Consider the following 114,673-nt stretch of genomic DNA (forward strand, 5'->3'; position numbering starts at 1 on the left):
CGAGTACGAGGAAGCCTTCTGGCGCAGCCAGGAGCAAACCCCGCAGTCCGCCTGAACCAATCAAGATCGGACTCTACGAAACTCGGGGCAGCTCAGTAGGCCTCCGCTATGGATTCGCGGCCCGCATTGACGGCCATGTAGCCGAGCAGCCCTGAGGCTTGGGCCGCCAGCCGGAACAGGGATTCGCGCTGTCGAGGTGGCTGTCGTCCGTCCAGACGGTCCTGGATGAAGTTCCGTAGATCGACAGCCTCGGGGGCGAGGCGGTGCGGCCCTTCGGTCTCATAGCGATCGACGAGGTCCGTCACGCCCTGTTCCAGGATCGCGATGGTCGCCAGATCAGTGTTGGACGAAGTGGTGGCGTTCAGCCTCTTCGCGATAGCGAGAGGGCTTTCCCAGCCCGGAGTGGGTAACAGCGTCGGCTGCGGGCCGGGATCTTGGGACTGATTCTGGGCAGCGGGACCTGGGAGAGGAAGCGGTGCGACATGCGGGGGAACACCGAGCCGCTCAAGGACGGGGATGATCTTGTCGATGTTGAGCAGTCGTCGTGTCCCGGATTCGAGCGTGGACAGGAATGACTGGCTGAGGCCGGTGATCACCGACATGTCTTCCTGGCGCAGCGACGCAACCTGGCGGATCAGGCGGAACGCTGTGCCGAAGTCCCAGTCGGCCAGGGCCGCCGTGACTGCGGGGTTCTGCCACACGTGATCCGGCAAGCTAAGCGACGTCGCGCGCTCGTTGCCCGCAGCTCGGGTACACGCGCCGCATCGCGGGTCAGTGTTGTACCGGCTCAGGGGGTTACCGCACCGGATGCACCGACGATCGACCTCGTGTGCCACTGCCGCCTCCCAATAGGGCCGAGATCCTGGCAAGGGATCTTCGTCGGGCGCAATCAGTTCAGTGATATCACCAGACGGATGTGCCAACGCGGGCTTTCCGTCAGCCCTTGGCTCCCCGCCAAAACCATAATCGGCTCCCGTGGTGCCACGGCTGGTCCAGCTTGGGAGTTGGGGCGTGTGGCGCTCGCCCCTCGCACAGTAGCCACGAGGGGCCAGCTGCCAGTCTGCGCGACAGCGATGGTGTCCGCCTATCGCTCAGAGAATCCCACCCACCCCCTTGCCGATGTCCTGGCCTGTGTTCGGATCGCTTTGCTCTACCTCCTGTCTAGCTTCTACGGGGCGACCACTGGCGAGTACGGCCGGCAGACCACGATCCATCGCCTCCTCAACAACTCCGACGACCTCGAGGACGTACTGAACACCCCGGTTCCCCGTCCCGGGGACCACCAATGACCGCCACTTCCACCCTCTGCCGGACACCGATCACCAGGACTAAACCGGAGCTGCCGTGTTCGTTGCTCTCAGCAGCACCTTCATCTGACCAGCCCTCCTCCCCCGGCACGCAAGGAGTCCTCACCGTGGGATACACCACGCCCGAAGAATGGGACGCGCACTACACCGACGGTAGAATCTTCCGTCAGCTCGGCGACGGCGAGCGCCAGCTGCTCGCCGAGCACGCCCCGGCCCTCGACGGCGGAGTGGCCCTGGACGTCGGCGGCGATGGTTGTTTCCGCAGGAACCGCGTCCCTCGCTGATCGTGTCGCTTTACGAGGCGTCCAGTGCCGAGGGCGGTGTCCCATCACAGCGGCACATCGTGTCGCATCCTAATCATGACTGTGACGCATCCCACATTCCGCTGTGTGCGTCTCCAGTCCGCGGCGCCCAGATGGAGAACGACGGGCATGGCTACGCTTCGTGATGCCACAGGATGCGAACCGCCTGCGCCGGTGGAACGCTCGAAGTCATGAACAACACGCGACTGGTTCCCCTCCGAGGCAGTGAGCGCAGCGCCCATGCGGATGCGCGCTCGACCGGAGCGGTGAGCGATTCAGAACGTATCGAGGTCACGCTGGTCCTGCGCCGTCGCGCCGAGATCCCAGATGAGTTGGTCGAGGGACCCGAGACGATCACGCGTGAGGAACTGGCGGCCCGTTACGGCGCCGACCCGGCCGACATTGACATGGTGAAGCGGTCAGCGGAGCAGCACGGGCTGACGGTGACGCAAACGGATCCGGCCTCACGTCGGGTCAAGATCTCCGGAACGCTCGGTCAGCTCCGGTCCGTTGTGCAGGCCGACTCGCTGACCATGGTCACGACCCCCGACCCGGCGGCCGAAGGACGCATGGTGGAGCACCGGCAGCGGACCGGCGACCTGCGCATCCTGCCCGAGTGGGACGGCGTGGTGATCGGCGTGACGGGCTTGGACAACCGACCGCAGGCCCGCCCGCACATACAGCGCATGCAGGCCCATGCCGTCCACTCGTCGTACTCGCCCGTCGACCTCGGCAAGATCTACCGCTTCCCGCAAGGCAGGGACGGCAGCGGTCACACGATCGGCGTCGTCGAACTCGGCGGTGGGATCCCGCCAGGCGACCTGGACGCGTACTTCGCCGAACTGGGCATTCCCACGCCGCGCGTGGACGTCGTCGAGGTGGGCAACGGCAGTAACTCCCCGGGCGACCCGGCCGACGGGGAGGTGATGCTCGACATCGAGACGATCGGCGCGCTGGCCCCCGGTGCGCGCCAAGTCGTGTACTTCGCGGAGAACAGCGCGCAGGGCTTCGCCGACGCCATCAGCACCGCGGTGTTCGCCGATCCCACGCCCACGGCACTGAGCATCAGTTGGGGCGCCCGCGAGGACCTGTGGACCGCCCAGGGCCGCGCGATCCTCGACGCCGCGCTATCCGACGCCGCTGCCATGGGCGTCACCGTCTGCGTGGCTTCCGGTGACAACGGCAGCAGCGACGGCGACCCGACGGGCAAGCCGCACACCGACTTCCCCGCCTCAAGCCCCCGTGCCCTCGCCTGCGGCGGTACCCACCTGGAAGCCGACCCAGCCACCGGCACCGTCAACTCCGAGACCGTGTGGAACAACGGCAACGGGTCCGCCTCCGGCGGCGGCGTCAGCAGCAAGTTCAAACAGCCCAGCTGGCAGGCGAACGTCGGCGTGCCCAACGGCAACGGCCACGACCCCCGACGCGGGGTGCCCGATGTGGCCGGTGACGCCGACCCGAAGACCGGATACAGAGTTCTCATCCACGGCCGAGACGAGATCATCGGCGGCACCAGCGCAGTGGCCCCGCTCTGGGCCGCGTTGACCGTCCGTCTCGCCGAGGCACTCGGCCACCCGCTCGGCATGCTCCAGCCCGCGCTGTACGAGGGTGCGGCACCGGGGGTGAGCCCGGCCGGCTTCCGTGACATCACCCTGGGCGACATCGGCGACTTCGCGGCCACGCCCGGCTGGGACGCCTGCACAGGACTCGGTGTCCCAGACGGTCAGGCGCTGCTGACCCGCCTCGCCTCGGTATAACAGCCCACAGGCGACGTGTCGTCCACCAGGAAGCCTCTGGTGGACGGCACCGCGAACCCGAGGCTCGTGGCTGCCCACAGCCAGTGCAGTGCGTTGGCGCGGTTCAGTCCGCGGAGTCAGCGCGCTGTTCCGTCGCATGGTCGATGGCCTCGCGGAGCGCCTGGCGTGAGGTGATGCCGAGTTTTCGGTAGGTGCTGGTGAGATGGATCTCGACCGTGCGGCGGGCGACGAACAGTGCCTGGGCGATCTCCCGGTTGGTGTTGCCGGCGGCCGCCATGCGTGCGACCCGGAGCTCACTGGCGGTGAGGGCGGCGGGGCCGCTCAGCGCCGCACGTCTCGGCCGGGCGCCAGCCGCCACGAGCTCGTCGTTGGCGCGCTGTGCCAGGGCTCGGGCCCCGCATCGTGCCGCGAGGTCCATCCCCCGCCGCAACGGCTCCTGGGCGTCGGCGCGTCGGCCGGTCCGGCGTACCGCTGAACCATAGGCGACGAGCGCCTGGGCGTGTTCCAGCTCGGCGGGAGAGCCATCGAGGAGGGTGACGGCCTCCCGGAGCCGCTCGATACCTAACTGCCCGCCCTCGATCCGTGCGGCCGTGCGCAGGGCGGCAGAGATGGGGCGCGGCGCTCCGAACGCGCGGGCGAGAGCCAGCTCTTCGTCGACCAGCTTCCGTGCCGCGGAAGTCTCGCCCAGCGCGAGGTGCGCCAGCGCAGCAGGACAACGCCACACTGCAAAGCCCGGGTTGACGCATCCCGCAGCCACGAGGCCCGCGCCGCACGGGAGCAGGTCGGCGAGCGCGTCACGCGGCCGGTTCTGAAGCAGGCGGAGCCTGCCGCGCGCGGTATGCACGAAGTGCGCGATGAGCATGCTGAGCGGCTGGTCGCCGTCGAGTCCCTGCTCGGTGAGGATCCGCTGCGCGCCTGCCAGGTCCCCGCGGTCGACCAGAGCGTCCACCAGCACAGCAGCCGCGATGGGCGCGTCCTGAGACTCTCCTTCCACAAGGCGCAGCGCCGCCCACGCGTCGGCCTCCGCGTCCAGCAGGCGCCCGGCGTAGAGGGCGGTGTGGGAGCGCAGTACGGACAGATAGGCGAAGGCGGTGATGTCGCCGAGCCGCCGCGCGGTCTCCAGCCCGCGGTCGAGCAGGTCCAGGGCGGGCGGCAGATGGTCGGCGATGGCCAGGGCCGAGCTGGCCAGATTGATGAGGATCCAAGGTTCGGGCGGCAGCGGTGCGGCGCCCGCGGCGGTGGCGAGCCGGGCAACCTCGGCGCTCGGCCGGTCCCCGGTCGCGGCGCCGCCGAACGCGAGCAGCGCCAAAGCCACGCGGTCGTCGGCGTTGTCTCCGTTCAGTCGGGGAGCGACCGCGTCCAGTTGCCGCATCCAGTCCGCCGGCGGTTCCATCGCGGTGAGACGGCCCCAGGCGACGTTCACGAGGATGCGCCGCGGAATGTCACCGGAGCGGGCGGCGCTGCTCCGCCGGGCGGCCTCGAAGAGTTCGATGGCCTGGTGCCCCTGTCCGGTCATCACCATCAGCCTGCCGAGGTCCATGGTGATCTCGATGTTCCGGTCCGGATCCGAGGTGAGGTCGAGTGCGGCCCGGAGGGCATCAGCAGCCTCGGCGGTGCGGTTGAGCATGCCCAGGGTTCCGCCGAGCCGCGTGAGCACGTCCGCGCGCAGACCGGGCTCTGGCGGCTCCGCCAGGGCCCGTTGGAGACAGGCGGCCGCGAGCTCCGGCGCCCCGCGTGCGAGGGCGTCGGCCGCTGCCGCGCCCAGTTCGCCGACCACCCAGGGGTCACCGTCGGGCGCCGCTGCAAGCAAGTGCGGTACGAGATGCTCGGGGGGCGCGGCGTCCGCAGCCAGCATCCGGGCGGCCTCTTTGTGCGCCACGGCACGGAGGGATTCGGCGGTGTCCCCGTAGACGGCTCCACGCACGAGCGGGTGCGCGAACTCGATCGTCGGTCCTGCGGTGATGAGCCCGTCGTGTACCAGTGCGTCGACCAGATCGGCGGCCTGCCCCAGGCCCAGGTCAGCCAGTGCTGAGATCCGGCGCAGGTCGGCGGCGGGGCCGAGGACGGCCACGCAGCGGGCTAGGCGTACGGCGTCCGGGCCGAGGCGCGCGAGCCGGGTGAGCACGGCGCGGGTGAGCGTCTCGGGACGCAGCGCGTCGATCCGGTGGGCCTCGGAGGCGACCGGCTGCACGCAGTCCGTACGCAGGCCGATGAGTGCCTCGCCGAGCAGGAAGGGGTTGCCCGCGGTGGCTCTGGCGCAGGCCCGGCAGAACTCGTCCTCGGCGTCGGCGGACAGGGCTTGCCGGACCAGTGCGCCAACGGCTTGCTCGCTGAGCGGTCCCAGCCGCACAATCTCCGGGTGCATGCCAGTGAGCGCACGGTCCACCGAGTCGGTCCGGCCGGGCAGCACGGGCCGTGCAGCGAGAACGAGCAACACCGGTAACTCCGCGACTCGGCGCGCCAGGTGGGACACGAACCGCAGCGAGGCTTCGTCGCACCAGTGGGCGTCGTCGATCACCAGGAGCAGCGGGCTGCGGTCTGCGAGATTTGAGCACAACCAGTACAGCCCGTGCACCACCGCGCCCACGGATCCCACGTCGCGGCCCGCGGGTGCCACTCCGAAGACGGGCGCGGCCAGCTCCGCGGCGCCGGACAACAGCTCCTCGCGCACACTGGCTGGCTCGTCGCGCAGTCGAGGTTCGAACAACTGGCGCACGATCGCGAAGGCGAGGTCCCGTTCCAGTTCGCCTCCGCGCGCTGTCAGCGAGGCCATCCCCTGCAGTGTGGCCTGGGACCGGGCTGCGGCCACAAGCGCCGTCTTTCCGATGCCGGCCGTTCCTTCGATGAGCAGGGTTGCGCCTTCCCCTGTCCGGGCCCGGCCCAACAGCTCGTTGATGCGGCGCAGTTCGCGCTCCCGCTCCATGAGAGTCATCTGGCGCCCACCCTGCCAATCTGCGGCCTGCCGGAAAAGACTTCGGTAGCCACCACGATGTGTCCTCTCGGCAGGCGCCACATCCTCTTGCCATGGATTCCCCCACCGTCGGCGGCCTACGCCGTGTGATCGTCGACTTCGCGTCCGGCGCCGACCCTGTGTCGGGCCGCGTCATCTCCGAAGACGGCGAGGAGGAGTTCAGCGGCTGGATGGAACTCATCCAGCTCCTCGATCAAATACGGACGGGATCGGGGCACAACGGGGCACGGGGGTAAAGGGGGCAGTCGCATGACGGGATCACGTTCGATCCGCATGCACGTAACACTGGCGGCTCTGGCAGGGGTTCTTCTGCTGTTGGGGGTGTTCGTCATCGCGCGTACGGCATCCGGTGGCGGTGACTCCTCCTCCGGCAGCGGGAAGCGGCCGGACGCGGCCGGGCCGGGCGTGGTGTCGGAGGGGCAGAGTGGCGCCAACGCCTCCGGCGGGGAAGGTCAGGGCTCGTCCGGAGGGGGCAGCGGGGGCGGTGGAAGCAGCAGGGGCGGATCGTCGACGTCCGGCGGGGGCGGCGGGCAGCAGCCGGGCGCGATCCGGGTCGGCGGCGCGACGTTCACCAACGACTATCCCATCTATAACTTCCCGGATTTCAAAGGACCGGTAGGCTGCTTTGCACCGGGCAATCCATCACGCATCGTGCAGTTGAAGATCCAGGAGGTTGGACTGCTCGACGCTGACAATGTGCAACCGCTGATCAGCGGCTGTGACGACGCGGGTGATGCCGGCGGTGTCGTAGACACCCCCTTGTCCCAGGGCTGCGTGGGCAAAGTCCTGGACCCCGGCACCGGTTGCCTCATGACCGCCCAGGTCAAGGCGCCGGGGCCCGGTCGGGCCACGGTCTACGTCAAGGCTGAAGCCACTTGCACCTCTCATTCGGGATGGCCCTGCAACAGCCCTGAACTCGCACGCTACTCGCCCTCACCGCAGCACCCCATCGTGGCCCAGGTGACCACAAATCAGGTGATTACCTTCCCTGCGGCAACACCGGACGACACCACCTCGGCTCCGTCGACGACCGATCCGTCGTCTCCCGTCGACGAATCCCCGCCCGTCGGCACATCGCCTGCTGCCGAGAGCACCGGCCCCACGGACAGCGGAACATGACCGCCACCGCGTCGCCCGGCGGCCAGTTCTTGGAACGGACGCGCGCTGTCATCAACGTGCTGGGACCGGCCACCGTCGTGACCTCGCTGCTGTTCTACTTCGGCTACGTGGCAACGACGGCGCGGTTCCGGTATTTCGGGGTCTATCTGTCGCTCATGAACCAGTCGCTGCAGGACATGTTGCTGTACGGGGTGGAGGCGGTGTACCCGCCCCTCATCGCGGTCTCCATCGTTGGTCTCCTCGCCCTTGCCATCCACACCGGCGTCCGCGTGCTGCTCTTGGCGGAGGCCAGGGACGACGTCACCGGCTGGATCGGGGTCTTCGTCACGCTGCTTGGCTGCCTGGCTCTGACCCGCGGCGTCGTGGGCATGCTGATACCGCGCATCGCCCGCACCGAGGCGATCGCGACCACGCCCTTATGCCTCGGTGTAGGCCCCGTGGGCCTGGCCTACGGGGCCTGGCTACTTCGCCGGATGGCCATCCGCCGGGACCGGCGCCGGCTCCGCGACGCGCCCGAGAACTCGGATCCTCCCGCGCGTTCACCCGTGGCGGACTGGCTCGGCTCACCGGCCTGCGTACGGCTGTGCAGATACGCGATGGCGTGGGTCACCCTCCTTGTCGTCGCCAGCGCGTTTTGGACCGCCAACAGCTTCGCCGCCGCCTACGGACTGGGCAGGGCACTGGACGACGCCGACTCCCTGCCGCGCCGCCCGGAGGTCGTCCTGTACACCAAGGAGCCACTGCGTGACCTTCCGGCCGGTGCCAGCAGTACGCAACTCGCGCCGAGCGCGGGGAGCCAACTCCGATACCGCTACCGAGGGTTGCGGCTGCTCGTCCAGGCGAACGGCCGCCTCTTCCTGGTGCCCGCACATTGGACAGCGCCTGGAGGTCGCACCCTGGTCGTGCCATACGACAACACCATTCATCTCGAACTCGTGCCGTCCTGAGTGACTCCGTGAGCCTGTCCGCCAGCGCCGGGCAATCCGTCGCCACGCCGCAGGCACGCCTCATGATGCGAGCGCGGACAGGTTGCCGTCCACAAGTGGACGGCCCGGCTCGGCAGACGGCCGAATCGGTCGATGGCCGCCCGTCCCACGCGCCTGATCAGCGTTCCGTCAGCTCAGCACTTCCACACAAGGAGCTCCGGCTCTGATCATCACCTACGCCACGTCTGGACATCCGGAGGAATCGTGAACGACCGTACTTTCGTGATCTGGAAAGGCCACGGCTCAGACCAGGGGATCTACTCGGCACGCAACGACCACGGCACCGACTTCAACGACGCCCGGCAGGTGAGCTGGTTCGCCAGCAGCCGCGGGATCGCCGCGGTGGTCGAGCCGGTCGGACACGGGATCCGCGCGGCGTGGCGGGGAGCGGACAACGACAACCGGATCTGGACCGCCGCCGGGCACTTCACCGGAGATTCCTGGGGTGAGCAGTTCCTTCCGAGCGGGGTGCCCCGTACCGAGGACCGGCCGGCGCTCGGCGTACTCGGCGAGCGGGTGATCATGGCGTGGCGCGGCGCTGGCCAGGACGAGCACATCTGGTACTCCGTGCTCGGGCCCGGCGGCTGGAGCCCGCAGCAGCTGGCCAGCGACGGCACGGCGAGCTCGACGCACGGGCCGGCGCTGGCCCAGCACGACGGACGTCTCTTCATGGCGTGGAAGGGTTCCGGCGGCAATCAGAACCTCTAATGGTTCACGTACGACGGCCAGTCCTGGACCGCGCCGAAGGCGTTCCCCGGCGGTTCGACCCACGGGCCGGCACTGGCGTCGAACGGCGCGGCGCTGGTGATGGCGTGGAAGGGTTCCGGCGACGACGACCGCCTCTGGCGGGCCGGCTACGGCAACGGCGGCTGGTCTGCCCAACAGCTCGCCATCGGCCGATCCAGCCATGGCCCCGCACTGGGGCGAGTGGACAACCGGATCGTGATGACGTGGAAGGGGGCGGGAGGCGACGAACGGCTGTGGTGGACGCCGGACAGCTTCCGCACGCAGCTGCCGCTGCGTGCCGGCTACACCAGCAGCAACAGCCCTGCGATCGTCGCCCTCAATTTCGCCGACCTGTGAGCTGGCGCCGCATACGACATCGCGATGGGGCCGTTGCCTCCATGGCGCGATGTAGCGAGTTGGACGCCCGAGTCGGGTTGTATGACGCCGCTCCACGGCCCCGGCGGACCGGGAGAAGACATGAGGCCTGGCCGCCGACCAGTTCTTGGCTCTCCCCCGCTCCGTGTGAACGCCGCGATCGTCCACGGCGGCCAGAACCGGCTGGTCCCCACATACGGTCACGCAGATTCGCCACCGGCAAGTCACGCTCTGTACCTTGTGTCGTGGTCTGGTTACCTGCCCGTGAGGAGCAGCCGTCGTGGCGCGCACCTGGTTGTCCATCCGTGTGGCGCTCGTTTCCGGGGGTGGAGCGGACATCTGGCCGCGTCCCGGACGGATCTTCGCGGCGGCACGCTCCCATTCCTTCGCTCAACTTGCCGAAGCCATCGACGCTGCGTTCGGGAGGTGGGACCTGTCCCACCTGCACCTGTTCACTCTGGCTGACGGAACCGGAGTCAGCCCGTTGGACTGGTGGGGAGACGAGGTCCCTGATGACACCGTGGATGGCCGCGCCACCAAGCTCAGCAGATTGGAGACCGGCGAGCAGTTCGCCTACGTCTTCGACATGGGAGACGCCTGGGCGCATCTGTGCACCGTGGGCGAGAAGCGCATCGACCCTTTGGAGGCTCTCGGCGACACCCCGAGCCACCCGGCTCCTTACTGGGGTTGGGGCGCCCTTCCCGATCAGTACGGCCGCCGCTGGGATGGTGACGACGGCGAGTCCCCGCAGCCCAAACGGCCCGCCGGATGCTTGAGCGACCTGCCTCCAATCCTGCCCTGGTGGGGTGATCAACGCACCCGCTGATCGTCGTGCACTTGCAACGGAAACTGATCACCGGCGTCCAACGAGCAGAACACGGGCATCTGCTGAGCCACCGTCGGGAGCCATGGTCTTGTGGCTCTCAGGCAGTGAGATCGCCGGTCAGGCCGTCAGCTGGAAGGTGTGCTGGTCGGCACGGGCGTAGAGAAGTTCACGTTCTCGTTCGCCTGGAGAGAACCCGGGAGACGTGTGTCTCTCGACACCGGCATGCCGCAGGGTCTTTGCGTGTAGGCGACCTCTCCGAGCCGCGACGCGGCCCGGAGATCTCGGCAAGGAAAGCAGTTGTCCTCCAGCTGGTTTCCTTGAACGATCTGGGTGTGACCACGTTGTTCCTGACCGTCGGCCTGCCTGGGGCCGGAAAGACCACGAGGGCCCGGCAGTTGGCCAAGGAGCACAACGCGCTGCGGCTGACACCGGACGAGTGGATGATTCCACTGTTCGGCGAGCCGGAGGCGGACGGGAAGCGCGATGTGCTGGAAGGACGGCTGCTCTGGCTGGGTCTGGAGGCGCTGAGGCTGGGAACCAACGTGGTGCTGGATTTCGGATGCTGGTCTCGTGACGAGAGGTCCGCGATCCGCTGGTTGGTGATGTCTGTGGGCGCGTCCTGTCAACTCGTGTACGTGCCGGTCGACCACGAGACCCAACGTGCTCGGATCGCCCATCGCCAGTCGACCACCCCTGATCAGACCTTCGTGATGAGCGAGACGGACCTCTTGCACTGGAGGACGCTGTTCGAGGAGCCCGGCGCCACGGAACTCGATGGACATGAGGTAGGAGGTCCGCCTCCTGGGTGGTCAGGATGGCTGGAGTGGGCCGCCGACCGGTGGTCATCGCTCGCGTTCCCGGCGGATGAGTGAAGATGAACAGTGTCTCCAGTTGCTCCAGCTCAGACCGTTCCATCGCACGTGCTCCCTACATGGGGCTGCCCAGGCTGTTCTTGAGGTGGATGGCGAGGTTTTGGAATGCCGTCCAGGCTGCGGCGTCGGTTCCGTCGCCGAGCGGGTAGTAGAGGGCGGGGCAGCTGGGTGAGCCGAGCTGTCGCGGTTTCGTGGCGAGCGGCGGGCGGCGGGCGTAGGTGAGGCCGATCGTGTCGACGTCGCGTGGGCCGAGGGTGAAGGAGACCGGGAGGGGCGGAGCTTCCAGGTGCGCGGGGAGGGTGAGGTCGGCACGGGCGGTGCGCAGGGTGGTGAGCATGGTAGTCAGGCCGTGTTCGTCGACGAGCGTCGCGGCGAGGGATTCCAGGCTCTCCAGGGGGACCTCGGCGGGGGTGGTGTAGCCAAGGGTGAGGGTGGTGTCCTCGGCGACGCCGGCGGTGGTGCGGGTGATGCGGTGAGTGGCGATGGCCGGACGGTCGGGTGTGCCGATGGCGATGAGGTGAGTGGGTGCGGGGGCCCGGTTGCGGGCGAGGTCGGTCAACTGGCGTGGGGACCAGGGGAGGTTGACGGGTTCTGCGGTGCCCCAGCCGGAGGGGGGTGCGCCGGTGAGGTGGCGCCAGGCTGTTTCGAGGGCGTGGCCGAGCTGGAGGTCGGTGTCGGCCGCGTGCACCGTGCGGAAGGAAACGGTGAGCTGTCGTTGCCCGGCGGGTGTGGTCGATGCGGTGAACGCGTCGGCGACAGTGGTGCCGGGCGGGGTGAACGTGCCGCCCAGCCAGGCAAGTCGGACGCCGGACAGGCCGTCGTAGTAGCCGCCTGCGGGATCTTGGACGACCCAGCGGTTGGGCGCACCGCCCAGTGCGGTGCGCAACGGCAGGCTGAGGCGGACGTGGGGTGGTGTGACGAGGTGGAGGGCGCGGTTCGCCTGCACGGTGGTGCGCAGGATGTCCGAGAGCCAGCTGGTGAGGGGGACGAGCGGGCGGTCGGCCAGGACGACTGCGGTCGAGTCGGTCAGGACGTCGACGGCGGGGAGGATGGAGGTGGGGGCCGGGGCGACTGTCTCGGTGGGGTCGTCGTCCGAGGCGCTGGTGGGCGTGGGTGGGTGCGGTGGCTCGGCTGTCGTGTCTGTCGCGTCGTCGGGGGCTGTGACCCGCGCGGTGTGGGCTGCGCCGGGCGGCCATGTGGTCCCGCCGAGCAGCATCGTCAGGCGTCCGCACACGGATCCTGCCAGGGCTTCCGCCTGGGGAATGGCCGCGGAGGCGCGGGTTTCGGTCCACCAGAACGGCGGCTCGGGAGTGACCGCTTGAGGGCCGAGGAGGCGTTCGGCCTCGCCGGGGATATGGACCAGGACTGGTGCCTCGACCGAGACCAGCGGGCGGCCGCCCGTCGTGCACAGCTGCAGGACCGCGCCGTCGTCGGTGGCGGTCAGGTTCAGCTCGGGGCCGCCGGCGTGCAGGGCTGCCAGGAGCGAGCGGGTGTCGGGCATTTTCGGGGTGAGCGCGATGATGTCCTTGGTCACGCCGAGTTCTCCACGGGGTCGGTCTCGGCCGCGAGGGCGGTCTGGATCAGCACGTGACGCCGACCGCGGCGGACCAGAGTGCCCCTGCCCGGCGGCTGCGCAGAGGCGTACAGGCCCGGGAAGAGCTGACCCTCCGTGCGGTCGCCCGTCATCACGAGGGCCGTGGCGCCGGTCTCGCGCAGCGTCGTCAGGAACGGCTCGTACAGGGCGCGCGAGGCGCCCGCCACGCGGCGTGCGACGACGAAGTGCAGTCCGATGTCCTGGGCCGAGGAGATGTACGGCAGGAACGGGTCGAGGGGCTGCTGGCCGGCGGTGGTGAGGATGTCGTAGTCGTCGACGAGGATCACGATCCTCGGGCCGGTGAAGGCCGGTTCGTCGCTGACCGCGTCGGGGTCGGTGCTTTCCGGGAGCCGTTTTTCCAGTTCGGTGGCGATGCCGGTGGCGAGGGCGGCGGACAGTTTCGCGTTGTGCGCGTAGCCGCCGCGGTACGGCTCCGGGATCACACCGCGCAGGCCGCGCCGCGGGTCGAAGATGCCGAAGACCAGCTCCTCCTCTGCGTATCTGTCCACGAGCGCACGGGAGATGAGCTTGAGGAGGTTGGTCTTGCCGCACTCGTTGTCGCCCAGGACCAGCAGGTGCTGGTCGGTGCCGAACAGGTCGAGGACGGCCGGGGACAGGGACTCCTGGTCGACGCCGATCGGTACCGCTTGCGGTACCTCCGCGGTGGAGGGCAGGCGCCCCGCGGGCAGCCGGGTGGGCAACACCCGTACGGGAGCGGCGAGGTCACCGTGCCAGGTGGCGCGCACCTGGTGTGCGGCGTCCTCGAGGGCGGGCCCCAGGTCGGTGCTCGAGGCAAGGGTGTCGAGCCGCGGCAGGGCGACATGGGCGAACAGCTTGCCGTCGGTGAGGGCGCGGCCCGGGGTGTCGGCGGAGAGGGTCTCGGACAGCTTGCGGTCGATGGAGGAGTCGGCGGCATCGTTGAGGCGCAGTTCGATGCGGCTGCCGAACATCGACTGGGTGGCGATGCGGACATCGTTCCAGCGGAGCATGCCGGCCACGACATGGATGCCGTAACCGCTCCCCCGCTTGAGCAGGTCTGCCACGGCGTCGTCCAGGTCGGCGAACTCGTCGCGCAGCGCGCCGAACCCGTCGATGAGCAACACCACGTCCGTGGAGCCGAGCTGCGGCAGCTCCCCCTTGGCGCGCAGGGTGCGCAGCTGGTCGACGGAGTCGATGCCGTGCTCGCGGAAGACGGCCTCGCGTTCGGCGAGCATGGCGCGGACCTCGGCGACCGTGCGGGTGGCACGTTCGTGGTCGGCGCGCCCGGCTATCCCACCGACGTGCGGCAGGCCGGACAGCGCGCTCAGACCGCCGCCGACCAGATCGAGACCGTAAATCGCCACGTCGCGGGGCGTGTGGGTCAGGGCGAGGGACAGGGCCAGGGTGCGCAGCAGGGTGGTCTTGCCGGACTGCGGACCGCCGATGACGGCCGTGTGCCCGCCAGCGGTGTTCAGGTCGTGCACCCACCGGCCCTGCCACTGCCGCGCCGGATCGTCGAGGACACCCAGCGGAATCCTCAACGCGCCCTCCCTGTAGGGGAGTTGCAGCCCGCCGGCCGATGCCTGCACCGGGCCGACCGCTTGCGTCAACGTCACCGTGTCAGGCAGCGGAGCCAGCCAGATCCGCCGAACCGGCTCGGCCGCGCCCGCGAGCTGGTCAACCACGGCGGACAGCACGGTGGGCCCGCTCGTCCGCTCGCGCGGCGAGACCACGGTGTCATCGCCCGCTGCACCGGTCGGCGTCGCCAGGGCGTTGTACGGCGGATACAGCCAGGCCAGCGGCTCGTCGGCGGCGACCGCATCGCGCTGCACCGGCCCGCGGTAGGCGCCGGAGACGAAGCCTGCCTTGAACCGCGTATACGTGGACGTGTCGACCTTGAGATAGCCGAAGCCTGGCAGCGGCGGCAGGTTGAAGGCGTCCGTGGTCTCCAGGACCGTACGCGACTCGTCGGCTGAGAACGTGCGCAGTCCGAGCCGGTACGACAGATAGGTCTCCAGGCCCTTCAGCTTCCCGCCCTCGATGCGCTGGCTGGACAGCAGCAGATGCACCCCGATGGAGCGGCCGATCCGGCCGATGGAGAGGAACAGGTCGATGAAGTCCGGCTTGGCGGTGATCAGTTCACCGAACTCGTCGATCACGACGAACAGATGTGGGAGAGGTTCGAGATCCGGGCGGGCGGTGGCGCGCAGCGCCCGGTAGTGCCCAATGTCGGCGATGTTCCCGGCATCCTTGAGGACCTGCTGACGTCGCTTGATCTCACCGGCCAGCGAGGTGTGCACTCGCTCAACGAGACCGGCCTGGTTCTCCAGGTTGGTGATGACGCCTGCCACGTGCGGCAGGGCGGTGAACGGGGCGAAGGTGGCGCCGCCCTTGTAGTCGACGAGCACCATCGCCAGATCCTCCGGCGGATGCGTCGTCACCAGCGCAAGCACCAGGGTGCGCAGCAGCTCGCTCTTGCCGGAACCGGTGGCGCCCACGCACAACCCGTGTGGCCCCATGCCGAGGTCGGAGGACTCCTTCAGATCGAGCAGGACCGGCTCGTGCCGGTCGTCCAGCCCGATCGGCACCCGTAGGAAGTCCCGCTCGCCACGCGGGGCCCACTGCCGGACCAAGTCCAGGGCGGCCGGATCATCAATGCCGAGCAGCTCCGGGAAGTCCACCGCCCCGGACACCGGCGTCCCGTTGGCGGCCGACTCCGGGGACAGACGCAGCGGCGCCAGCATCCGGGCCAGCCCCTCGGCGCCAGCAGCACTCACCGAATCCAGGATCCCCGCCACCCGAACAACGTGCTCACCCCGCAGGTCCTCGACGGTGACCCGTTCTCCGTCGACGGTGATCCGCACCGACACCTGATCGGGCTCGTGCACCTGCTCGGCAAGCAGATGCAGCACGGTCACCCCCATGTCGCCGAGGGCAACCGCCGCATCCGGCCGGGGCAGTTCGACGGCGTTCTCCCCGTACTCGTCACTCACCACGAGCAGGCGGCTACCAAGGCTCAGCGCCGTGCGGTCGGACAGGCCGCGCCGCACCTCGGCGGCGTAGGAGGCACGCTTCTTGAGGTCCACGCCGATGAGGCGAGCGAGCTGAGTGAGATCGGGCGCGATACGGCGGGCGGCAACCGGCCCGTCGAGCTCGTCGGCATCGAGGACATGGGGCAGCCACTTCGCCCATGCCCACTGATCGATATGCTCTGCGGGTACGCCCAGCGCGAGTGCAACGTCGTCGGGCGCGTGCGTGACGGCGGCCTGTACTAGCAGCGCCCGGGCGACGCGCAGGACGCCCTCGCGGTCGCCGATGACGCTCACGTTGCCCGCGCGGTCCAGCGGCACCGTCAGCGGATGGTCGGTAGTGGTCGCGAAGCGGGCCTGCAGCGCCCGCGCCTCGTTGAGCATGAACGGGTCCGGCGGCGTGAGCACCCCACTCGCCGAGTTCTGCCCGACCACCACGTCCTGTACCGGTACGTCGCCCACGCCGATGCGTACCCGAAGGAAGTCGGCGTCCGTACGGCGCCGTTCCCACAGCCGCGCCGGATCGCGCACCAGGTCGTACAAGGCCGCCGGTGGAGGGTTCAACTCCCGTGCCGCGCGGCGTCGTTCCCTCTCGGCTTCGCCCAACTCCTCACGCAGCTTCTCCAGATATTCCAGATACCGTTCTCGTTGCACTCTCCGCTGTCGCTGCGCCTTGCCGCGCTGCGACAAAAACAGCGCCACGGCCCCGAGCAGCGCGATGACGAGCACGACCGCGCCGAGGCCCGCGAACTGGCTGGAGCGGATGACGGTCATCATCACCACGGACCCCATGACTCCGGCCATCGGCAACAGGGCCGTGGCCGGGCTGCCCATCTTGCCCTCGGGCAGGTTCGGTGGCGGCTCGATGGTGCGTGCCTCGGCCGCAGGCAGCGGGCGGGTGGCCCGGGCGGGGCGGTGGATCAGGTGCTGCGTCATCGGACCTGCACCGCCCGCTGCAGCGCCTGCGCCGCGAGTTGCGTGGCGGCGCGGCGCGTACCCGAGCCGAGCAGCTGGGTACGGATGGGTCCGCCGGCCGCGAGATGCCGGTCGTAAGGCAGGTGCACGATGGTGACCCCTGTTTCGCGCAGATGCGCTGTGGCCGTCTTCAGGTTGAAGTTCAGATCAGGTGTGCCCGAGGTGAGGGCGACGACGGTGGACGCGAGAGCTTGGTGCGGCAGTTGGGCGAGCCAGTCCAGGACGATGCGCGTGCCGCCGACGCCCTCGGCGGTGAGCGGGGCGACGACCACGCGGGCATGTGCGGTGTCCATCGCGGTACGGGCCACTTCACCGGGCAGCGTCTCGCAGTCCACGACCGTGACGGCGAAGTAGCGGCGCAGCGCGAGCGTCACCGTGCGGTAGGTGCGGATGTCCAGCGGGGCGCCGAGGCGTCCCTGGCTGGCGGGCAGCAGCCAGCCGCCGTCCGCAACCGGCACCAAATAGCCGGTGATGTCGGTGAGTTGCATCGACGGGGTGAGGATGTGGGCCAGTTCGGTGCACGACCACCGCACCGACTCGGCGCCGAGCCGCACCGGCAGCGTTCCCAGAGCGGCGTCCGCCTCCAGCGCGAGCACCGGATCGTGCCGGTAGTGGTTGAACGCACGGGCGAGCAGCGCGGCGGTCGTCGTCTTACCGACACCGCCCCGGATCGACGTCACGGCGATCACCCGGCCCGTGGTGACCGGCTGCTGCAACTCCCGCCCGATCCGCGTTTCCTCGGCGACCTCCTGTGAGGCCGATGAGGTCAGCCGCCGGATCGATTTCCCGGTCCGCCGCGCCACGGAATCGCCGTGCAATGGCTTCCCCAACGCGAGAGCAAGTCGCGGGTCGAGGGTGGGGACCGACTCCGGGGTGAGGAAGGGAAGGTTGGGACTGGCGGGGCGGTGGCGGACCACCGGCGTGCCGCTCTCCTCGGGCCGGGCCCCCGGGGTATCCGGATGCGCAGGCGCAGGCGGGGCAGCTGGGTAGGGGGGCGGCATGGTGGGCGGGCGGGGCTGGGCCACTGGTTGCGCAACCTGGCCGGCCAGCGGCCCCGGAGGCTCCAGCCGATACTGCGGTACGTCACCGTGGTGTGCCGCCGACGCGGTGTTCGGGGCAGGTGGCTGTCCAGGGTTGGGGCGCTGCTCGTCAAGGTGACGGACCGGGAGAGGTGCCTTAGCGTCCGCCCCGTCCTTCTGGTCCGCCGAAGCACCGTGCTCCGTCGCGTCGTTCGCATTCGCCGCAGCATCCGGACCGGCCGGCTCCGACGCGGCGCCCCGCAACTCGCGCAGAACCTCGTCCTGCCAACCGCCCTGAGCCCGGTTCATTCCTGCCGCCCCACGCTCACGCGAACGTGCCGAGCAGCCGCCCGTACACCCCGAAGACGCCAAGCATCAGCGGGAACAACGCAATCACCCCGACCGACTCGAGCACATCGCCGAACCGGCGCAACCGCACCCGCACATGCTCCGGCGGCTGCACCACGAGCACGGCCAGCGGAACGACCGCCAGCACCACCAGCACCACGAGCGGCGCGACCGTACCGGATCGCTCCAGCCACACCCAGGCCAGCCGCATCACCACCACCGCGCTCGCCGCAAGCAGCGCGACGACCTCAGGGACCAGCGGATACGCCCGCGCCCGCAGCGCGAGCACCAGCGCGACCGCCACCGCGAGCAGCACCGTCCACACCGTCCCCGCATTCAGGACGAGCGACCCGGCGACGGCGGCGGACAGCGCCGTCACGATCGTCGCGAGCGCGAGCCCCTGGTGCGTGGCCGCGAGCGCCGTCGACACCTGATAGCGGCTCACCGACACGCCGCCCGAGCGCCGGTCGTCGAGCCCGGAGAGCCCCGACACCATCAACGCCAGACGCGGCAACAGCCCCAGCGCCACCACTGAGACGAGGGCGAGCAGCGCGCCGGCCCGCCCCGCCGACTGCAAGGCGAGCGCACACTCCCAGCACACCCCGCTCCCGAGGACCGCGGCAGCACCGAAGAGCCCACCGCGTCCCAACGGCGAGCACCATCCCAGCAACAGCAAAGCGACGGCCACCACCCCGGCCACGCCGGCCAGCCGCACCGCGCCGGACCAACCTTGGGCATCGCCCAGGCTCCATGCCCCGAAGACTCCCAGCGCGCCACCGGTGACGACGAGCGTGGCAGCGAGCCCGCGCACCCCGGCCCGGCCGAAGACCGCGCCCGCGCCCGCGGCGAGCGCGGCGACTATGGCCAGCACGACGCCCACGCTCTGCGCGGCGAACTCCTGCCGCGCAAGGAAGGAGGCGCCCAGCGCCCACCCGACCGTCGCTCCCCCGGCGACGACGCGGCGCGCGGCGGGCTGCCACCGCCAGGCCCGTATGTCGAGATCGTCTGCGGCTTCATCCGTGACATCGTGGACGACGGGCGCGGACGGCGCGTCCTCGACGCGCACCAGCCGCAGCACCGCACCGTCCGCCACAGCTGCCGACTCCAAGGTGGCGTCCGGGTCCAGGACATGGCCGTCGCCCGCCACCAGATGGCGCGTTTGCGGCCGCGCACCCACCTGATCGTCCAGTAGCCGCATCACTTCGGGAAGCAGTCGCCCGATCGGCTCCTGCGACGGCAGCACAAGATCGACTCGCCGCCGCTCGCCGACCAGGGTGACTCGGCTCAACGCTAGTCCCGTACGGCTCAATGCCCCCGCAGATATCACGCGTTCGAACCTATCATCGGGCAGAAGAGGCAACGGTTGGTGTCTGGGCAGACGGTGTTGACGGGACTGTGGTCGAGGTCCCGTAGGGGCTCGTGCTCGCGCCGAGAACCCGATGCGAAATGAACGACCACCCCACACAGCCGGCGCACACCACCGCAGCGATCACCACACCCGCAAACACCTTGCCCAGCCGCTCATCCACGGTGCGCCGCTGGCGCTGTTCGCCGAACAGCACAGCATCGCGCAGCCGCCGACGCCGGACCGAGACCGACTCAAGAAGCTGGCTGTCATAGTCCTGCGCCGACATGACTCGATTCCTTCTGGTTCCACGGGTTACGCGGGGGCTCAATGAGTACGAGCATGGTGCACTCCTCGCTGCCATGCCGAGCGTGTTGGCGAGCAGGTGTTCCCCCTGTCGTTACCGGCAAGGCTTGACGGGGCACGACCGTCAGTAGGGGGACTGCTCAAGGCCGGTTACGTCTCGAACTCGCCTACCCACTCACGTTCGAGGAGATGCTTCGGAAGGTAGTCGGACTCCACTTCGATCGGGAACCCTGCATCGTAGGCCAGGCACGCGATGGCCAAGGGCCCGAGGGCTACAGAGCCGCCGAGGTCGTTCGCCCGCTTCTCGTCAGCAGTCCAATATGCCTTGTGGAGTTGCAGCGCCTCGACCAGAGCCGCGTTGAAAGCGGCATGATCCTTACGCAGGAACTGGTAGAAGAGATTGATCGGTTGGTACAGGATGTTCTGGAGGAGATCCCGGGAGACGATCGTTGCGACTTCTGGAAAGGAATTATCGATTGCGGCGGACAGCTTCTCCACCAGCCCCGGACGCTCTAGCCAATACGTTTGCAGGGTGTCGACCCAGTCGTAGACGTATTCGTCGCCTTGTGCGCCCGATGCACGGAGAAGCTCCAACGGCACTTGGCACATCTGCGTCATGCGCTCCTGATCACGACAAATAATGGCGAACCAGAAGGCGGTGAGCCAGTTTCCCGCGTTGGCGTAGAACTGCGGTCCCATCGCGGGCAGCGAGCGCATCTCGTCGAGGATCCGGCACTCCACGGTGCCCTCGGTCACTGCTGCCGCGGCAAAGGCGGCAGAGCCGACCTGCATGGCCGACACCGTTGCTCGCCACGTCGGCAACTCGGACGCCTTCGGATCAATGACGAGGCGAGCCTGTACCTGCATCAGAGCTTCGTTGAGGGCGAGTCCGAAGACGGTGGCCGACCTTCCCAGGTTTTGGACGCTGTCTTCCAGTTCCTCGGCCAAGTCCTGAACATCGGCTTCATCCAGGGTGCTCGGCCTGTCATGCCGGGCCACTGTCTCAGTCACCGATGTCTCCCCTTAGCTGATGTCGAAGGTCCATTTTTGGTAGCCAGCATACTCGCCCGCCGAGGTGACCTTCCCCTTGACCAGGATGTAGTCGACATTGCCTTGCTTCAGGGCCTTGCTCAGCTCCTTGTACAGACGTTTCTCGTTCGTATTGCCGTCGAGTCCACGCTGCTTCATTTCCCGCATGATGTCGAGGAAGTAGTCCCTTGAACCCTGCCGGGCATCGATACCGCTTGGCAGCTGTCGCTTCCCCAGTTCCGTGGTGACGGTGCTCTTGGACTCGATGACAACGAAATTTTTGTTCCCGTGCTCATCCGTCCAACTCCACAGCTGATCGAACTGGTCGTTCCCGTTCTTGGGACCCGCCAGCTCCTCCATCCGCGCACCAGGGTAATGCTCTGGAATGACATGATGCTGCGCGACAGCTTCTCCGAACGCCTCACTGTCCTCGCTCATGGCCCGGTGGAACGGCGCATGATCGGCCTTGATTTCTTCGTAGGCCTTGAGGTTGTCCGGGGTGGGGTCTGCCTTGTAGGCGTGCTTCGCGTCCTTCAGCGGATCGTGCCACGCATTGTCCGCAGTCACGGACGAGTGTCGCCGCTGCGCCTTGTCGCTGATGGCGTCGAGACCCTCCTGCGTACGCACAGTCTCCGGTCCCTGTTCGACCTTGGAGCCATGGACATACTTCTCAGGGATCGGTGAGGCCTTGTCACTGGCTGCGATCCAATTCCCAGGGTGATGCGGGTCCTTGACCAACTGGGGCGGCGCGAAGCCGCTTTCGTCGGGGACGGCTACACGTATGCGGTGGCCGTTCTTCTGGTAGTAGGTCTCGCGGTAGCCCGGCTCGTGATTGGCCCTGTAGACCTGTACGTCCTTGATCTGGTGCGGATCGAGGTCGTCGTACCAGCCCTTACCCGTCGGATGCACGCCGTCACTGGTCCGGCCCGGCAGTTCTCCGCCCGATCCGCTCCCGGATGGACTATTGGACAGCCCGCGTCCACCGCCGCTTTCTCCGTGTGCAACACCGGTTGTCGCGTGCCCTGTTGAGACGCCCGAACCCAGACCGTGGGTCCCGTCGCCGCTGGCGTGACCTGCAGCGGCTGGCCCTGTGTCCGTTACCGAGTTGGTGGCGGCATGCGCTCCCACCAGTTCGGGGCTGTGTGCCCCGCCTTCCGCGGCCTCAGCACCCGCGCGCTCGGTCGCCGATGGTTCGACCTTGGCCTGGGTGACGTGCTGGTGAAGTGTGCCGTCGGCATTGAGGACGTGGCCATCCTGGGTGAGATAGACCGGGTTCCCCTTGGCATCGATGTACTCGATGGCGCTGTCGGGCACGGATACCAGGCGTTCCGCGAGGGGCAGCGGGTGTTCGGCGGGCGTGTACCTGTCGCCGAGGTTCGCCATGTCCAGGTACGTGCCGGTGTGGAGGTTCTTCAGCGTGCTGAAGGTGTCGCCGACCTTGACGAAGGCGAACTTGCCCACCTTGCCGACGTAGGTCATCGGGTCGATGGCCCGGCCGACCTTGCCGACCGCCGAGAGGGTGCGGGCCGCAGCGCCGGCCTTGCCCGCCCCGCTTGCCGCGCTGCCGATGCCCTCGGTGCCGGCCACGGTCAGCACGTTGAAGCCGAACGCGCCGGCCGCGCGGGCCGGGTTGGTCTTCCACTGGTCGTAGGCGAGGAAGCCTTTCACCGCCTGGGTGTGGACCTTGCGCGAATCACGTAGCCAGGAGGGCAGTTGGTCGTCCGGGATCAGCCACCAGGCACCGAGCGTGGAACTGGTGAGGAAGGAGGCGGTGCCCAGCTTGGCGAGGTTCTTCCAGGCCTCACCGGCCGCGCCCCAGCCGTCGGAGCCGAACAAGGTACCCAGGCCGTGGATGGTGCCGATGACACCGTCGTGCCAGACGCCGTCCCACACCTGCCCGGTCTGGTGGACCAGCCAGGACCAGCCCTCGTACTCCCGCTCGACCGGTGCTCCCCAGGGGGTTTCCTTGGCGTGGTCGAGGTCGTCGGCGTTGTAGCCGTACGTGTTCTTGCCGTGGGAGCCGTCGTCGGCGCTCAGCCCGGCTCCACCGATCAGCGCCATGATCTTGTTGTAGGCGGCGCGTTCGGCGGCCTGGAAGGCGGCGACCGTGTGGTTGACGTCGTGCCACAGGTCGTTGTTGTGGTCGACTTTGTCTTGGTCCTTGCGCCAGTCGTCGTCCCCGGTCACTGAGTTCACGAACGCGGTCGCGTCGGCCTTGAGCGCGTCCAACTTCTGTGCCAGCGGCTGGACTTCGTAGCTGTAGTCCGACAGGGCCGTGGCGACCTTCTCCAGGTCGTCGGCGAACGCGTCCGACTTCTGCTTCACCGGCAGCGTGGAGGCAAACAGCTGCTCCGCCTCCGGCGCTTCATAGAACGCGGACAGGCCCTGGAACTCGGTGTGCACATCCGAGCCGGACGCCCGGAACTGGCCCGCGTCCGCGGTCAGCAGCATCACATCGGTGTCCAGCGTGGCCAGGTCGCCGATGAAGTGCGGGATCCCGGACGGGTCGATGAGCTTCGCCTCGTCGCCCATCGCTACCGACCCTCCGTACGACGGCCCGTCTGGCCGCCGGGCAGATCCACCTTCGGCTCCTTCGCGGCCTCGCGCTGAGCGTTCGCCGCCTGCTCCACGGAGCCGGCCATGTAGTAACGGGTGGCCTGATCCGCTCCGTTCAGGGATCTCGAAGTCCGCTTGGCGATGTACAACAGATCCCGGTTCCAGTGCTCCGCGAACTGCCCCAGGGCCGAACCGACCAAACCGACCGTACTGGTGTACGGCCCGAACTGATCGGTCAATGTCCCTGCTGCGGACGCAGCTTCCTCAAGATTGCCCTGCATCGCCGAGCCTGCCTCCGACATGTCCTTCGCCGCTGTCCCCGCCTTGGACAGCACGCCGTACACGCCAGCTGGATCGACGTCCCACCGCGTCACAACTTCCCCCTATGTCCTTGCCGGACAGCCGCCCGGCTGTGCAACTGCCGTCGTATCAGCCGATGTTGTCGACTGCGGCCCGGGCCTTGGCCAGGGTGGCCTGTGCAGTTGCGTCGTTCTGCTCCAGCGTGGTGCGCACGAGCTGAATGATGTTGCGCACCTCGTTGGCCGCCTTGTTCCAGCGGACTTCCTTGCCGTGGTACTCGTCCGAGACGCCGTCGGCCTGGAAGTCCGCCATGGCGGCCTTCACCGCACGGTCGCGCTCGCCGAGCACGGTTTCCAGGCGGCCGATGATCCCCTGAAGACTGCTCTGTACGTCGGCGGAGGCGCCGGTGTCGTAGGAGCGACGGTCCAGATTGGCCATGCTGCTCACATCCCCCTTGTGGTTCAGCCGTGGAAGCGGGCCGCGTCGAAGTTCGCGGCGCTCATCGTCTTGTGCGCGTTGTCGGACTGTTCCTGATCGCCGGTGGCAAACCCGGTGTCCATCCCGGACTGGCCGCCCAGGATCGACGACAGCGACCCGTTCAACGCGGCAGTGATTTCATCTGCGTGCAGCTTGAACGAGTCGAACATGGCCTTGCCCTCGCCGTTGAACTTTCCCTCCAACGGCTGCGCCGCGGCGATCAACTGCTGGATCAGCGTGCCCAGATCGTCACTCGACCCGATGGTGCTCTTGGTCAGAGTGGCAAGCGTCGTTGACCCCATGTCGAATTTCATGGAGATGTCCCCCGCACCTGTAGTCCAGATCGTCGACATGCGAGACGTCGTAGCGCGCTCGGACGCCACTCGCGTCACATGCCCAAGTGCTCATCGTCACCTACGAGGAGTTGCTGACGCAACGCCCAACGTGTGGAGTGGCTTGATTCACAAGCCTTCGCTGCCGAACGGGCGGCGGTGACGTGGGCGTCTCTTCCGGTCGGCCGGATGAGTAGCCACGCTGTGGCCAACTGCCTCGCGCAGAGTGCCCAACCATGCCGCCGCCATTGCGTGCTCACGTGCGAACGAAGCTGAACCCGAGCTGATCCGGTCGTGGCGGCGTGTCCTGGGCGAAGCCCGGCGATCCCAACCGGCGCCCTCTCTGGAGCCGGAGGATCCCGGTTCGTCTCGCGGAAGTCCTGATGGTCAGTGAAGTCAGTCCGCTCGGCGCTTGCCCGGATACGCGGCCGAATTGGGCAGAGGAGACAACGGGCAAGGCCATCATGTCCGGTGAAAACGCGCTTCCCAGTGCTCTGGTGGCCCACCCCTGCTCACTGGACTTCCCCGGCCACTGGCCACCTGGCCTGCGGTCGGGCGTCGGATTGCGGGGCCCAGCCGATGAGCCGTGGAGGGCGTTGACCTTGCACGAGCGAGCGGCATGTCGCGGGCGGCCGGAATACCGTTTCTGCGGTGATGATATCCCGCCATCTGGGTGGGCTCGTTGCGTTCCGGGCTGGTGGGGTGCGGGCTGACCGATATGAACGCGGGCGTGATCAAGCACCTGTCGCGCAGTACGGCCGCGCTTTCCCTCGCCGTCGTCGCTCTCGCTGGCCCCGCCTCCGCCTCGCCCTCTGGCCTCGGCAGACCGGTGGCATCACTCCAGATGCCCGAGCCGCCGGCGGCCGCGGTCGCGATCGACGAGCTGCAGACCCTCACCGTCGAGGCCCCCCATCCGATGACCGGCTACAGCCGGGCCAAATTCCCTCACTGGGCCACGCAGTTCGGCAAGTGCGATACCCGCGAGGTCGTACTGGCTCGCGATGGCGTCGACGTCAAGCAGGACGAGGAATGCCGTGCGGTCTCCGGGACCTGGCGGAGCCAGTACGACAACAAGACGGTCACCACTGCCAGTCAGGTCGACATTGACCACATGGTGCCTTTGGCCAACGGTTGGCGCTCCGGAGCCGACACGTGGACTACGGCCAAGCGCAAGCAGTTCGCGAACGACCTGGAGCACTCGCAGCTCATCGCGGTCTCAGCGGCGTCGAACCGGTCGAAGGGCGACCAGTCTCCAGATCAGTGGGCGCCGCCGAATAGCGCCTACTGGTGCACCTACAGCCGGGCCTGGACACACGTGAAGTCGCTCTATGGTCTCTCCGTCACCGCCCGGGAGAAGTCCGCCTTGCAGAACATGCTGGGCACCTGTCCGTGAGCAAACGGCTGGAGTCCACCGTGACGGCAGGACCGGGCGGGGCGATGACGGTCGAAGTCGGGATCATCACCGGTGACCTCACCATCGTCACCACCGCCCTGCCGCAAGGCCGCGCAACCGTCGCGATCCAGTACCTGGGCGCCGAGGAGTGGTACACGCTCACCGGCAGCCCGACTCCCCTGCCGGACGGTGGGCTGGAGGCCCTGCATGCCGCAGTGCTCGACCAGGTACGCAGCGGTCAAAGCGCGGAAGTGCCACGCTGAACTCGACAGGCACGGCCCCGGATCAGCGGGGGGTCCCGGACCGCGTCACATTCAGTTACGAACGGGCAGCCCGGCCCCCTCCGCGCTCGCTCTCTCCACTGTCCGAATCCACAGATCGTTATCAACCGTTCGGTAGATCGTGGGTGAACTCGGTGAGCGGAAGGGATCCTTCGACAGGTTTCATCGGCGCCAATGTGTGGGCAGCCCGGGAGCCTGACGGCGAGGCAGCTCCCTAACCCGTCCCGGCTAGCCCAGCCCCCTCCTCCGAGCGGACGGCCTCGGACGGCGGCGACGACCGGCACGATCAAGCTGCGCCCGCAGATCTGAGCGGTCGCGCTCGAATTGAGGGCTGCGTCATATCCATGGGCTCCGTACCTCGCCGCGTCTGCGAGAGTTCGCCGTACCTGAAGGGGCGCGCTGCAGGTCAGTGGCCCATTCCGAAGGGACGGGGTTCACGGGGAGCCGCCTAGTCGAACTCGCGTTGAGTCACTGGGAGTTGACTCTCCGAAAGAATCTCGCGGAGCCGTTGCACGATCGCCCCTGTCGATCGGTTTGCTGATCCCGAGAGCGACGGGACTCTCCGGTGCCCCGCGAGGGGGGACACGGCACCGCCCACTGACGATTAAGGACCTCATAGCCGTGAATGACGTAGCCAGCATCGCGCTGGCCCTCTCGGGGGTCACCGCGCTGCGCGTGTTCGCCCCCGCAGCCCGCACGCTGGCGCGCCGCCTGCTCGGCGCGACGGTGCGGATCGGAGCCGAGTCCCTCGCCGAACGGCGTGCAGCTCGCTTGGCTCCAGTCGCCTCGCAGAACGTCGACGAGAACGGGGACAGTCTGTGACTGGTCCGCAGCAGCCACCACAGCGCGTGGTCCGTGCGATGACGACCGAATTGCCCACGGCCTTCTGGGCGTTCCACAACCTTTACCATCGGCCTTATCTCGAATACGCACATATCCAGCTCGGCGATGAGCGTTCGGCCGGGGAGCTCGTCCATGCCACGTTCATGGACTTGGCCCTGAACTGGCCGGACATGATGGAGGACGCCAACCACGAGGCGTATGCGTGGGCGCTGTTGCGTGAGCGCATCGCTGACGAGCTCCGGCTTCAGGGCCGTGTCCCGGCCACGGTGGAGACCGCAGTGTTCGCCCGGGTCAACCGCGCCGCGCTGGAGTCGGTGCGCGATCAGCTCGCCGACATGGAGAGTGCCCTGGGCCTGTACGCGGCCATCTCGCGGCTGCCCGAGCGGCAATTCGACGTGATGGTGCTGCTCTACGTGCTCGGCTATCCCACCGAGCAGACCGCCCACATCCTGGGCGTGACCCCGGCGACCGTCCGCTCGCAGGCACGGCACGCCAAGCGGAAGCTGGCTAAGGACCTGGATCTGACCGTCGACCTGACGGCGGACCGCGACGACGTGGAGTGACCACCCATGCGACTGAAGTCCATTGAAGAGGCCCTTGCCGATGCTCGTGTCTTGCAGGGCGAGTACGACACCTACGATGCGGCGAGAGCACGCCACCGTATCGCGAAAGAGGCTGTCCATTCGCGCTGGGAGAGGCTCTTTGAACTGAGGCTCCCGCGAGTCCTGGCGCAGCGCCGCTGCCGCGACAACCCCCTCGCGCCTCGCGTCGACGACGGGCCACGACGTCGTATCCCCCGCCACGCCGAGGCTGCTCAGGACCTGCGCGCGTTCTCTCAACTCGTCATCCACGACGAGGAGGCGTCGGCCTACGTCGCCCGCTTCGTGAACGACCGCCGCATCGAACCGGACGGAGCCTTGATCTTCGCTTGCCTTCTCGATCTCGCACAGCAAGAGGAGGGAGCGCAGTTCTGGTGGCAGTTCGCCGCGGGCGCCGGCAGCGCCACCTCCGCCTACTGCCTGTACCTCATGCACCTTCGTCGGGGCGAACTGCGCGACGCCGAGCACTGGGCAGAGCAAGTTGAACAGCTCGACTCCGGCGCCAGCCAGTACCGTCCCCGCGTACTTCAACTGGCGACCTGGCACACGGAGACGCGAGCCAGGGACCTCGCAGTGTCGGAACCGCCGAGTGCGGCGCTGCGGGACGCGATCGACCATCTCGGCAAGGGGTTCGACGAAGACTATGGCCTCGTGCCACAGCCTGATCCGGCACTCGCCGAACGGCTGGAGGAGTTCGCCGCGGCCAGCTGATCTGGACTCGGGAATGGATCCGGATGAGTGGGATCGCCCCGGATGCTCCGCCCCTTGTCGTACACAGGGGCGGAGCATCGTCGAGTGATGCAGCCAGCAGCTCGGATGGGACTCGCTTCACGGTACGGCAGTGAGCGTTGGTGGTTCAGAACGCTGCTGCTGGCCAGGGGGCACCGTGGTGATCACGGATGTTCCATCTGGCGGGTCGAGGACCTCGGCTGGCTGTGGCGCATGGTCTATGAAGTTTTGATGCGACGGCCACGGTGTTCAATCCTCAGATGCCTTCGTCATCAATGGGTTCGGGTTCTCGGCTGTAGGCGAGGTCGAGGACGTAGCGTTCGGTCACGGGGCAGTTGTTCCAGGCGTCGGTCAGCCAGTCGTCGGGGGACTCATCGGTGAGCTGGTCGAGGGTGGTGTCGTAGTAGTCGGCGGCTGCCTGGCGGTTGATCCACCAGGCGTGGCCTTCGTAGACGCCGGGGCGGGGCAGAGTGATCTCGGCAGCGGGGCCGCGGTCGAGTTGGCCGATGACGAGGGTGCCGGTTTCGGACTCGAGGCTGATGTCAACGTGGCCTTCGCATTCCGTCGGCGGGGCGGGCGGGGTGTCCCAGATACGGATGGTCACCTGCACCTTCATGTCGGGTTGCAGGCTGAGGAGGTACAGGTGGTAGCCGTTGCCGGCTACCACCTGTACCTCCGCGGCGTCCAAGGCGGCTTCGTCGCCGAGGTAGGCGTCTGCGTCGTAGACCTCCACGACCCGGCGGCCGGGGATGGCGGTGACGTTGTGTTCGGCGAGAAGCGCCATGGGGGCCTTCCTGCTAGTTGGTGATCTTCATGTAGAAGGGGTCGCCGTCCAGGATGCGGTTGAGGGTGTACATCTCAGCAAGGCGCTCCCCTCCCTTGCGGTTGTCGGTGCCGTCGATCAGCCGGACGGAGAAGCGGTTGTCGCCCTTGGTGGACCCTTCCTCGGTGGAGGCGAAGGGGTACTCGTCGCATTGCAGGCCGCTGCCGGAGTAGTCGCCCCAGACCTTCTTGCATTCGCCGATGGATTTCTGCCGGTTCTTGTCGATCTTGCTCTGGTCGACCATCCGGTGGAGAGGTTCCTTGACGCCGGGGACGGTCTTGCCGGGCCAGGAGGGGAAGGTCCGCTCCGGACGGTTCAGGGCGTCGTAGATGTGCAAGGCGCTCTCATTGACCGCTGGGTCTTTCTGACTCATGGCGAGTTCGACCCGGGCGGCGGTGAAGACGGTGCCCTTGTACTTGCCCGCGACTTTTCCGGCGTAGTCGTAGCGGACGTTGGAGTGGTAGTTGTCGACTCCCGTGGTGAAGGGGGCGGCGGTGGGCGAGCTGGCCGTCAGGTCCATCGTGACGGTGGAGTAGACGCGCTGCTGGTTGCCCTGGTCGAAGAGGGGTCCCCTGTCGGGGGAGGTGTAGGTGAGGGTCCACTGCGGGGTGCGGTCCCACACGCCGAGCAGTTCGTCGCGTTCCTTGGTCGTCGGCTCGGTCACTTGCGGGTCCGGGTCGCTGTTGGAGGCGTCGATGCTGGAACGGAAGTGCTGACCGACGCGCCACTTGGTGGCGTCCTCGGTGGGTATGGGCTGGACGCGTATGTTCTCGATGCTGGCGACGTAGTCGACGCGGCGATCACCGTCGTGGGTGAAGCCGAGGATCCACTGGTCGAACCAGAGACGACCGATGCTTGTGGTGCCCCTGACGTCCCGCAGGATCAGGTCGTACGGACGTTTCTGGCAGCTTTCGAAGCGGGACTTGATCCAGCCGTTGGTCGTTTTCGCCTCGGCGGCATGGCTGGCGCACTGCTGTCGGAGATCCTGCTGATCCGAGGGAGCGGAGGCGGCTGCGTTCTGCCGGGCGAGGGTGCTCGTGCCGTGCGAACGGAGATAGTCGGCGAGGGGGATGGGCTGGTTGAAGCCCCGCAACTGGTCGGCGGGGACGGAAGCGGCGTCGACGAACTCGACCGCCGCGGCATCCGGTTGGGCTGTGGCCGGCACCGGGTGGGCTGCAGTGGTGAGCGCCGCCATAAGCGTGAGGGCGGCGGTCGTTACGACGCCGCGGGCGTAACGTGCCAGCGTGGTACGGGTGTTCACCTGAAGACTCCTTGCAGGCGGGTGGGGGCGGCGGGGTGACTGCGGTGGATGCGGCTGACGGCGGTCATGAGGCATCGCAGAGGTCGCCCCAGCAGGCCTCCAGCAGCGCGCCAGTGCGTGCGGAGTAGCGGGCGGTGAAGCCGTCGAAGCGGCGGTCGGTGTGCAGCAGCCCGGGGGTGGTGCTGGTGGAGGTCACCGTCCAGGCGGCGTCACTCATGCCGTCAGCCGAGCGGAGGCTCGCTTGCGGCGGGTCGAGGGCGAGGGCGTCGGCGGGGACATCGAAGGCGGCTGCGGCCCGGGAGCGGATGTCGGTGGCGGACACGTCCGCCTCGCCCGTGCTGTCGTCGGAGGCGTCTCCGGCGGCCAGGGCCGCTGCGTTGCAGACCCGTGCGGTGACTACGCACTCGGACAGTCCGGGCACGGTGCTCAGACAGCTGTCCGGGTCGTTGTCCAGGCAGGCCTGCAGGGCCTCCTGGTCCACGCCGTTGAACGTGCCGGGCAGGTCCACGGCGAAGGGGACGTGCGACGGGGTGGCGGTGTGCGGCGAGGCGAGGGTGGCGGCCTGCCGGCGCGGCTTGCTCACCGTCCACTGGGTGAAGTTCGTGCCGTCGGCCAGCTTGGTGGTGAAGCAGTTCGGCGCCGGGTGGCTGGCGCTGCAGGCGGGAAGGGTGACGGACTTGGCGACGTTGCGCGTGGCCACCTTCTCCCAGACCTTGTTCCCCGTCATGAACTGCATTCGGTTCGCGATCGAGGGGACATCGACGTACTTCGGGCCGGTCACCTCCAGACCGACGTCGATACGGTTGGTGTTGCCGCCCAGCACCTTGAGTTGGCTGGTCGTGGATCCGACCTTGTTGAAGTCGTAGAGCACATCCCACTGGTTGCCGCGGTCCTGGCGCACGGTCATGTAGGTGTGGTTGCGCTTGTCCGGCTTGGTCGGGTTGACGCCAGCCGTGATGGCCTTGGTCCGGCCGCCACTGGTCGTCATCTCCGTCCAGCGTGGCCCGTAAGTGTGGGTGGTCCTTCCCGTCTTCTCCGCGTACAGGCCGATCTCGATGTTGGCGGCCAGCGGGCTACTCGACGTGTTCGGGGTGACCCTCAGATAGTTGCCCACCTGCACGGTGGCAGAGCCCGTGTCGGTCTGATCGAAGGTGATCGGTACGTTCCGCCAGGTAGCGAAGCCGCCGATCATCGGCTCGCCGGGCTGGCTGCAGGTCATCCCCCAGAAGGTGATGCGGGCGCTGTACAGGATGCTGCACGCATCGGTAGGCGCGGCGGCGCTGGCCGGCGGGGCAGCGCCAAGAACGGTCAATGCGGTCGCCCCGGCGCATGCCAGGGCCAAGAATCTCGCGCGCAGACGCGACAAGGTTCCCCCTAGAACGATCAAGAATGGTCACAGGGAACCTACAGCCAGAGATTTACAACTTGCCCTTTAATAAGACAAGTTGAATCGAACCCCAGTGATGATTCACATCACATGGCGCATTGCTGGTCTCAGGGGCGACGCGAGTATGTTTGAGGCGCCGCAGGAGTGCCTGCCGTCAATGACACAGGGAGGCTGCTCTTGGCACACCTAAGGTCGAGATCATGAGCGTGAACCAGGACTCCCACCGCGTACGGATAGCCGCTGCCCCGGGAGAGGGGGCGGTCATCGAGATCGACGGCCACGACGTGGCCCATGCGGTGGAGGCGTACCGGATCACGCAGACCGTCGACGAGGGCCCCGAGGTCACCCTGTACGTACAACAGGGCTGGAAGGGCATGGAGTTCGACGGCCTGGCCGAGGTGGCCGTGGAGCCGGCGGATGTTCGGCATGTGGTGATCGGCTTCCTTGATGCGGTGGACTGGCAGAAGCTCGACGAGGCCGTTCTCAACCGGGACGATCTGGACGGGCGTCCCTGTGAGCTGACCCGCGGAACGCTGGCGCAGCTGAGGGACTGGGCTGCGGGTGCTTGATCAGTCCGGACTCGTCCGCTTCGCGGAGCGCCACCTGATGCCGGACAAGGTTCAGGTCAGCCGGGGCAGCGGCCAGGACATCCTCGACCCGGGAACCGGTGACCTTGTGCCAGCCCCGCCGGTGGTCGTGTACGAGGACAAGGCCGGTCTGTACGCGCACCAGGAGCGGATCCGCAGCAAGGGTTCAGGGCAGGACGGCGCGTACGTCCAGGAGGTGCGTGCCGGGTACCGGATGCTGCTGCCTCTTGGCGCTCCGGAGGTATGGGAGAACGACACCGTGTTGATCGTTGAGGCCCGTGACGAGCAGGCCCCTGGCCGTACGTACCGGGTGTCGGCGCTGGGTGAGGTGTCGTCGTTCCCCGTGCTGCGCACAGTGTGGCTGGAGGAGCACAACCGGAAGCCTGTGGCGCGGTGAGCGGCGGCACGTTTCAGAGTCCAGCCCAGTTGGCGGCAGCGTTGAACCGAGGCAGCAAGGAAGCGGTGTCCGCGGCTGAGACCGCGATGCGACACGGGGCGAAGGCGCTGGTGGTGCAGGTGCAGCGCAATGCGTCCGGTCGGCCGGGCCCGCGGGTGATCACCGGCAAGTACCGGGCGTCGTGGCAGTCCGATGTGCACAGGGCAGGTCTTGTGATCGTTGCTGAAGTCGGCACAAGTGCTCCGCAGGGCAGGCGTCTGGAGTTCGGGTTCGTCGGCGTCGACAGCCTCGGCCGCCACTACAACCAGCCGCCGTTCCCTCACCTGGGGCCAGCCGTCAAAGCCTTCGGGCCGCTCCTGGTCCGGGAGCTGCGTGGTGCAGTGTCGAGGGCTCTGTGAGCGATCTGGCCGGCAGTCTTGAGGATGCTCTGGCGGGCGTGCTCGCAGACCACGAGCGGGGACTGCTCGCCCGTGCGGTCGTGGTCGCCGAGGTCCTCGACGAGGACGGTGAGCGGAGTCTGTCGATCTTGACCACGCCCGGGGTGATGGAGTGGGACGCGCTCGGCTTGTGCCGGTACGGGGTACTCAGCGTCGAGGAGCCTGCGGCCGCGTACTTCGCCGGAGGTGACCTGTGATCGAGCGCGGCCGTGTGACGGAAGCCCTGCAAGGAATGCTGGCCGCTGCTACTGGCAGGCCGTGCGGTCGTGGCCGCCTTCCGCTCCTCGACGGGCGTCCGGCACCGTTGCCATACACGGTCCTGTACCCGCAGGGCGGCACGGTCGACGGAGCGCCGCTCGCGGACAGAGCGGAGGATGCGCGTCTCGTCTACCAGGTGACAGTCGTGGCTGCGCGCACCGATCAGGCCGAGTGGCTCGCGGATCGGGTCCAGCACGCGCTGCTCGGCCGTACGACGCAAGGCACGTGGGCACATCCGATTCCGGCTGCTGATGTGGACGTGTGGGCCAGGGAGCTGCTGGTCGACGATGGCGTGGATCCTGCCAGTGCGGACGATGGTGTCGTGACGGCGGTGCAGCGGTACGAACTCTCGGCTACGGGCTGCGAGGGCGTCACCGCTATCGAGGGGGATCCTGATTCCGGTCTTTCGGGTATGCGAGCCCTGTCGTCTGTGCCGGGGAAATTCGCGGGCGAACGCTGACAGCGCGCGGGATCATGGGGCATGAACCCGGATGACTGGCATCTCAACGAAGACGTCGAGACGTTTCTCGCTCAGGCCGGAGACTTCCTGCGCTCACGTCCCGCATTACACACCGTCCCACTCACCGTGACCGAGGCTCTGCGTACCCTCGGAGCAAACGCGTACGGCACGGAAGCCCCCCCTCTTCGGCTGGCTGGAGCGGGCAGGCGAGGTGCGTGCGGCCTTCTTCCGCACCCCGCCGCGCCGCCTGAGCCTCACCTCTCTGACTCCCGCCGAGGCTGACGCCCTCGCCGCTCGCCTCGCCAGCCTCGGTCATGTCCTTCCTGGCGTCAGCGCGGATGACGACACTGCCGGCGCGTTCGCCGAGGCGTGGGCGCGGCACACGGGCGTGACGCCGACGCTCCACGAGCGGGAGCGCCTGTACCGCCTCGGCGCACTCACTCCGCCGGATCCGGCTCCCGAGGGCCGAGGCCGGGTCGTGGGCGAGCAGGACCGCGAGCAACTCATGCTGCGGCACCGCGAGTTCGTTGCTGCCATCGGAGGAACTTCCTCTTCAGACGATCGCGCCTGGGCCGACACTCGTATCGCCGAGGGACGTGTCACGTTCTGGGAGACCCCGGACGGCATCCCCGTCTCCATGGCGGGCGCGACGCCGTTGGTCGCAGGACAGATCCGGGTGGCTCCCGTGTACACCCCGGCCCATCTGCGGGGCCGCGGCTATAGGGGTGCCGCGACGGTTGAGGTGAGCCGGGCGGCGCTGGCGGCGGGCGCGGCGGAGGTGCTGCTGTTCGCGGACTTGGCGAACCCCACCAGCAACGCCTTGTACCAGCGGATCGGGTATCGCCCGGTCATCGACTTCACCGTGTACAACTTCCGGGCGAGCGCCCCCAGTGTCCGCGACTGACAGATGGCCGGGCGCTAGTCCTTCGGGTGTTGCAGCCGAAGCCAGTCGAGGAACCCGACGAGCGGCGACGTGTCCGGGGGGTCAGGGTCGAAGTGCATGATGTCGTTTCGGATCTGCCGCACTTCATCGAGGGCCTTCACGAAGATCTTGCGGTCGGCTTGCCATCCGAGCCGCTCCCACATCTCCCTGGAGCCCAGGAGCGTCTGGTACTCGCTGATCGTCAAGTCTGCCGCGCTCACGGCAGGATCGCGTCCCTCGCCTTGAACAGCGGCGCCCAGCTCCTCTTTTGTGAAGGACCCGTCGGCGATCTTCCTGTCGATGATCTTCCGCAAACGTCGCTCGATCTCTGCGATCAGCAGGAAGGGGCGCGTCAGCGTGTCGAACGTTCGACTCAGGTCACCTGTCGTGACAACTCCGGTGAGCACGTTCCTGCGGTCGCGGACAAACACGAACCCTGACTCGACGATCTGCGGGATGACGCTGAGCAGGTCGTCCTCCGCTTGGACTTCTTTCGCGGGCACGATCGCGTCCCGGAGCGTGGCGTGCGGGTTCACGAACTGGGCGCGGGCAATCGACCGCCAGCTGACCGCTCCTTCGAGGACTCTCCCCGCGGTGACCGGAAGCTGGTCGAGGTGGGATGCCAGCATCATGGAGCCAGCGGTGGCCAAGGACGCGTCTCGGCTCAGGCTGGGGATCTTCGGTGTACCGGAGCTGTTATCCGGGTCCGCGCCTGCTGCCCAGATCTTCGCGGCTTCGAGGCTTCCGATCTTGATGCCGACTGGCTCGCCGGGATGGGTATCTGCTTGTGGCAGTCTCGTGATCTGAACTGATTCCCAGGAGTTTTGGGCATCCAGATCAGGTGTGGTTTGCAGACCCTCCGCGGCGAGATCAGCCACGATCATCTCGACGATGCGGCGCCCACGTTTCTGGGTGTTCCAGAACGCGAGCAGGTCGCGGATGCGTATCTCCAGCGGGGTGGGGCTGCTTGCCCGCTTCTTGGCCTCGACGAGGAAGTCGTCGTAACTCGAGCCTGCCTCGGCAAGTTCCTCCGCGGGCTCGGCCTGGTCTGCCGCTTGCTCTTCGTCGTGCGCCATTTCGTGTGTGCCCCCTCCACCGTGTGTCCTTCGGCATCGTAGGGATCAAGGTGCCGGGCTGCAGCGCCTTCGAAGGGATCAGCGATTCTGCAGCCGACGACAGTAGGGTGATCTACGTGCACCGCTCAACCGTTCTCGTCTGAGCGCGCTCGCATCCTCACCGCGGAGGCCCCTGCGCGGACGCCCAACCACCCCGTGGTGTGGGCCGGTTCCCCGACAGTCGTCGAGGGACGGGGCCTCTCGGATGTGTGGCTGCCGTCCCGGAATCGGACAGCAGACCTTGCAGGTAAAGAAGTTCTCCCGGCGCGGAGTGACCCGCGTCCTGTGGCTCAAGACCGTCGCCGACACCGGACACGTCCCCACTCGCGCCGAGCTCACGGCCGGCACCGACCTGACGGATGCGATCGCGGCGATCGACGGCTGGACACTCCAGAACCAGGCCATCGAAACCCCCGACCTCGGCTCGACGTTCGAGTCGAAGATCCCCGGCACCGATCAGGCCGACGACTCCTCCCTCGGCTTCTACGAGGACAAGGTGTCCGACGAGATCGAACAGTTGCTGAAGAAGGACGGCACCGGCTGGGTCGTCTTCCTCCGCAAGGGCGATGTCGCGGGCTCCCGCTCGATGGACGTGTTCCCGGTACGGATCGGATCGCGGTCGCCGAACTATTCGACGGACAACGAGGCCGCCAAGTTCACCGTGAACTTCTCGATCACGGAGAAGCCGACCCAGGACGCCGCTGTCCCGGCCGCCACGGCGCCGAAGGTCGAGAAGTGATGCCGGTGGCCACGGAGACCAAGACCACTCCTGCCCCGCCCGCCCGGACTGTTGCCCGTGATGCGCACTGGGCGGCCAAGCTGGCCCGGCTCCGTGCCCGCCAGCTGCCCGAGTACACGCTGGTGATCTGTGACGACCAGGACGCCAAGCGGCACCTGGACGAGACGCTGCGAGATCTTGCCCGTTGCCGCATGGCGGATGCAGAAAACGGCCGGGAGTACAGCGATGCGACGGCGAAGGCCGAGGCTGAGGTCGAGACCGCACAGGAGATGTTCGACTGCGTCGCGGTGGAGTTGACGTTCAGGGCGCTGCCGCGGCCGATCTTGGACGGGCTGATCAAGAGGTTCCCTCCGACCGAGGCGCAGGCTGAGGACGGGGACGCGTGGAATCCGGAGACGTTCCCCGCGGCTCTGATCGCTGCCGCGCACATTGAGCGGGACGACGAACACAACACCGTGGAGGGCATGAGCGAGGAGGATGCGCAGGACCTCCTCGATTCGTGGCCGGTTGCCGAGTCGAACGCGCTGTTCGCGGCGGCGTGGCAGGCCCAGCAGATTGTGCGCACCAGCACCGTGGAGCTGGGAAAAGGCTGATCACCGACGTACAGCTCCGTACTGAGCTGGAGCTGTGCGACCGCTGGGGCATTCCGCACTCGCAGTTCCTTGGTGCGGGTGATGGCCGCTGGACGGAGCTGGACCGGGCGAAGGCCCTGGCGTTCGCGTCGTATCAGCGGACGGTGTGCGATCAGTGCGGGACCCGGGCCGCGGAGTGGAACGAGGAGCAGGGCGGTGACCGGTTCGCGTACGTCACCACGAGCGTGCGCTGCACCGGCTGTGAGCTGATCGCGCACGAGCAGGACCAGGTGCCGGACGGCCCCGACGGGTACGGGGTGCGGATCGGCTTGGTGCCACGCGCCGGGCAGTAGCGGGCGGTTGAGGGCGGCAGGGGGCTAGGAGGAAGGGGCGCGGGGAGGTAGGGGCACCGGCAGGTGTCGTCGTACACGCTCAGCGTTCAGGCGCGAGCGGACTTCTCCCATCTCCTCTCGGAGATCCGGCAGGCATCCCGCGCCATGCGCGGCCTTGGCCGCGACACCGCCACCCTCAACCGGCACCTCAACCAGATCGGGACCAGCGCCCGCGGATCGTCCACGGGTCTGCGCGCGCTGACCCGTGATTCCGATCGTGCCCGTGCCGGGCTGCGCCGTGTTGGCGCGGACGGGCACGCGTCGATGCGGCAGCTCCGCCACGGGCTGCTCGGCGCCCGGCAAGAAGCGCACCACCTGCGCGGCCTCCTGGTCGGCGGCGGCATCGTCGCCGGGCTCACGGAGATCGCGAAGGAGGGCAACGAGTACCAGCGGGCCATCAACAAGTGGGGCGCGGTCACCAACGCGTCCGGCCTGGAGATGGTGCAGGCCGCGGCGAAAGCCCGCGAGCTCGGCGCCGACCTCAAGATTCCCGGCACGTCTGCGGCGAAGGCCGCGGACTCGATGCTGGAGCTGGCCAAGGCCGGCCAGACCAGTACGTCGTCCATCGCGAACGCGCGGGCTGCGATGCAGCTTGCCGCGGCCGACAACCTCTCGGCCGCGGACGCCGCCCGGTATCTGGGCGACGTCATGGACCAGTTCGGGCTCAGCTCGAACAATGCCGGGCGTGCCGCCGACGTGCTCGCGGCGTCGGCGAATGCCGCCTCGGGCGGGCTGCAGGACATCTACTACGCGATGTCCTACACCGGGCCGGTCGCCGCCCAGCTCGGCATCTCCATCGAGGACACGTCGGCTGCGGTGGCGATGCTGGCGCGCTCCGGCATCCTCGGCTCCAAAGCAGGAACGTCCCTGCGCGGGATGCTCACCAACCTGTCGCGCCCGACCGCGCGAATGAAGCGGGGCCTGGCCGAGCTGGGCATCGAGGCGTGGGACACGCGGGGCAACTTCAAGGGCCTGCGCACGGTCATCGAGGGCTTCGAGCAAGCCCAGCACCGCATGTCCCAGAAGGACTTTCTGGGTTCCCTCGCCGACGTGGTCGGCAAGCCTGCGCTCGCAGGCGCGTCGGCTCTGGCACATCAGGGTGTCGAGTCCTTCGACCAGATGCACACGGCGATCGCCCGCACCGGCGCGGCCGGGGAGATCGCCGCCTCGCAGACCAAGGGCCTTGCGGGTGCGGTCACCCAGCTCAAGACCCAAGCCTCCAACACCGGACAGGTCCTGTACACGGCGGCCGCACCCGGACTGGAGAAGGTCACGCGGCTGATGACCTCCGGGATGGCCGCGGCCACGCCCGGCATGGCGGCAGCCATCGACTACGTGCACGACCTGTACACGCTGGCCCGCCCGTCCGTGTCCAAGGCCGTCTCGGCGGGCTTTGACGAGGTCGGTGATTCGCTCGGCGGCTTGGGCGGGCCATTGAAGGACCTCGCCTTCGATACCGCGGCCGCGGGGTTCAACGTCCTCATCAACGGCGGCCGCGCTCTCATCGACATCCTGCGCAACGTCGGCTCCGCCGTCTCCCCCGTCGCTGACGCCATCGGCGACGTCGCGGAAGAGGCTGATGCGGGCGGTACCGCACTCGACATCATCGTCACCGCATTGAACCTGGTCTCCGCCGCCGCAGGCACCGTATCGGGCGCGTTGGTCCCGATCGGGCATGTGGTGGCCGGTCTGGTGCGCGGGTTCGGGGCGCTGCCGGGGCCTGTGCAGACGGCGATCATCGCGATGCTCATAGCACGTCGGGTCGCTCCCATGATGTCGAGGCTCGGTCAGACGGTGTCCGGGCCTGTTGTGGGCGCGTACCGGTCTCTCGGTGACCAGCTGCGTCTCCAGCAGCACCTTGCTGCTGCGCAAGGGCAGTCGATTGGCCGGATCGGTCAGGCCCTCGCGGTGGTGCAGACCCGCATTCCGGTGGTGGGGCAGATGGCGTCCGCGTTCCGCAACGCGAACGGGCCGATCACCGGAGTAGCGCGTGCGATCGGTACCGGAGTCGGCGGCGCGGCCCGCGGACTGATGGGTGCACTCGGCGGGCCGTGGGGTGCGGCCTTGGCGGCGGCTGGTGTCGGCCTGTCGATGCTCGCCTCCCACCAGCAGAAGGCCGCCCAGGCGGCGGCTGAGCACCAGTCGCGGATCAGCAGTCTCACCCAGGCGCTGCGCGAGTCGAACGGTGCCGTGACGGAGAGCGTCCGTGCCGCAGCAGCGCAGCAGTTGATGGACACCAAGGTCCTCGACGGCAAAGAGCGCCTGGTCGACGTCATGAAGGACGCCGGCGTGCCTATCAAGCAGCTCACCGACGCCTACCTCAGTCAGGACGACGGGCTCGGGAAGCTCCAGAAACGCATGGAGGACATCGCCGCGATCAACCTGGAGCCGGTTCGTGGCGGCGGCGTCATGTACACCGACGTGGGCCAGAAGGCTCACGATGCTGCTGAGGCCCTCGGCTCCGTGAAGGGCGAGATGTCCCAGGCGGTGCAGGATGCCCGCGATCTTGCCGACGTGAACGGTGCCGCGGGCCGGTCCGCAGCCGATGCGGTGGGGCCGTTCGGCAAGTTCTCCGACGCAATGCGCCGCCTGTCGGACACGACGGCAGACGCCGACTCCCGTGCCCGGGCCCTGCATGACGCTCTGAACATCCTGGCCGGCGGCTCGGTGAACCTGTCCGCGGCCGAAGCAGGGTTGAACCGATCGGTGTCGGACGCGGCCGAGGCGTTGAAGGGCGGCGTCGATAGTGCCCAGGGATACGGAAAGTCCCTGCTGAACATGGATGGCTCACTGTCCACGGTCACCCGCAACGGGCAGAAGCTGTACGACCTGCTGCAGGGCCTGTCGACGAACTCCGCGGACGCCGCGCTCGCCGCCTACCAGTACGCGGAGGCGAGCGGGAAGTCCGTTCCCGAGGCGCTGCAGGCCGCGCAGAAGCAGATGGAGACGGCCCGGGATTCGGCGATCTCCACGGCCGAGGGCTTCGGCCTGTCCGCCGAGCAGGCGGCGAAGCTCGCCGACAATGCCGGTCTGGTCCCCTCGCAGGTGTCGATCCTGCTGCAGACGGCCGGCATGGATGAGGCGATGGCTGAACTCATCGCGGTTCAGCAGGCGTTGAAGGCTCAGCCGGACAAGAAGACCATCACGATCTCCACTCTGTCGAACAATGCTCGCGAGGATCTGGAGAAGCTCGGCTTCAAGATCAAGGACTTGAAGGACCGCCGTGTGGAGGTCACTGCCCCGACTGATCTGGCGCGCACGGATCTGGATGCGCTGATCTCGAAGATCGCTCAGACTCCGGGCGGCAAGCACGTCAACGTCACTGCTTCGACGCAGGCGACGATCGACAACCTGGAGGCGGTCAAGCAGAAGATCGCCGGGGTACCCGGCGGCAAGACCGTGACGCTCAGCGCGCCCACCGGCGAGGCTCGGCAGCAGCTCGACGCTCTGGGCATCAAGGTCGCCGACATCCCGGGCAGCAAGAACGTCACCGTCACGGTGCCTACCAGCGGGCCCGTCTCGGCGGCGGGGAGTATTCAGAGCGCGATCAACGGGATCACGGGCCGGACCATCGGCGTCGGCGTGTCCCTCAGAGCCACGAGCTGGGATCGGGACGGCAACGGTGTCCCGGATGCGATCCAGGCCCCGCAGGCGCGCGGGTCGGTGATCGACTACTACGCGAACGGTGGCGTCCGCGAGAACCACATCGCGCAAATCGCACCGGCCGGATCGTGGCGTGTGTGGGGTGAGCCCGAGACGCACGGCGAGGGCTATGTGCCTCTTCGCAGGTCGAAGCGGCCCCGGTCGAGGGCGATCACCGAGGAGATCGTGCGGCGGCTGGGCGGTGACCCGTCCGGCATCGAGTGGTACGCGGATGGCGGTCTGTCGAACTGGTCGTACCAGCCACTCGGCGGCTCCGGGTTCTCGGTGTCCGATGTCGTCTCCAAGTCGCAGCGCAAGGGCAAGGGCGGCAAGGAGCACTTCGACCTCGGCATGTTCGAACGGAACCTGCGTAAGTCCGTCCGCACCGCCTCGGCCTGGCGTAACGACTTGGCGACCGTGTCGCGGCGGGCTGGACCCGATTTCGCCAAGGCATTGGAGGAGATGGGCGAAGACGGTGTCGCGCTCACCCGCAAGATGGCGCGCGGCTCCAATAAGTACGTGAAGTCGATGGCTGCGCAGCTCACGAAGCTCGCCGGCACCGCGAAGGCCACGCTGGCCGACTACACAGGCCAGTTGAAGAACGCGGTCAAGGACTCCACGACGTTCCAGAACAACCTCGCCAAGCTGGCCTCCAGCGGGTACGGGGCTTTGGCCACGCGGCTGGCGGAGCAGGGCGATGAGAACGCTGAGGCGCTCGCCGCCCAGGCCGTACGCGACAAGAAGAAGGCGAAGCAGGCCAACAGCGCGGCCCAGTCAGCGGGCAAAACCCTCGACTCGGATCAGCTCGGCGACTTCGTGAAGCTCATCGGCGCCCTGGCCAAGGGGCGCGGCATCCACGCGGTGGCCGAGAAGGCAGGGCTCGACGAGGACCGGATCATCGAGATCGCCAACCGCGGCAAGGGCCAGATCAAGGCCACGGGCAGCAAGGCGGACCGGTTCCTCGCCGACCTGGTGAAGGCGAATGCCGGGAAGGCGTACGCGAACGGCGGCATCTGGGAGCCGGGGGTGTACTCCTCGAGGAACGGGCTGATCAAGTTCGCCGAGCCGGAGACTCGCGCCGAGTCGTACATCCCGCACGCGGTCGCGAAACGTGGCCGGGCTACCGCAGTGCTGTCCGAGACCGCGGACCGTTTCGGATACGGGCTCGCCCCCAAGCGTCTGGTGGATGCCGGGGCGGGTCGGGCGCAGGTCGTGGTGGTGCATCAGGCGCCGGCGATCGGCCAGCAGACCATCCACGTCACCCGTGCCGGAGCGACCGCGAACGACATCGCCTCCGCCGTCTCGTATCAGATGCGCCGGGCTCGCCGCGGAGGTGTTCTGCGGTGAGCACGGAACTCAAGGATTTCCAGCTGGAGTTCGCCGGGATACGACTCGGCCACGGCACCAGCATCCCCATTGCCCGGATCGAAGGCCTGGCCCGCCCCGGTGTGCGTGGGGAGGTCGTCGAGCGTCCCGCCGCGGATGGCGTGTGGCTGAGCCCGGACTGGTACGAGGCTCGCACCCTGCGCATCGACTGCGGCGTGAAGACGCCCGGTGATCCGGCTGCTGCGGCCCGCATCGTGGCCCAGATCGAGGATGCCGCAGACGATCCTCGGGTGCGCACGGTCGGCGGGGCGGTGATGCCGTTGCGGATCAAGTGGCCTGGCGCACCGGTCCGTGTCCTGTACGGGCGGCTCCGTAAGGCCGAGGCGTCGTGGGAGGAGGCGGCCTTCGGGTGGGTGCCGCTCGACGTCGAGTTCACTGCTGATCCGCGCTACTACGCGGACGCCGAGCAGAGCATGGAGCTGAAACTCGGGTGGCTGTCCGGTGGCGGCTTCAGCGCCCCGGTGCAGGCCCCCATCCACGTGAGCGACGGCAGCCTGTCCGGTCAGAACCGGCCGGGCTGGGTCACCAACGGCGGGAACATCGACGCGCACCCGGTGCTCACCATCTACGGGCCGTGCGCGAGCCCGGTGATCACGCACGTGGAGAGCGGCCGGCAGATCAACCTCGGCATCACCATCCCCGCCGGCGAGCACGTCACGGTCGACACCCGGCCCGGCCAGCGGACTGTGACCCGGAAGAACGGCGGCACCTTGGCCACCACGTCCCCGCTGGGCGACTTCCGTCTGCCTCCGGGACGTTCGGAAATCCGCTGGATCGCCGCCGATCCGACCGCGTCCGCCCGCCTGAAGGTGGCGTGGCGTGACGCCTTCAAGACCCTGGTTGACCCGAAGGAGACCCCCGTCCGATGACGCTTGCCCAGGCCCCGCTGCTCGTGAACGGTGCCACCCACTCCGCCCAGACGTTCCGGCAGATGATCAAGGATCTGTCCCATGGCTCTGAAGGAGTCACCGAAGCCACGGACCTGAAGGTGACACCTCTGCCGGTGCCCGGCGGCGGTGTGCAGATCGCTGACGGGTCCGCTGTGATCCGGGGCAGGGCGTCGACGTGGCAGGGGTCGTACACGGCGTACAACATCGGCGCCGCGACCGTCCCGATCGCTCCCACCGGCGCGACGCCGCGATCCGATCTGATCGTGCTGCGGGTGCAGGATCCCGAGTTCGAGGGCGGGCTGGATCCGGCGACGGATGCGATCAACTTCTTCGACGTCATCCCCAACGTGTCTTCCACCGTGTCGTCGGCGCCCAAGGGGGTGACGGGAGTGGCGTTGGCCCGAGTCGACCTGCCGGCGAGCACGGGCACGGTGACGGCCGGGATGATCCGCGACGTGCGGCGGGTGGCGAACCCTCGCCGTGAGCGCACCTTGTACACGGCGTATCCGTCGAAGTTGACGAAGGCGTGGAAGGACGACGACAAGTGGCACGACTGGCCGTCTGAGGCGCGCTGGCAGATACCGGTGCCCGAGTGGGCGACGAAGCTGATCCTTACGATCACGCTCGCTGGTCTGCGGATGGACTTCGATTCGCTGTATGGCAGGCTGCAGCCGGTGTTCGGCACGATCGAGGGTCAGGACACTGTCGTTGACGACAATCAGGGCAAGGTGGTGCGGCGCTCGACTGCTGTGGTTGCCGACACGATCACGCTGCCGGCCTCGTACCGGGGCACGACGCAGACGCTGTTCATGCAGGCGAAGATGTCGAAGGACTGGAAGGGCGATCTCGGCGTCGACGGCGGTACGTCGATCATCGCGGACATCGAGTTCACCGAAGGCCCGGTGTGACCTGCTGTGGCGTACCGGTACCTGGTCCAGCACGCCCTCACGGGGCAGTGGCTGTCGCACGATCTCCCGTTGAAGAACGTCGAGTTCGGTCCCGAGCTGAATGGGCCGGGAGAGCTGCGCGGCACGCTGTCGCCCCGGCTCGCGTCGTCGTTGCCCGAGCTCATCCAGAACCCTGGCAACGCCCTGCTGTACGTGGAGCGGGACGGGCTGCTGCGGTGGGGCGGGCTCATCTGGCAGGCCGAGCCCGAGGGCAACGAGCTGCCGGTGGAGGCCGCTGGTTGGAGCTCGTACCTGTACAAGCGCCACGACCTGGACGGTGAGCTCGGCGGTCGCGGCCCGTACGTGAACACCGACCCGTGCCGGGTGATGCGGGACATCGTGTCGTACGCGCAGTCGATCCCCGACGGCAGCCTCGGCATCACTGTGGACGCCACCACGTCGAAGAGTACGGTGGGCACGCCCGCGGAGCCGTGGCACTCGCGCTGGTGGGAAACCCCGGTCCTCGGTGACCTCTTTGATGATCTGGTGAAGGCCCCGGACTCCCCGGACTACACCTGCGCCACTTGGTGGGATGCGGATCGGCGCCCGGTGCGCCGCATCCGGGTCGGCTATCCCCGCCTTGGGGCACGCCGTACGGACATCGCGTTCTCCACGGACACCAACATCACCGACTCCACTCCCGTCACGTACAGCGCCGACGAGTACGCGCAGGTCGTCATCGCCACCGGAGCCGGTGAAGGCCGAGCTCAACAGCGTGCCATCGATGCCGTACGCAACAAGCGGCTCCGCCTGGAGCACGTTCTTGAGCTTCCCGACGTACGCGGCCGTGACGTTCTCGCACAGCGGGCGCGCGCCGAGCGGGCGTGGCGGCAGAACCTCGGCCACGTCGAAGAGATCACCGTCCGCAATCATCCGGCCGCGCCGATCGGGTCGTGGCAGATCGGCGACGACGTCCACGTCTTCGTACGCGATGAGTGGGGCACGTGGTCCGGCTGGTGCCGCATCACCGGCTACACCATCCGCCCCGACACCGACGCCGGTGAGACCGCCACCCTCCGACTCGAACCGTCCGGCGTCCACGAGTACGCCACCGCCGCCTGAACAAGGACCCATCTCTTGCCCACCGACATAGGCACTCGTCTCGCCCGCCTGGAGAAGCTGCTCCGCACCGCGATCCGCGCCCCGAAGCTGGCGAACGCCAGCTTGGAGAACGGCTCCGTCGACGTGTACGACGAGAGCGGCTCCCTGCGCGCGGTCATCGGCCAGCAGCCAGACGGGACCAGCGGCGTTATCGCGGTGAACGGCCCGCGTCCACCTGCCCCATCCGTGCCGGAGGTGGAACCGGTGCTCGGAGGGCTCAGGGTCACCTGGGACGGTGCCTTTACTGATGCGGAAGCGGCGCCCTTGGATCTGTCGCGCGTGCAGGTTCATGTGCTGATGTCGGCGAGCATGCAGGCGGATCTGCGGTGGCCGACCGCGACGATCGAGGCCGCTTCCGGTGCTTCGGTCACCATCTCGGTGAACCACTATGGGCCGCTGTGGGTGCGGCTGGTCGCGGTGAACACCTCCGGCATCCCCAGCGTCGCCTCGGATGCCGTGCGCACGTCGGCCCGGCGCGCAGTGTCGGGGGATCTCGGTCAGCAGGTCATTCAGCAGGGTCACATCGCGGTCGGCGCCATCGCGACCCCGCACCTGGCCGTTGGCTCCGTCACCCCCGACCACATTGCGGTCGGCCAGGGCACGAACTTGGTGCCGGATCCTGGGTTCGAGGGCGCGGCCACGGCGAACACGGTCGCAGCGGGCGGCACGGCGTGGTCGTTCGCTCCCGGTAACCGGACCGGGGTCGGGATCCGTCTCGACTGCACTGCCGCAGCCGAAACGTACTGGACGCTGCCGTTGGCGACTGTGCCGGTGCTGGCTGCCTCTCAGCTGTTCCTCGGCATCGATGTGCTGGTGTCCGACGATCTTGCCGCGAAGGCCGTGAAGATCCTCGCCCGCTGGGAGAACAGCACCGGCGAGATCCTCGGCCACGGAGTCGCCGAAGCCACCAGCTACGTGCCGGGGGTGTGGCAGCGCATCACGGGGCAGGTGGCCGCACCGCAGGGCACGACCCGCGCGGTGCTGTGCCTGGAGGCATCCGCCGCGACCGCGGGGTGGGTGGTGTTCGACAACGCGCAGGCCCACACGATCTTCGGGGATGTCACCGGCGGAGCCCGGGCTGAACTCGGGCCGCAGGGACTGAGGTTGTACGACGAGGACGGGGAAGAGGTCGTTTCGCTCGTCTCCGGGCAGGCCAACTACCTGACCCTGCGGGACGGCACCACCAGGGTCGCGGCGATCGGCTCGACCGGAGACGCCTCCTTCCAGGACCTGAACGTCGCGGGGAAGGTCACTATCGGCGGCGACGACCTCACCGACCTGTATGACGGGCCCCGCGGCATCGTCGCCATGGACTGGATGGCCACCGGCGTGAAGACCACCACCGGTACCGAAATGGGCTACGTCGAGTTGGCCTTCGACGCCGAAGAGGGCCGCATGTACCGCGTGGTCTACAACGGCACCGCGGAATGCTCCCAGACCGGCGGCTCCCTGGTGCTTCGGCTACGCAGCGGCTACGCCTCCGCACCGTTGATCAGTTCCACGCAGTTGCAAGAGGCCCGCCATCCCCTCACGTCGACGCGCCGCGAAGCACGGCTGGAGTTGATCGGTCAGTGCGCACAGAATGATCTGTTCCAGCCCGGGCGGAATCGGCTGCTGCTCACGTTCACGAGCGACAGCGGCGCTCCCGCAGGCCAGCAGGTCACCCTCACAGGCGCGAAGGGCCGCATGGGGCACCTGAGCGTGGAGGACATCGGCGAGCAGGCACCGGACACCGGTGTCTACAACACCGGTGGCGCCGTCGTCCCTGACCCTCCGGTGAAGGTGAAGCGTGAGTACAAGGCGTCCTGGTCAGGGAGTTACGCGAACCGGTCCGGATACAACTCGTACTACGGTAACCGCATGGTGGCCGGCTACTTCTCGGCGAACAACGGCACCCAGGCCGCGCTCGTGGGGTTCGGCGGGAGCCTCGCCAAGGACCTCGCTCGCGCGAAACTCCTCAAGGTCGAGGTGTATCTGTACGCCAACCACTGGTACTACGCCTCCGGCGGCACCGCCGTCCTCAAGGTCCACGGCCACGCTTCACGTCCGAGCAAGTTCTCGGCGGACCAGACCGGCTCGAAGACCGTCACCAAGTGGGCGCGCGCCAGCGGCCAGTGGGTGGACATCACCTCGATCTTCGATTCAACGAAGTTCCGGGGCATTGCGATCGACCCGAACACCACCAACCAGACCTCGTACGGCATGTTCGACGGCATCGGCCAAGGCCATCCGCCGCGACTGCGCGTCACCTACATCAAGTAACCCAAGGAGCAGAGCTACCCGTGGCCGCACTGTACGGAGACCTCATCATCAACGGCACCTTCACCGAGGGCACCACCGGCTGGTGGTCCGGCGACCCGGCCATGGTCACCCTGGCCGCGCCCGGCGACGGCCTGGAGGCCACCGCCACCACTGATGCCGCCAATCTCTGGGATGCCCCCTTCGGGCAGGACAACATCATCCTGCGGTCCGGCTGTACGTACACGCTGAGTTTCACCGCCCGCGCCAGCCAGTCCGGCACTACCCTCCGGGCGCAGGTCGGGCTCGGCACAGACCCGTGGACCGCTGCCCTGGACAAGACCGTGACGCTGCCCGCGGTCGACACTCATGTCGTGTTCTCCTTCACCTCGAGAATCGACACCACGGCCGGGCAGATGAGTTTCCAGTTCGGCCAGGGAACGGCGGTCACAGTGCACCTCAGCGACGTGCGGCTCACCTCGTCCACAACCCGTGAGGGCTTCTACGTTGATCCGGACTCCAACGCCGCGAAGTGGGTGGCCGCCAACCCGAACGATCCGCGGTCGGCGAAGATCACCCAGGCCCTGGTGCAGCGTCCTGCCGCGAAGTGGTTCGGCGACTGGAACAAGGATGTCCAAGGCGATGTCGACGCCTATGTGACTGCGGCCGCCGCTGTGGGGCGGCAGCCCCTCCTGACGGCGTACAACATGTTCAACCGGGACAACGGCGGCCACTCCAGCGGCGGCCCCAAGTCTCCGGAGGAATACCGGGCTTGGGTTGACGGCTTCGTTGCCGGCATCGGCGACCGGCCTGCTCTCGTCATCGTGGAACCTGACTCGCTCAGCCAGATCGGCAGCCTTCCGACTGAGGCAATGCGCGCCGAACGCACGCAACTGGTCGCCTACGCTGCGGACGCCCTGGCCTCGCGCCCACTGGTGCGGTCCTATCTCGATGGCGGCAACGCCACTTGGATCCGGGCCGACGAGATGGCGGCCCGGCTCGCCGCAGCAGGGGTAGCCCGTACAGCAGGCTTCGCGATCGGGGTGGCGAACTACGACTCCACGGACGTCTCCTGCACCTACGGGCATCAGGTTGCCCAGGAGCTGGCAGCACGCGGCACTCCGGGCGTCCGCTTCGTCATCGATACCTCCCGCAACGGCAACGGCGCGATGGACGGAAGCGGGCAGCACGTCGACTACTGCAACCCGGGCGGGCGTCGCCTCGGTGTCCCCTCCTCGATCGGCGTCGGCGGCGCCGAATACCTCCTGTGGATCAAAGTCCCCGGCGACTCCGACGGAATGTGCGGCGTGGCCCCCGACGTTCCTGCCGGCACGTTCTCCCCTCTCCTCGCCGCACACCTCATCGACGGCCAGTAGAGCCCAGTACGAGGGCGGCTCCGTGCCAATTCCCGCTACAGGCACACCCGCGTCCACCGAGCATGACGATGCATCTGTGGGCTGGGGTTCATCCCATCCAGCCAAAGCTCAGAGGATGGCGGCGCGCCCGGAAATCCGCGCGCATCCGAGCAACCCACTGCTCCAGTTCGGCGACGCAGTCCTGTCTCTCACGGTCCGTGGTGTCGAGGATGTGGGTCTGCCACCGCGGATCGTTGGCCGTCCACGACGTCCACCGATGCCAAGCCATATTGGGTGCGCCCGTGTCAATGATGACCTCCGGGCGGAGCTGGGGATCGTGTGCGTGACCCCGATGCCAGGCCGCCCAATTGATATACGCATCGATGGCGGCTTCCGACCAGCGTCCCGGATCACGATCAACCAGACGCCTACGCCGTTCAGCATCGGCCACGTCGACCAGGCACATCGCGATCCCGTCCAGCAGAGGCGCCGACGGCGAGGCCAGGATCTCGCCGAGCGGAGTCTGGGCAGTCAGCAAGAGGTCCACGCCGTCGGCCTGGTACTCGAGCGCGCGCTGAATCCACTCCTCGGTGATGTGGTTTCGCCAATACCGGGGAGGGTCTTGCGGGACCCCGCTCTCATCCATCTCGTGGACAGCGAGCCGGTCAAACCGTTCCCCGACGGGGAAAGCGAGCGTGGACTTACCCGAGCAGCTCGATCCCGTAAGTATCAGCAGCATCCAGACAAGCTGGCAGGAAGGCGGCGCGCGCTGCCACCGGATTTCGTCGCTGGCGATCACCTCGGCGTAAGAATCGCAGGCCTTCTTGGGCCCCGTACGATCGAAGTAGGGCACGGGGCCGCCGGGAGTGGTTGCAGTGTCCGTGCCGCCGAGTGCCGAGCCCACGCTGTGGGAGCTGCACCGTGCCGTCTCGCAGCTGCGTGAGGACCTTCGCGGCGACCTCGCACAGCTGGCCGCGCGGCTCGATCAGGTCGTCACCCAAGACGTGTATCGGGCAGACCAACGGGCGGTCGATCAGCGCATCAACCAGGTCGAAGCAGGTATGGCCAGCTTGCGCAGTGACCATGACCAGAGCCTGGAGCGTGCGGAGTTGCAGCGGCGCGAGGACCAGACGCAGGCCGCCGCGACGAGGCGGCTGGTGATCTCGTCCTTCGTGGCCCCGCTGCTCCTCATGGCCTTGCAGCTTTGGATCGTCTCGCGCGGGGCATCGCCGTAGCCGAGGGCTAGCGGGTTCAACATCAAGTTCGGGCGCGGGGAGATTTCGAGCGCCGAGTTGGCAACACCTCTTACTCCTGACCGGCTGGTCGCGGCACTGCACGCTGAGGGCGTACGTGTCGTCGAGCGTTCTGGCTGGCGGTCCCACAATCGAAACCACAAGGGTCCCTGGGGGCCTGTCCGTGGCGTGATGATCCACCACACGGTGACGTCCGGCACGAGCAACACCGTCAGCATCTGCGAGCGCGGATACTCGGGGCTGCCGGGCCCGCTCTGCCATGGCGTGATCGCGAAGGACGGTACGGTCCATCTGGTCGGGAACGGCCGCGCCAACCATGCCGGCCGTGGCGACGGGGACGTGCTCCGTGCAGTCACCGCGGAGCGGTCCCTTCCTTCGCCGAACCAGGCCGACACCGACGGCAACACGTCGTTCTACGGCTTCGAGTGCGAGAACCTCGGCGACGGCCATGACCCTTGGCCTGCCGCCCAGTTGGAGGCAATCGAGCGAGTCTCGGCCGCACTGTGCCGCGCGCACGGCTGGGGCTCGGCGAGCGTGATCGGGCACAAGGAGTGGCAGCCCGGAAAGGTCGACCCCAAGGGCTTCACCATGGGCTGGCTCCGCGGCCGGGTCGCCGCACGTCTGAAGTCGAAGCCCTCGGGCGGCAGTTCAGATACGGGATCGAAGGATGGCGGGGCAGCAACGTACGCCGTCAAGAGCGGCGACACGCTCTCCAGCATCGGGAAGAAGCTCGGTGTCAGCTGGGAGCACCTTGCCCAGGTCAACAAGATCACGGCGCCGTACGTCATCAAGGCCGGGCAGAAGCTCACGATCCCCGGGAAGCCCGCCGGCGGGACCATCACGCCGCCTCCGTTTCCGAACGGTCTTGCTCCGGACTGCTCGTCACCGTCTGCGAAGGGCCTTCAGCAGGCGCTGAAGGACACCGGCTGGCTCGACCGCTCGGTGCCACTCTCCGACAACTACGGCCCGCAGACCCAGAAGTCCGTGGCCGACTTCAACCGCAAGCACAACCTCTTCACCACAGGCCGCCCCAACGATCCTTCGATCGGCCGCCGCGGCTGGGACCTCCTGCACCGACTCGCCTACGGGAACTGATCACCTTGATCGACTTCATTCACGCCCACAGCACCCGCCTGTACGCCATCGCCGCCGCGGCACTGTCACTGATCGCCTACTACGTTCAGGACCTGCCGACCGGACTGATCCTCGCCCTGGTCGCCGCGGTCCTTGGCACCGGCGAAGCCATCCAGCGCGTCGAGGACCGGAAGACCCACCAAGCCCTGCTGCTCGATCCTCCTTACGCCGACAAGGGCTGAAGCTGAGCGCCTCGATGCCTTGGTGACCGGACGGAGAGATAGCAGCACCGGAGCCCGACCGCTTGCGATTGCGAGATGTGCCGGAACGTGTCCTACGATCCCCTTCATGGCCCAGAAGGTAGTCACAACATATGTCGACGATTTGACTGGCGAGGAATCGTCGGACATCGCCACGCACAGCATCCTCATCGACGGAGCCGGGGTCGATATCGACCTCACAGATGAGAACTACGAAAAGCTCCTGGAGATCTTGAACCCCTATCTCCAAGCTGGGGGCGCCCGAAGGATTCGCGGCGCAGCGAGGGCAAAGGGAAAGCCCAAGGCATCGCCTGGCAGCGGGGCCGACTCGTCGGCCATCCGGGCTTGGGCGAAGGAGAACAACATCGAGGTAAACGACCGCGGTCGCGTTCCGGCCTCCGTCCGCGAGGCTTACGACAAGGCTCGCTGATACTTGCCGAATAGTTGGTGCCCCCCGCTGCTGCGGGGGGCACTGTGCATTCCACTGTCATTGCACAGCCGCACGCTCAATTCGGCAACGGGCCTCGGGCCGCCGCCCGGCGGGGGCACTAGGGACATGGCTCACAGCACGCGAGTGATCGCGCATGACTGGGCCGCCCCAACTCAGAGTGGATCACGGGAGTGATATCACCGACGAAATGGTGCGACCTCTCCCAGGCTGCCAAATTGACGTCCCGCCATCGGCTGACCGCACTCGGCCGGTCACGGAGCCGGCGGCCCGACTCAAGGAGGCCGCGGCCACTCCGAGGAGGTCTCATGACGCTGTGCCTCACCCTTCGCAAGCTGCCCTACGCATTCAAGGTCGCTGCCGACGCTCAAGCTGTGGGGCCAGCGCGTCGCCTCGTTCGCGAAAGAGTGGAGAGCCTGGACCTGGAGCAGCAGGCCCCATCACTGGACGACCTTGAATTGCTCACTGCCGAGTTGATCACCAATGCCGTGGTGCACACGAGCGCGCCGTGCGTAGTGTGCATTCGGTGGACGGGCCAACGGATTCGCGTTGAGGTAACGGACACCGACACACGAGACGTGAAGGCCACGGTCCCACCGACGAACGACGAACACGGGCGCGGCCTGTTCCTCGTGGACGTCCTGGCGGCTGCTTGGGGCAGTTACCGGGAGCCGGCGGGCAAGACGACCTGGTTCGAGTTGGCTGCGGATTCGGAAGATCCTCTGCTATCTGGTACCGCGCATCCGTCCGCTGACTGCCGGGAAGGGCAGGCGGCCAGAGGCGCGGTAGAGGCCATCTATTCCGGGTGAGCCTGGCCTCTCTGTAGGCGTGCTGAGTCAGAATGCAGCCGTGGTCGCGATCAACGAGTGCGCCCGGATACCTCGACAACATGCTGTTCACGCGCCTGGCCGAGACGAGTCACATCGGTACGACCAGACTCAGTAGCGATCTTGTGCGCCAGCAGGTCTTTCGTAACTTCCGCAGGCAGCGCAACCTGGTTCTCGCTGCGCTCTACGGTGATGAACCACCGCAGGCGGAACGGAACGCGCGGCGACGCATGAGCAGGTGAGCGCCTTGCCGGCGGCGCTCCCTCGCGTGCGGGATTCGTCACTGTAGCGGCTATTCTGCTATGTCCCGGATGGTGGAGTAGCAGGAAGGAGGCCGTCGTGGCGAAGCCGCTCATCGTGGGCCGCAAGGAGTTCGCGAAGATCTATAACGTTGCGCCGACGGCGGTCAGCGACCGGTGGATCCCGGCCGGGATCGTCTCCTACGAGGATGCCGTGATCGTCTCGGGTAAGCCGTACTGGCCCGGCGGTCTGGCGGTGGACTTCGCGCTGCCGCCGGGCAGCCGCGGCCGGCAGTTGGACGAGTCGCTCCTCGCCCAGTTGGAGGAGGAGCAGCAGGCGACGGTCCGTCCGATGAAGAAGGGCGAACTGCCGCCGCTGGTGGGGCTGCAAGAGTACGCGGCGCTGTTCGGTGTCAGCCAGCATGTGGCAGCGAATGCTCGTAACCGCGGCGGCGGGATGCTGCCGTCAGAGGACTACCTTCTGGGCGGCTCTCCTGTGTGGCTGTTGTCGACCGTCCTTGAGGGCGCGGAGCACACGATGGCGCAGAGCCGTGGTGGCGTGTGGCAGTTGCAGGAGGATGTTGCTGCGGCTTTGCGGGAGGGCCGCTACGACGGGCCCGGGTCGGCGATCGCCGCGCGAGGCAAGGCCGCAGCGGGGGCGTAGCGTCGTCGCGTCCGCCGGATTCGCTGTCTTGGAGCGGTTCGGCGGAGTTGCCCACCCTTCGATCCATAGTAGAATTAACCTCATCCGCTAAGGGTGCATGCGTGAGTCGCAGCGATCGCATGCAAAATAGGCTGCGATACATCGAACGAGGAGGGGTAAGTGATCGTGCAGCTAGAGCTGCCCATCGCGGCCATACAGCAACCCGAGAATCCAGGCGGCAAGCTGACGATCCAGGAGCGGTTCGAAGCCTTCGACCAGCTCAACCCCTGGATCCTCAAGCACCTGGAGAGCCTCACCGCCGACTGCATCGAGCGCGGACTCAGGCGCATCGGCATTGGGATGCTGTTCGAGGTCCTGCGCTGGCAGTACGGACTCGCCACCCACGGGGAGCCCTGGAAGCTCAACAATGACTTCCGGAGCCGCTACGTGAGACTCCTCATCGACCTGCACCCAGAGTGGTCGCCCCTGTTCGAGATCAGGAAGATCCACACAGCCTAGAAATAGGCCAGTGTCTAACTTCCCATGAGTCTCTTGGAGATGTTCTGTGTCCAGCATGACCGTGCCACGCCTGCGCACCCGTAAGCCCACCGGCGTCATCCCCTGGCCGATCGTCCTGATCGAGGGGGAAGAGAAGAGCGGCAAAAGCCACCAGGCTGCGGCGTTCACCGGCTCCGAGCAGACCGGCCAGGCGTACTGGCTGGAGCTCGGCGAAGACACGGCCGATGAGTATGCGAACGTGCCGGGTGCGGACTACCTGCTCATCGAGCACAACGGCAGCTACCGCGACATCCTCGGCCAGATCGAGGCCGTGCACGCCGAGGCCAGGCGCGCTGCCGCGGCGAAGGAGAAGCCTGTCGTCCTGGTGATCGACTCGGTGTCGATGCTGTGGCGGATGCTCGTGAACTGGACCAATGAGCGCGCCCACCGCACTCCGAAGAACGAGGCGAAGCTGCGCCAGGACCCGGATGCCGAGATCAGGCCCTCCATGAACCTGTGGAACGACGCGTCCGAACGGTGGCAGCGGGTCATGTATCTCGTGCGCACTATGCCGGGCATCGTGATCCTGCTCGCCCGTGGCAAGGAAGTGGCTGCCGTAGACGGCAACGGCGATCCGATCCCGAAGACGAAGGACTGGCGGGTGGAGGGCCACAAGTCCCTCGCCTACGACGCGACGGTGTGGGTGCGGCTGCAGCGCGACAGCGATCCGCAGATCATCGGCGCCCGGTCGCTGAAGTTCGAGGTGCCACGCAGCGGCAAGCCGAAGACGCTGCCGGGCTTCTCCATCGAGAGGCTGGTGTTCGGTCTGATGGGCTGCTCGATCCACAACCAGCCCAAGGTCGCCCCGGAGCTGACCGGGGATCTGGCGCAGCAGTGGATGCCGAAGGTCCACAAGGCGGCCGAGCAGGGCGTTGACGGCCTGAAGAAGTTGTGGCGGCAGGTCGAATCGGACGAGGACCTCAGCCGCAACGAGGTCCTCCTGGTGCGCGCTGCCATCGAGCGCACGGCCGCCGAGGTCAAGAACCCGAAGAAGTTCAGCGACCCCACGAGCGATGACGTGGCGCGGCTGCGGGCGGCGGCAGCTGAGCAGCAGGACCAGGCCGCCGAGGACCCGGGCGACTTCGAGGAGTTGCCGCCCGACGAGTTCGCCGCCGCCTGACCTTCGCACCCTGCCGGGGCCCGCTGTGACGGGTCGGGCCCCGGCGTGCCCTCTTGGAGACTGCTGTGATCGCCACCACCTTGAGTGCGCCTGCTTCCTTGTCGATCTGGGATGCCGCGCACTCCGCTGATGCCCGCCGACCTCGTTCTGTGCAGACACAGTTGGGGGCGTCGGACACGATCTGCTCACGCCGCACTGGATACATCCTGGCCGGCGCGGAGCGCACGAACTCCGGGGACAAGCGCGCCGCGATCCTTGGCACGTACATCCACCAGGGGCTGCTCGAAGATGCCCGCCGTGAGTACGGGTGGCTCATAGAGCGGACCGTCGCGGACGGGACCTTGCGCGGGCACATCGACGTCGTACAGCTCGATGCCGCCACAGCGGCGCGGCTGCCCAAGCGGCATCGTCCTGCCGAGCCTGCCGCGCACCTGACGGTGGAGGACGTGAAGACGAAGTCGGGCCGCGTCTGGGACCGGGTCGTGAGGTTCGGGCCGACAGCAGCAGAGATGCGGCAAGTCCTGTTGTACGCGGACCTGTTGCGCACGGTCGGGTTCGCGGATGTTCCTGGCCAGCGGTACCTGCACAGGCTCGGGCCGATCGACGTGCAGCGCATCCGGTTCCGCTTCGTATGCCGGGATACGGGCGAGGAGCACATCGAGGAGTTCGTCTTCGACGAGTGGCTGGCTGCTCAGGCTCGTTGGTGGGTGGACCGTGTCGTGGAGGCGGACTCTCCGGAGGAGCTGCGGCGCGATCATGACGGTCCCGGCCTGTCGGTGATCTGCGACAACTGCCCGTTTGTTCATGCCTGCTGGCCGGGTGTGCCGCCGGGGCGGCCCGCGCAGACGATTCTCGTTCACGACGACGAAGACCGCGCGAGGGCTCTCGCCGACTACGTGCGCGCTCATGAGCGATTCCGGGAGGCCAAGCGGGTCAAGGAGATGGCGAGGGCGATGCTCGACGACTCCCCGGAGGGCAACTACGGGGACAACCACCTGGGGTGGGGCGGTGGCAACGACAAGGAAGAGTCGGATGTCGCTGCGATGGTCGAACTGTTCGAGGACGCCGACTTGGTCGTGCCCATGGTCCCGGACGAGAAGGCCATGATCCAGATTCTGCGCCGGGCCGGCATGGTCGTGCCCCGGCGCAAGGCGGCCGGTCAGAAGACTGCCCGCACCATCAAGGTCAGCCGGGCCCGTAAGACCTCCTGACGGCCTCTGTGGCGGCCCCGCACGGACGGTGTGGGGTTCGCCCTTTCTTTTGATCTTTCGAAGTCTTATTACCGCCTTGGAGGCATGCTCCGTGTCGATTCTGCGCCGCCACCTCAGCACCGGGTTCACCGTGCTGCCGACGGCCACCCTTGAGGATTCCCGTCTGTCGTTTCGGGCTCGGGGCGTGCTGGCGTTCCTGATCTCGAAACCGGATGCGTGGAGGGTGCGTGCCGAGTCGATCGCGAGCGCAGGCAAGGAGGGCAAGGAGGCGATCAAGACGGCGCTGCGCGAGCTGAAGGACTTCGGCTACTACCGGGTGGTGACCGAGCGGCTGGCGGACGGGACGCTGAGCCGGATCACCGAGGTGTACGACACGGCACAGGAGTGGGCGGCCGAGGAGTACCGCAACTTGGAGGCGCGGCGAGTGGCGCGCAGGCTGAAGAAGCAGCTGGATCAGGGCAATGCGGCCGCCGACAAGGAGTGGCGCGAGGGGGGACGAGGCAGTGACGGGGAGGAGGCCGGTGGCACCGAAGGCGGGTTTTCGGGCGCCGGTTTTCCGGACGCCGGTTCACCGGACGCCGGATCTTCGGGCGTTCTAGTTAGTAACCAGAGCCAATATCCAGAGAAGAACCCCCCTACCCCCACCGCTGACGCTGCAGGGGAGCCGGGTGACGCTCCGCTCGACGAGACAGAGGCGGGTTCGTGCCCGACGCATCCGGATAAGCCAGGCCGTGCGTGCCGGGGCTGCGGCACGAGTCCGAGGCAGCTGCGGGCGTCGCAGCAACGGGCAGAGAAGGAGCGGTTCAAGGCCCGTGAGCGGGAGGCGAATGAGCGGGTGTTGGCGCAGGTGCGGCGTAAGCCGGGGGTGGAGGGGTTGTCGGAGGTTGCGCGGCAGCAGCTTGCTGCCATGCGGAGCAGGAGGCGGGAGGCTGCGGCTGGTGGCGGGGAGGTAGAGTCGTCGCCAGAAATAGGCTGATGTATAAATGTGCAGCGGTGACCGTTCGGGTGATTTGCCACCCCTGCCGCACATAGTAGAATTAACTCTATGAGTAGGAAGGGCCCGTTCACCTTGGGAGGCACACATGAAGTACGGCTCCATCTGCCGCGGGATCGCTTACATGCCCGACGACGAACTCATTGACCCTTTCACCAGGGCGAGGATGTTCCAGGTGACCTCCCGGGGCGACGAGGTGCGCGTGATCGCCTATCACGGGCAGAGCTCCGTTGAGGCTCAGCGCCGGCCGGGCGGCAAGGGGTGGGAGGCGCTGGCGCTCACGCAGCAGCCCAAGGGCGATCTGCCATTGACGGGGGTGCTATTCACGGACATCCCGCAGTGCGCATGGAGCACGCTGGACCTGGCGGTCAGTGTGCTGCGGAGCCGGTTTGGCGACCACTTCACGAAGCGTGTGGCGCTGAAGGTCGAGTAATCGCAGCTGGTTGTGCACTGACACAAAATAGGCCAGTGCACAACCAGCATGGAGGATGGATAGACATGCTTGATGTGACTGCCAAGGCGGCCGCGATCCGTGCCGACTACGGGCCGGACGAGCAGCGCGCTCTCGCCGTGTACAGCGACGTGCACGTTGCCCTCGAAGAGGCCGGACTGCACCCGTACGTAGAGACCCGCGGCGGCCTGGCCATCTGCGCCTTCGCCGACGACGGCACGCTGTTCGTGGTCGCCTGCGATGACGCCCTGCCGTTCAACCGCTGGGCACCCAGGGCGCTCACGGGCTGGCACCTGAGTCATGTGCCCGAGGATGGGCCGGCTCCCGCCTGGCGGTGCGTGGTCTACGACAGCCTGCCCCCTCATCCGTGCCGCTACGAGGTTGGCGACCTGGACCTTAGGCCCCTCACCGAGGCCGCGACGGCTCACCTCGCCGCCTGCTCGCATCTCCGCGAACCCGCCGGGGCCCAGGCGTGAACCTCAACGAGGACGACCTTCAGATGGCGGTGCGTGACTTCTTCTCACCAGCGTTGCTCCTGGAGTTCATCGACCTGCCGGATCTTCGCGCCCGCCTCCGGTGGGGCGAGAAGCAGTTCGATGAGGGGCAGCGCGACCGTAGCGTTCGGCGCCTCGAGGGAGAGCCGGATGCCGGATGCCTGACCCGCTGGGCGGCCATGCCCAGCGGGTGCGGGTTTCGCTACGACGTCGATGCTCGTGGCGGTGCGCGGTCCGGATTCGTGTACTGGCATGACGTACACCGGACGGTGAACTCCCGCCTGACGCCCGTCCGTTACGGGTTCCTGCGCGCGGCGGTCGAGGCCGTAGCAGCGCACGAAGCCGCGTACGTTCCGGGCCCGGTCCCCTTCCGCACGCCCGAGTTGTGGACGTCCCTGTTCTACCGCCCGTGGGCACGCCGGGCCAGCGGCCTGGAGCTGAAGGCGTCGGCCGCCCTGGATGCCATCTGCCCGCCCGCCAAGGCACAGCCCGCCTTGTTCTGATTCCACGCGACAACAAGAAGGCCCTTCCCCGTGATCACCTCCACCACTTCCGCAGCCTGGACTGCCGCCGCGCCGTGCGCCGGCCTCGACGGGTACGTGCCCAGCGAGGATCTGGTCCGCAGCAACCCCAGTGACGTCATGAAGGCCTGCGGGCCACTCATGGAGGGCTGCGCGCAGCTGTGCCCGTTCGTGCTGGAGTGCTACGAGCGGGTGCGGCCGGAGGCGAACCGGTTCGACGGGGTGTGCGCGGCGCGTACGTGGGTCAACGGACGGGCCGTCGCTGTGGCCGCAGGTGCACCTGCTCTGTCGAAGCTCGCCTCGCAGGCGGGTACGTGCGGGACGAGCAGCGGGGTGAAGGCGCATCAGCGGCTCGGGGAGCCGTTGTGCGGACTGTGCCGGGTGACGTCACAGCGGGCGGAGGTGCGGCGCGCGGGTGCGGCGAGCATCCGCAAGCGCGCCTCTCGCGCCGGCCGCGAGGCGCGCGCGGCAGCGTAGAGGCGCACGCAACGAGGCATCCCTCGGGGCTCTGACCTGCGCAAACGAAATTGACACCCCCTCTAAAGATAGTAGAATTAATCCCAGTTGGGAAGGGGAAATGCGCCCAACTTCCCCTGGAATACGAGAAAAGGAAGCACCCCTGATGCGCACGATGACGCCGGACCCGCTCGCCGTTCTGCAGCTCGCCACCATGCACAACATCACCGAGGAGCAGGCCGCGACCGCCATCAACTGGGCCGCGCACATGACGGTGCACGCCTGGGAGGCGTACGCGGACACGCTGGGCCTGGTGAAGAAGGACGGCGCCGCGATGGAGGCATGGTTCAGCACGCTCGGCCAGGATCTGCGCAGCTCCGTACTCGATGACGCGGTCACCGCGGTGGTCGGCGCCGACCGTGTGCTCGCCGAGATCTACAGCAAGCAGGACGGCCAGCGGCCTGCCCGCGCACGAGTCATGCGCACCAACCGGCCTCGCGTTCACATCCACTGACGCTCCGCGACTTCGGCCCGCCTCGTACCGGGGCGGGCCGCGCCATGCCGCCATCTCAACTCAACGGAAAGGAGACGCCTCATGGGCGCTCTCGACTTCTACACCACCACCGGCACCGACGTGCACACGGCCTTCAACACTGCCCGCGCGCAGGCGGGATGGGAGTACGGGCCCGCCGGCGCACTGCCGATCACGGCGGTCGACGGCTCAGGCGCCTGGTTGTTCTTCGGCGTGGCCGCCTACTGATGCCCGCCGCGGGGCTGCGACGCAGCGCAGCCCCGGCCCGCCACGCCTGTCCGGATCCCCGAAAGACGATGACCACCGTGCTCGACAAGCACCTGCCGCTTGAGGCGGCCGCCGAGATCATCAGCAACCTCGGCCTGAACAGCACCCAGACCCGTCGGGCCAATCGCACGATGCAGCGCATCGTCTACCGCGCCTGGACCCGACGCAGCCGAGCCGAACAAGCTGTGCCGTTCGAGGAGTTCGCCGATGAGGTTCCCGCCTGTCACTGGCCGTTGATGTTCGAAGTGTGCGGGCTGGTCCTGCTCGGCCGCGACACGGATGCCTGCGTGCTGATCACCGCAGCCCGACGTCTACAGGCAGCGCGCGAAGGCCAGGCGAGCGACAGCACCCACTGATCGACGCCCATCCGACGAGAAGGACTCCTGTGATCCTCAGCCCTCGCGAGATCGCCCGCGTCGGGCTTCGCGACCGATACCCCGAAGACGACTTCCCCAACCGGCAGATAGCCCTACGCGTCCGGCGTGCTCTGAAGCGCCGAGACCGCCAACGCACGCGGGCCGACATCGACGCCTTCTTCGCGCGCTCACCTCTCCCCGACGAGGCCGACCACTCATGACCTGCCACCCCCGGCCGATCGGCACGCGGGACTCACGCATCAGCCACCACGTGAGCGTGCCCGCGACTTCTCGCGCCAGCCCGACCCCGGCACCCCCAGTCCCGTAACACGGGTGGCCGTCCCACGCCGCCACTCCCGCATCAACGAATCGGAATTCCCTTGAACAACCACACTCCCGTCCCGGACCGCATCGTGCGGGAGGCCCGCACCATGCACGACTTCTTCTCCTGGGGCCTAGCCGCTTGCGACGGGCACATCCAACAGGCCCGCATCACCTACGAGTTCTTGCCCATGTGGGCTGTCGCCAGTCCAGAAGCTCGCCGCTACGTGCTCCTGCTCGCCACCTGGGACGCCCGCGGCGCCACCGTGGACTTGGCCGAAGCACCCTCGATCACCGGCCCGTACGCACAGGCTTTCACGCAGAACGCCGCAAAGTGGGCCCGGCAGAACGCGGACGGCGCAGCAGAGTTGTTCTGCACCAGCCTGCACTCGGCGTACAACGCCGCCAGCTCCCTCGCCTTCGACCGGGACGACCACGCGGTATCCCTGCAGACCGTGCTCCTGCTGAAGACTCTCGCGCTCAAGTCGGAGGCGCAGTGAGGACAGGTGACTGCGTGTGGTTGGGGTGCGGCCCCGGCCGCCACCTGTCCGACGCCCACGGTGACGCCATCGTCTTCCACATCACCAGCACCGACCCCCTGCCCGGCCACGGCACCTGGTACCAGCTCCACACCTCGCACGCCGCGGCACAGGAGATCTACGGCGGCTGGCACGCCGGTCTGGCCCTCATCCCCATCTCCCTGTCTGAACTCGCAGAAGGACCCCGACAGTGACCATCGAGATCATCCACACACGCAGCGAAGGAACCCTCATCGAGGGCAGCGTGAAGGGTGACGGCGTCTACGAAATAGTTCGCCGTCACGGCTTCCGCTATTTCCCCTCCATCGGCCAGCTCGGTATCAGGCAGTCCCGCGACCGTGCCGCCAAGAACTGGTACATCAACGCGGCCGCGGCGGCCCTGCGCGAGGCCGGCTTCGAGGTCAACGTGACGATCGACGAGGGCAACCGGCGTAGCTTTGCCGAAGCCGAGGCGGACCGTGTCGAGCGAGCCGAGGGGCGGGCCGAGCGGTTCAGCGGCTATGCCGACAATGCCGCGAGTCGCTCCGATTCCGCGTACCAGCACGGCCACCAGATCGCCGACGGCATCCCCATGGGGCAGCCGATCTTGGTCGGTCACCACTCCGAGCGCCGCGCCCGCCGCGACGTCGAGCGCATGGACCACGCGATGCGGACCAGCATCAGCGAAGGCGAGAAGGCTTCGTACTGGTCCGGACGCCAGAGGGCGGCTGAAGGGTACGAGCAGTTCCGCAAGGCGCCGCGGCGGACCCTGCGCCGCATCGAAAGGCTCCAGGCCGACCTGCGGCGCGTTCAGAGGCGGCAGCGCGAGGAGTCGGCTGAGGGCTCCGGCCGGGACGTGACCAATCCAGACACTGTGCAGGAGCTCGTGATCCGGCACGAGGAGCTCACCGAGGAAATCGCCTACTGGGAGGCGGTCATCGCCGAGGCCACGAGAAGAACGGCTTCAAGGTGTGGTCCAAGGCCGACTTCAAGAAGGGTGACTTCGTCCGCCGGGGCAAGACCTGGTTCGAAGTCCTGCGCGTGAACGCCAAGTCGGTGACCATCCCGCACATCCACAACGGCATTGGCGGGGGTGTCGTACGCGCCTCGGACAACAAGCTCGACGGCTGGACGTGGCTACTCACCTACGACGAGGTGTTCGGACGCCGTAGCGCCGAGGAGATGGAAGCCGCGCTCGCCGCCTCTCCCACCGAGTAACCCCCCCCTCCTGGCCTGGTCTTTCGCAGTTGACCCCACCTCTAGCCATAGTAGAATGACTATTAACAAGGGGGTGCTGGACAGGTTTCACCAGCACCCCCTTCACCACGCCCACAGCCGTCCGCGCTCACCGCAATCGCCGGATACGGAACGGCACTTACGAAGAAAGCACTCCATGCCCTACGACACTCAGCTCGTCGCTCCAGACCTGATCACGCTCGCCGAGCAGACCGCCGCCGCGCTCGGATCGGAATGGGCCGTTACCGGGCTGCTCGGCACGGCGATCGTGACCCACCCCCTCGGCCTGCGCTGCAGCCTCCAGACCCGTGATGGCCTGCTCAGCGTCAGCGCCTTCGTCTCCCAGGACAGCGAGCCACGCCAGCCCGCCACGCCGTTCACCGCGACCACTCCGATGGAGAACGCGAGCGGCCAGAAGGTCGCCGAGCTGATCCACAGCCACGTCTTGCCCCACTTCGGGCGCCGCGACGCCCTCGCGGCACTGCGGCTACTGAGCCTCCCGCTGCGCGATGCCCGGCTGCCCGCCATGGCGGAAGGAACAACCGCACGCTCGGAGCTCGTACTGGAGGGCGGGGACAGCACCAACCCGGCCCTCCGCATCCATATCCGCTCACCACGCCCCGGCGCCGTGAGCGTGAACGTTCAGATGAACCGGCTCACCACCGAGCAGGCCATCCGCTGCGGGCGCACTGCGCTGACCAGGCCCCCGTCCCACCTCAAAGGCGAAGCAGACCCCTTCCCGCCGGAGGTACGGGCAGTCCTCGACGCCCTCCCAGAAATCAACGGTGCACCACCGCGGGACGGATTCACGAACCTTTACCCGACACACGGGCCGCTCGAGATCCTCCACGACGCAAACGCGGCCGAACCGGGCGCGCCCTTTGCCCTGCGTACCAGCGACACCTCCATCGCCGCCGCGTACGCCGTCCTGCGCGCCTACACCGCCGCATGATCCGGCCCGAGGACACCGCGACCGTGATCAGCAAGACACCCCTGACGGGGACCGTCGACGGAGCCATAGGTGATGAGCTCGGCACCTATCTTTCCGGGCTGGGGCCCACGTTCCGCAACGTCACCTCCGCCGCTCTCGCTGTCGCCCGCATCGACGAGCTCGGCTGGGCGCCGCTCGGCGGGTATCCGGGCAGCGACGTGTTGTGGCCCGTCGCCTGCCTGATGTGCGGCAAGCCCGTCCTGCGCTTCTACAGCCATCTGCGCCGCGCACGCCCCGCGATGCGCCATCGCGGCTGCGTCCCGCAGGACCAGCACGCGTATCTACTCACGGCACTATCCGCGCACATCGCAGACACCTGCCCGTGCCGGCGGGGACACGCCACCACCGTGGACGACGTGGCCCAGGCCTTCGAGGGCCTGCAGCGCGCCGTCCGCAGGGACGACCACGGCCAGGTCGACGCCCACGTGAGGGCTCTCACCGGCCCCTGCCCCGCCACAGCGGCCCGCGCTGACGCCATCCGCGCCCTACAGCGCGCATCGAAGTAACCGCTACAGAATAGGAGTTGCCTCACATGAGTGAGTACGAGCGCGGTGATCGCGTCGCCGTCCTCTATCTCTCGAAGACGAACGGAACGTGCCTGGCGTACAACCGCACCGTTATTGACGTCGAACCGCACGCTGAGCACGGCCAGCGCGTCTGGGTGAACATGCCGCATGACGCCTCGGACGGCAGTCCGCACGACTTCTTCGCCGACGACGGCGAGGGCATCTGGCCCATGGAGGACGAGCCGGTCGAAGACCAGCTCCCCGTGCGGCTGACCGCGAACCTCGACTGGTACATCGCGGCTGCCGCACCCGACTCCAGCCGCCTGACGTGGCCGTCAGGCCGGGTACACCTGCCGGTCCGGGTTCCCTTCACCGACAAGGCCCGCGCCCTGCACGCCCGCATGGCCTGCCACTACCTCCACCAACTGCGCGCCGTCGACCCGCGCGCTTTCGAGAACTGGGTGGCCCAGCACAAGGCCACGCCGGTGCCCCAGTAAACGTGCCGCCCGAACACAGGCACCAGACAGAACAGCGCGACCAGCAAGGAGAACGAACGCACATGCGGGGCCTATGGAAAGTGACGTACACCCACCCGGAGCACACCAGGACGACGTGGAACTACCTGATTCCCGTGTGGGATGCCCGGACCGAGAACGCGGCACGGGAGCGCGCCCAGGCGAAGCACTATGCGAATGCAGCCCACTTCGGAGCGCGGATACGGGCGGACGACACCTCTGAACTTGAGGTGCTGAACGTGATGTTCAAGCCCGCAGTGCTCTCACGTGAGCGGGCGGCGGCCTGGATCGCGCTGCAGCAGAACGGAGCGATCACCGAGCGGGGGTGGGCGCTGTCGTACGAGCGCGGGGAGCGCCGTCGTGACGAGGCGTGGCGCACCGAGGTTGGCGAGATGCACGAGAGTCTGCGTGAACGCGCCCACGGTTTCGGGGAGTCGGTCGCCGAGATCCTGCAGTCGCCGGAGGCGGCAGCATCGGCCGCCTGGGCTGTCGAGGCGCACACCGACCGCTTCGGGCGGGTCTGGTGGGACAAAGCCCGGGCGGAGATCCACAAGGCTGGGCTGTCCTGGCTGTGGCAGACCCCGTACGGTATGACCTGGATCGATCAAGCCTGATCCCCCTCCTGAGCTGGACTTTCGCGCTTGACCCCACCCCTAACAATAGTAGAATTAACTATCAAGGGTGAGGGAAGCCCGGACTCCCCGCCCGAAGCACCCTCAGCACCGCCACCCGCCCCTTCCGGGGCGGGTCGCCTTATGTCCAACTCCACTCACAGAAGGCAGCTCCGCCGTGACCCAGCAACTCGACCTGTTCGCAGAGATCACCGCCGACCCCGAGCCGATACCCGCCACCTTCACCGCGGCACCGAAGCCCGCACGCTCCACGCCTTCGGCACCGTCACCGAAGCTGGCGCCGCCGGCCGCACCTTCTGCTCCGCACGCCCGGCGGGCGCCTCGCCCGCACCCCGTGCGCGATCCGCACCGGGACGCCCTGGAGATCGGCGAAGCGGTGGCCGAGTGGTGGCACAACCGGCACGGCCATCGAGGTGCCGATCGGCGTCGTCGCCGCCCTCGCGCTCATCCGCGAGAAGGACCCGAACGGCCCGGATCTCAAGACGCAGATCCTCGCCCAGGACGGCCCGCAGCTGATCGAGATGCTGCGGGAGTTCTGGTCGATGCACTGAATGCAGGTCCGGGCGTCGGTGATTCGCAGCACGGGGTGAGCGTAGGCGCGAGCCCGCCGAAACGCAGTCCGGACGACGACATTCCGAACAAGCCGACCCCACCCTTCCGCCGCGCGGGGAATCGAGAACGACCGTTCGCTGTTGCTGTTGCCGCACGCAGTGTCAGTCCACCCAGCGTCCGACACCCAGCACCCACGGCCCCAGGAGAAGGCCATGTACGGCGACCCCCGCCACGATCCGCAAGATCCTCACGGAACTCGGCGACACCTGGGCCGTCGTCGGGCTGTCCAACAACCAGCGACGTCCTCCGGCGCCACGGCAAGCGCGTCGTCCCCGTGCACCCCAAGGCGGAGACCGTGCACGGCGAGCAGGGTTACGCCTCCCTCGCCGACATCCCGTTCCCCGTGGACGTGGTCGACGTCTTCGTGAACAGCGACCTCGCCAGCCCCGTGGCCGACGAAGCGGTCCGTGTCGGCGCGAAGGCCGTGTGGTTCCAATTGGACGTCATCGATACGGAGGCGTACGACCGGACCCGTGCGGCCGGGCTGGACATGGTCATGGACCGCTGCCCGGCCATCGAGATCCCCGCCTGGGCTGACGGCCGCCCCGTCACCCATCGGCCACCGCGCTTCCCCCTGGCCTCTTCCGTTCCGGTCACTCCCGACCGGCACATCTGCCACGATCAGCGGACGTGAAAACCGGGAACACTGGTAGGCGGGAACACTGGTAGGCATGATCGCTACTACGGGGGGCCGCGGTGTCCACACTCAAGGTGTTCGTGAGCTGGTCCGGCAAACCATCGCAGCAGTGCGCGCTGCTGCTGCGCGAGATACTGCCCGCGTTCAACACCCTCATCGAGCCCTTCGTGTCGTCGGAGGACATCGCCAAGGGCGACCGGGGCTTCGACGTGATCGCCGGGCGGCTCGCGGGGTCGCGGTTCGGCATCGTCTGCGTCACTCCGGAGAATCGCCGCACACCGTGGATCAGCTTCGAGGCCGGTGCGCTCTCGAAGGAGTTGGGCGGCCCGAGACTCGCCCCGTTGCTGCTGTTCGGCACGACGGTGGCGGATCTGGTGGGCACACCGCTGACCCAGTTCCAGGCCACGACGGCGGACGCGCCGCAGGAAGTGCTGCATCTGATCAAGACCGTCAACGGACTGTGCGAGGTGCCGCAGAAGGACCAGGTCATCGAGGAACTCTTCGAGATGTACTGGCCCAAGCTGCACGAGGGTCTGGCGCGGATCGCCCCTGAGGCGGAGGCCGCCGAAGGCGCTGACGGGTCAGCGGACAAGCCGTCCGCGGAGGACATCCAGAATCAGATGCTGTCCCTTCTGCTCCGGCAGGCCGACCAGATCACCGACCTGGAGCGGCTGGTGAGAACGATCGCCCGTATGAACACATTCGAGCAGGTGGTGGCCGAGGTCGGCGCGGAGCGGGCGAACGACCTGCGCAGGTCCGGGATTCTGTTCGACGGGATGTTCCCCGATCTCGGTCAACGGGACTCCGACGGCGGACGGGACGGCAGGGCTCAGCCGCGATGACCGGTCTCCTCCGGCGGCTGCGCATGCTGATCGGCACACGGCATGGTCTGGCCCTACTCGGACGCAACTGGGCGGTGCAGTTCGGTCTGTTGGCGGGTGCCGCACAGCTCTTCTTGGCCTTGTGGCCGGACGCCGATCTTCCCGGCTGGCCCACGTTCCTCGGTATCGCGGGCCTGGCCGCGCTGATCGCGACCTTGATCTCGCTCCCCCGCAACCGGATCAGCCGTGACTTCACGCATCCCGAGGTCACGGTCACGGTCGAGGTCGGCGACCTGTTCGACCACGACTGCCATCTGGTCATCGGCTTCACCGACACCTTCGACACGGACACCGCCGACGAGTCCCTCGTCCAGCGCCGCAGTGTCCAGGGGCAGTTCCTGCACCGGGTGTACGACGGTGATGTCGCCGCCCTCGACATCCGCCTCGCCGAGGCCCTCGCGGAGGTGGCACCGGTGCGCACGGAGAGCCGTACGGCGAAACGCGTCGGGAAACTGGAACGGTACCCCGTGGGCACGGTGGCCGTGGTCAAGGGCTCCGGCCGCGCCTACTTCTGCACAGCGTACGGACGCATGAACAACGACCTGATGGTCAGCTGTGGCACGGAACAGCTGTGGCAGAGCCTCGCGGCGCTCTGGGACGCCGTCCGCCGCCACGGCCACCGCGACGAGGTCGCCATGCCCATCGTCGGCTCTGATCTCGCCCGTATCAACAACATGGACCACGCGAGCTTGCTGAAGCTGCTCCTGCTGTCGTTCGTGGCCCATTCACGAGCCCAGGGCGTGTGCGGATCACTGACCGTCGTCGTGCGACCATTGGACTACTACCGTATCGACATGCTCGAACTCGGTGTCTTTCTGCGGTCGTTGTGAGGGGAGGGACAGGAGCGGATGGGACAGGAGCGGTCGGCTGGCAGAGTGCCGTACTTCTTCCTCAGCTATGCCCACACGCCAAGCAACGACGCGGGCGTCGCCGACCCCAACATCTGGGTGCGGAAGCTGTACGACGGGCTGTGCGAGCACATCATGGAGCTGACCGACCTCCCCCGGGGGGCCAAGGTCGGGTTCATGGACCAGGGCATGCAGGTGGGCACCAAGTGGACCGACGAGCTGTCGATGAACCTGGCGCTCTGCAAGGTGTTCGTGCCGCTGTACTCGCCGCGGTACTTCATCAGTGAGCAGTGCGGCCGCGAATGGTGGGCCTTCTCCCAGCGCCAGGTCAACCAGCGGGCGCGCGGCAACGCACCTCGGGAGAACGCGATCATCCCGGCGTTGTGGGTGCCCGTGGAGCCGGCTCAGATGCCCCAGGTGGCACGAGACCTGCAGTTCGACCATGCCGTGTTCGGGCAGGACTACGCGGACGAGGGCTTCTACGGGTTGACCAAGCTGCGCTACCTCCGGGACGCGTACGAGCGGGCCGTGTACAGGCTGGCCAAACAGATCGTGCGGGTGGCCAGGGAGACCGATCTGGACGAGGGCCGGATCTCCAAGGCCTACGAGTCGCAGCCCACCGCGTTCGGCTCCTGGACGCATCCGTCGGAGTTCGACATATCGGTGCTCGCCTGCACCCGTTCGGAACTGCCGCCCGGCCGCCGACCGGACTACTACGGGGACCGTCCGCACGACTGGAACCCGTACCACCCGCAGTCAACCCTGCCGCTCGGTGACTACGCGGCCGACCTCGTGCGCACCATGGACTACAAGGTGAACCTCGGGGCGCTCGACGACAACGCCCGCATGCTCCGCTCGAGCGCGCAGGCACCGGGAATTCTGTTCGTCGACCCTTGGGTGCTGCGCATTCCGAGGTATCGCGAGCTGCTGTCGAAGATAGACCGGGAAGCGCCTTCCTCGGTGACCGTGGTGGTGCCGTGGAACCGGCAGGACCCCGGGAACCACACCGACGGAGGGCCGGGACCGGCCGAGTTGGAGGGCGTCATGCCACGCCTCCTCAGGCTCGGTCGATCCGCCTCCCGTACCTCGGTCGGCGGAGTCGGAACTCTGGAGGCGCTGCCGGAGATCCTGCTTCTGGTAGTGCGCCATGTCGTCGACGAGTTCTGGGAGAATGCTGGCAAGTACCCTCCTGAAGGTCCTCCTCTAGTCCCTCCACGCCTGCGCGGCCCGGTTCTGGATTAGGCCGCCGATGACCAGTCACCACAACGGGCGGATCATCACCTTCTACTCCTACAAGGGCGGCGTGGGCCGCACCATGGCCCTGGCCAACGTCGCCTGGATACTCGCCGCCAACGGACACCGAGTGCTCGCTTCGGACTGGGACCTGGAGACACCGGGTGGGCTGCCGCGCTACTACAGGCCCTTCCTCCCCCGGGACGCCCTGGGCTCCACGGGCCTGATCGACCACTTCACCGACTTCACCGACGCACTGCGCCGCCCGGGACGCCCCGATGAGGAGTTCTATCTGCGGCACGCCGGCGTCGAGCACGCCATGTCCGTGGAGTGGACCTTCCCCGGGTCGGGGCGGCTCAACTGCCTGTCCGCCGGGCGACAGGACCGTAATTACCACGCCACGCTCGCGTCGTTCCGCTGGGAGGAACTCGACGCCCGCTTCCTCGGCGCCCTCAGGGAACGCTGGCGGAGCGAGTACGACTACGTGCTGATCGACAGCCGCTCGGGCATGGGCAGCGCGGTCGACATCTGCATACGCGAACTGCCCGACATCCTGGTCAGTTGCTTCACCCTCAACGACCAGAGCATCGACGGCGCGGCGCTCACCGCCCGCCATGTCGCCCGCAACGCCCCGAGCCGGGATGTGCGCATCCTGCCGCTGCTGATGCGGGTCAACGAACAACAGACGGACGCCTTCACCGCCGGGCGGGAACTGGCCAGGTCGCGGTTCGCCGATGTGCCGCACGGGCTGTCCCCGGACTCGCTGCGCCGCTACTGGGCGGAGAACCACATCCCGCACCGCACGGGTTACGAGCACGAGGAGGTGCTGGCGACCTTCAAGGACGCGCCGGGTGATCCGGACAGTCTCCTGACCTCGTACGAGCGGCTGACCTCGGCGATCACCGGAGGCCGGGTCACACGGTTGCCGGCGCTCGACGAGAGTCTGCGGCAGTACCACCTCGGGTCGTTCGTGCGGCCCCTGTCGCCTGAGGCGACGCCGCTGATCCTGTCCTCAGTGTCGCGCGACCGCATGTGGGCCGACTGGGTGCGCTGGGTGCTGTCCAGCGCCGGTTTCCAGGTCGATTCGCCGTCCTTCGGCACGGACCGACAAGGCGGGGCGGCGGCTCGTACGGTCATGCTGGTGTCGTCGGCGTACCTAAAGTCGTCCCGGTCACGGACGGACTGGCCCTCTGGCGACACCGGGCAGGCGCCAGTGCTGCTGCGGATCGACGACCGGGTCGAACTTCCGGAGCCGTACTCCCGGCACACTCCGTTGGACCTCACCGGCCTGGACGCCGAGTCGGCGCGGGCGGCGGTCCTGGAGGCGGTGGGAAGCCGCAGCCGGGAACAGCGGACCGGCCCGGGGCCCGGCTTCCCGAACAGACGTCCGGCCGTCTGGCATGCCCCGCCCCGCAACCCCCGCTTCGTCGGCCGGGACCGTCAACTCGACGATTTGCACGACGCGTTGGCGGCCTATCGACGGGTGGTGGTACATGCGGCGGAGCTGGGCATGGGCCGTCGGCAGCTGGCAGTCGAGTACCTCCACCGGTTCCGCGCGGACTACGACCTCGTGTGGTGGGTTCCTGCCATCACTCGAAGCCCCGCCGCCACGGCGCTGGCCCGCCTCGCCCGCCATCTGGACCTGCCCACCGCGGACGGCAACGACGCGGCGGCCCGGCGCGCGCTCTCCGCGCTGCAGGCGGGTACGCCGTACAACCGATGGCTACTGGTGTACGACAACGCCACGACCCCGGACGCTCTCACCAAGCTCCTGCCCTCGGGCCCGGGTCGCATACTGCTCACCGTGCGTGACACACAATGGGAGAAGCTGGGCCACCCACTGATCCACCTCAAAGAGCTGCTCCCAAGGGAAAGCGTGGAACTACTGCTCGGCCGGGTGCCGTCGCTGGGGCCGGACCTGGCGGACCATCTGGCCACGGCGCTCGGGGACATGCCTCCGCTCGCGCTGGACCAGGCCGGTGCGTGGCTCGCCGAGATGGGGACGGCGGACGCGGTAGAGGAGTACCTGGCGCAGCTGGGGCACGGCGGCAACGGCGCGGGCCCCGGCGGCTCCGGTGCGGGCTCGTCGGAAGGTCCGGCCCGGCTAGCGGAGGCGGCTCTGCGGAAGAGATCCCCGGCCGCGCACCGGCTGCTCCAGCTATGCTGCTGCTTCGCTCCTCAGTCGCTGCCGCTGACCGCGCTACGTACCGACGCCGCCCTCGCCGCGCTCCGCCCCTACGATGACGCCCTCGACGAGATGTCCGGGCTGGACGCCCTCGTCACGGAGCTGACCCGGCTGTGTCTGGCCGAGGCCGACCCCTCGGGCAACGCCCTGCGCGTCCACCGTCTCGTGCAGCGGATCGTGCTGGACGAACTCCCGCAGAACGAGAAGGACATCGCGCTCAACGACGTGCACGACATCCTCATCGCGGCGTCCTCGGAGTAGGCCTGTCTGTCGCCGGAGGCGCTCAGCCGTGCGCGACCACCGCCACAGGTGCGGCCGCGTGGTGGAGTACGGCGTGGGTAACCGGGCCGATGTGGGGCCCAGCAGGGAGTGGCGGACACGACGGCCCACGACCACCAGGGACGCGTCGTGGGAGGCGTCGATCAGATGGTCCGCGGGTTTGCCGGGGCGGGCCTCCTCGACGGCCTCGACCTCCGGGAATCGTTCGCGCCAGGGGTCCAGCGCCTTCGTCAGGGCGAGGGCGGTGCGTTCGCGCATCGCGGTGTCCAGATCGTGTCGACGATCTCGGCGTACACGGGGACCGCCGAGTCGCCGGTGCCCCATTGGGCGGGGGACTCCGGGTTGAGCCAGTGGACGCGGCGGGCTCGGGCGGCGATACGGCGCAGGGCGTCCGCGTTGGCGGCGAAGCCGTTGGTGCGGGCGTCCCCGACGACGATCACCGAAGTACGCGGGCCCACCGCGTCGAGGTATCGTCGGCGAACTCGCCCAGCGCCGCCCCGTAGTCGCTGCTGCCGTGCCACCCGCTGATCGCGGCCTCCTCCGCGATTCGGCGGCCGAACCCGGCGGGGTCGGCCTCACCCGTGGTGACGAGGTGGGTGACCTCGTCAACCCGGTTGACGAACGCGTACACCCGCACCTTGCTGAGCTGGTCCCGCAGCGCCTGCACCAGCAGCACGAGTGGCTAAACGACGAGGCCGACGAGTACCGCATTCAGGCGGTGCGGGCCGTTGCCGAAACGGCCCTGAAGCGCGGCTTGTTCGACCTGACCGCACACAAGGACCCGTTCCTGCGCTCGGCGACGGACGTCCTGTCGTCCGTGATGATGTGCCTGCTCTCCCACGGTGCCTGGCAGGGGCTCGGCGAATATCACATCCCGGCGCCGGTGGCCGATGCCATGGCCGACACGCTTGCCGCCGGGCAGGTCATGGACATCAGCCTCGCGATCAACGCGCCGCACGGCGGCGAGCACATCCACGATCCGTGCGCGGGCAGCGGGGGGCTCCTGCGCTCGGCCACCCAGCACCTTCGCGAACGCGGGCACGACCCTGCGGACTTCCAGTGGTCGATGGTCGACATCGACCCGATCGCCGCCGCGTGCTGCGCCGTGAACGCGATGGCCTGGAAGCTCAGCCCGCGGGTGACCGTCGCATGCGCGGACACACTGGCCAACCCGAACGCCGTCGCTGATGCAATGCAGGAGGCGCGCGCCGTCTTCGAGCACCGCGACGAGGTGGTAGGCAAGGCTCGGATCATCGCCACCCTACGCCAGCCCGAGCATCTGATGGATGCATGCCCTCTCGCCTGCAGCGTAGACCCACCCCCCTTCTGACCTGCACAGACACAGTTGACTCACCCCTTATGAATAGTAGAATTAACTTAGAAGTCGAGGGGGTCACCTCACCAACTACACGCCAGAAGGGCCGTCATGCCCGACACCATTCATGCCCTGCTCGTCGCCGTCGACGGCACGATCACCGACCTGCACCTGAGCGCCACCGACACCGCCCAGCGCACGCAGATCCAACAGGCACTCGTCGACAACGCCGAGGCCCTGCGCTACGTGCGCCGCCCGGACGGCTCGCACACCGCCGCCCTGGCCGCCGAAACTCGCGACGGTCGGCCCCCGAACCTGCACGCGGCCATCGCCTTGCACTTCCTCCTCGGCGAGGGCCTGATCGCCGACATTCAAGGTCCCGTGATCTTCGCAGGCTTCAACCAGGAAGGCGCGCTCACCAACCTGTCCGAGGATGCCGTGCGCACCATCCGCACCGCCTCCGTCCTCCCCGCCGTCCGCTGAATACCCACACGGCAGCCCTCAACTCCCTTTACCCGAACGCCTCGTGAAGCAGGAGCACTCTTTTGAGCAGCACAACCATCGCCGATCCCGATGTCGTAGACCTCACCGACCCGGAGTCGGCGGACTCCGAGGCACCGGAGCCGGCCGTCCTCAGCGAGGTCGACCTCTACCTGCTGGGCAAGCTCATCGCCGAGGCCATCGCCGACAGATGGAGCGAGGACCCTGAGGACCACCCGGCGGGCTTCGCGGACAGGTCGATCCGCCTCGTCCACCCCGACGGCCGGTCCATCGGCATCCATCACCTGCGGCAGGGCCGGGCCGTGCAGACCTTCGCAGTCGGCGGCCCCGCCCCCGAGCAGGCGCCAGACTCCGACGATGCGGCCGGTGAGAACACCCGGCTGCCCAAGGGAGTGCGGTACAGCACCGGGGTCCGCTTCACCACGACCTCGCCGCTGGAGGAGATCCTCACCGCGATCCGCACTGTGCTGCAGCCCGCCTTCGACGGGACTCGTCTACGACTGCGTGCCAACGGCACGCCGATCCCTCCGGCCGTCCAGTCTCCGGCCGAAGACAGCACCGACGCCCCGGCCGCGAAACCCAAGACCAAGCCGAAGAGCACAGCTCGCCGCTCCACCTCGGCCAAGCGCACGACCAAGCGCCGCACCCCGGCAGCAGCCTGAGCCTGCTCCTGCCCCACATCAGGCGGGCGCACTTCATCTCGCGCCCGCCCCATCACTTGAAGGACCACCACCATGAGCACCACCACCGACGCACGCCCGGAAGCCGTCGAGGGATTCACCGGCCGCTTCGTCTGGGTCGATCCTCACGACCTTGTTGTCGACCCGTACAACCACCGCAAGGACCGCACCGAAACGGACGACGAGGACACCACCCAGCCCGACCCTGAACTCCAGGCCAGCGTCGATGAACTCGGTGTCCTCACCCCGCTCGTCCTGCGCCCGCAGGAAGGCGAACATGAGGGAAAGCTCGGGATCATCTTCGGGCAGCGCCGCAACAACGCCGCCCTGGCCGCCGCGAAGAAGGCCCAGGCGAAGAAGAAGCCGTACCGGCTCGTTCCCGCGATCGTCCGAGACGACCTTGCAGGGGTGGACGATGCGGCACTGACGGTGTCGTTCATCGAGAACAAGCACCGCCGCCAGGCCACCGTCCGCGACGACATCGAAGCCGCCCGGCAGCTCTCCCTCATGAACATCCCCAAGGCCCGCAAGATGCGCAACGCGCGCGCCATGGGCTTCAAGCCCGCCGAACTCGGCGCCGCCAGCAAAGCCGCCCAACTCTCCGACGCGTCGCTCGCCGAGGCGATCGAGGAAGACTTCAACCTCATCGAACTGGCAGAGTTCCAGGAAGTCGAAAGCGTCGAGGACGCCCTGTGGACCCTGACACGGGCCAAGGCGCGCGACCGGCGGGAGAACAACACCAAGCGCGGCCACTGGAAGCACGCCCTGGCTGGTCTGCGCGCCGAGAAGGAACTCACCGACAAGTGCGCCCAGCAGGCCGCCGAGTTGACCTCTGCGGAGGTCACGGTCGTCGACTGGCGCTGGAACTGGTCCGCCACCAGCACGAGGCCGCTCACGGACCTCCTCACCGAGGACGGCGCCCCGCAGACCACGCAGACCCACCACGCCTGCCCCAGTCACGCGGCCTGCGTCTCCCCGAACGACGCCGAGGTGATCTGGCTGTGCACCGCCTGGCACCGCCACGGCCACCCGCTCACCGCCGAGGCCGCCCAGAAGGACACCGCTCAGGCAGGCCCGGACAAGGAGGCGGCCAAAGCGGAGCGGCGCCTGGTCATCGCGAACAACAAGGCGTGGAGGCAGGCCCGCGAGGTCCGCGCGGACTTCATCAAGGACCTGTGCCAGCAGCCCGAGGCGAGCACCCGCGTGTGGCCGCTGATCCTCTCGATGATCACCGGCACCAGCTACGCGTACGAGAACTACGTCAGCCGTAAGAGGACCGACCTGACCGCACGCTTCCTCGGCGTCGAGGACCCCAACGAGGGCAACAGCCAGTGGACTCGGGTAGACGACCCGTTCGGCGCGGTCATCTCACGCACCAGCCCAGCGCGCTCCTGGAGGGTCCTGCTCGCCCACGTCGCTGGCGCCTACGAGGTGGAGCACATGGACGACGCCGCCTGGCGCAACCGCATCAACGAGCAGACCGTCGCGTGGCTGACGTTCCTGCAGGCGGAGGGTTACGCGCTGAGCACCATCGAAGCGGAGACCGTGGCCAAGGGCCGCGCCCAGCAGGAGGAAGAGAAGGCCGGCGCTCGGGAAGACGACGAGTCGGAGCAGAACGAGGACTCCGAGGACCTTGAGGACAGCCGGGCGCACGAGCCGGTGGCGGCCGCAGCCTGACGCCCTCCGGCGGGAGGCTCCCACCACGGGCCTCCCGCCGGCCTCCAGCCCACCGTCGCCCCTCCTCCCACCGATTCGAAGGAACCGCTCCATGCGCACTGCTCGCTCCGCGCTCGGCTACACCCGCATCCTGGCTGCCCTGCTCGGGCCCGGCTGGACAGCAGACAGCTGCGGGCACAGCGACCTCGCCCTCCTCAACGGCCCCGCTATGTCACTGGAAGTTGCCACCCCGACGCCAGTACGCGCGTCCGGCGCCGTCAAGGTCTCCCTGTCTCATACGCACGCCTTCGTCTGGCCCCGCCGCAGCGACCACCGCCACGAAGTGATCGGCACGATCAAAGATCCGCAGGCCGTCGCCGGCGCCATCCTCACCACGGGCCTGCCCGCGTGGACCAGACTCCTCGCCGACCTCAGCGTGCGCACCGACCGTACGCTCAGCGCACTCAAGGCGTTCATGACCACGGCTGAGCAACTGGCCGGCCCCGAGGCACAGGTGGCCTACGGGTCCGTGCCCGGCGTCGCAGATCTGCGCTGGCCCGGTGGCAGGGCCACCATCCACGCCTACGACCAAGGCAGCATCCGCATCGCCCACCTCGACCTGTCCGACCTGACCGCCAGCACCTTCGTGAACGTGCTCCGCACCGTGACCGGCACCGAAGTCCTCGCCCCCGCTGCCAGCACCACCGCTTCCTGAACGGCACAAGACACCCATGAAGATCAACCGCCGCAAGGCCACCTGGTACCCGAAAGTCTCCAAGCACCACTCGCAGGCCGTCACGACCAGCGGCGCCTGGACCGTACGCGCCGAAGAGGACGAGCTGATCCCCACTGAATTCGCCCAGCGCAACCCGCACATCGTCGCCCCTCTTCCCGACGAGCAGGATTACGTGCGCTACCTCCGTCTGCACACCGTCCACAACGGCCGTGAACTGATCACCGAAATGACTCCCGGCTACGCCGAGGACCTCGGATACGCGCTCATCGACAAAGGCGCACGGACCAGGGTGGCCAACTACGAGCAGCAGGACGGCTTCACCACCGACCGAGAACCATGGGAGACGGCGGTCGCCTCCCACAAGAGGGCACAGACCGCTGCCGTCGACCGGGCGGTGGAACTCATCCAGATGGTGTGGCCCGCACTGCAGGCCCGCTACGGCAACATCCTCAGCTTCGACAGCAAGGTGCTCGGCCGCTGGTACATCGTGGTCGACAACGAGGGGGTGACCGCGAGGGTCGAAGCCGCACAGGTGCCGGCTCGGGCATGGGGCACGTTCGTCGAGGCGGCCATGGATCGCACCTGGTTTCAGAAGGGGCGCTTTCACGGTGCCGAGGACTGGGCGCGTGCCAGGCCAGGGCACTACGAGGCGCAGTCGCTGCGGGCCCAGTACAGCGACCGCCTTCACGTCGGCGCCGACAGGCAGGCCATTGAACTGGTGCTGTTCAGCAGCGAGGTCCGCAAGCTCGCCCGCGGGCTCGCCCTGATGCTTGCCGCCGTCGAACGGCATTCGGGCAGCATGGAGGCCTAGGTGCTGGGCTCTGCCGTTCTCACGCTTCGTCACGTGTTGCGGCGGTCGACGATGCGCAGCGGTCGCTGAACTGCGTCCGCGAAGGCGCCGAGAAGCGTGAGCAGTGTGCGAGACGCCAGAGAGGGATTTCCCTGAGCGGGCCGAGTGCCGTCACCGAGTGCGGCACTCATCAGAGCAAGACCAGCGCCGTACAGGGTCAAGCCAGGGAGGTCGCCATGGATTGCATAGCTCATCACGGCTGGAAGCAGCGTGAGCGCGCTGACGGATCCGAGCACCCAGTCGGTGGCGCGACGGAACCAGAGCCACAGCATGGCGGCACAGATGATCCATTGGACGACTGGCAGGCCGTCAAACTTATCGAAACCCAGATCCTGCGGTGAAGTGAATGTTCCGAGCAATGACACCACGGCACCGGAGAGGAACATTGTGTCGTGGAGCCGGCGGGCGATCGATGCGAAGAAGAGGAAGCCCATGGTGCTCTGCAGCATGGTCTGTTCCCAGTAGCTCAGGTGCATGACGAACGCGGAGACAAGCCACAGGAGGCCGAATGCGAGTCCGAGGGTGAAGCGCATGCCCTTGAGCGTTCGACGCAACCACGAGGAATCGGAGGTGAAAGATTCACCTGTGCTGACTACGGCGAGCAGGAGCGCCGCAAGACCGCAGATCTGAAAGAATGGTTCATTGTCCTCGTATGGAGTTAAATCGCCATATGTAAAGGGGTCGTTGATCCAGGCCCTCCATGCGAGCCAGGAGAACAACCCCACCAGCAAACTCGAGACGAGGGTCATTCTCCAGGGACGCCGGTCGCCCAATGATGGACCGTCCGCTTTTGGGCTGGCGGGGATGATGCCGGGAAACCGTTGCGACAGGATCCTAGACAGTTGTGAAGTCTGCTGCACTTGCGAATCGGGTTGCCCCGGGTTGTGTGCCGCGCCCGCCTCGTCTGCGTGATGGGCGGGGCGTTTGGCGATGATCTCGTCCCCCACTCCCTTGAGTGAGGACTGCGGCTTCGGCATGCCTTCCGGAATGATGTCCAGAGTGTGGCTGTACACGTCCCTCACTGCGACCGAGTTGGCGTGCGGCGACCGCGGCGACGCCTCTCTCAATGCTTCAACGAGTGCACGGGTGAAGGGGCTTGGGCTGCCGTGCTTCTCCGCGTCGCGTGCTGGTTCGGTGGCGCCGGATGCCGTGATGACGAAACGACCTTTGCCGTTGCCGTCGAGCATCCCGGGAGTGACGTTCGAGGTGTCTCCCTTGAAGGCTCCGGAATGGCAGCAGTCGAGGATCACGATGCGGCTGCGTGCTGGAGAACTGTCCAGCATGTCCGTGAGATCCTCACCCGAGAAGCTGGTCGATCTCAGTTCGTGGAGTGCGGTGTTGCGGGCACAGAGGTGAACATTCGCCCGCCCCTTCTTCCCATGTCCGCTGTAGTAGAACAGAAGCACGTCGTCAGGGCTGCAGCCACCGAAGAACCTCTCGGTCGTTCGGGAGATCTCATCCTTGTCCGCATCGAACAGCACTTCGACGTTCTCGGGTGTGAAGAGTCCCGTCTCGGGGTCTGTGAGAGCAGACCACATCGCCAGCCCGTCCCGTACCGGCCCGTTCAGCCTTGGCAAGCGCATCGGTTCGAGTGGAAAGACTGCATTGCATACCAGCAAGGCCCGGTACATGGCACTCCCGCCCCCCTATGATCGGCTCAGCGTACTCGCATGGCGAGGGGGAGAGGGGCGAGTGATGTCGAGCATTGAGCTGGTTGTCCAGTTGGCTGTGGAGGGGGTCGATCCCGATCATCCGTTGGTCGAACAGGCTCAGGCCGAGTTCCGGGAAGACGCCGACGACGTAGCCGGTCTCCTTGTCGAGGAGCGCGTCGCTCCCGTCGCAGGACACAAGGGTGCGCTGACCGAGCTGGCACTCCTCTTCACGTCATCCCGTGCCGGCTCCGCCGTAATCAACCTGATCAAGGTTTGGCTGGAGCGGGATCAGAAGCGGTCGGTCGAAGTAACGGTGACCAAACCTGGTGAGCAGCCTTTCATCGTGCGGGCTTCCGGCGAGAAGATCTCGCTTAGTGTCCTCGAGGAGAGCCTGAAGGCTGCGGTGCAGGGAGCAGCACAACCGACGCCTCCCGGATCTAGCGGAAACTGAGCAGGCGCGCGGGAGCGTGAATGCAGCGCCGCCGTGGAACGGCTAGTGCTGGATTCCTCAAACGGTGTACACATATCGGCGCCGTAGTAGGCGAGTTGGTGGTGTGGGTCTGCCCCAGATCCAGGGCCGGGCTCGGGTGTTGAGCTGGGATGTTGCGAGATGGGTGGCTTGCTCAATCTCGGGTGGGCCTGCGAAGGACTGCCCGGCGAGGGCGGCCTTGCGGAAGATGAGCCAACAGCCTTCCTGGAGGTTGAGCCAGCAAGCGCCGACGGGGATGAAGACGTGCCGGATTCTGGGTTGGTCCTCCAGCCAGGTCCGGGTCGAAAGGCTGTTGTGTGAGGAGAGGTTGTCGGTCACGACGTAGATGTCACCAGCGGGATTGACTGCCTCGACTTTCTGAAGAAACCGCTGGTAGAAGGCGCTGTTGCGGGAGGAGGCGATCATGGTGACCTCGTATCCGTCCCGCACTCGCAGAGCGCCGTAGACCCAGTTCTTTTCCGGCCCACGGCTGCAGTCGACCTCGGACTTGATGCGATGGCCGTCCGGCGACCAGCCCGGCGCCGGCGGGAACGTGCGTGGGATCACCGGTCCCAGCTCGTCGGCGCAGGCGACCGTCGCACCCTCGGGCGGGCAGGTGTAGAGCTCGATGATCCTGGTCCTTTTCCCTCGAACTGTGCGTCCCTCCAGCGAGTCCAGGACCGGGTACGGCGCCAGCGCACCCCTCGACCAGCATGATCCGGCGGACCTGGCTGTGGCCAACCTTGATGCCTAGCCTCCTGGCCTCGGCGGCCAGTCCGTCAAGGGTCCACTCCGGCGGCCCGGACTGGTCCGCCGCCGCCAGCTCGCCGTCCGCCTGCAGGGTCAGCCGGCCCGGCGCCGACTGTCTGACCAGGCCGATGATCCTGGAGCGTTCGGCCTCGGTGATCCGCCGTTTACGACCCTGCCCGCCCAGGTCCTCCAGCCCGTCCAAGCCCAAGCAATTGAAGCGGTGCAACCAGCGGCGGACTGTCTTGGGGCTGCACCTCAACTCGTCCGCGATAGCCGGGACTCGCTGTCCGGACCAGCTCAGCTCGACCATGCGTGCCCGCATCATCAGATCGCCCGGCGCCTTGCGTGCTCGCGACAGTCGAAGCACGAGCCGTTGCTCGTTCTCGTCACGGCTCGGCCGTGCCCGTAACACCACCGTCCAGCACCCGCCCCCGAGTACCCGAACCACCCCGCCACCAGGACATATACCCAGCAAAAGAGGAATCCAGCACTAGCTCGACACGCCCTCAATTGATCGCACCATACAAGTCGGCACCATCAACGTCACTGTTCGCACCAGCAACAGGACCACGCTCGACGTCACGGTCACCAAACACGACCACATCGTCGTACGCGGCCCGAACTCCACCACCCATACGGCTGCCGCCACCCTCGTTCAGCGACGGCCGCGTATGGATCTACCGGCTCTTCACGCACCGCGCCGAGCCCCTGCCAAACAACCCGCTCAAGCACCTCGCCACCGGCGGGTCCTTCACCGTCCTCTACCTACCGCGCCGTCTAAAGATCGCCCCTGAAGGCGATCAGAACGTGCCACGCACCCACGTGCATAGCACCCCGACCAGCGACTGGTTCCAGATGCGACGCCGCACTGCCATCAAGCAGGATGAAAAATGGCAAACCGGCATCAACTTCAACGCCAACATCAGCTTTGAATGGCTGAAAATTAATCTTCCTCAAATCGCTACGAACAGCTCAAACAGGCAGTTATCTGCCCCCTCTCTATCCGCATGCGCACCAACTTCACCCGCCATCGCACCACTGCAGGCTGACCGTTCACTGGGCAACGGCTCACCAGCGGAGCGGGCCCGGACTCACCTTCAATAGGGCCGCAATCCGGCCGCCGGTATGTCACCATCGGCGGCCTCCTTCGATTGACGGGTCCCTCCTCAGCATGTGATGTATTCTCAGAAGTGTCAGTCTTTCAGAACTGAGAGGTAGGGCATGGCAGTTCACATCCGTGTGGCGTTGTCCGACGTGCGCGTCGAGACTCGAACGGTCGGCGACGACGTGCACATCGAGATCTCGCCGACCGAGAACAAGGCGACGACTCAGACCACGCCTGGCGGCCTCGCGCCGCTCATCCAGGCTGGCGACCTGAAGCCCGGAGAGACTCTGTACTGGTCTCGGCCCCGGCTCGGCGTCCGCCATACGGCGACCGTGCTTGAGAACGGATGGCTCATGTTCGAAGGCAAGCCTTACCGCACGCCCTCCGGTGCGGCCGTCGCAGCAGCAGGGTCGCAGGCCGACGGCTGGACGGCATGGCGTAGAGAGAGTGACAAAGTGATCATCGGATCGCTCCGCTCGTGACCGGCGATGACGAACCACGCGCAGGTCGGAGGCGACGAAAGGCGCGCTGAACTACCGCCGCGGCGTCCAGGCGCACCAGCTTGCGACCACCCCTCCCGCCAAGAGATAGAAGCGAGTTCCAAACCACTGCCAGCTGCGGCTGGCGTCGCCTAGCGGCCCGGAGTACCGACGTCGTCGCCGCCGATTTGGCGCGGGACATCACGTGGGCGGCTTCGTCGTGTCCCACCCCGTGTGTCACTCAAGTCGCGCGTCGCTCATATGAATTACACGACAAGTCGACCATCAGGTGTAACGTTGTGTCACCGGACGTACTACTGGGGGCTGGCGGACGGTCGACCTACCCAATTCGTCCTCGGCGGACTGGTCTCCACCGAGTGCAAGACCAGGAGGGGACAGGGCTCCCGTGGTGCAGACCAATCGTAACGCGTTGTGCCGCGTTCGCCGTTGGCGGTGCCCATGACGCAAGCGCCCCTCACCAGCACACAGTTGGGCGCGCTGCCCAAGCTGAGTGTGTACGTAGATGAGACTGGCGACCGAGGCATGGGGAATAGCGCCTCCGGCTTCTTCGCCATGACGGCTCTGATGGTTCCCACCGAGGACGACTGGACCGTCAGGATGACGGCTGGTGGTCTGCGGGCTCTGATCCACGCCAGTAGACCGGACTCGACCACTCCCTTGCACTGGGTGGACCACTTCAAAGCGAAGCGCCCGGAGCGGAGGATGTGGGCGGCGCGTTCACTTGCCGCGATGCCCTCGGCGAAGGTCGCCCACGTGATCGTGCCGAAGGATTTTGCCAGGAGCCGCGCCCCCGGGATGGCCAACGGAGTCCGCTTCTACAACTACACGGCGCGACTACTGCTCGAGCGGGTGGCCTGGGCGACTCAAAGCTGGGAGGGCGGACCACGTCTCGCCATCGTGAGGCTCGGTGCCGTGAAGGGCATGGATCACAAGGACACCGCCGGGTATCTGGACTGGGTCCGACAGGGGCGGTGCGAGAACTACGGCGTCCCTTGGGAACACATTAAATGGCCCCCCACCTGGACCGGAACGGACTGGGATGGCATCCAGCTCGCCGACATCCACGCCGGCTTGCTCAATGCCGCGCTGTCTGGACCGATGACCGACGAGGCGTGCGCTGACAACCTGCTGCTCTGTAAGCACCAGTTGTACCGCTCCCGCTCCGGAACCCTGCTCGGGTATGGCGTGAAGGTCATGGGCGATCAGGCCTTCGTACGAGGTCGCTGCTGGTGGAACAAGTGGAACGTCCCCTGACATGACGAAGCCCCTTGGGGGGCTCCGGGGGCCACTGCCACCATGCGGTGGAGGATCCAGTTGCCTGGTTCCGACCTGATCCCGGCAGCCCTCCAAGGGGCTTCGCAAAAGTACTCTTCCTCTCTTGACCCTACCCCGTACGCCGTCTGATCGCTCATCTCGGGTCAATCACATTTGGTGAATTCACTCTCAAAGCTCGACAGTCGGACTGCGGTTGCGGCTCATCCCGCCCGGCCCACGTCGTACACCTGGATGTCTCCCAGGTGCACGGTGAAGGACACCCATGACCGGCCCGAAACGGAGCGCCCCTCGGCCGGGCGCTGGCCAGGAATCCCGTCGCACCAAGACCCCCGCGATCGTCTCCATGACCTCCTGCCAGCCTCGAGTAGCTCGGCCAATGCCTCTTCTATAGAGAACATCGGGCCCACCTTGTACGTGATCAGCTCCCCCGCGCTGGTGACCAACAGGAGTGGAACCGCAGAGCGATCCCACGGAGCATGCGTGGGCCTGTGGATAACCACAAACGGCATATATCAGCGCGTGCGCGCTGAGCTCGGCGTGCACACGTGCATGGACGCTGAAGCGGTCACTCAGGTCGGCGCACCGACGAGGACCCGGAGCGCCTGATTCGGGCAGCACGTGTGCGTCGCCGCTCGGCCTAGCAAGTCCGCGAACTGAAAGCGGTAGTCAATCAAATCGCTCGTTGCTCGCCACCTGCGACGACGGAAACTGCCTGCAGGTCGCACTCGCAGGACGGCTGGTCCGGGGCCTGTCCGGGGGACGGGCGGGGGACAGAAGGGCAAGGAAGATCAGGGAAAGGTGGGGAAAGACAGGTGACAAATCAACCCTGACCGGCTTCGACCCACCGGCGGGCACACGCCGATCACGAGCCTTCCGCGCCCCTCGGTCACTGACCTCGCTGCCGGACCACCGACCCCGATCTTCCCTTCACGACCTCCAGTTGTGCGTGGATACGGCGTCTGAGGTCGGCGACGTGGCTGACGATGCCGACGCTGCGGTCGCGCTCGCGCAGGGAGTCGAGCACGTCGAGGACCTCGTCGAGGGTCTGGTCGTCGAGGCTGCCGAAGCCCTCGTCGATGAAGAGCGTGTCCAGGCGGACTCCGCCGGCCTCGTCGGTGACGACGTCCGCGAGGCCGAGGGCGAGCGCCAGGGAGGCGAAGAACGTCTCGCCGCCGGACAGCGTCGCCGTGTCCCGCTCGCGTCCGGTCCATGCGTCGACGACATGCAGTCCGAGACCGCTGCGCCCGCGTCCGCTCCGGTCGTCGGAGTGGACGAGGGTGTAACGGCCGGAGGACATGCGCTGCAGACGGACGGTCGCCGCGGCGGCCACCTGCTCCAGGCGCGCCGCCAGCACATACGACTCCAGGCGCATCTTCCGCTCGTTGTCCGCGGAGGTGCCCGCGGCGAGGGAGGCCAGGCGGGCCACCCGGTCGTACTCCTCGCGCAGCGGGGCCAGCCTTCGTACGCCCGCGGCGGAACGGGCGGAGAGCCGGTCGAGTTCGGCGCAGCGGCGGGCGGCCGCGTCCCGTGCGGAGGCGGCGTCCCGCAGCCGCTGGGCCGCCACGGCGGCGGCGCGTTCGGCCGAGGCGAGGTCGGCGGGCGGCTGCTGGGCGGCGGCCGCGGTGTCGGCTTCCGCGAGGACGGCGCGCACGGCGGCCTCCTCGGACTGCCAGGCGTCCAGACGGCGTTGGAGCTCACGGTGGGCGGCGTCGTCCAGGAGTGCGGCGGCCGCGGCCTGCGGGGTGTCGAAGCCGGCGCGGAAGGCGGCGTCGGCGAGCCGGGCGTCGGCGTCCTTGAGCCGCTGGGCGGTGTCCTCGGCGGCGCGGGCGCTGTCGGCGGCGTCGGTGAGCAGGGCGGCCCGGCGTTCGAGCTGGGCGGCTCGGGCGACGACGCTCCCGGCGGCACCGCTGGCCTGCGTCAACTCCGCTTCGAGAGCGGACCGTTCCTGGTCCAGGGCGTCCCGGCGGGCGACCCGGGAGGCGGCGCGTACGGCGGCCTCCTGCTGGGCGCAGACACGCCGGTCGCGTTCCTCCTCGGCCTGCCGCAGTTGCTCGTGGGCGCCGGACAGCGCGGACGCTCCGGCGCGGGCCTCCGCGTACTGTCGCTCCAACTCATCCGCCTGGAGCGCCAGTTGCTCGGTGGGGGTGTCGCCGGCCTCGCCCTGGGCTGCGGCCAGGGCGCGCTGTACGACACCCAGGCGCCGCTCGGCCTCGGTGCGCTGTTCGTCGGCGCGCTGGTAGGCGGCGAGGGCACGCTCCTCCGTCTCCCGGCCGACGTGCCCTGCGTCCTTGCGCGCCGGCGCGGGGTGTTCGACGGCGCCGCAGACCGCGCAGGGTTCACCTTCCCGGAGCTGGGCGGCCAGCTCGGCGGCGATGCCGTTCAGCCGCTGTTCCTTGACGTCGAGCCATTCGGCACGCGCCTTCTGCGCGGACTCCGTGGCAGCCAGGACCTGGCGCTGGGCGTCGTCGACGTCCCGGCCGAGCTGGTCGCGCTGCCGGGCGGCGGCGAGGCGCCTGCGGGCGGGGTCCCGCTGCACCGCGAGCTGCTCGGCCCGGGTGGCGGCTTCCCGCGCGGACTCGACACCGCCCTGAAGCGCCGTGCGCGTCCGGTCCCACCCGGCGAGCCACGCCTCCGCCTCATGCAGGACCTCCTCGTCGGCCCGCTCCTGCCGCTCCAGCCCCTCCCGCTCCTTCAGCAGCTCGGCCAGCCGCTGTTCGGCCCGTCGCGCGGACTCCAGACCCCCCAGATCCTCGGCGGCACGGCGGGCGGCGGCGGCGAGACCGACGGCACCGGCGTCGATGAGTCCTTCCTCCGGCTCCAGGATGCTCCGCAGCAGCGCACGCGCGCGTGCCTCCGCCTCCGCCGCCCTGCGGTGCTCGGCGTCCGTGGCCTCCCGGAGGTCCAGCGCCGGTGCCACCGCTTCGGCCTTGCGGGAGCGTTCCATGCGCGCCTGGGCCTCCCGGTGCGCGTCGGCGCGCTCCTCCAGCCGCGCGGCACGCTCGCGTGCCTCGGTGTACCGGCGCTGCAGCCGGTCCAGTTCGCGTGCGTCGTCCAGCACCCGCTCGGCTGCCGCGTGGGCCGACTCCGCGGAGGTGAGGCGGAGGTGGGCGATCGTGAGCTGTTCGCGGGCGGTGCTGCGGGCGACGGCCGCGGCGCCGATGACGGCCTCGGCCAACCCCGGCTCCCCCGGCGCCAGTTGAGGCAGTTCCATCGCGCCGTCCGCCGCCTGCTGCATGCGGTGCGCGTCGGCCAGCAGTGCGGCGTCCCCCTCGCGCACCTGTGCCTCGGCCGCGCGGCGGCGCTCCGCGAGCCGCTTCTCGACCTCGGCGAAGCGGTGGGTGTCGAAGAGGCGGCCCAGCAGCTTGCCGCGCGCCTCGGCGTCGGCGCGCAGGAAGCGCGCGAAGTCACCTTGGGGCAACAGCACGACCTGGCAGAACTGCTCGCGGCTCATGCCGAGGAGCTGGGTGATCTCCTCGCCGATCTCCTGGTGCGAGCGGCTGAGGTCCTTCCAGGCGCCCGCCGTCGCGTCGTACTCGCGCAGCGAGCTCTGGGCCTTCTCCAGCGTCGTGCCCGAGCCGCGCTTCTTGGGGCGCTCCCAGGGCGGCTGCCGGGTGACCTCCAACCGGCGTCCGGCCACGGTCAGTTCGAGGGTCACCCCGGTGCGCGTGCCGGATGCCGCGTGATCGCTGCGCAGGGCCAGGCCCTGGCTGCTCTGGCGGGCGCCGGGGACGGAGCCGTACAGGGCGTAGCAGACCGCGTCCAGAACGGACGTCTTGCCCGCTCCCGTCGGTCCGTGCAGCAGGAAGAGCCCGGCGGCCGACAACGCGTCGAAGTCGACGCTCTGCGAGCCGCCGAACGGTCCGAACGCCGTGATGTCCAGCCGGTGCAGCCTCATCGAGCCACCTCCCGCACGGCCTCGTCGGCACGCACCGCGTCGAACGCGTCCCGCAGCACGGCCTGTTCACGCTCGTCGGGTCCGGCGCCGCGCACATGGGCGACGAAGTCCTCGGCGATCTCCTGGTCGCTGCGGCCGGCGAGCCGCCTGGCGTACGATACGTCCGGGTCGTCCGGTGCCCGCTCGGGGTCGAAGACAAGGCTGAGGGTGTGCGGGAAGCGCTCGGTGAGCCGGGCCATGGGATCGGCCGGGCGGACCGGGTCGGTGAGGGTGGCCTCGACCCACGCCTCCTCGTGCCGGGTGAGCCCGGGATCGGCGAGCAGTTCCTCCAGGGTGCCCCGGATTCTGGCCAGCGCGCGGGGCACGGGGCAGTCGATGCGCTCGGCGGTGACGGAGCCGTCGGCGTCGAGGTCGACGAGCCACATCGTCTTGCGGTGGTCGCTCTCCGAGAAGGAGTACGGCAGCGGGGAGCCGGAGTAGCGCACGCGCTCGGTGATCGTCTGGCAGCCGTGCAGGTGACCGAGTGCCGCGTAGTCCACACCGTCGAAGACCCCGGCGGGCACGGCCGCGACCCCGCCGACGGTGATGTCCCGCTCGCTGTCGCTGGCCTCGCCGCCGGTGACGAAGGCATGCGCGAGGACGACGGAACGCGTGCCCCGCGCGCGTGTGGCGAGGTCGGCGCGGACCCGGTCCATGGCGGCGGCGAGCACCGCCTCGTGTCCCGTTTTCTCCACGCCGAACTCGTCCTTGACCAGGGCCGGTTCGAGATACGGCAGCCCGTAGAAGGCCACGTCGCCGTGGGCGTCGGACAGCACCACCGGCTTCCCGCACGCCGACGGCTCGGTCCGCAGATGGATGCCGGCCCGCCCGATGAGACCGGCGCCGACGCCCAGCCGGCGGGCCGAGTCGTGGTTCCCGGAGATCATCACCGTGGGCACGCCCAGGTCGGCGAGGCGGTGCAACGCGTCGTCGTACAACTCGACCGCGGCCAGCGGTGGCACCGCCCTGTCGTACACGTCCCCCGACACGACCACCGCGTCCACACCGCGCTCACGCACGGTCGTGACGAGGTGACCGATGAACTCGGCCTGGGCCCCGAGCATGTTCACCCGATGGAACGCCCGGCCCAGATGCCAGTCGGAAGTGTGCAGCAGCCTCATGATCCCCGACCCTAACGGCCGGGTCTGACATCACGGTCGGTTACTCCCGTATCGGCCCGTCATGAACCATCCCGTACCGGTCCGTTACGCCCTTTTCGTACCGCCCTCACGCGTCCCCGTACGCCTCCCCGCCCAGTTCGAACCCGGCCGTCCCGGCGGTCGCGTCGGCGAGCCAGGCCCGGAAGGCGTCCACGTCGGAGTCCGGCAGGCCGACCTCGATGGTGACCGCCTCGCCGTAGCGCACGTCGCGCACCTCGCGGCCCGTCGAGTGCAGGTCGTTCTGGACCTTGCCGGCGCGCTGGTGGTCGACGGTCACCGTGGCCAGCCGGAACCTGCGGCGGGTGTGGGTGCCGAGGGCGTCCAGGGCCTCGCCGACCGCGCCGCCGTACGCCCTGATGAGTCCGCCCGCGCCGAGCTTGATGCCGCCGTAGTAGCGGGTGACGACGGCGACGACGTACCGCATGTCCCGGCGCAGCAGCATCTGCAGCATGGGGACGCCCGCGGTACCGCCCGGTTCGCCGTCGTCGCTCGCCTTCTGGACGGAGGCGTCGGCGCCGATGACATAGGCCCAGCAGTTGTGCGTGGCGTCCGCGTGCTCCTTGCGCACGGCGGCGATGAAGTCCTGGGCCTCCTGCTCGGTGGCCGCGGGCGCCAGGGCGCACAGAAAGCGCGAGCGGTTGACCTCGGTCTCGTGCACGCCCGCGTGGCCGACCGTGCGGTACTCGTCCTGCATCCGGCCAGCCTATGCGGCGCGCGGGCTACTTCTTCCCGCCGCCCTTCTTCCCCCGCGGCACGATCATGCTCGTCAGCAGTGCCGTGCCCGGGGCGAGGGCGTCCCAGGCGGGGCCGTGCCAGGCCAGGACCGCGATCGCCGAGGTCGGGAACTTCAGCCGCACCTCCTCCAGGGCGTCGTCGAGGCTGTCCCCGGCCAGTTCCAGGACGAGTTCCTCCAGGCCGGGGTTGTGCCCGACCAGGAGCAGTGTCTCGATCTCTGCGGACACCTCGTGCACGGCCGTCAGCAGGTCGGACACGTCGGCGGCGTACAGCCGCGGGTCACTGCGTACCGGCGGCGGTGTGCCCCACTGGGCCGAGGCCAGTTCCCAGGTCTGGCGGGCCCGTACGGCGGTGGAGCACAGGGCGAGGTCCGGCAGGCAGTCGGCCTCGGCGAGGGCGCGGCCCGCGGCGGGAGCGTCCCGGAGGCCGCGCGGTGCGAGCGGCCGTTCGTGGTCGGGGACGCCCGCCGGCCAGGCCGATTTGGCGTGCCGCAGCACCACCAGGCGGCGCAGCGGGCCGGCTCCCGCGCGCGCGATCACGACGAGGACCCGAGGTCGCGGGTGAGATCCAGGCCGAGCAGCCGGTCCGCGTAGGCGTACGTCTCGAAGCGGGCGCCGTCCGGCAGTTCGGACTGGGTCTCCACCCACGTCAGCACGTCGAGCACGGAGGGCACGTCCAAGTCGTCCTCCCAGGCGGTACGCAGGCGGGCGCGCGCCTCGTCGGGAATCGGCCGCGACGGCTGCTGCGCCCAGGCGGCGACCGCGCGGCGCCAGCGTGCGAGGGTTTCGCCGGCCTCGGTCAGGGCGGCCGCGTCCAGCCGCAGGGGCGTGCTCCGGCGCCGGGAGAGCAGGGCCAGGCGCAGGGCGGCAGGGTCGGCGCCCTCCGTGCTGCCGAGTGCCTCCGAGTCGACGGGGGCGACGGTGACCCGGACACCCTCGGGTGTCGCGCCGCCCTCCCCCACGACGTGCAGGACCTGGGCCTCGCCCAGTCCCGGCCCGACGTCCCGCCGGTCCTCCAAGGGCCGGATGCCGAGCGCGGCCGCCCGGGCCCGCAACTCCGCCTGCCGTCGTTCACCGGTCAGCACGCCCCACACCGGGGTGCCGCCGAGTTCCAGGGCCCGCACGAGGAGGTCGGCCACCAGCAGCACGCGCAGGGCTCCGGTGTGGAGATCCGGCACATGGGCTTCGACCCGGGTCAGCCCCCGGCGGACCGGGGCGGCGTCGACGGACTCGCCGGTTCGGGCGTCGGTGATGCGCAGCACGGGCTGAGCGTAGGCGGGCGGACGCCCGCGCGCAGGCATCCGGCGCGAATTCCGCACACGGCGGCGGAATTCCACCTCGTGCCCGGTGGACGAGTTCCGCATATGCGCGCCCGTGGTGCCACGGCACGGCGTCGAGGTGGATGGTCGGGTGTGCGGCGAGCGTGTCGTAGCCGGGTATCTGCCAACCCCTGCCGTGCGGACCGTCCGGACGGTGCTGCGCCGACTGCCTGCCGAACAGGCGCTCAGACGCGGGCGGAAACCGGGGAATCATCGTGAACTCCCGGCCGTTGTCGGACAGAAGGGCAAGTCCACGAGGTGCAGGGAGGCTGCGGTGTACGGCGACGAGGCAACGATCCGCAAGATCCTCACCGAGTCCGGCGACACCTGGGCCGTGGTGGGCCTCTCGTCGAACCGGGGCCGCGCCGCCCACGGTGTCGCCCAGGTGCTGCAGCGTTTCGGCAAGCGCATCGTGCCCGTCCACCCCAAGGCGGAGACGGTGCACGGCGAGCAGGGGTACGCCTCCCTCGCCGACATCCCCTTCGACGTGGACGTCGTCGATGTGTTCGTCAACAGCGACCTCGCCGGACCGATCGCCGACGAGGCGGTCGCCAAGGGCGCCCGGGCCGTCTGGTTCCAGCTCGGCGTGATCGACGAGGCGGCGTACGACCGTACGCGGGCGGCGGGCCTCGACATGGTGATGGACCGCTGCCCCGCCATCGAGATACCTCGGCTCGGCTGAGCCCGCCGGGGCCGAGGCGCTCCCACATGTGTCACCGGTCACACTGCGACCGTTCATGCGCGGCCGTGTCCGCCGCCCATTCTGTGGACGGTTCCAGTAGTCACACGGGTTACCGCCGCGTACAGAGCCTCTGAAGCGCTGCCCAGGAAGCTCCCGGCCATTGGTCAAAACTTCACCATGCGTCTTCTGCTCGACCCCTGATGTTTCCTAATCTGCGACGTCGCACGCACTGAAAACATGTATTCAATTCGTGAGAGGTCGCTGAAAATATGGTGAGCGTCGAGGAGGCCTCCGTACAGGAGGCCAGGGGTCCGAGCGGCCTGAGGCGTGACGTCGGACTGATCGGCCTGATGTGGGCTTCGGTGGGCTCGATCATCGGCTCCGGCTGGCTGTTCGGAGCGCACGACGCGGTGATGCAGGCCGGACCCTCGGCGATCATCTCGTGGGTGATCGGCGCGGTTGCGATCGTCATGCTGGCTCTGGTGCACGCCGAACTCGGAGGCATGTTCCCGGTGGCGGGCGGTACGGCCCGGTACCCGCACTACGCCTTCGGCGGCCTGGCCGGAATGTCCTTCGGCTGGTTCTCCTGGCTGCAGGCCGCGACCGTGGCACCGATCGAGGTCTACGCCATGATCGGGTACGCCGGTCACTGGTCGTGGGCCCAGGGCTTCGAGCACGCCGACAAGACGCTGACCACCAGCGGTCTGGTGGTGGCCATCCTGCTCATGGCCGTCTTCGTCGGCGTGAACTTCTTCGGCGTACGGGCGCTGGCAGCCGCCAACAGCGCCGCGACCTGGTGGAAGATCGCCGTCCCGCTGGGCGCGATCTTCATCATGGCCGCGACCCACTTCCACCCGGCCAACTTCCACTCCGAGGGCTTCGCGCCGTTCGGCGCCAAGGGCGTGCTCGCCGCGATCAGCACGAGCGGCATCATCTTCGCGCTGCTCGGCTTCGAGCAGGCCATCCAGCTGGCGGGCGAGAGCCGCAACCCCAAGCGGGATCTGCCCCGGGCCACCCTCGGCTCGGTTGCGATCGGCGCCGTCATCTACGTCCTACTGCAGGTCGTGTTCATCGCCGCGCTGCCGCACAGCAGCTTCGCGCACGGCTGGGCCCACCTCGCCTACGAGGGCGACACCGGCCCGTGGGCCGGCCTCGCGACCCTGGTGGGACTCGGCTGGCTGGCCTGGATCCTCTACTTCGACGCGATCATCTCCCCCGGCGGTACCGGCCTGATCTACACCACCGCCACCTCCCGCGTCTCCTACGGCCTGGCGAAGAACGGCTACGCGCCGAAGATCTTCACAAGGACCGACGCGCGCGGTGTGCCGTGGTTCGGCCTCATCATGTCCTTCGTCACCGGTGTGATCTGCTTCCTGCCCTTCCCCAGCTGGCACAAGCTGGTCGGCTTCATCACCTCGGCGAGCGTCCTGATGTACGCGGGCGCGCCGCTGGCGTACGGCGTCTTCGCGGACAAGCTGCCGCACCTCGAGCGCCCGTACCGGCTGCCCGGCGGCAAGGTGATCTCGCCGGTGTCGTTCGTGGTGGCCAACCTGATCATCTACTGGGCCGGCTGGGACACCCTGTGGCGGCTCGGTCTGGCGATCGTCCTCGGCTACGTGCTCCTCGGCGGCTACGCCTGGTGGGCCAACGCCACCGACCAGCCGGACGCACCCCGGATGGACTTCAAGGCCGCGCAGTGGCTGCCGGTCTATCTCCTGGGCATGGGCGTGATCTCCGCCGAGGGCGGCTTCGGCGGCTCGGGCAACATCGGTCTGTGGTGGGACATCCTGGTCATCGCCGTCTTCTCCCTGGCCATCTACTACTGGGCCCGGGCGACCTCCTCCAAGCGTGAGGACATCGAGCGCAGCATCGAGGAAGTCGTCGTCACCGACGCCCCCGCGCACTGACCGAACCCCACTCCCCCGACTCGGCCCGTCGGCCGCGGCTCCCCTGCCGTGGCTGACGGGCCACCGTCATAATGCCGGGGTGACTTCCACCGGCCCCCACCCCGACTCCCCGTCCCCGCAACGTTTTCCGGTGGTGATCGTGGGCGCCGGGCCCGCCGGTCTCACCCTCGGGAACATCCTGCGGGCCGCATCGGTGGACTGTCTGGTCCTGGAGACCGAGACGCGCGAGTTCATCGAGCGGCGGCCGCGGGCCGGTGTGCTCGAGGAGTGGGCCGTGCGCGGGCTCCGGGAAAGGGGCCTCGCGGACAATCTGCTGGAGCGGGCGCAGCTGCACACCCAGTGCGAGTTCCGCGTCGAGGGGCAACGGCACCGGTTGTCCTACACCGAGCTGACGGGACATCATCACTTCGTCTATCCGCAGCCGTTGCTGGTGACGGACCTGGTGCGCGAGTACGCCGACGTGCGCGGCGGCGCCATCCGCTTCGGCGTGCGGGACGTGCAGTTGCACGGCCTGGACACGGACCGGCCGGCGGTGTCGTACCTCGACCCCGAGACCGGTCGGCGCACGCTCGTGCACTGCGACTTCGTGGCGGGCTGCGACGGGGCACGCGGGGTGACCCGGACCGTGCTTCCGCAGCAGGCCCGTATCGCCCGGCACGACTACGGCATCGGGTGGCTGGCGCTGCTCGCGGAGGCACCGCCGTCCAGCGACTGCGTGGTGTTCGGCATCCATCCGAACGGCTTCGCCGGGCACATGGCCCGCAGCCCCGAGGTCACCCGCTACTACCTTCAGTGCCCGCCCGGCGACGACCCGGACAACTGGCCGGAGGAACGCGTCTGGGCCGAACTGCAGCAGCGGCTCGGCGCCGCCGACCGGCCGCCGCTCACGGAGGGACGGCTGATCGAGAAGCGCGTCCTCGACATGCACAACTACGTGGTCGAACCCATGGTGTTCGGGCGTCTCTTCCTGGCCGGGGACGCAGCCCATCTCACCGCGCCCATCGCGGCCAAGGGCATGAACCTGGCCCTGCACGACGCCTTCCTGCTCGGCGACGCGCTCGTCGCGTACCTCGCCGAGGGCGACAGCCGCGGCCTCGACGGCTACTCGGCGGACTGCCTCGGACGTGTCTGGGACTACCAGGAGTTCTCGCAGTGGCTGTCGGACGTGTACCACGGCGCGTCGTCGGGCGACGCCTACCGCGCGGGCACGACACTGGCCCGGCTGCGACGCCTCTTCGAGTCCCCGGCTGCCGCGGCGGCGTTCGCGGAGCAGTACCTCGGCAAGAGCTCCGCGTCCTGAACCCCGTGAACCTCAGTCGTGCAGCGGCCGGTCGCTGAGGCGATGGTCCGCCACCTTCAGCGCCTCGTCCACGAGCCGCCGCAGATGCCCGTCCCGCAATGAGTAGACGACCCTGCGGCCCTCCTTGCGCGTGTTCACCAGGCCGGCCAGCCGCAGCCGCGCCAGGTGCTGGCTGACCGCGGGCCGGGCCGCCACGCTCGCCTCCGTGAGGGTCGTGACATCGGCCTCGCCGCCGGTCAGGGCGTGCAGCAGCGCCAGGCGGGTGCGGTCACCCAGGAGGGCGAGGAGTTCGGCGGCGAGCGCGAACTGTTCCTCGCCCGGGGTGCGCGGGTGCGCATCCTGCGCAGTTGATAGGTGCATGCGTGCGCTCATACGCACATAATGGTCCCGTGGGCGCCCCGCGTCCACCACCGCGCACCGGAAGGGGCCCACGTGAGCGACCAGCACCATCACCATGACCAGCACCACGACCACGGGCACCACACGCACCACGACCACCACGGGCACTCGCACGACCACCGCCCCACCGGTCTCGGACACCGCCTCGGCCACCTCCTCACCCCGCACTCCCACGAGACCGCCGACAAACTCGACTCCGCACTGGAGTCCTCGGCCCGCGGGATGCGAGCCCTCTGGGTCTCGCTGGCCGTCCTCGGGGGGACGGCCGTGGCGCAGGCGGTGGTCGTGGTTCTGTCCGGTTCGGTGGCGCTGCTCGGCGACACGGTGCACAACGCCGCCGACGCGCTGACCGCCGTACCCCTCGGGATCGCCTTCGTGCTGGGCCGGCGGGCGGCCACGCGCCGCTTCACCTACGGATACGGCCGGGCCGAGGACCTCGCGGGGATCGTGATCGTGCTGACGATCGCCGCGTCGGCCGCGTTCGCGGCCTGGGCGGCGGTGGAGCGGCTGCTCGATCCGCGTCCCGTCGCGCACCTGCCGGCCGTCGCGGTGGCCGCGCTGGTCGGCTTCGCCGGGAACGAGTGGGTGGCCCGCCACCGGATCCGGGTGGGCCGGGAGATCGGCTCGGCCGCACTGGTCGCCGACGGTCTGCACGCCCGTACGGACGGGTTCACGTCACTGGCCGTGCTGCTGGGTGCCGGCGGCTCGGCGCTGGGATGGCAACTCGCCGACCCGCTCGTGGGGTTGGCGATCACCGCGGCGATCGCACTGGTGCTGCGGGACGCCGCGCGGGAGGTGTTCCGGCGGGTGATGGACGCCGTCGACCCGGAGCTGGTGGACCGGGCGGAGCGGGCGGTGCGCGCGGTGCCGGGCGTGCGGGAGGTCGGTGAGCTGCGGCTGCGCTGGATCGGGCACCGGCTGCGGGCCGAGGTGGCGGTGGTGGTCGACGGCGAGGCGACCGTGCGTACGGCGCACGGAATCGCGGTCGAGGCCGAACACGCCCTGCTGCACGCCGTACCGAGACTGACGGCGGCCCTGGTGCACGCGGATCCGGCACCTGCGCCGGGTGAGGAGGACCCGCACCTGGCCTTGGCGCATCACGCGGCGCGTTAGGCGACCCCGGCAAAGCCTTATGCGGTCCGGGAGCCCAAAGGGGCGCCGCGGTGCCGTCAGACGCCCAGCCCCTCCAGCACCACCGCCCCCGGCAGCTCCGCGAACGCCTTCCCCGGCACCAGCAGCTTCCCCCGTCGGCGGCCGCTGCCGACCAGGACATGGGGGAGATCGACCACGGCCGAGTCCACCAGTACCGGCCAGCCGTCCGGGAGGCCGATCGGGGTGATGCCCCCGTACTCCATGCCGGTCTCCCCCGTCGCGGTGTCCACGGACGCGAACGAGGCCTTGCGGGCGCCGAGTTGGCGGCGGACCACCCCGTTGACGTCGACCCGGGAGGTGGAGAGCACGAGACACGCGGCGAGTGTCGTCTCCCCGCCGCGCCTGCCGGCCACCACCACGCAGTTCGCCGACTGCTCGAGCAGCTCCTGCCCGTAGTGCTCCACGAAGACGGCGGTGTCGGCCCACTGCGGGTCGGTGTCGACGTAGACGATCTGGTCGGCGGGGACGCTGCCGCTCCAGTGGCGTACGGCGTCGGCGACCGGGCGGGTGAGCTGGTCGAGGGCGTCGGGGGCGGGGATCGCGATGTCGAAGTGTCCGATGGGTGGGCGCATGGCCGCACCGTAACAGGGCGTCCCGGGCCGCCTCAGTGCACGGGCGGGACGGAGACCGCCAGCACGAACTCCACCGGCAGATCGCCCTGGTTGCCGTAGCTGTGCGGGGCGTTGGCCTCGAAGGTGACGCTCGCTCCGGCCGTGACGCGGTACTCGGCGCCCTCCACCGTGAGGGTCAGCTCGCCCGCCGTCACATGGGCGATCTCCACCGTGCCGGCCGGGTGCGGGTCGGAGGCGCTGCTGTCGCCCGGCATCAGCCGCCAGTCCCACATCTCCAGCGGCCCCGGCGCCTCGGTACCGGCGAGCAGGCGGCTGTAGCTTCCCGCGTCGGTGTGCCAGAGCCGTACCACCTGATCGGCCGGGACGACCCGCACCTTGGGCCCCTGCTCGTAGTCGAGCAGGGTGGTGACGCTGACGCCGAGCGCGTCGCCGATCTTGACGACCGTGCCGATGCTGGGGTTGGTGCGGGCCTGCTCGATCTGGATGAGCATGCCGCGGCTGACACCGGCGCGGGCGGCGAGCGCGTCCAGGGTGAAGCCCCGCTCGCCTCGCCAGCGCTTGACGTTGCGGGCCAGGGACTGGGTCAACAGATCGAGGTCCGACACGTTCCGTCCATATTCATGTACTGCGAGGTCAATATTCTGGATGACAGGGTTCACTGTGCTGAACTACGGTGTTGTGCACCCGATCGTTCACCGAACTGTACTGCGAGGCGACCCGTGACAGCATTCTTCGCCCTGGCCACCAGCCTGCTGTGGGGCCTTGCCGACTTCGGCGGCGGACTGCTGACGCGACGCACGCCGGCGCTCACGGTGGTCGTCGTCTCGCAGGGGATCGCCGCGACCGTGCTCGGGGCGATCGTGCTGGCCACGGGCGGCTTCGGCGAGGCCGGTCCCCGGCTGTGGTTCGCCTTCGCCGCCGGCCTGGTGGGCCCGGTCGCCCTGTTCTCCTTCTACAAGGCCCTCGCGCTGGGCCCGATGGGCGTCGTCTCCCCGCTCGCGACCCTGAGCGTGGCGGTCCCGGTGAGCGTGGGCCTCTTCCTCGGCGAACGCCCCGGCCTGACGCAGGTCGCGGGCATCGCGGTCGCGGTGACCGGCGTCGTCCTCGCGGGCGGACCACAGCTCAAGGGCGCCCCGGTGCAGCGTCAGGCCATCCTGCTCACCCTCGTCGCGGCCCTGGGCTTCGGCACCGTGTTCGCGCTGATCACCGAGGCGTCCACCACCGTCACCGGCCTCTTCCTCGCTCTCTTCGTCCAGCGCCTGACCAATGTGGCCGCGGGCGGCGTCGCGCTCTACGCCTCCGTGCGGCGGGGCGGCGGGGCCCTCCCGGCCGGCGGCTTCCCGTGGGCGTCCCTCCCGGCGCTCGCCTTCGTCGGCCTCGCGGACGTCGCGGCGAACGGCACGTACTCGGTCGCCGCCCAGCACGGCCCGATCACCGTCGCCGCCGTCCTCGCCTCGCTCTACCCCGTGGTGACCGCACTCGCCGCGCGCGGCTTCCTGCGGGAGCGCCTGCGCGGCATCCAGGCGGCGGGCGCGGGCCTCGCCCTGGTGGGCACCCTGCTCCTGGCGACGGGCTAGGTCCGGTTAGGTCTCCGGTTCCAGCTCGGCCAGCCTCGCCACCGTCTCCTCGTCCAGTTCGGAGAGGGCCCGCAGCTGGTCGGGCGTGACGCCGTCCGGGATGGGCACCGGTGCGGGCGTCCTGAGCGGCGGCTGCCAGCCGTCGGCAGCCGTCCAGCGGCGCACGACACGGGCGGGCGCACCCGCCACCACGGCATGGTCGGGCACCTCGCCCCGGACCACGGCACCGGCGGCCACCACCACGTTCCGCCCGATCCGCGCACCCGGCAGGATCACCGCCCCGGTGCCGATCCAGCAGCCCGGCCCGATCTCCACGGGCTCCATGCGCGGCCACTGCCTGCCGATGGGTTCGTGCGGATCGTCGTACGAGTGGTTCGTGGACGTCACATACACATACGGCCCGAAGTAGCAGTCGCTGCCGATGGTCACCGTGGTGTCGGCGATGACGTGGCTGCCGCGGCCCAGCACGACACCGTCGCCGATGCGCAGGATCGGGTCGGGGCCGAGGTCCAGGTCGGGCATCAGGCCCGCGGTGAGGGTGACCTGCTCGCCGACGATGCAGTGGGAGCCGATGTGGATCCAGGCCTCGCCGAAGACGGTGCCGAGCGGGAAGGCGAGCCGGGTGGCCTCGCCGATCGAGCCGAAGCGGAAGCGGCCGGGGCACTCGGCCGTCACCGAGCCCGTGCGCTGCACCCAGGCCCAGCCCGCGTGGACGGCGCGCTGCGCGAGACCTCGCCGCCAGGATGAGAACGTGTTCTTGCTCTTCGGCACTCAGTCACCGTACTCAGCGTGCGGGGCGCCGAGGCGGTGCGGAAGCTGTGATCTTCACCCCAACCGAGTGTGCGCGGATCACCCGAAACGGATGAGGCGAAGGCGCCGGAGCCGTGGTGCGATGGTGGGATGACCTGGCGCAGCTTGGTGGATCCCTTCGACGTCACCGGACGGGTGACGCGATACGCGCTGGGGACCGCCGGCTCGGTCGCCGACCGTCTGGTCCGCGCGGGCACGGCCGCCGTCGTGGACCGGCTCGACCTGGACGGCCTGGCCGCCCGTCTCGACGTCGACCGGATCGCGGACCGCGTGGACGTGATGCGGATCGTGCGGCGGATCGACATCGACCTGATCGCGGACCGGGTCGACGTGGACCGCATCGCCGACCGCTTGGATGTGAGCCGGGTGACGGCCCGGGTGGATGCGGACGAGATCGCGGCGCGGCTGGACCTGGACCGGATCGTGGCGCGCATCGACGTCGACCGGATCGCCGCCCGGTTGGACCTCGACGCCGTGATCGCCAGGGTCGACCTGGTCTCGCTCACCAGGGCGGTGCTGGAGGAGATCGACCTGGGCCGGATCGTCCGGGACACCAGCGGCGGAATGGCCGAGGAGACGGTCGACGCGCTGCGGCTGCGCAGCATCCGGGCCGACCGGATGGTGAACCGCGTCGCCGACCGGCTGCTGCACAGACCCGGCGTGGCACCGGCACACGCCGACGGGCATGGGCAGCCACCGTGACACAGGGGGTCCCAGGCTCCGGGAGCGACACCGCGGGAGTGGTGTCGCGATGCCTCGCGGCGCTGGTCGACACGCTCGTGGTGGCCGGCATCGGGCTCGCCCTGCAGTTCGCGTACGGCGGTCTCCGGCTGCTCGTCACCGGGCCGCCGTTCGGCATGCCCGACCTGTCCGACTGGCTGACGGGGGTGCTCGGCGGGGCTGTCGCCGTGCTCTATCTCGGCGTGTGCTGGGCGTCGACCGGCGGCACCCTCGGCGACTGGCTGCTGGGCCTGCAAGTCACCGGCCGCACCGGGCGGCTGCTCGGCATCCCCCGCGCGCTGCTGCGGGCCATGCTGTGCGTCGCTCTCCCCGTGGGCCTGCTCTGGGTGCCCTTCAGCCGGCGCCATGCCTCGGTCCAGGACGTCGTCATGGCCAGCGCCGTGCGATACCACCGGTTCTGACGAGCGGACGGAGGAGGTGTCGGTCGATGCCCGTCATCACCCCTGCGAGGTGACGACGGGGCTCGTGCGGGCCGTGTAGGAGTCGTAGGAGCAAGTCCGCGACCGGCGGCCGACCCAGGACGGTGGACCCGTCGGACTTCCTCGACATCCCGTACCACTCGCTCTGCTCCGTCACACTGATCGCCCTGTACGCGCCGACACGTCCGAAGAAGGTCCGGCGATGGCAGACACCACAGGCCGCTACGTCCCGCCGGGGCTGCGCACGCTGTCGGCGTACCGGCGCGAGTGGCTGATCAAGGACGTCGTCGCCGGCGTCGTCCTGACCACGCTGCTGGTCCCGCAGGGCATGGCCTACGCGGAACTGGCGGGGCTGCCCGCGATCACCGGGCTGTACACGTCGGTGCTCTGCCTTCTGGCGTACGCGGTCTTCGGGCCGTCGCGGATCCTGGTCCTCGGCCCCGACTCCTCTCTCGGCCCGATGATCGCCGCGACGATCCTGCCCCTGATCGCCTCCGGCGGGGACAGCGGGCGCGCGGTGGCGCTCGCCTCGATGCTCTCCCTGATGGTCGGCGCCGTCACGATCCTGGCCGGGGTGTGCCGGCTGGGCTTCATCGCCGACCTCATCTCCAAGCCCACCATGATCGGCTACATGAACGGGCTGGCCCTGACGATCCTGATCGGGCAGCTCCCGAAGCTGTTCGGCTTCAAGACGGACGCCGACGGACTCATCGCCGAGGTGCGCGCCTTCGTCCGGGGGGTGGCCGACGGCAAGGCGGTGGGGGCCTCGGTGGCGGTCGGGGTGACGGGGATCGTGCTGATCCTGGTGCTTCAGCGGTGGCTGCCCAAGGTGCCCGCGGTCCTGGTCATGGTGGTGCTCGCGATCGCCGCGACCTCGGCCTTCGACCTGGGCGGGCACGGGGTGAGCCTGGTCGGTGAACTCCCGCAGGGATTCCCGCCGTTGAGCCTGCCCCACGTCCACTGGGGCGACCTCGGCCCGCTGTGCGGCGGTGCGCTCGGCATCGCCCTGGTGTCCCTCGCCGACACCATCTCCAACGCCTCCGCGTTCGCCTCCCGCACCGGCCAGGAGGTGCGCGGCAACGAGGAGATGACGGCGATCGGAGCGGCCAACGTGGCGGCCGGGCTGTTCCAGGGGTTTCCCGTGAGCACCAGCGGCTCACGGACGGCGGTGGCCGAACGGGCGGGCGCCAAGAGCCAGTTGACGGGAATCGTCGGCGCGGTCCTGATCGTGCTGATGCTCGTCGTGCTGCCCGGTCTCTTCCGCAATCTGCCGCAGCCGGCCCTCGCGGCCGTCGTCATCACGGCCTCGCTCTCGCTGGCCGACATCGCGGGCACGGGACGCCTGTGGCATCAGCGCAAGGCCGAGTTCCTGCTGTCCGTGGCGGCCTTCCTCGGGGTGGCACTGCTCGGAGTGCTGCCGGGCATCGCGGTCGCCGTCGGCCTGTCGATCCTGAACGTCTTCCGGCGGGCCTGGTGGCCGTACAACACCGTGCTGGGCCGGGTGCCGGGGCTGCCCGGCTATCACGACGTCCGCTCCTACCCCGAGGCCGAGCAGCTGCCGGGGCTGGTGATCCACCGCTTCGACGGGCCGCTGTTCTTCGCCAACGCCAAGGCCTTCCGCAACCACATCATGCGGCTGACCCGCTGCGAGCCGCCGCCGGTGTGGGTGCTGCTGGCGGCCGAGCCCGTGACGGACGTGGACACCACGGCGGCCGACGAACTGGAGGAGCTCGACGAGGCGCTCAACGAGCGGGGCATGAGCCTGGTGTTCGCCGAGCTGAAGGACCCGGTGCGGCGCAAGATCGAACGCTATGAACTGACCCGCACCATCGATCCGGCCCACTTCTTCCCGACGCTGGAGTCCGCCGTCGCCGCGTACCGCGCGCAGACCGGCGCGCGGTGGACACCGGCCGCGGACGGGCGGTCCGCGGCGGAGGCCGCCCTGGAGAAACCGCCGAGCGGTTAGGTGTGCTGTCCGGTGGATCGGCTCGGCTTCCCGGGCCCGTGCGCGGCCTCGTCGTGGTCACCCCGGACGGGCCGGCGAACCTCTCGCGTCCGGCGCGGTCCGCCCAGCCTCGGCCGATCCGGCCTTGGCCCGAGCAGTCGGCGCCGGTCGAATTCCTGCACCGCGGCACGGCACCCGCAGCGCCCGCGGGCCGCACCTCGAAAGGCACGGGCCCGCTCAGCGCCTCGCCATCGACGCCGACCGGTATCGACGGCAGGTCTACCCGTACGGCCGCCCGCCCCTTGCCCGCAGCGTGACGCGCGGCCCCGGCACCCGGCAGCGGGGTGTCATCGCCTACGGTGCGTTCTGTGTCGACGAGGAGGAGAGGGCGATGACGCACAAGGCGTTGATCACGGGCATCGGCGGCAGGGAACCGAAGATCGACGGGGAGGCCTTCGTGGCGCCCACGGCGTCCGTGATCGGGGACGTGACGCTGAAGGCCGGGGCGAGCGTCTGGTACGGGGCGGTGCTGCGGGGGGATGTCGAGCGCATCTCCGTCGGGGCCCAGGCCAATATCCAGGACAACTGCACGCTCCATGCCGACCCCGGGTTTCCGGTCAGCATCGGTGAGCGGGTGTCCGTGGGGCACAACGCGGTGGTGCACGGCGCGACCGTCGGGGACGACTGTCTGATCGGCATGGGGGCGACCGTGCTGAACGGTGCGGTGATCGGGGCGGGGTCGCTGGTCGCCGCGCAGGCACTGGTGCCTCAGGGGATGCAGGTGCCGCCGGGGTCGTTGGTTGCGGGGGTGCCGGCGAAGGTGAGGCGGGAGCTGAGTGCGGAGGAGCGTGAGGGGGTCACGCTGAACGGCACCTTGTATGCGGAGCTCGCCAAGTCGCACGGGGAGATCCATCAGGCATAGCGCGGCCCGGTGGGGGGCTGGTCGCGGCGGCGCTTCAGTCCCCGGCGGGTACCGGTTCCGGCTCCTGACGCGCCGCCTGCGCCTTCTTGGCCTTGCGCCTGATGACCAGCATCGACGTGAGACCGATGAGCACCGCGACCACCAGGCCCAGATACGAGAACCTCTTCAGCCAGTCCTCGGCGACCACGCCCACGTAGTAGATGACCGCCGTCGTGCCGCCCGCCCAGCAGATGCCGCCGAGGACGTTGGCGGTCAGGAACTTCCAGTACGGCATGTGGAGGACGCCCGCGAGGGGCCCTGCGAAGATGCGCAGGAGGGCGACGAAGCGGCCGAAGAAGACCGCCCACATGCCCCACTTCTCGAAGGACTTCTCGGCGGTGGCGACATGGCCCTCGCTGAAGTGTCGGGGGAACTTCCCGCCCAGCCAGGCGAGCAGTGGGCGGCCGCCCTTGCGGCCGATGGCGTAGCCGATGGAGTCACCGACGACGGCGCCGGCGGTCGCGCACGCGCCGAGCACGATCGGGTTGATGCCGGAGTGCTGGGAGGAGAGCAGGGCGGCCGAGACCAGGACGATCTCGCCCGGCAGCGGGATGCCCAGGCTCTCCAGACCGATGACCAGCGCCACCACGGCGTAGACGGCTGCCGCGGGCACCGTGTCGAGCCACTCCTGGACGTGCAACGCCACTTCCTCCCGATTCGTAACCCTTTGGTGCAGTGTTCCCGGCGTGCGCCGCACGGGGGCGCACGCCGGGAAGCCTACCGGGTCAGCCTGCCGAGGCGCCGTCCCACAGATCGCACTGGTGCTCCTGATGGACAGTGGTGCTCAGGGTGTTTCCGCCCTTGGACGCGGTCTTCAGGGAGAGGACCACGCCCGGGCCGGTGGGCATCGGGGGCTGCCCCGCGGCTCGGGGGACACCGTCCCGTACGAAGGATCCCCAGTACTGGACCATCTGCCGCGACAGGACCTTCTGCTCGGCGTTCAGCGGGCTCTCCAGTCCGAAGTGCTTGAAGAGGTACTGGATCTCGTTGACGTGCGTCGCGCCGAAGTCGAAGTCCGTGTGCAGGTTGCGCAGGGAGGCGAAGGGCGGGGAGGTGCGGTCGGCGAACTCGTACGAGTAGACCGGTCCGCGGGTGGCGAGCAGCCCGTCGAGCCGCAGCGCCGGGCAGCTGAACAGGACGTCGCCCAGTGCGGTGGCGTACCCGATGGTCGGCGTCGGGTAGGCCGACAGCGGATAGCGCGCGAGTGCCTGCTCGCCGAAGTCGTTCCGCATGACCTGCGGGTACTGCTCGGCGGTGAGCGGTGTGCCGTTCAGGTCGAAGCCGGAGAACGCGAACAGCCGGCCCTCGTCCGTGTTCGAGCCGTTGATCACGGGCACCCGGGCCGCGGTTCCCCTCGCGACGGCCTGTTCGGGCTGTGCGGGCAGGAAGGCGCCCCCGACCACGGGATTCCAGTCGAAGTCGCCCTGTGCTTCGAGGATCTCGCGGGCGGACTTTCCACGCAGACATGCCACGGTGGTGCAGCCCAGCTTCTTGGCGAAGTCGGCTCCCTGGGCCACCGCGTCCGGGTGGGTACGGGCGGTGCAGTCGTCGTAGGCGCCGCTCTCGATGATGCCCGCGCGGAACAGTCCCCTGGCCGTGGGCGAGGCCAGCTGGGTGCAGACCGAGCGGCCGCCCGCCGACTCGCCCGCGATGGTGACACGGCCCGGATCACCGCCGAAACGGCCGATGTTGGCCCGCACCCAGCGCAGCGCGGCCTGCTGGTCGAGCATGCCGAAGTTGCCGGAGACGCCGTCGCGCGTCTCGCCGTCGAGACCGGACGTGGCGAGGAAACCCATCGCGCCAAGGCGGTAGTTGACGGTCACGACGACCGTTTTGGTCTGCCGGGCGAAGGCGTCGGGGACGACGTCCTGACCGGCACCGGCCGTCAGTCCGCCGCCGTGGAACCAGACCAGGACCGACCGTCCGGCGGAGCCTTCGGGGACGTACACATTGAGGTCGAGACAGTCCTCGGTGTACGAGGGCCGGTCGTAGCCGGGATCCCAACTGGAGTTCTGTACGCACTTGTTGCCGAAGTCCTGTGCGGAACGCACCCCTTTCCAGGGGCGTACGGCGTGCGGCTCGCGCCAGCGGAGCCTGCCCACCGGCGGCTCGGCGTACGGGATGCCGAGGAACTGCCGTCCTTCGGCGGTGGTCTCGCCGCGCACCAGCCCCGCGTCGGTGCGGACGACCGGGTCGCCGCCGGACGGTGCGGCCTGCGCTGCCGCGACGGGTGCGACGAGGGCCGCCGCGAGGGCCGTCAGGCCGATGACGATGCGTCGTATCACGTGCCCACCTCCACGTTCGTACGCAACCGGAGATCACGCGAGGACGCCCCGACCCACACGGTGCGCCGGCCGGTCCCGAGCACCCAATCGTGACGCTTCGGATCCCATGAGGACAATGTGCGCGCGGTGACTTCCACGGCGATCCGCCGCCGCTCCCCCGCCCGCAGGTGCAGCCGCCGGTAGCCGCCCAACGCCCTTACCACCTGGTCGAGTCGGAGGTCCGGCGACGGCCCGACGTACACCTGCGGCACGGCGACGCCGTCGCGCCGGCCGGTGTTGCGGACGGTGAAGGACACCTCGATGCCGCCTCGTGTCCGGCGGGCCCGCAGGTCCTCGTACGAGAAGGAGGTGTACGACAGTCCGTGCCCGAAGGGGAACAGCGGCCGCACCCCTTCGGCGTCGTACCAGCGGTAGCCGGCGTGGATGCCTTCGGAGTACTCCTCCGTTCCGTCCACGCCCGGGTAGCGGCGGGGGTCGCCGGCGACCGGGTGGTGGTCGTCGTCGACGGGGAAGGACTGGGTGAGGCGGCCGCCGGGGTCGCACTCGCCGTACAGGACGGCGGCGGTGGCGGCCGCGCCCTCCTGGCCCGGGTAGTACATCTGGAGCACGGCGCCGGTGCGCCGCAGCCAGGGCATCGAGGTCGCGGACGAGGTGTTGAGGACGACCGTGGTGCGCGGATTGGCCGCGGTGACGGCTTCGATCAGCTGCTGCTGGTGGCCGGGGAGGGCGATCGTGGTGCGGTCCAGGCCCTCGGTGGCGTCCTCGTAGGCGAAGAGAACCACGTCGCGGGCGGCGCGGGCGGCTCTGACGGCCTCGGCGACGTCCTGTGCGCGGGTGGCGCCGGTGCTGCGCCGCAGCCGGAACAGCAGACCGTCGGCTCCTCCCTGGGCGGTGATCTTGAGCGTGTGGGCGCCCTTGGCGAGGGTGAGGGTCTTGCGGCGCACCGACAGACCGTCGGGGGCGGCCGAGACCAGGCCGCCCGTGAAGAACTCGCCGTATCCGGAGGCCTGCGGGAAGAGCTCCGCGCCGTCGAGGAGGACCTTGGGGCGGGCCGTGGGCGCGGACGAGAAGTGCAGGACGAAGGTCCACTCGTCGTCCTCGGGGACGGTGAGCGTCCCGTCGTACGTCCACACCTTGCCCGCGTCGACTCCCTGCCCCTCGCTGTCGAAGGCAGGGCCCAGCGCGGACGCCGGGACCGGCTTGCCGAACAGGTCCTCACCGAGGGAGTAAATGACCTTCCCCGCACGGGACTTGATGGCGTCCAGGGGGCTGCCGGCGTGGTCCGGCACGACGTGTGCGCTGCCGCCGCCGCTGACGAAGGGCAGGGTGCCGGTCGGGCCGATCACCGCGACGGTGCCGCCCCGGGACAGGGGCAGCGTCCGGTGCTCGTTGCGCAGGAGGGTCGCCCCCGCCTTCGCGACCTCCAGGGCCACGGCGGCGCCGGACGGTGCGTCGCGCTCCGGGCGCGGTGGTGCAGTGCCGTCGAGGAGGCCGAAGCGGTCCATGACGGTGAGGATGCGCCGTACGGAACGGTCGACGTAGCGCTCGGGCACGCTGCCGCTTTGCACGGCCGACTTGAGCGCCGTACCGAAGTGGGTGCCGTCGGGCATCTCCATGTCGAGGCCGGCGGTGATCGCCGCGACGGTGCTGTGCGCGGCGAACCAGTCGGTCATCACCCAGCCGTCGAAGCCCCAGCGGTCGCGCAGGATGTCCGTGAGCAGGCTCTTGTTCTCGCAGGAGAACGTGCCGTTGACCTTGTTGTAGGCGCCCATCACCGCGCCGACGCCGGCGCCCACGGCCGCCTCGAAGCCGCGCAGTTCGATCTCGTGCATGGTCTGCTCGTCGACGCGCACGTCGATCGACATGCGGTCCTTCTCCTGGTTGTTCAGCGCGTAGTGCTTGACGGTGGCGATGAGACCCTCGCCCTGGATGCCCCCGATCTCGGCGGCGACCATGCCGGAGGCGAGCAGCGGGTCCTCGCTGAAGGTCTCGAAGTTGCGGCCCGCGTACGGGGTGCGGATGAGGTTGACCATCGGGGAGAGCAGGACGTCCTGGCCGAGGGCGCGGCCCTCGCGTCCGATGACCTGTCCGTAGCGGCGGGCCAGGTCCGGGTCGAAGGCGGAGGCCAGCAGGACGGGGGCGGGCAGGGCGGTGGCGTGCCGGGTGACGCGGACTCCGGCGGGGCCGTCGGCGAGACGGAGTGAGGGGATGCCGAGGCGCTCGACGGCGGGGACGTAGCCCGCCTGGCCGAGTGACTTCGCGTCGGTGGCGCCGTGCAGGAGAGAGATCTTCTCGTCGAGGGTCAGCTTGGCGATCAGGCCTTCGACGCGGGAGCCGGCCCCCGCCTCGGGTCTGTCCAGGGCCTGCGCGGGGGGCGTGAGACCGCTGGTGGCCGCCGTGGCGACGGCGATCGCGCCGCCCAGCAGACGCAGTGCGGATCTCCGCGAGACAGTGTCGGTCATGGGCCGTCACTCCTTCGGTGTGCGGGCACGACGTTGTGAACCGCAGGTACGCCCCGGCGGCCCGGACTGCGTTCGGCATCTGAACGCAGTCTGCTTCAGGACCGACCTGACACCCCGTAGGGCACCGTGGGCGCGGCGGGAAAACTATGACCGTTGGTGACTCGTGTCAATGAAGCGAACAAGAAACACTCCGATGCCGACAAGAAACGAAGCTGGGGCCGCCCCGGCGGGCGGCCCCAGAGGGGTGTATGTCCGTGCATGTGCCTTGATCAGTGCAGGACGGCCTCGAGATTCCCCGCGGTGTCCGCGACGGAGGCGACCGCGGCCCGCACGTCGACCGCGAGCGTACGCACCCGGTCCAGGGGCGCCGGCGGCCGGGACGGTTCGGTTTCGTCGTCGACCTGGGCGAACCGCTCCTCGTACTGCCCGTCGTAGGGCTCGCCCCCGGTCTTCCGCTCCGGGGCCCGGGAGCCGGGCGGCTTCGGTGCGTCCTCGGGCGAGTCCTGGGCCGCGGGGGGACCGCCGTCCTGCGATCCGCCCGGCTTCTTCGTGCGGCCGGTGTCTCCGAGGCCGACTTCGAGCGTCCACCGTTGCCCGCCGGAACCGTCCCGTGCGGTGACGACGACCTCAGCCCGTCTGCCCGGTGCGACGAGGAGCCCCTTTCCGCCGCGCAGCAGGAGTTCCCCGCGGACCGTGAGGTCGTAGCGCACCTCGCCCGCGTGCACCACGCAGTCGGCCAGGGTCACCGAGTTCTTCTCGGCATCGGAGTCGAGGCACAGGGTGGGGTCGGCCGTACTGCGCAGCAGACCGTCGTCCTGGTACGACCACTGCTGCGACCCGGCCGAGGAGCAGGCCGCCAGCACGACCGCGGCACCGGGCCTGGACCGGCCGCCCTGGACGTCCAGGCAGAGTCCGGCCTTCGGGTTGCGGAGCCGACCGCGGCCGATCTCGACGGGCCGCGCCGCGGAGGCGGGCGAGGGTGAGACGGCCGACGTGGTGTCCGCCGCGGGGGGCGAGGGGTGCAGGGTGCTGCTGCTGGGCGCACCCCAGGTGGCGCCGGAGCGGACAGCGTTGTCGTCGGACCAGCCCTTGCTGACGAGAACCGTGGCGAGCAGGGCGAGTGTCGTCAGACCGACCCCCACGACGACGGCCTTGGTGTGCTTGCGCGGGGCGTCGGGCCGGTGCCGCCCGCCGCCGGAACGCGCGCCGCCGCGCCCGGGCGTGAACGCCAGGTCTCCGCCGCGGCCGGGGCGGGAGTCGAGATAGCGCCGGGCGCCCCAGCCGAGCACGGTCTCCGCGAGCAGCACTTCCAGGCCGTCCTCGAAATGACTGAGCTGTTCGGCGGCGTGACGGCAGTACCGGCACTGCGTCAGATGCTGCTGGACATCCGGGAGCAGGGCACCGCCGCGGCGTATCGGGACGTCGAGGAGGCGGTTGTAGAAGCGGCATTCCTTGCCGGGCGCGAGTTCCCGGTGGGCGCGCACACAGCCCACCCGGAATTGCTCGCGCGCCTGCTCCAGTGCGGCGGACGCGGTGGGCGCATCCACCCCCAACAGACCAGCCGGTACGGTTATGGGTTCGGCTTCGACCTCCGAGTGCCACAGCAGGCATTGCGAGGCTCCCGGAAGGGCCCGGAATGCCCGCTCGGCGATGTGCCGCCTTTCGGGGGTCGCGGAGCGTGCGGCGCGCAGTCCGCGACCGCCGGTCGGTTTGCGAAGTTCCGGCAGGAGAGCGGAAATGCCGTCGTCCGCGGCCCACTCCTTGACGGTGTCCCGTACGGCCATGAGGAGTTGCGGTCGCAGGGCGCCGCCGCCCGGCCGTCCCAGCACCCGCTGGAAGGCGGCGGCCGCGGCCATGGATGCCGGGCTTTCCCCGGAGGCGAGGCATATGACTGCGTAGTCGTACGTGGCCCGCCAGTGCCGGGCCAGCAGCAGCGCGCCCGCACGGGCACCCGCGGCATCCGGACCCAGCTGTGCGATGAGGTTGCGATCGGACTCGGCGGGCCCCGATCCGGGACGGGGCGGGTACGGCGGTCGTGGGGGGTTGGGGGATTGCACTGAACCATTTCCTTCCAAGCCGCAGGACGGTAAGCGGATTTCGCGTCCATCGGAAAGCAGGTGCCTGTTTGGTGCATACCTATGCCGGGTCGGGTTCTGGGACCGCTACAGGGCCGCTCACTTTCGCACAATTGACAGACAGGAAACAAGGAGTTCGAGTGACGAAAGTTCAAAACGCGGCAACTTCAGATAAGTTACCGGCGGTATCCGCACCCGTATTCGAAACAACCGTATGGCGGCAGTGGAGTTGTGTGCACCCCCCGGACGCCTGGCACACGAAACCTCCACGCCCGGACCCACAGCGGGATCCCAAGTTCCTCTCGGCGGGCTCTCATCCGCGTGCGCCAGCATGAGCCGCATGATCGTCCCCCACACCCCTTCCCCCCGTGCGGTCACCAAGGCCGTGATCCCCGCCGCCGGCCTCGGCACCCGTTTCCTGCCCGCGACCAAGGCGACCCCGAAGGAGATGCTGCCGGTCGTCGACAAGCCGGCCATCCAGTACGTCGTGGAGGAGGCCGCCGCGGCCGGGCTCGACGACGTCCTCATGGTCACCGGACGCCACAAACGCGCCATCGAGGACCACTTCGACAACGCCTTCGAACTGGAACAGGCGCTCGCCGCCAAGGGCGACACGGTACGTCTGGACGCCGTGCGCGATCCCGCCCGCCTGGCCCGCATCCACCACATCCGCCAGGGCGAGCCGCTCGGCCTCGGCCATGCCGTCCTGTGCGCCCGCCGGCACGTCGGCGACCAGCCCTTCGCCGTCCTGCTCGGTGACGACCTGATCGACCCCCGCGAAACCCTCCTCAGCCGCATGCTCGACGTGCGAGGCCGGCACGCGGGCAGCGTCGTCGCCCTGATGGAGGTCCCGCCGGAGCAGATCCACCTCTACGGCTGCGCAGCGGCCCAGGCAACGGGCGAGGACGGCGTGGTCCGCGTCACCGGCCTGGTCGAGAAGCCGTCTCGCGAGGACGCACCCAGCAGATACGCGGTCATCGGCCGCTATGTCCTCGACCCGGCCGTCTTCGACACCCTCGAGCGCACCCCGCCCGGCCGCGGCGGCGAGATCCAGCTCACCGACGCCCTGCGGGAACTGGCCGCGGACGGCACGGTGCACGGCGTCGTCTTCGACGGCCTGCGCTACGACACCGGCGACAAGGCCGACTACCTGCGCACCGTGGTCCGCCTCGCCTGCGACCGCGACGACCTCGGCCCCGAATTCACCACCTGGCTCAAGGAGTTCGTCGCCGGGCTGGACGAAGGCACCGGCCCCGGACGCCGGCCGCTGGCGGCCTGAGCCGGGTTCCCCGGGGACGGCGACCTCAGCGGTCTCGTCGCGGGGCCGCCGAACCGAAAGCACACCGGGCCCGGGGGCGACACGCCCCCGGGCCCGGTGTGCAGGCGGTGCTCAGCCGTTGGGACGCAGCGTCCACACGACCGTCATCTCGCCGGTGACGGCACCGTCGGCGCGCCGGATCTCGATCGACACCGGGAACTCGGGCCGCTCCCCGGCATCCAGCTCCGCCACGACATCGGCCACCGGGCGGCCGAGGGTCGCGGTGGCGGTGACGGCTCCCATCGCCAGCTTCTTGTACGCGATCTCGGCGCTCACCGCGAGCGGAACCGCTCGCGCGAGCTGATCCCCGAAGGCGGCCAGCACGATCGATCCGCTCGCGGTCTCACCGAGGGTGAACATCGCGCCGGCGTGCGGCCCGCCCACGTGGTTGTGGTACTCGCTCTGGTCCGGCAGGGCCACCACGGCCTTCTCGGGCGTGGTCTCCAGGAACTGGAGGTTCAGGGTCCGGGCCATCGGCACCGTCGCGGCGAGCATCTCGCCGATCGACATCTGGTCTGCGCTCATGACGGGCATGTTACCCACGAGTAGACTAGGCTGGCCAGGGGCTGTTTCGACGACGCCGGTATGACTGCCGGACGCGTCGGACCCACGGCGGAGCACCGGACCCGTGACGACGGACCCGGCGGCCACCCCAGACGGTTCAGCCGATACCGAACGCCCCGTCGGGAGGCTCGGGCGACGGCACGGCGTCCTCGTCCCGCACCGGGCGCGCACCGGCGACGAAGGCGCGGATCCCGGGTCCGTACTCGACCCGTGCCGGAAAGGCGTCGGCCGCCGTGAGCCGGGCCAGGGCGGCCGTGTCGACGGGATGGTGCGCGGCGACCAGTACGGCGTTGCCGAAGCGGCGCCCCCGCAGGACGGCCGGTTCGGCGATCAGCGCCAGCTCCTCGAACTCCGTTGCAAAAGTGGCGAGTTGGGAACGGAGGAAGGCGAAGGGCGCCGCGTCGGCGAGGTTGGCCAGGTAGACGCCCCCGTCGCGCAGCACCCGGGCGGCCTCACGGGCGTAGGCGACGGAGGTGAGGTGTGCCGGGACGCGGGAGCCGCCGAAGACATCGGCGACGAGCACGTCCGCCGAGTCCGAGGGGGCCGCTTCCAGCCAGACGCGGGCGTCAGCGGTGTGCAGGGTGACGGCCGAGCCGTCCGGGAGCGGCAGGTGCTCCAGGACCAGTTCCAGCAGGGCGCGGTCCGTCTCCACGACGTCCTGTCGCGAGCCGGGCCGGGTCGCGGCCAGGTACCGGGGCAGGGTGAGCGCGCCCCCGCCGAGGTGCAGCACGTCCAGCGGACTGCCCGGTTGAGCAAGGGTGTCCAGGACGTGCCCGAGCCGTCGTGCGTACTCGAACTCCAGGTGTTCCGGCTCGTCCAGGTCCACGTACGACTGCGGCGCCCCGTCGACCGTCAGCAGCCAGGCCCGCTTCCGGTCGACGTCGGGCATCAGCTTGGCGGTGCCGTGATCGACGTCTCGGGTCACGGGTATCGGCTCGTCCACGGGCCCATTGTCGCCGGTACGGACACGCGCCGGTGCAAAGACGGCCTGAAGGGGTGCGGGGCCGCATCGACATGCGGCCCCGCCACGGGGCGCGACCGGCCGCAACCGGCCGGCAGCTCCCCACCCCTCTCGGCGCCTACGGTCCGACGTCCGCGCAGCCGTCAGCCGACACGGGTCACCGTTCCCGCGCCGACCGTGCGGCCGCCCTCGCGGATCGCGAAGCCGAGCCCCGGCTCCAGCGGCACGTCACGCCCCAGCTCGACCGTCATGGTCACGGTGTCGCCGGGCCGGGCGAGGGCCGTCCCGCCGAGGTCGACGTCGCCGACCACGTCCGCGGTGCGGATGTAGAACTGCGGTCGATAGCCGCTCGACACCGGGGTCGAGCGTCCGCCCTCGCGCGTCGACAGGACGTACACACGCGCGGAGAAGCGGCGGCTCGGCGCCACGCTGCCGGGCGCCGCCACGACGTGTCCGCGCCGGACCGCGTCCCGCGGGACCCCGCGCAGCAGCAGCGCCACGTTGTCGCCGGCCTGCGCCTCCTCCATGGGCTTGCCGAAGGTCTCCAGGCCGGTGACCACGGTCTCCAGCCCGGCGCCGAGCACTTCGACCCGGTCGCCCACGCGGACGACACCGCGCTCGACCGCGCCCGTCACCACCGTTCCCCGGCCGGTGATCGTGAGCACGTTCTCGACGGGCATCAGGAACGGCGCGTCCAAGTACCGCTCGGGCATGGGCACATATGTGTCCACGGCGTCGAGCAGCGCCTCGATGGACGCCGTCCACCGCGGGTCGCCCTCCAGGGCCTTCAGCCCGGAGACGCGTACGACGGGTACGGCGTCGCCGCCGTAGCCCTGCGCCGTGAGCAGTTCGCGGACCTCCAGCTCGACGAGGTCCGTGAGCTCCTCGTCGCCCGCGTCGGCCTTGTTCAGGGCGACGACGATGTGGTCGACGCCCACCTGCCGGGCGAGCAGGACGTGTTCGGCTGTCTGCGGCATGATCCCGTCGAGCGCGGAGACGACGAGGATCGCCCCGTCGAGCTGCGCGGCGCCGGTGACCATGTTCTTGACGTAGTCGGCGTGGCCCGGCATGTCCACGTGCGCGTAGTGGCGGGTGTCGGTCTCGTACTCGACGTGGGCGATGTTGATGGTGATGCCGCGGGCGGCCTCCTCCGGGGCGCGGTCGATGCGGCCGAACGGCACGAACGTGCCGGTGCCGCGCTCGGCCAGCACCTTGGTGATGGCGGCGGTCAGGGTGGTCTTGCCGTGGTCGACGTGGCCCATGGTGCCGATGTTCAGATGCGGTTTGGTGCGCACGTATGCCGTCTTGGGCATGGCGATACCTCGAAGCCTCTTCGTAGGAGAGATGGGGACCCCAAGGAACTCGCCGACCCTCCCCCTGCGGGGTCCGCCGGACGATCCGGAGAGGGTCAGCTTCGGGCGCCGTCGACTGCGGCGACGAGAGTGGGAACGGCAGCCTTCGGGGCATCCGCGACTGCGGATGCTGCGAGGTGGAAGGCGTACCGGAACATGACGCCGATCATTGC

113 protein-coding genes and 6 pseudogenes are annotated in these 114,673 nt (G+C 68.7%); 81 read left to right on the top strand and 38 right to left on the bottom strand.

Going from position 1 to position 114,673, the window contains the following annotated elements; genetic code table 11:
• Positions 1-92: 92 nt before the first annotated feature.
• Positions 93-701 carry a helix-turn-helix domain-containing protein gene (locus ABT254_RS37825; RefSeq protein ID WP_351480800.1) on the bottom strand — a complete coding sequence of 203 codons (609 nt, stop codon included), beginning with the start codon at positions 699-701 and terminating at the stop codon, positions 93-95.
• Between the two features lie 713 nt (positions 702-1,414).
• Here ABT254_RS37825 and ABT254_RS37830 point away from each other — a divergent pair.
• Together ABT254_RS37830 and ABT254_RS37835 are read left to right on the top strand one after the other, a co-directional pair.
• Positions 1,415-1,591, top strand: coding sequence for a hypothetical protein (locus tag ABT254_RS37830; RefSeq protein ID WP_351480803.1), 177 nt, complete (start codon positions 1,415-1,417; stop codon positions 1,589-1,591).
• Positions 1,592-1,875: 284 nt separating this feature from the next.
• Positions 1,876-3,366 carry a S53 family peptidase gene (locus ABT254_RS37835; protein WP_351480806.1) on the top strand — a complete coding sequence of 497 codons (1,491 nt, stop codon included), beginning with the start codon at positions 1,876-1,878 and terminating at the stop codon, positions 3,364-3,366.
• A gap of 103 nt (positions 3,367-3,469) precedes the next feature.
• Here the strand turns inward: ABT254_RS37835 and ABT254_RS37840 are convergent, their stop codons facing one another.
• A complete protein-coding gene (locus ABT254_RS37840) occupies positions 3,470-6,298 on the bottom strand; it encodes an ATP-binding protein (protein WP_351480809.1) in 2,829 nt (942 codons plus the stop codon).
• Positions 6,299-6,390: 92 nt separating this feature from the next.
• Between ABT254_RS37840 and ABT254_RS37845 the strand changes: the two genes are divergently transcribed.
• The 7 genes from ABT254_RS37845 (at position 6,391) to ABT254_RS37875 (ending at position 11,241) form a co-directional block, all read left to right on the top strand.
• The gene (locus ABT254_RS37845) at positions 6,391-6,573 is read left to right on the top strand and encodes a hypothetical protein (protein ID WP_351480812.1); all 183 of its coding nucleotides are present in this window, start codon (positions 6,391-6,393) and stop codon (positions 6,571-6,573) included.
• 13 nt (positions 6,574-6,586) lie between these two features.
• Positions 6,587-7,456 (top strand): hypothetical protein, encoded by an 870-nt coding sequence (locus tag ABT254_RS37850; protein ID WP_351480815.1) that lies wholly within the window; start codon positions 6,587-6,589, stop codon positions 7,454-7,456.
• A complete protein-coding gene (locus ABT254_RS37855) occupies positions 7,453-8,403 on the top strand; it encodes a hypothetical protein (RefSeq protein ID WP_351480818.1) in 951 nt (316 codons plus the stop codon). Before ABT254_RS37850 ends, ABT254_RS37855 begins: the two co-directional genes overlap by 4 nt.
• Before the next feature lie 243 nt (positions 8,404-8,646).
• A complete protein-coding gene (locus ABT254_RS37860; protein ID WP_351480821.1) occupies positions 8,647-9,150 on the top strand; it encodes a hypothetical protein in 504 nt (167 codons plus the stop codon).
• A gap of 99 nt (positions 9,151-9,249) precedes the next feature.
• Entirely contained in the window at positions 9,250-9,525 is a 276-nt protein-coding gene (locus tag ABT254_RS37865; protein WP_351480824.1) for a hypothetical protein, read from the top strand.
• 298 nt (positions 9,526-9,823) lie between these two features.
• Positions 9,824-10,369 carry an IS1096 element passenger TnpR family protein gene (locus ABT254_RS37870; RefSeq protein WP_351480827.1) on the top strand — a complete coding sequence of 182 codons (546 nt, stop codon included), beginning with the start codon at positions 9,824-9,826 and terminating at the stop codon, positions 10,367-10,369.
• A gap of 332 nt (positions 10,370-10,701) precedes the next feature.
• The gene (locus ABT254_RS37875) at positions 10,702-11,241 is read left to right on the top strand and encodes a P-loop nucleotide/nucleoside kinase family protein (protein ID WP_351480829.1); all 540 of its coding nucleotides are present in this window, start codon (positions 10,702-10,704) and stop codon (positions 11,239-11,241) included.
• 55 nt (positions 11,242-11,296) lie between these two features.
• Here the strand turns inward: ABT254_RS37875 and ABT254_RS37880 are convergent, their stop codons facing one another.
• The 10 genes from ABT254_RS37880 to ABT254_RS37925 all read right to left on the bottom strand — a co-directional run bounded on the left by ABT254_RS37880 (position 11,297) and on the right by ABT254_RS37925 (position 24,512).
• Complete coding sequence (locus ABT254_RS37880) at positions 11,297-12,775, bottom strand: DUF6177 family protein (protein WP_351480832.1); 1,479 nt, start codon at positions 12,773-12,775, stop codon at positions 11,297-11,299.
• Positions 12,772-16,779 carry a type VII secretion protein EccCa gene (gene eccCa / locus ABT254_RS37885; RefSeq protein WP_351480835.1) on the bottom strand — a complete coding sequence of 1,336 codons (4,008 nt, stop codon included), beginning with the start codon at positions 16,777-16,779 and terminating at the stop codon, positions 12,772-12,774. The genes ABT254_RS37880 and eccCa overlap by 4 nt, the downstream gene beginning before the upstream one ends.
• Positions 16,776-17,735, bottom strand: coding sequence for a MinD/ParA family ATP-binding protein (locus ABT254_RS37890; protein WP_351480838.1), 960 nt, complete (start codon positions 17,733-17,735; stop codon positions 16,776-16,778). The genes eccCa and ABT254_RS37890 overlap by 4 nt, the downstream gene beginning before the upstream one ends.
• A 427-nt stretch (positions 17,736-18,162) precedes the next feature.
• Entirely contained in the window at positions 18,163-19,473 is a 1,311-nt protein-coding gene (gene eccD, locus ABT254_RS37895) for a type VII secretion integral membrane protein EccD (RefSeq protein WP_351480841.1), read from the bottom strand.
• Positions 19,474-19,525: 52 nt separating this feature from the next.
• Positions 19,526-19,819: a hypothetical protein gene (locus tag ABT254_RS37900; RefSeq protein ID WP_351480843.1), complete on the bottom strand. Its 294-nt coding sequence runs from the start codon at positions 19,817-19,819 to the stop codon at positions 19,526-19,528.
• Between the two features lie 167 nt (positions 19,820-19,986).
• Positions 19,987-20,847 (bottom strand): immunity 49 family protein, encoded by an 861-nt coding sequence (locus ABT254_RS37905; RefSeq protein ID WP_351480846.1) that lies wholly within the window; start codon positions 20,845-20,847, stop codon positions 19,987-19,989.
• Positions 20,848-20,859: 12 nt separating this feature from the next.
• Positions 20,860-23,397 carry a hypothetical protein gene (locus tag ABT254_RS37910; protein WP_351480849.1) on the bottom strand — a complete coding sequence of 846 codons (2,538 nt, stop codon included), beginning with the start codon at positions 23,395-23,397 and terminating at the stop codon, positions 20,860-20,862.
• 2 nt (positions 23,398-23,399) lie between these two features.
• Entirely contained in the window at positions 23,400-23,795 is a 396-nt protein-coding gene (locus ABT254_RS37915; protein WP_351480852.1) for a DUF6507 family protein, read from the bottom strand.
• Between the two features lie 55 nt (positions 23,796-23,850).
• On the bottom strand, positions 23,851-24,159 hold the full coding sequence (locus ABT254_RS37920) for a pore-forming ESAT-6 family protein (RefSeq protein ID WP_351480855.1): 309 nt from the start codon (positions 24,157-24,159) through the stop codon (positions 23,851-23,853).
• Between the two features lie 23 nt (positions 24,160-24,182).
• Positions 24,183-24,512 carry a hypothetical protein gene (locus tag ABT254_RS37925; RefSeq protein ID WP_351481176.1) on the bottom strand — a complete coding sequence of 110 codons (330 nt, stop codon included), beginning with the start codon at positions 24,510-24,512 and terminating at the stop codon, positions 24,183-24,185.
• A 736-nt stretch (positions 24,513-25,248) separates the two neighbouring features.
• On the opposite strand from ABT254_RS37925, the gene ABT254_RS37930 reads away from it, so the two are divergent.
• The 5 genes from ABT254_RS37930 (at position 25,249) to ABT254_RS37950 (ending at position 28,357) form a co-directional block, all read left to right on the top strand.
• Positions 25,249-25,923 (top strand): HNH endonuclease family protein, encoded by a 675-nt coding sequence (locus tag ABT254_RS37930; RefSeq protein WP_502972125.1) that lies wholly within the window; start codon positions 25,249-25,251, stop codon positions 25,921-25,923.
• A gap of 44 nt (positions 25,924-25,967) precedes the next feature.
• On the top strand, positions 25,968-26,186 hold the full coding sequence (locus ABT254_RS37935) for a hypothetical protein (protein WP_351481179.1): 219 nt from the start codon (positions 25,968-25,970) through the stop codon (positions 26,184-26,186).
• Between the two features lie 639 nt (positions 26,187-26,825).
• Positions 26,826-27,026 carry a hypothetical protein gene (locus ABT254_RS37940; RefSeq protein ID WP_351480860.1) on the top strand — a complete coding sequence of 67 codons (201 nt, stop codon included), beginning with the start codon at positions 26,826-26,828 and terminating at the stop codon, positions 27,024-27,026.
• A gap of 38 nt (positions 27,027-27,064) precedes the next feature.
• Positions 27,065-27,610, top strand: a complete 546-nt coding sequence (locus ABT254_RS37945; RefSeq protein ID WP_351480862.1) for an RNA polymerase sigma factor — start codon at positions 27,065-27,067, stop codon at positions 27,608-27,610.
• 6 nt (positions 27,611-27,616) lie between these two features.
• A complete protein-coding gene (locus ABT254_RS37950; protein WP_351480864.1) occupies positions 27,617-28,357 on the top strand; it encodes a hypothetical protein in 741 nt (246 codons plus the stop codon).
• 274 nt (positions 28,358-28,631) lie between these two features.
• Here the strand turns inward: ABT254_RS37950 and ABT254_RS37955 are convergent, their stop codons facing one another.
• The 3 genes from ABT254_RS37955 to ABT254_RS37965 form a co-directional block, all read right to left on the bottom strand.
• Positions 28,632-29,159: a hypothetical protein gene (locus ABT254_RS37955; RefSeq protein WP_351480867.1), complete on the bottom strand. Its 528-nt coding sequence runs from the start codon at positions 29,157-29,159 to the stop codon at positions 28,632-28,634.
• Positions 29,160-29,172: 13 nt separating this feature from the next.
• Positions 29,173-30,459, bottom strand: a complete 1,287-nt coding sequence (locus ABT254_RS37960; RefSeq protein WP_351480870.1) for a NucA/NucB deoxyribonuclease domain-containing protein — start codon at positions 30,457-30,459, stop codon at positions 29,173-29,175.
• 64 nt (positions 30,460-30,523) lie between these two features.
• Positions 30,524-31,678 (bottom strand): hypothetical protein, encoded by a 1,155-nt coding sequence (locus tag ABT254_RS37965; protein WP_351480872.1) that lies wholly within the window; start codon positions 31,676-31,678, stop codon positions 30,524-30,526.
• Between the two features lie 368 nt (positions 31,679-32,046).
• Here ABT254_RS37965 and ABT254_RS37970 point away from each other — a divergent pair, with 368 nt between their 5' ends.
• From ABT254_RS37970 to ABT254_RS37995, 6 genes and pseudogenes are all read left to right on the top strand, one after another.
• Positions 32,047-32,415 carry a hypothetical protein gene (locus ABT254_RS37970; RefSeq protein ID WP_351480875.1) on the top strand — a complete coding sequence of 123 codons (369 nt, stop codon included), beginning with the start codon at positions 32,047-32,049 and terminating at the stop codon, positions 32,413-32,415.
• Positions 32,408-32,830: a DUF6093 family protein gene (locus tag ABT254_RS37975; RefSeq protein ID WP_351480877.1), complete on the top strand. Its 423-nt coding sequence runs from the start codon at positions 32,408-32,410 to the stop codon at positions 32,828-32,830. Before ABT254_RS37970 ends, ABT254_RS37975 begins: the two co-directional genes overlap by 8 nt.
• Positions 32,827-33,228, top strand: coding sequence for an HK97 gp10 family phage protein (locus tag ABT254_RS37980; RefSeq protein WP_351480880.1), 402 nt, complete (start codon positions 32,827-32,829; stop codon positions 33,226-33,228). Before ABT254_RS37975 ends, ABT254_RS37980 begins: the two co-directional genes overlap by 4 nt.
• 38 nt (positions 33,229-33,266) lie before the next feature.
• Positions 33,267-33,464 carry a hypothetical protein gene (locus ABT254_RS37985; RefSeq protein WP_351480883.1) on the top strand — a complete coding sequence of 66 codons (198 nt, stop codon included), beginning with the start codon at positions 33,267-33,269 and terminating at the stop codon, positions 33,462-33,464.
• Positions 33,461-33,985 carry a hypothetical protein gene (locus ABT254_RS37990; protein WP_351480884.1) on the top strand — a complete coding sequence of 175 codons (525 nt, stop codon included), beginning with the start codon at positions 33,461-33,463 and terminating at the stop codon, positions 33,983-33,985. Before ABT254_RS37985 ends, ABT254_RS37990 begins: the two co-directional genes overlap by 4 nt.
• 21 nt (positions 33,986-34,006) lie before the next feature.
• A pseudogene (locus tag ABT254_RS37995) lies at positions 34,007-34,889 on the top strand (GNAT family N-acetyltransferase).
• Positions 34,890-34,903: 14 nt separating this feature from the next.
• Here the strand turns inward: ABT254_RS37995 and ABT254_RS38000 are convergent.
• Positions 34,904-35,983 carry a CBS domain-containing protein gene (locus tag ABT254_RS38000; protein ID WP_351480887.1) on the bottom strand — a complete coding sequence of 360 codons (1,080 nt, stop codon included), beginning with the start codon at positions 35,981-35,983 and terminating at the stop codon, positions 34,904-34,906.
• Between the two features lie 280 nt (positions 35,984-36,263).
• Between ABT254_RS38000 and ABT254_RS38005 the strand changes: the two genes are divergently transcribed.
• The 9 genes from ABT254_RS38005 to ABT254_RS38045 all read left to right on the top strand — a co-directional run bounded on the left by ABT254_RS38005 (position 36,264) and on the right by ABT254_RS38045 (position 49,305).
• Positions 36,264-36,761 (top strand): phage tail tube protein, encoded by a 498-nt coding sequence (locus tag ABT254_RS38005; RefSeq protein WP_351480890.1) that lies wholly within the window; start codon positions 36,264-36,266, stop codon positions 36,759-36,761.
• A 5-nt stretch (positions 36,762-36,766) separates the two neighbouring features.
• On the top strand, positions 36,767-37,354 hold the full coding sequence (locus tag ABT254_RS38010; RefSeq protein WP_351480893.1) for a hypothetical protein: 588 nt from the start codon (positions 36,767-36,769) through the stop codon (positions 37,352-37,354).
• 143 nt (positions 37,355-37,497) lie between these two features.
• A complete protein-coding gene (locus tag ABT254_RS38015) occupies positions 37,498-37,686 on the top strand; it encodes a hypothetical protein (protein WP_351480895.1) in 189 nt (62 codons plus the stop codon).
• Positions 37,687-37,749: 63 nt separating this feature from the next.
• Positions 37,750-42,714, top strand: coding sequence for a phage tail tape measure protein (locus tag ABT254_RS38020; RefSeq protein ID WP_351480896.1), 4,965 nt, complete (start codon positions 37,750-37,752; stop codon positions 42,712-42,714).
• Positions 42,711-43,622 (top strand): hypothetical protein, encoded by a 912-nt coding sequence (locus ABT254_RS38025; RefSeq protein ID WP_351480898.1) that lies wholly within the window; start codon positions 42,711-42,713, stop codon positions 43,620-43,622. Before ABT254_RS38020 ends, ABT254_RS38025 begins: the two co-directional genes overlap by 4 nt.
• A complete protein-coding gene (locus tag ABT254_RS38030; protein ID WP_351480900.1) occupies positions 43,619-44,551 on the top strand; it encodes a hypothetical protein in 933 nt (310 codons plus the stop codon). The genes ABT254_RS38025 and ABT254_RS38030 overlap by 4 nt, the downstream gene beginning before the upstream one ends.
• A gap of 6 nt (positions 44,552-44,557) precedes the next feature.
• Positions 44,558-45,652 carry a hypothetical protein gene (locus ABT254_RS38035; protein ID WP_351480903.1) on the top strand — a complete coding sequence of 365 codons (1,095 nt, stop codon included), beginning with the start codon at positions 44,558-44,560 and terminating at the stop codon, positions 45,650-45,652.
• A 15-nt stretch (positions 45,653-45,667) separates the two neighbouring features.
• On the top strand, positions 45,668-47,953 hold the full coding sequence (locus tag ABT254_RS38040; RefSeq protein ID WP_351480906.1) for a hypothetical protein: 2,286 nt from the start codon (positions 45,668-45,670) through the stop codon (positions 47,951-47,953).
• A gap of 20 nt (positions 47,954-47,973) precedes the next feature.
• Entirely contained in the window at positions 47,974-49,305 is a 1,332-nt protein-coding gene (locus ABT254_RS38045) for a glycoside hydrolase family 6 protein (protein ID WP_351480908.1), read from the top strand.
• Between the two features lie 88 nt (positions 49,306-49,393).
• On the opposite strand, the gene ABT254_RS38050 is transcribed toward ABT254_RS38045, so the two are convergent.
• On the bottom strand, positions 49,394-50,137 hold the full coding sequence (locus ABT254_RS38050; RefSeq protein ID WP_351480911.1) for a hypothetical protein: 744 nt from the start codon (positions 50,135-50,137) through the stop codon (positions 49,394-49,396).
• A gap of 22 nt (positions 50,138-50,159) precedes the next feature.
• On the opposite strand from ABT254_RS38050, the gene ABT254_RS38055 reads away from it, so the two are divergent.
• The 32 genes and pseudogenes from ABT254_RS38055 to fxsT all read left to right on the top strand — a co-directional run bounded on the left by ABT254_RS38055 (position 50,160) and on the right by fxsT (position 72,364).
• Positions 50,160-50,519, top strand: coding sequence for a hypothetical protein (locus ABT254_RS38055; protein ID WP_351480913.1), 360 nt, complete (start codon positions 50,160-50,162; stop codon positions 50,517-50,519).
• Positions 50,520-50,576: 57 nt separating this feature from the next.
• Positions 50,577-51,269, top strand: a pseudogene (locus ABT254_RS38060) (N-acetylmuramoyl-L-alanine amidase); the annotation flags it as partial.
• 105 nt (positions 51,270-51,374) lie between these two features.
• On the top strand, positions 51,375-51,632 hold the full coding sequence (locus ABT254_RS38065) for a peptidoglycan-binding domain-containing protein (protein ID WP_450833022.1): 258 nt from the start codon (positions 51,375-51,377) through the stop codon (positions 51,630-51,632).
• Positions 51,633-51,637: 5 nt separating this feature from the next.
• Positions 51,638-51,853 carry a hypothetical protein gene (locus ABT254_RS38070; RefSeq protein ID WP_200682375.1) on the top strand — a complete coding sequence of 72 codons (216 nt, stop codon included), beginning with the start codon at positions 51,638-51,640 and terminating at the stop codon, positions 51,851-51,853.
• Positions 51,854-51,959: 106 nt separating this feature from the next.
• Positions 51,960-52,301 (top strand): histone-like nucleoid-structuring protein Lsr2, encoded by a 342-nt coding sequence (locus tag ABT254_RS38075; protein WP_351480916.1) that lies wholly within the window; start codon positions 51,960-51,962, stop codon positions 52,299-52,301.
• A gap of 326 nt (positions 52,302-52,627) precedes the next feature.
• The gene (locus tag ABT254_RS38080; protein ID WP_351480919.1) at positions 52,628-53,128 is read left to right on the top strand and encodes an ATP-binding protein; all 501 of its coding nucleotides are present in this window, start codon (positions 52,628-52,630) and stop codon (positions 53,126-53,128) included.
• A gap of 357 nt (positions 53,129-53,485) precedes the next feature.
• A complete protein-coding gene (locus ABT254_RS38085) occupies positions 53,486-54,049 on the top strand; it encodes a hypothetical protein (RefSeq protein WP_351480921.1) in 564 nt (187 codons plus the stop codon).
• Between the two features lie 159 nt (positions 54,050-54,208).
• The gene (locus ABT254_RS38090) at positions 54,209-54,547 is read left to right on the top strand and encodes a hypothetical protein (RefSeq protein WP_351480923.1); all 339 of its coding nucleotides are present in this window, start codon (positions 54,209-54,211) and stop codon (positions 54,545-54,547) included.
• A gap of 55 nt (positions 54,548-54,602) precedes the next feature.
• Positions 54,603-55,706: an AAA family ATPase gene (locus ABT254_RS38095; protein WP_351480925.1), complete on the top strand. Its 1,104-nt coding sequence runs from the start codon at positions 54,603-54,605 to the stop codon at positions 55,704-55,706.
• Positions 55,707-55,855: 149 nt separating this feature from the next.
• Positions 55,856-56,917 carry a hypothetical protein gene (locus ABT254_RS38100; RefSeq protein WP_351480928.1) on the top strand — a complete coding sequence of 354 codons (1,062 nt, stop codon included), beginning with the start codon at positions 55,856-55,858 and terminating at the stop codon, positions 56,915-56,917.
• A 91-nt stretch (positions 56,918-57,008) separates the two neighbouring features.
• Positions 57,009-57,893: a hypothetical protein gene (locus ABT254_RS38105; RefSeq protein WP_351480930.1), complete on the top strand. Its 885-nt coding sequence runs from the start codon at positions 57,009-57,011 to the stop codon at positions 57,891-57,893.
• A gap of 106 nt (positions 57,894-57,999) precedes the next feature.
• On the top strand, positions 58,000-58,344 hold the full coding sequence (locus ABT254_RS38110) for a hypothetical protein (protein WP_351480932.1): 345 nt from the start codon (positions 58,000-58,002) through the stop codon (positions 58,342-58,344).
• A 65-nt stretch (positions 58,345-58,409) separates the two neighbouring features.
• Positions 58,410-58,838: a hypothetical protein gene (locus ABT254_RS38115; protein ID WP_351480933.1), complete on the top strand. Its 429-nt coding sequence runs from the start codon at positions 58,410-58,412 to the stop codon at positions 58,836-58,838.
• A complete protein-coding gene (locus ABT254_RS38120; RefSeq protein ID WP_351480935.1) occupies positions 58,835-59,359 on the top strand; it encodes a hypothetical protein in 525 nt (174 codons plus the stop codon). Before ABT254_RS38115 ends, ABT254_RS38120 begins: the two co-directional genes overlap by 4 nt.
• A 30-nt stretch (positions 59,360-59,389) precedes the next feature.
• Positions 59,390-59,854, top strand: coding sequence for a hypothetical protein (locus ABT254_RS38125; RefSeq protein WP_351480937.1), 465 nt, complete (start codon positions 59,390-59,392; stop codon positions 59,852-59,854).
• A 145-nt stretch (positions 59,855-59,999) separates the two neighbouring features.
• Complete coding sequence (locus ABT254_RS38130; protein ID WP_351480940.1) at positions 60,000-60,347, top strand: hypothetical protein; 348 nt, start codon at positions 60,000-60,002, stop codon at positions 60,345-60,347.
• An 81-nt stretch (positions 60,348-60,428) separates the two neighbouring features.
• On the top strand, positions 60,429-60,593 hold the full coding sequence (locus tag ABT254_RS38135; RefSeq protein ID WP_351480942.1) for a hypothetical protein: 165 nt from the start codon (positions 60,429-60,431) through the stop codon (positions 60,591-60,593).
• 77 nt (positions 60,594-60,670) lie between these two features.
• The gene (locus tag ABT254_RS38140) at positions 60,671-60,988 is read left to right on the top strand and encodes a hypothetical protein (protein ID WP_351480945.1); all 318 of its coding nucleotides are present in this window, start codon (positions 60,671-60,673) and stop codon (positions 60,986-60,988) included.
• 380 nt (positions 60,989-61,368) lie between these two features.
• Complete coding sequence (locus ABT254_RS38145) at positions 61,369-61,809, top strand: hypothetical protein (RefSeq protein ID WP_351480948.1); 441 nt, start codon at positions 61,369-61,371, stop codon at positions 61,807-61,809.
• Positions 61,810-61,823: 14 nt separating this feature from the next.
• Positions 61,824-62,042 carry a hypothetical protein gene (locus tag ABT254_RS38150; RefSeq protein WP_351480951.1) on the top strand — a complete coding sequence of 73 codons (219 nt, stop codon included), beginning with the start codon at positions 61,824-61,826 and terminating at the stop codon, positions 62,040-62,042.
• Positions 62,039-62,872, top strand: a complete 834-nt coding sequence (locus tag ABT254_RS38155) for a DUF3560 domain-containing protein (RefSeq protein WP_351480953.1) — start codon at positions 62,039-62,041, stop codon at positions 62,870-62,872. The genes ABT254_RS38150 and ABT254_RS38155 overlap by 4 nt, the downstream gene beginning before the upstream one ends.
• Positions 62,869-63,045 carry a hypothetical protein gene (locus ABT254_RS38160; RefSeq protein ID WP_351480956.1) on the top strand — a complete coding sequence of 59 codons (177 nt, stop codon included), beginning with the start codon at positions 62,869-62,871 and terminating at the stop codon, positions 63,043-63,045. Before ABT254_RS38155 ends, ABT254_RS38160 begins: the two co-directional genes overlap by 4 nt.
• A gap of 175 nt (positions 63,046-63,220) precedes the next feature.
• Positions 63,221-64,015 (top strand): hypothetical protein, encoded by a 795-nt coding sequence (locus ABT254_RS38165; RefSeq protein ID WP_351480959.1) that lies wholly within the window; start codon positions 63,221-63,223, stop codon positions 64,013-64,015.
• The gene (locus tag ABT254_RS38170; RefSeq protein WP_351480962.1) at positions 64,012-64,560 is read left to right on the top strand and encodes a hypothetical protein; all 549 of its coding nucleotides are present in this window, start codon (positions 64,012-64,014) and stop codon (positions 64,558-64,560) included. Before ABT254_RS38165 ends, ABT254_RS38170 begins: the two co-directional genes overlap by 4 nt.
• A gap of 26 nt (positions 64,561-64,586) precedes the next feature.
• Entirely contained in the window at positions 64,587-65,057 is a 471-nt protein-coding gene (locus tag ABT254_RS38175) for a hypothetical protein (protein WP_351480965.1), read from the top strand.
• Between the two features lie 62 nt (positions 65,058-65,119).
• Positions 65,120-65,689, top strand: a complete 570-nt coding sequence (locus tag ABT254_RS38180; protein ID WP_351480967.1) for a hypothetical protein — start codon at positions 65,120-65,122, stop codon at positions 65,687-65,689.
• Positions 65,690-66,120: 431 nt separating this feature from the next.
• Positions 66,121-66,258, top strand: a complete 138-nt coding sequence (locus ABT254_RS38185; RefSeq protein WP_351480970.1) for a hypothetical protein — start codon at positions 66,121-66,123, stop codon at positions 66,256-66,258.
• Positions 66,259-66,471: 213 nt separating this feature from the next.
• Positions 66,472-66,845, top strand: a pseudogene (locus tag ABT254_RS38190) (CoA-binding protein); the annotation flags it as partial.
• Between the two features lie 170 nt (positions 66,846-67,015).
• Positions 67,016-67,798 (top strand): toll/interleukin-1 receptor domain-containing protein, encoded by a 783-nt coding sequence (locus ABT254_RS38195; protein WP_351480972.1) that lies wholly within the window; start codon positions 67,016-67,018, stop codon positions 67,796-67,798.
• Positions 67,795-68,667, top strand: coding sequence for a macro domain-containing protein (locus ABT254_RS38200; RefSeq protein ID WP_351480974.1), 873 nt, complete (start codon positions 67,795-67,797; stop codon positions 68,665-68,667). The genes ABT254_RS38195 and ABT254_RS38200 overlap by 4 nt, the downstream gene beginning before the upstream one ends.
• Before the next feature lie 45 nt (positions 68,668-68,712).
• Positions 68,713-69,927 (top strand): TIR-like protein FxsC, encoded by a 1,215-nt coding sequence (locus tag ABT254_RS38205; protein ID WP_351480977.1) that lies wholly within the window; start codon positions 68,713-68,715, stop codon positions 69,925-69,927.
• Positions 69,928-69,934: 7 nt separating this feature from the next.
• Entirely contained in the window at positions 69,935-72,364 is a 2,430-nt protein-coding gene (gene fxsT, locus ABT254_RS38210; RefSeq protein ID WP_351480979.1) for an FxSxx-COOH system tetratricopeptide repeat protein, read from the top strand.
• A 22-nt stretch (positions 72,365-72,386) separates the two neighbouring features.
• Here fxsT and ABT254_RS38215 read toward each other — a convergent pair.
• Both ABT254_RS38215 and ABT254_RS38220 read right to left on the bottom strand, forming a co-directional pair.
• A pseudogene (locus ABT254_RS38215) lies at positions 72,387-72,625 on the bottom strand (universal stress protein); the annotation flags it as partial.
• A pseudogene (locus tag ABT254_RS38220) lies at positions 72,613-73,058 on the bottom strand (VWA domain-containing protein); the annotation flags it as partial. The pseudogenes ABT254_RS38215 and ABT254_RS38220, both read right to left, overlap by 13 nt.
• 147 nt (positions 73,059-73,205) lie before the next feature.
• Between ABT254_RS38220 and ABT254_RS38225 the strand changes: the two are divergent.
• The 6 genes from ABT254_RS38225 to ABT254_RS38250 all read left to right on the top strand — a co-directional run bounded on the left by ABT254_RS38225 (position 73,206) and on the right by ABT254_RS38250 (position 78,081).
• Complete coding sequence (locus ABT254_RS38225; RefSeq protein ID WP_351481185.1) at positions 73,206-73,712, top strand: N-6 DNA methylase; 507 nt, start codon at positions 73,206-73,208, stop codon at positions 73,710-73,712.
• 96 nt (positions 73,713-73,808) lie between these two features.
• Positions 73,809-74,180, top strand: a complete 372-nt coding sequence (locus tag ABT254_RS38230; RefSeq protein WP_351480982.1) for a hypothetical protein — start codon at positions 73,809-73,811, stop codon at positions 74,178-74,180.
• A 62-nt stretch (positions 74,181-74,242) separates the two neighbouring features.
• Positions 74,243-74,860, top strand: coding sequence for a hypothetical protein (locus tag ABT254_RS38235; RefSeq protein ID WP_351480984.1), 618 nt, complete (start codon positions 74,243-74,245; stop codon positions 74,858-74,860).
• A 72-nt stretch (positions 74,861-74,932) separates the two neighbouring features.
• Positions 74,933-76,555, top strand: coding sequence for a ParB/RepB/Spo0J family partition protein (locus ABT254_RS38240; protein ID WP_351480987.1), 1,623 nt, complete (start codon positions 74,933-74,935; stop codon positions 76,553-76,555).
• Between the two features lie 91 nt (positions 76,556-76,646).
• A complete protein-coding gene (locus tag ABT254_RS38245; protein ID WP_351480990.1) occupies positions 76,647-77,249 on the top strand; it encodes a hypothetical protein in 603 nt (200 codons plus the stop codon).
• A 16-nt stretch (positions 77,250-77,265) separates the two neighbouring features.
• Complete coding sequence (locus tag ABT254_RS38250) at positions 77,266-78,081, top strand: hypothetical protein (protein WP_351480993.1); 816 nt, start codon at positions 77,266-77,268, stop codon at positions 78,079-78,081.
• 29 nt (positions 78,082-78,110) lie between these two features.
• Here ABT254_RS38250 and ABT254_RS38255 read toward each other — a convergent pair whose 3' ends face one another.
• Positions 78,111-79,751, bottom strand: a complete 1,641-nt coding sequence (locus ABT254_RS38255; protein ID WP_351480996.1) for a caspase family protein — start codon at positions 79,749-79,751, stop codon at positions 78,111-78,113.
• Positions 79,752-79,815: 64 nt separating this feature from the next.
• Between ABT254_RS38255 and ABT254_RS38260 the strand changes: the two genes are divergently transcribed.
• Entirely contained in the window at positions 79,816-80,223 is a 408-nt protein-coding gene (locus tag ABT254_RS38260; RefSeq protein ID WP_351480999.1) for an effector-associated constant component EACC1, read from the top strand.
• Positions 80,224-80,280: 57 nt separating this feature from the next.
• Here ABT254_RS38260 and ABT254_RS38265 read toward each other — a convergent pair whose 3' ends face one another.
• Together ABT254_RS38265 and ABT254_RS38270 are read right to left on the bottom strand one after the other, a co-directional pair.
• The gene (locus tag ABT254_RS38265) at positions 80,281-80,808 is read right to left on the bottom strand and encodes a transposase (protein WP_351481001.1); all 528 of its coding nucleotides are present in this window, start codon (positions 80,806-80,808) and stop codon (positions 80,281-80,283) included.
• 205 nt (positions 80,809-81,013) lie between these two features.
• Positions 81,014-81,316 (bottom strand): annotated as a pseudogene (locus ABT254_RS38270) (helix-turn-helix domain-containing protein); the annotation flags it as partial.
• Positions 81,317-81,798: 482 nt separating this feature from the next.
• Here ABT254_RS38270 and ABT254_RS38275 point away from each other — a divergent pair.
• From ABT254_RS38275 to ABT254_RS38285, 3 genes are all read left to right on the top strand, one after another.
• Positions 81,799-82,095, top strand: coding sequence for a hypothetical protein (locus tag ABT254_RS38275; RefSeq protein WP_351481004.1), 297 nt, complete (start codon positions 81,799-81,801; stop codon positions 82,093-82,095).
• Between the two features lie 117 nt (positions 82,096-82,212).
• Positions 82,213-82,578: a restriction system modified-DNA reader domain-containing protein gene (locus tag ABT254_RS38280; RefSeq protein ID WP_351481007.1), complete on the top strand. Its 366-nt coding sequence runs from the start codon at positions 82,213-82,215 to the stop codon at positions 82,576-82,578.
• Positions 82,579-83,034: 456 nt separating this feature from the next.
• Positions 83,035-83,850, top strand: coding sequence for a DUF3800 domain-containing protein (locus ABT254_RS38285; protein WP_351481009.1), 816 nt, complete (start codon positions 83,035-83,037; stop codon positions 83,848-83,850).
• 907 nt (positions 83,851-84,757) lie between these two features.
• On the opposite strand, the gene ABT254_RS38290 is transcribed toward ABT254_RS38285, so the two are convergent.
• The 5 genes from ABT254_RS38290 to ABT254_RS38310 form a co-directional block, all read right to left on the bottom strand.
• Positions 84,758-87,766, bottom strand: a complete 3,009-nt coding sequence (locus ABT254_RS38290; RefSeq protein WP_351481012.1) for an AAA family ATPase — start codon at positions 87,764-87,766, stop codon at positions 84,758-84,760.
• Entirely contained in the window at positions 87,763-88,926 is a 1,164-nt protein-coding gene (locus ABT254_RS38295; protein ID WP_351481015.1) for an exonuclease SbcCD subunit D, read from the bottom strand. The genes ABT254_RS38290 and ABT254_RS38295 overlap by 4 nt, the downstream gene beginning before the upstream one ends.
• 106 nt (positions 88,927-89,032) lie before the next feature.
• Complete coding sequence (locus tag ABT254_RS38300; protein WP_351481018.1) at positions 89,033-89,659, bottom strand: YigZ family protein; 627 nt, start codon at positions 89,657-89,659, stop codon at positions 89,033-89,035.
• Positions 89,660-89,684: 25 nt separating this feature from the next.
• Entirely contained in the window at positions 89,685-90,239 is a 555-nt protein-coding gene (locus tag ABT254_RS38305) for a SixA phosphatase family protein (protein WP_351481021.1), read from the bottom strand.
• Positions 90,236-91,000: a hypothetical protein gene (locus ABT254_RS38310; protein ID WP_351481024.1), complete on the bottom strand. Its 765-nt coding sequence runs from the start codon at positions 90,998-91,000 to the stop codon at positions 90,236-90,238. Before ABT254_RS38310 ends, ABT254_RS38305 begins: the two co-directional genes overlap by 4 nt.
• Positions 91,001-91,292: 292 nt before the next feature.
• On the opposite strand from ABT254_RS38310, the gene ABT254_RS38315 reads away from it, so the two are divergent.
• The 3 genes from ABT254_RS38315 (at position 91,293) to ABT254_RS38325 (ending at position 94,907) form a co-directional block, all read left to right on the top strand.
• Positions 91,293-91,700, top strand: coding sequence for a CoA-binding protein (locus ABT254_RS38315; protein ID WP_351481027.1), 408 nt, complete (start codon positions 91,293-91,295; stop codon positions 91,698-91,700).
• Positions 91,701-91,969: 269 nt separating this feature from the next.
• Positions 91,970-93,607 carry an APC family permease gene (locus tag ABT254_RS38320; protein ID WP_351481029.1) on the top strand — a complete coding sequence of 546 codons (1,638 nt, stop codon included), beginning with the start codon at positions 91,970-91,972 and terminating at the stop codon, positions 93,605-93,607.
• A 79-nt stretch (positions 93,608-93,686) separates the two neighbouring features.
• Positions 93,687-94,907, top strand: a complete 1,221-nt coding sequence (locus ABT254_RS38325; protein ID WP_351481032.1) for a 4-hydroxybenzoate 3-monooxygenase — start codon at positions 93,687-93,689, stop codon at positions 94,905-94,907.
• A 12-nt stretch (positions 94,908-94,919) separates the two neighbouring features.
• On the opposite strand, the gene ABT254_RS38330 is transcribed toward ABT254_RS38325, so the two are convergent.
• Positions 94,920-95,279: an ArsR/SmtB family transcription factor gene (locus ABT254_RS38330; protein WP_351481035.1), complete on the bottom strand. Its 360-nt coding sequence runs from the start codon at positions 95,277-95,279 to the stop codon at positions 94,920-94,922.
• Positions 95,280-95,339: 60 nt separating this feature from the next.
• Between ABT254_RS38330 and ABT254_RS38335 the strand changes: the two genes are divergently transcribed.
• Positions 95,340-96,419, top strand: coding sequence for a cation diffusion facilitator family transporter (locus tag ABT254_RS38335; protein ID WP_351481038.1), 1,080 nt, complete (start codon positions 95,340-95,342; stop codon positions 96,417-96,419).
• Between the two features lie 56 nt (positions 96,420-96,475).
• Here ABT254_RS38335 and ABT254_RS38340 read toward each other — a convergent pair whose 3' ends face one another.
• Both ABT254_RS38340 and ABT254_RS38345 read right to left on the bottom strand, forming a co-directional pair.
• The gene (locus ABT254_RS38340; protein ID WP_351481040.1) at positions 96,476-97,030 is read right to left on the bottom strand and encodes a YbaK/EbsC family protein; all 555 of its coding nucleotides are present in this window, start codon (positions 97,028-97,030) and stop codon (positions 96,476-96,478) included.
• 32 nt (positions 97,031-97,062) lie between these two features.
• On the bottom strand, positions 97,063-97,635 hold the full coding sequence (locus ABT254_RS38345; RefSeq protein ID WP_351481042.1) for a helix-turn-helix domain-containing protein: 573 nt from the start codon (positions 97,633-97,635) through the stop codon (positions 97,063-97,065).
• A 114-nt stretch (positions 97,636-97,749) separates the two neighbouring features.
• Here ABT254_RS38345 and ABT254_RS38350 point away from each other — a divergent pair, with 114 nt between their 5' ends.
• On the top strand, positions 97,750-98,607 hold the full coding sequence (locus ABT254_RS38350) for an EamA family transporter (RefSeq protein ID WP_351481045.1): 858 nt from the start codon (positions 97,750-97,752) through the stop codon (positions 98,605-98,607).
• A 6-nt stretch (positions 98,608-98,613) separates the two neighbouring features.
• On the opposite strand, the gene ABT254_RS38355 is transcribed toward ABT254_RS38350, so the two are convergent.
• Positions 98,614-99,378: an acyltransferase gene (locus ABT254_RS38355; RefSeq protein ID WP_351481047.1), complete on the bottom strand. Its 765-nt coding sequence runs from the start codon at positions 99,376-99,378 to the stop codon at positions 98,614-98,616.
• A gap of 129 nt (positions 99,379-99,507) precedes the next feature.
• Here ABT254_RS38355 and ABT254_RS38360 point away from each other — a divergent pair, with 129 nt between their 5' ends.
• The 4 genes from ABT254_RS38360 to ABT254_RS38375 all read left to right on the top strand — a co-directional run bounded on the left by ABT254_RS38360 (position 99,508) and on the right by ABT254_RS38375 (position 103,444).
• Positions 99,508-100,119 (top strand): hypothetical protein, encoded by a 612-nt coding sequence (locus tag ABT254_RS38360; protein WP_351481049.1) that lies wholly within the window; start codon positions 99,508-99,510, stop codon positions 100,117-100,119.
• Positions 100,120-100,160: 41 nt separating this feature from the next.
• Positions 100,161-100,559 carry an RDD family protein gene (locus ABT254_RS38365; RefSeq protein ID WP_351481052.1) on the top strand — a complete coding sequence of 133 codons (399 nt, stop codon included), beginning with the start codon at positions 100,161-100,163 and terminating at the stop codon, positions 100,557-100,559.
• A gap of 220 nt (positions 100,560-100,779) precedes the next feature.
• Positions 100,780-102,543, top strand: coding sequence for a SulP family inorganic anion transporter (locus ABT254_RS38370; protein WP_351481054.1), 1,764 nt, complete (start codon positions 100,780-100,782; stop codon positions 102,541-102,543).
• Positions 102,544-102,913: 370 nt separating this feature from the next.
• A complete protein-coding gene (locus tag ABT254_RS38375) occupies positions 102,914-103,444 on the top strand; it encodes a gamma carbonic anhydrase family protein (RefSeq protein ID WP_351481188.1) in 531 nt (176 codons plus the stop codon).
• A 34-nt stretch (positions 103,445-103,478) separates the two neighbouring features.
• Here the strand turns inward: ABT254_RS38375 and ABT254_RS38380 are convergent, their stop codons facing one another.
• The 4 genes from ABT254_RS38380 to ABT254_RS38395 form a co-directional block, all read right to left on the bottom strand.
• Positions 103,479-104,123 carry a DedA family protein gene (locus ABT254_RS38380; RefSeq protein WP_351481191.1) on the bottom strand — a complete coding sequence of 215 codons (645 nt, stop codon included), beginning with the start codon at positions 104,121-104,123 and terminating at the stop codon, positions 103,479-103,481.
• A gap of 85 nt (positions 104,124-104,208) precedes the next feature.
• A complete protein-coding gene (locus ABT254_RS38385) occupies positions 104,209-105,768 on the bottom strand; it encodes a carboxylesterase/lipase family protein (protein ID WP_351481056.1) in 1,560 nt (519 codons plus the stop codon).
• Positions 105,765-108,230, bottom strand: coding sequence for a beta-glucosidase family protein (locus ABT254_RS38390; RefSeq protein ID WP_351481059.1), 2,466 nt, complete (start codon positions 108,228-108,230; stop codon positions 105,765-105,767). Before ABT254_RS38390 ends, ABT254_RS38385 begins: the two co-directional genes overlap by 4 nt.
• A 269-nt stretch (positions 108,231-108,499) precedes the next feature.
• On the bottom strand, positions 108,500-110,287 hold the full coding sequence (locus ABT254_RS38395) for an RICIN domain-containing protein (RefSeq protein ID WP_351481062.1): 1,788 nt from the start codon (positions 110,285-110,287) through the stop codon (positions 108,500-108,502).
• Between the two features lie 358 nt (positions 110,288-110,645).
• On the opposite strand from ABT254_RS38395, the gene galU reads away from it, so the two are divergent.
• The gene (gene galU / locus ABT254_RS38400; RefSeq protein ID WP_351481065.1) at positions 110,646-111,584 is read left to right on the top strand and encodes a UTP--glucose-1-phosphate uridylyltransferase GalU; all 939 of its coding nucleotides are present in this window, start codon (positions 110,646-110,648) and stop codon (positions 111,582-111,584) included.
• A 111-nt stretch (positions 111,585-111,695) separates the two neighbouring features.
• Here galU and ABT254_RS38405 read toward each other — a convergent pair whose 3' ends face one another.
• From ABT254_RS38405 to tuf, 3 genes are all read right to left on the bottom strand, one after another.
• Positions 111,696-112,133: a DUF4442 domain-containing protein gene (locus tag ABT254_RS38405; protein ID WP_351481194.1), complete on the bottom strand. Its 438-nt coding sequence runs from the start codon at positions 112,131-112,133 to the stop codon at positions 111,696-111,698.
• 151 nt (positions 112,134-112,284) lie between these two features.
• Positions 112,285-113,130 carry a spermidine synthase gene (locus tag ABT254_RS38410; RefSeq protein ID WP_351481068.1) on the bottom strand — a complete coding sequence of 282 codons (846 nt, stop codon included), beginning with the start codon at positions 113,128-113,130 and terminating at the stop codon, positions 112,285-112,287.
• Positions 113,131-113,291: 161 nt separating this feature from the next.
• A complete protein-coding gene (tuf, locus tag ABT254_RS38415) occupies positions 113,292-114,461 on the bottom strand; it encodes an elongation factor Tu (RefSeq protein ID WP_351481071.1) in 1,170 nt (389 codons plus the stop codon).
• Between the last annotated feature and the right edge of the window lie 212 nt (positions 114,462-114,673).

It is taken from the genome of Streptomyces sp. NPDC001137, from assembly GCF_040298885.1.
Taxonomy (GTDB): Bacteria; Actinomycetota; Actinomycetes; order Streptomycetales; family Streptomycetaceae; genus Streptomyces.

Bases quoted from the DNA above. Each gene is read 5' to 3' on its own strand.
- ABT254_RS38075 (WP_351480916.1), top strand. From the start codon at position 51,960: ATGGCCCAGAAGGTAGTCACAACATATGTCGACGATTTGACTGGCGAG.
- ABT254_RS38170 (WP_351480962.1), top strand. From the start codon at position 64,012: ATGATCCGGCCCGAGGACACCGCGACCGTGATCAGCAAGACACCCCTG.
- ABT254_RS38000 (WP_351480887.1), bottom strand. From the start codon at position 35,983: ATGGCGCACGACGAAGAGCAAGCGGCAGACCAGGCCGAGCCCGCGGAG.
- ABT254_RS38360 (WP_351481049.1), top strand. From the start codon at position 99,508: ATGACCTGGCGCAGCTTGGTGGATCCCTTCGACGTCACCGGACGGGTG.
- ABT254_RS38330 (WP_351481035.1), bottom strand. From the start codon at position 95,279: ATGAGCGCACGCATGCACCTATCAACTGCGCAGGATGCGCACCCGCGC.
- fxsT (WP_351480979.1), top strand. From the start codon at position 69,935: ATGACCAGTCACCACAACGGGCGGATCATCACCTTCTACTCCTACAAG.
- ABT254_RS37935 (WP_351481179.1), top strand. From the start codon at position 25,968: ATGACGGTCGAAGTCGGGATCATCACCGGTGACCTCACCATCGTCACC.
- ABT254_RS38110 (WP_351480932.1), top strand. From the start codon at position 58,000: ATGAAGTACGGCTCCATCTGCCGCGGGATCGCTTACATGCCCGACGAC.
- ABT254_RS38250 (WP_351480993.1), top strand. From the start codon at position 77,266: ATGAAGATCAACCGCCGCAAGGCCACCTGGTACCCGAAAGTCTCCAAG.
- ABT254_RS37950 (WP_351480864.1), top strand. From the start codon at position 27,617: ATGCGACTGAAGTCCATTGAAGAGGCCCTTGCCGATGCTCGTGTCTTG.
- ABT254_RS38375 (WP_351481188.1), top strand. From the start codon at position 102,914: ATGACGCACAAGGCGTTGATCACGGGCATCGGCGGCAGGGAACCGAAG.
- ABT254_RS38175 (WP_351480965.1), top strand. From the start codon at position 64,587: ATGAGTGAGTACGAGCGCGGTGATCGCGTCGCCGTCCTCTATCTCTCG.
- ABT254_RS37855 (WP_351480818.1), top strand. From the start codon at position 7,453: ATGACCGCCACCGCGTCGCCCGGCGGCCAGTTCTTGGAACGGACGCGC.
- ABT254_RS38300 (WP_351481018.1), bottom strand. From the start codon at position 89,659: ATGCAGGACGAGTACCGCACGGTCGGCCACGCGGGCGTGCACGAGACC.
- ABT254_RS38130 (WP_351480940.1), top strand. From the start codon at position 60,000: ATGCGCACGATGACGCCGGACCCGCTCGCCGTTCTGCAGCTCGCCACC.
- ABT254_RS37955 (WP_351480867.1), bottom strand. From the start codon at position 29,159: ATGGCGCTTCTCGCCGAACACAACGTCACCGCCATCCCCGGCCGCCGG.
- ABT254_RS38310 (WP_351481024.1), bottom strand. From the start codon at position 91,000: ATGCCTGCGCGCGGGCGTCCGCCCGCCTACGCTCAGCCCGTGCTGCGC.
- ABT254_RS38320 (WP_351481029.1), top strand. From the start codon at position 91,970: ATGGTGAGCGTCGAGGAGGCCTCCGTACAGGAGGCCAGGGGTCCGAGC.
- ABT254_RS37845 (WP_351480812.1), top strand. From the start codon at position 6,391: ATGGATTCCCCCACCGTCGGCGGCCTACGCCGTGTGATCGTCGACTTC.
- ABT254_RS38295 (WP_351481015.1), bottom strand. From the start codon at position 88,926: ATGAGGCTGCTGCACACTTCCGACTGGCATCTGGGCCGGGCGTTCCAT.
- ABT254_RS38245 (WP_351480990.1), top strand. From the start codon at position 76,647: ATGCGCACTGCTCGCTCCGCGCTCGGCTACACCCGCATCCTGGCTGCC.
- ABT254_RS38030 (WP_351480900.1), top strand. From the start codon at position 43,619: ATGACGCTTGCCCAGGCCCCGCTGCTCGTGAACGGTGCCACCCACTCC.
- ABT254_RS37910 (WP_351480849.1), bottom strand. From the start codon at position 23,397: ATGGGCGACGAGGCGAAGCTCATCGACCCGTCCGGGATCCCGCACTTC.
- ABT254_RS38180 (WP_351480967.1), top strand. From the start codon at position 65,120: ATGCGGGGCCTATGGAAAGTGACGTACACCCACCCGGAGCACACCAGG.
- ABT254_RS37965 (WP_351480872.1), bottom strand. From the start codon at position 31,678: ATGACCTGCAGCCAGCCCGGCGAGCCGATGATCGGCGGCTTCGCTACC.
- ABT254_RS38370 (WP_351481054.1), top strand. From the start codon at position 100,780: ATGGCAGACACCACAGGCCGCTACGTCCCGCCGGGGCTGCGCACGCTG.
- ABT254_RS37865 (WP_351480824.1), top strand. From the start codon at position 9,250: ATGGCGTGGAAGGGTTCCGGCGACGACGACCGCCTCTGGCGGGCCGGC.
- ABT254_RS38390 (WP_351481059.1), bottom strand. From the start codon at position 108,230: ATGACCGACACTGTCTCGCGGAGATCCGCACTGCGTCTGCTGGGCGGC.
- ABT254_RS38260 (WP_351480999.1), top strand. From the start codon at position 79,816: ATGTCGAGCATTGAGCTGGTTGTCCAGTTGGCTGTGGAGGGGGTCGAT.
- ABT254_RS37850 (WP_351480815.1), top strand. From the start codon at position 6,587: ATGACGGGATCACGTTCGATCCGCATGCACGTAACACTGGCGGCTCTG.
- ABT254_RS37945 (WP_351480862.1), top strand. From the start codon at position 27,065: ATGACGACCGAATTGCCCACGGCCTTCTGGGCGTTCCACAACCTTTAC.
- ABT254_RS38115 (WP_351480933.1), top strand. From the start codon at position 58,410: ATGCTTGATGTGACTGCCAAGGCGGCCGCGATCCGTGCCGACTACGGG.
- tuf (WP_351481071.1), bottom strand. From the start codon at position 114,461: ATGCCCAAGACGGCATACGTGCGCACCAAACCGCATCTGAACATCGGC.
- ABT254_RS38225 (WP_351481185.1), top strand. From the start codon at position 73,206: ATGTGCCTGCTCTCCCACGGTGCCTGGCAGGGGCTCGGCGAATATCAC.
- ABT254_RS38290 (WP_351481012.1), bottom strand. From the start codon at position 87,766: ATGAGGCTGCACCGGCTGGACATCACGGCGTTCGGACCGTTCGGCGGC.
- ABT254_RS37900 (WP_351480843.1), bottom strand. From the start codon at position 19,819: ATGTCGGCGCAGGACTATGACAGCCAGCTTCTTGAGTCGGTCTCGGTC.
- ABT254_RS38405 (WP_351481194.1), bottom strand. From the start codon at position 112,133: ATGTCGATCGGCGAGATGCTCGCCGCGACGGTGCCGATGGCCCGGACC.
- ABT254_RS38285 (WP_351481009.1), top strand. From the start codon at position 83,035: ATGACGCAAGCGCCCCTCACCAGCACACAGTTGGGCGCGCTGCCCAAG.
- ABT254_RS38135 (WP_351480942.1), top strand. From the start codon at position 60,429: ATGGGCGCTCTCGACTTCTACACCACCACCGGCACCGACGTGCACACG.
- ABT254_RS37840 (WP_351480809.1), bottom strand. From the start codon at position 6,298: ATGACTCTCATGGAGCGGGAGCGCGAACTGCGCCGCATCAACGAGCTG.
- ABT254_RS38230 (WP_351480982.1), top strand. From the start codon at position 73,809: ATGCCCGACACCATTCATGCCCTGCTCGTCGCCGTCGACGGCACGATC.
- ABT254_RS37970 (WP_351480875.1), top strand. From the start codon at position 32,047: ATGAGCGTGAACCAGGACTCCCACCGCGTACGGATAGCCGCTGCCCCG.
- ABT254_RS37930 (WP_502972125.1), top strand. From the start codon at position 25,249: ATGAACGCGGGCGTGATCAAGCACCTGTCGCGCAGTACGGCCGCGCTT.
- ABT254_RS37920 (WP_351480855.1), bottom strand. From the start codon at position 24,159: ATGGCCAATCTGGACCGTCGCTCCTACGACACCGGCGCCTCCGCCGAC.
- ABT254_RS38095 (WP_351480925.1), top strand. From the start codon at position 54,603: ATGACCGTGCCACGCCTGCGCACCCGTAAGCCCACCGGCGTCATCCCC.
- ABT254_RS38240 (WP_351480987.1), top strand. From the start codon at position 74,933: ATGAGCACCACCACCGACGCACGCCCGGAAGCCGTCGAGGGATTCACC.
- ABT254_RS38165 (WP_351480959.1), top strand. From the start codon at position 63,221: ATGCCCTACGACACTCAGCTCGTCGCTCCAGACCTGATCACGCTCGCC.
- ABT254_RS38200 (WP_351480974.1), top strand. From the start codon at position 67,795: ATGACCGGTCTCCTCCGGCGGCTGCGCATGCTGATCGGCACACGGCAT.
- ABT254_RS37925 (WP_351481176.1), bottom strand. From the start codon at position 24,512: ATGAAATTCGACATGGGGTCAACGACGCTTGCCACTCTGACCAAGAGC.
- ABT254_RS38255 (WP_351480996.1), bottom strand. From the start codon at position 79,751: ATGTACCGGGCCTTGCTGGTATGCAATGCAGTCTTTCCACTCGAACCG.
- eccCa (WP_351480835.1), bottom strand. From the start codon at position 16,779: ATGACGCAGCACCTGATCCACCGCCCCGCCCGGGCCACCCGCCCGCTG.
- ABT254_RS38340 (WP_351481040.1), bottom strand. From the start codon at position 97,030: ATGCGCCCACCCATCGGACACTTCGACATCGCGATCCCCGCCCCCGAC.
- ABT254_RS38080 (WP_351480919.1), top strand. From the start codon at position 52,628: ATGACGCTGTGCCTCACCCTTCGCAAGCTGCCCTACGCATTCAAGGTC.
- galU (WP_351481065.1), top strand. From the start codon at position 110,646: ATGATCGTCCCCCACACCCCTTCCCCCCGTGCGGTCACCAAGGCCGTG.
- ABT254_RS38280 (WP_351481007.1), top strand. From the start codon at position 82,213: ATGGCAGTTCACATCCGTGTGGCGTTGTCCGACGTGCGCGTCGAGACT.